The sequence below is a fragment of the Paenibacillus oleatilyticus genome, assembly GCF_018998565.1.
Lineage (GTDB): Bacteria > Bacillota > Bacilli > Paenibacillales > NBRC-103111 > Paenibacillus_G > Paenibacillus_G oleatilyticus.
The window spans coordinates 173015-261811 of sequence record NZ_JAHNZO010000007.1; the positions used below are offsets into that span (position 1 = coordinate 173015).

Sequence of the window (88797 nt, forward strand, 5' to 3'; positions counted from 1 at the left end):
GCTCCACATCCGCTCGATCTTGCATGAGCTGCTGTGGTTTTTGAGCGGGGATACGAATATCCGCTACTTGCAAGAAAACGGCGTCACGATATGGGACGAGTGGGCGGACGAGAACGGTAATCTCGGACCGGTCTACGGCTCGCAGTGGCGTTCGTGGCCGGCGCCGGACGGACGGAGCATCGACCAGATCGCCAAGCTGATCGAGCAGATTAAGCGGAATCCCGATTCGCGCAGACATCTGGTCAGCGCATGGAATCCCGCCGAAGTGGACAACATGGCGCTGCCGCCTTGCCATTATGCGTTCCAGTTTTATGTCGCGGACGGCAAGCTGTCGTGCTTGTTCAACATGCGTTCGGTCGATACGTTTCTCGGGCTGCCGTTCAACATCGCAAGCTATGCGTTTCTGACGCATATGGTGGCGCAGCAATGCGATCTGCAGCCGGGCGAGCTGATCTGGACGGGCGGGGACGTGCATATTTACGCCAACCATGTGGAGCAGGTCAAGCTGCAGCTGACCCGCGAGCCGTATCCGCTGCCGCAGCTTGTGATCAAGCGGAAGCCGGATTCGCTGTTCGATTACCGGTTCGAGGATTTCGAGATCATCGGATACCAGAGCCATCCGTCGATCAAAGCGCCGATTGCGGTATAACGAGAGCATACGGGGGCATCATTAGGCAAAAAAGGACGCTTGCGGTTCGCGGAGCGGCATACTATATGCAAGGAGAGGTTCGCGTGACGATTTCTTTCATACTCGCGATGGATGAAGCCCGCGGCATCGGCATCGACAATACGCTGCCGTGGCGCTTGCCGGCGGATTTGGCTTATTTCAAACAAACGACGAAGGGACATACGGTGCTGATGGGCCGCAAGACGTTCGATTCCATCGGCAAGCCTCTACCCGGACGCCGCAATGTCGTGCTGACCCGGGACGAGCGATTCGCCGCGCCGGGCTGCGAGGTGATCCATTCGGCGCAGGAAGCGGCCGCCGAGTATGGCCGCGGCGGAAGCCGTGCTTCCGAGGAGCTGTTCGTCATCGGTGGCGCGGAGGTGTACCGGCAGCTGCTTCCGTTCGCGGACCGGCTGTACATCACTGAGATCGCGCACCGATTCGCGGCGGATACGTTTTTTCCCGAGCTTGAGCCCGGCGAATGGCGCGAGGTGTCGCGGCAGCGCGGCGTGAAGGACGAGAAAAACCCGTACGACTACGATTTTGTTGTGTACGAGCGGGCCAGAATGTAACGTATCTCCAAAAAAGGAATGAAGCCGGAGCTTTTCGCGCATCTTAAAGGTTGAGCCATGTGCACATCCCAGCATGATTGAGAGGAAGATGCCGAACATGACACAGGTCAACCAGCATCAAATGCCGATCCGGCATGTGATCGACAACGCGGAGAAAGCGATCCAGGTGGCCAAGGACGCCGAAATGGCCGTCCGCCACGCGCAGCTTCAGTCCGACCCGCACAAGCTGTCCTCTGCGCTTGCGCAGCTGGAATCGGCGCATCAGGCGCTGGCGAAGGCGCAGAGCCAGATGTCGGCGCAGGACCACGAGCATCACGGACAAGAGCTCGTGCAGGTGCAGGACCAGTTGAACCAGGCGCAGCAAAGCTTGGATGTGGTCGCATCGAACACCGAGCAGCCGAAGCAAGTCCGCTGACCGGATGCAGGTTGCGCCGCTCCAAGCATTTAAGCGAAAAAAGCACAGGCCCGCCGATTAAATTCGGCAGAGCTTGTGCTTTTTTGTATGTTATGGAACCTGGAGCAATTCGAGGCCGGTTATCGGGATGCTACCGTTACGCCTGCAAAAGCCGTCACGCCGGTAGAAACGATCCCTTGAACCGAGTGTAACGTATGGAATGCATTTCATAGCAAGCGTTTTTTTCTATGAAAAGCGATGTGTTACAATACAGCTAATGAGGCGAGGAGGCGACGGTTATGGCAAACATAAAAGAAATTGCCCGCATGGCAGGCGTTTCGGTCACGACGGTCTCCCGCGTGCTGAACCGCCACCCGTACGTGAGCGAGGACAAAAGGGCCGCCGTGCTGGAGGCAGTGCGGAAGCTGGACTACGTGCAGAATTTGAATGCCGTCCATTTGATCAAGGGCAAGACATCGATGATTGCCGTCGTGCTCCCTTATGTGGATAATCCGTACTTGAGCTCGCCAGTGGAAGGCATCTTGAGCGAAGCGAACCAGTGCGGGTACCGCGTAGTCCTCTGCCAAACGAACTACCGCCCCGAGGAAGAGCTCAATGTACTCGAAATGCTCCGAATGAAGCAGGTCGACGGCGTCATTATTACGTCGCGGACGAACGATTGGGATGTGATCAAGCCTTATTTGGCTTACGGTCCGATCGTCGTTTGCGAGGACGCCGGGGACGAGCCGCTGTCCTGCGCCTATATCGATCACTACCGCAGCTTTGAAACAGGTCTGCGCTATTTGACGGCCCAAGGTCACCGGCACGTCGCTTGCTGCATGGGCAGGCGCGGCAGCAATACGAGCCTGGTGCGGGAACACGCTGTCCGGGAAGCGCTCGCTGCCGTACAGGAACCGCTGCGGCCGGAGTGGATGTTCTACGACGCACTGTCGATGGAAGCGGGCGTTGAGGTCGCACATCGGCTGGCCGGCATGAATCCGCGCCCGACGGCGGTGCTTGCGGGCACGCACCAGACCGCGGCGGGGCTGGTCGCCGAAGCGCGCAAGCTCGGGCTTCGCGTACCGGACGATCTGGCGGTGATCGGCTTCGATAACCATATGCTCGGCCAACTGCTCGACATTACGGCGGTGGAGCAGTCGAACAAGGACGTGGGCCGCGCCGCTTTTCAAATGCTGCATCGCTATATTGCAGAAGACCGGTATGAGGCGGAGAAGCAGGAGCTGCCGGTCCGGCTGGTGGAGCGGTCGACGGTCTAGTCCGATCGAGGATCCACAGCTGACATTTTACCGTTCATTCCTGGAGCAACTGGTGAATCACCGGCGTGTTCCGGACGAGGGCAGCGGCGACGGTAACAGTTTCAGATAAATCTAAAAGGAAATAACCACTGAGATGCTACTAGTGGTCATTTCCTTTTAGATTTATCTGAAACTGTAGAAATCTATGTTAGAATAAGCCTTGATTGCATCTAAAAGTGGATACGCTTGTCTTTCGTTAGAGTGACCTGCAAGTTTAAAATCTTTATTCGTTGAATCGTACTCAGTTATGATCATTACATGTGTTGCTACAGTTATCCAACCGGAAAGACCTTTAGAAAATATTACTAAATCGCCTCTATAGATACTTCTATCAAAAAATTCTTTGTGTTTTTCTTCATAATTTTCACGAGAAGTACCCGCAACGTATTTTCCTCTCCAGAACGAATAGAATTCTTTAACACTTGTCCACGGACTTGGATCGGAAAGGTTCCAACTATAGTTCAATTGTTCTGCACTCTCAGGAACTAAATAAGTACTGTTTTTTTTGTAAATATACCAATCTCCTGTCATGGACAAACCGCCTGCATATAGGGCTTGTGAAACAAAATTCGTGCAATCGCTTCCCCATTTTGTAAATGCCGGGAAATCAGTGCTGTATCTGTTATAGTTATTGTATGCCCATTCGGCTGCCGTAGTTGCGTTGAAACTTGAATTTAAGGTAGCTGCTGGATTTTGAGTTTTTGAAGTAGATACACCTTTCTTTATATCTTCTTCTGGTTGTGGTATCAATGTTTTACTTGGTTGAGGTCTGACAGCATCTAAAAATTGAATTGACGCAATGTCTTTGGAATCTTTTGCATATCTTTCAATAAAATCTACTAAGACCTTTTGATCACTCGATTCTTTAACAGAAGAATAAATTTCTTTTATTTTATGCATCACATCTATCTTATCTTCTTTTTTCAAAGATGTAGCTTTTATCTGGACATCCGTATCCTTGGCTACTGGCGCAAGGATTTTTCCAACCTTTACATCTTCTTGGTAGTAGATTGTCAGCGTTTTGTAAACTGTTTCATCATCTTCTGACAGTGATGAATTTAAACTTTTCGATGTAATACCATTTTCTTTATTGTATTGCTGGATGTAAGGATTGTTTTGAGTTTGCGACGCATGGACTTCAGTATTAAGTGCATTATTCTCGTTAGATGCGTAAGAGACTGGAATGATAGACGATGATACAGAAACAAGTGCGATCAACCCTGCTATACCTTTTTTTTACTCAAAATACATCATCCTCCTTGAAAAATTTTTACAAACAAAGTTTAATTAAACCATATATTTATTTTTTTGATCAACATTAATTTGGAATAAATACTATATTATGGAATTTTGATATTGTTACTTAAATGTATTATTTTGAAAATAAACGAAAAGGAGGGAAAACATATAGTTAAATTCAAAAGAAAAAAAACTATTATACTTAGTATTATTTTATTCATTATTTTAGTACTCCATGTGACGGGCCCAATTCAACGTGTAACCGCACAGTTAACTTTATCAATTTATATAACTATGAAGTATAACGAAATGGGATTAAAATATAAAAAAATAGAATATTCCTCACAATTTGGTGATTATATTGTTTCATACGAATCTAAAGAAGGTATTGTGTATAATTTCATGGTGACTCCAAAGTTTATGCCAGTTATTATTACGTTTGACCCTATTCATCCAGATGTATAGAAGGTATGACCATCAAGTTCTACAGCAAGTCAAAGCGATTTTGATTTCGTGGAACAATGCAAAAAACGGCTCTTGTCCGCATCTTTGCGGCAAGGAGCGATCTTTATTTTTCTCCGGATTTCTCCAAATAGTTTATACAGATGTCCCCCGTTTATGAGGGAAGGAGGGGCGACGAGCTGCCGGCATGTACGGTGAAAATGGAAGGAGGAATCCACCCGACGGGCGTCTTTAACTCAAAATTATATAAAGATAAAAAAGGGGAAGTTCGTATTATAGAGTTTACCCAAAATATCAATGGTCACTAATATGATAATTTACTCTGTCGACCGCTCGCAAGCATAACCCGATTTACCCCCTGTATCGTACGAAAAAACCACAATCTGAGGGTGTTTTTTTATTTTTTAGTCGAAAAAAAGGGATATCTCTCGCCTGTCGTAATTAGTAGAAGGATTATTTGAAGCGAGCGGAAGCTGGACAAGCAGAGCGATGCCAGCTATACTAATACCTAGAATTACGATACATAGATTTACGATGCTTAAAAATTCGAATGACAGCATAGGCTTGGAAAGGAGGCGCGCCCTGCCATGAAGCTCAGCAAGGAGCTGCTGAAAGGAAGCACCGGGACGATGATTCTTACGCTGCTCGGGCGGCGCAATATGTACGGGTACGAGCTGATCAAGGAGCTGGAGAAGAGCTCGGGCGGAATATTTTCGCTGAAGGAAGGGACGCTGTATCCGATTCTGCACGGCATGGAGGCGGAGCGCTGGGTCGAGGCGTACTGGGAAGAGGCGCAAGGACGGCAGCGCAAATACTACCGCATCACCGAGGCCGGCAAGCGGCATCTTCAGGAGAAAACGGCGGAGTGGAAGCAGTTCCGCGACGCGGTCGATCTCGTTTTGGGGGAGGGAAAAGCATGATCCGCGAGCACGAGAACGTGCGGGATTATTTGAGCAGCGTTTGCTCGCAGATACGGGCAAGGGAGCTGCATAAGGACATCCGGCGGGAGCTGGAAAGCCACTTGGAGGAGCTGGTACTCGACAAGGAAGCGGAAGGCGCGAGCCGGGAGGAAGCGGTCGCCTGGGCGATCCGACAGATGGGCGACCCGGTAGCGGTCGGCAGGGAATTGCATCGCATTCACAAGCCGCGGATACATTGGGGCTTGCTGCTCGGTTTGATCGCGTTTCTGGGGCTTGGCGTCTTCGCGATGTACAGCATCGAGTCCAGCTATGCGGCGATGCACCCTAATGTGTATGGCGATTATTTCTCAACTCGTAAATTGCGATTCATTGCACTAGGATTGCCGGTTTTGCTGGTATTTTATTTTATGGATTACCGGAAGCTGAAGGCCTGGTCGCTCTTTATGTATGGTGCAGCTGCCTTCGGCATGATTTACGTAATACTGTTCGGAAACCAGGTGAACGGGGCGAGAAGTTATCTGTCTATTTGGAGATTTTCAATAGATTTGACAACCGTTACTTCTTATTTATTCATCGCTGCGGCGGCTGGCTTGCTTCTCGATTGGCGGGGGCAGAAGCGTCATTTTTGGCTGAAATCGATGCTTGCTTTTGTTATCGTACCGGTCATGTTCTATATTATGGTGCCTTCGTTACCGACGCTTCTATTTTATCTGGTAAGCTACGGGATATTATGTGGGGTCGTTACCCGTAAATGGTGGCTTGCGCTGCTGCAAACAGGAGGAACACTGCTTCTTCTGGGTGGAGCGTTCTTGATCCGGTATTACTTGAGTCAGCGAGTGTTAGCCTTTCTTAATCCCGACAGAGATCCTTCGGGTGCGGGGTATATGTATATCCAAATGAAAGAGGCTCTGAGCAGCGCCGGCTGGTGGGGCCACGGATTCGGGGCGGTCAATCCGAAGCTGCCCTATGTACATAGTGAACTGATTTTCACTTATCTTGTCTACAGCTTCGGTTGGGGCGTCGGTATTGCGGTTGCAGTCGCCGCCGTATATTTCGTAGCCCGGCTGCTCCATTCGATGGGTCAGGTCCGCGAGACATACGGCAAAATGCTGATCGTGGCCGCCACTTCCATCATCGGGGCGCAATTCGGCTACTGCATCGGCATGTCGCTAGGCCTGCTGCCGATTACCTCGGTTGTCCTTCCGTTTGTCAGCTATGGCGGCACCCATACGCTGGTCGAGATGGCCGTCGTCGGCCTCGTTCTCGGCGTTTACCGGCGGAAGGACATGATCCGCCTCGGCAGGACCTTTTGACGGCAAAAAAGACGCCAGTCGCACCCCGCACAGCGGGACGATGGCGTCTTTTCGCATATCTAAGCGGCTACGTCCCGCTTGCCGAAGATGAAGAACGACAGCGCCATAAACAGCGCAAAATAAGCGAGCAGCATCGTAACGGAGAAGCCGAGGGTCATCCCTTCGATCAGCGGATTCCCTCTCAGATATTGCGTCAGATCAAGGTGGGCGAACAGCACATACTTGACCCATGGGTATTCGCGAAGCCCGTGCACGATGCTCGTTCCGACAAAGAGCAGGGCAATGGAGCCACCGATGGCGAAGGAGCTCGACCGGAACACGGTGGAGATCATAAACCCGAACGTCGCCATCATCACGAGGGAAACGCTGTTCAGCGCATACGTTTGAAGCAGGGAACCGACCATGCTATGCTCGACAACGATGCCGTCTCTTACGTCGAGACCGGGCTGATGAAGCGCGCCGAGTCCGTAGAAGCCGATGCCGAGAAGCCAGCTTGCGGCGAAAACGGTAACCATAAGAAATAAAGCAAATCCGAGGGAGGCGATATATTTGCTCAGCAGTACCTTCCACCGTTTGGCCGGCCGGATCAGGATGAGCTTGATCGTACCTCCCGAAAACTCCCCGGCGACGTTGTCTGCCGCGACGACGATTGTGAAGATCGTGATCAGCGTGATCAAGCTTGTTCCCAGCGTGACGGGAGTCCACAGGCTGCGTTCGTTGACGGGAATGTTGTGCTCGATGGCATACCGGTCGCGGAGAATGCTTTCCTGAAGACGCTGCTTCTGTCCTTCCCCCATCCGCGCGTCGCTCATCATCTGCTCTGTCTGCTGAATGTTTGCTGCGAGCCGGGTTTTCCAGTCCCGTTGATCAAGCGGCTTATCCATAAATTGGACGGTGGACAGGAGCGTCATAAATACGATCAAGCTCGCGGCCATCACCCAGGTTCGCCATCGGCGGAAAATTTTCATCGATTCGTTCTGCACCAAAGGCATCAGCCTAAGCATGCCGCTCCCCTCCCGTCAACTCCAAAAATTGTTCTTCCAACGTCCGGCCCGAACTGCGGATGCCGTAAACTTCGATGCCGGCTTGCACCAGCGTGCGCACAGCGGAAGGGATGCCCCGTCTAGCGAGCCTGCCTTCGACGGCGCCTTCGGGCGTCCCACCGGGTTCCGGACCGGTACACTGGAAGGCTGCCTCTGGATACGAAGAGGCGAGCAGCAACTGCGCGCTTGCCGGTTCGTTTACCTCGAAGACGACGCGGAGCTTGGCGTCCGAGGGCCCGGCGGCCAGCTCCCGTACCGGACGAACGTCGATCAACTCGCCTTGGCGGATGATGGCGACCCGGTCGCACATGAGCTCCATCTCGGACAGCAGGTGGCTGGAAACGATAATCGCCAGTCCTTCCGTCCGGGCCAGCTGCCGCAAATAATCGCGCAGCTCCCGAATACCGGCAGGGTCCAGGCCGTTGGTCGGCTCGTCGAGGATCAGTACCTTCGGACGGTGCAGCAGCGCTTGCGCGACGCCCAGCCTTTGGCGCATCCCGAGAGAGTAGGTGCGGACCTTATCGCGAATCCGCTCCTTCAAGCCGACCAGCTCGGTGACCTCGTCGATTCTGGCTTTCGTCACGCCCTCGTGCATCCTCGCAAAATGCAGCAAATTGTGGTAGCCGGACAAATACTTGTACATCTCCGGATTTTCGACAATAGCCCCGACGCGCTTCATGGCGTCTTCAAACTGCCGCTTGACGCTGAGGCCGTCGATCAGCACTTCCCCGCCCGACATACCGATGAGACCGACGATCATGCGGATGGTCGTCGTTTTCCCTGCGCCGTTCGGGCCGAGAAGACCGAATATTTCGCCGGCCCGCACCTCCAGATCGAGCCGGTTGACGATCGCCTTTCCCCGGATCGTTTTCGTAAGCCCGCGAATCTGCACTACGGGCGGCTGGTTCCTCCATGCCCCGGAACCCGTTTGTTCCATCGGGCGCTTTTTTTCTATAGCATGCTCTGCCTGCCTGTTCAAACCATATCCCCTCCGTACGATATCCTTCCGATCGAACCCCAGTATAGCCGGGACATCTTAATAATGAGCGGAGGAAATTCTTAACAACATCTTAAATTCAGGAACACTGGCAAAAGGGGGGCGCAACGACGAAGAGGACCGGAGCGGCCCCCGGTCCTTACCAAGCTATATCATGATTAATTGTATACATGTATCGGAATCAGAGCGGCTGCACATGCTGGTAGGTCACAATCAGAGCGAACGTGAGCAGCAGACTTAAGAGCGCATACTTCAGTTGCTTCAGTGTGAAATTCATGAGCTTCCCTCCCTTTCCTAGCCTGTGAGATTCATTGTAGCGCAGGACAATAGGTCTTGGTGTTAAGATTTTGTAACGGCGCGTCTAGCGGTCCCTTAGCCATCGGGCCGTAGATAGTCGTCATTACCCGTCCGATTGTCTGTCTGAATCATAAGGCAAGGTGAATAGTTAAGTAATTTAATTATCAGCTATTCATCATCCAATTGCAATTGAAGTAAATGGAAGAAAAGGAGACGATAGCATTGTAGACGAGAGAGAAGGAGAGAGGGAGCATGGGCTCGAGAATCATGCATTACTGCATAGGCCATCGGATTGCACAAAAGCTTTCCATCGAAGACCACAGCGATTTTTTGCTTGGCGGGCTTGCGCCGGACGGTCTTCATGAAATGAACCATACCAAAGAGGTTACCCACTTTGTCGAAAGGGAGCCAACGGGGAGACGTCGCATTAATTACCTGAGGTTTGTTGAAAAGTACAAAGAGCGGATACGGGAGCCTTTTTACTTGGGCTATTTATGTCATTTGATTGCGGATGAAGTGTGGTCGGCGGATATGTATTTTCAAAAAGTGCGGTCATTGTCGGCAGAGGAACGGAGCGAGGTGCGGAACATGAGCTACAGAGACTTTCGGAGACTTAACGGTGTCATTATTGCGCGATATGGGCTGCAGCGGAACCCGCATCCGATTCCCGAAGTGATCATGGACGAAATCAGTGCGGAATCCGTTGCGTCATTGCTGGACGATTTGGATAAAGATTTCGATTATGACGAAACGGCGGCGCATGAGCCACTGGAGTTTCTGCGGCACGACGAGGTTTTTCACTATATCGAAGCATCGGTCAACCGGTGTATGGCCTTCCTGCTGAAGCACGTGATGGAGCCCCAAATTGGCGAGCTTCGGCCGGCCGCTAGCCCGAATCCCGCGGCAGACTGTTCCGGCTGCGGAAAGCTGTCGGACTAATCCCATAAAAGGAGGCAAACTGCTTGGAAAAATAATGGATCGAATCGTAGCCGAGGTTGTCCGAAATGGATGTGACCGACTGCCGGCTTTCCAGCAGCAAATTGGCCGCTTTTTTCATTTTCATCCGAAGCAGGTAATCCTTCGGGGTCATGCCGGTTTCCTGCTTGAACAGCTTATAAAAGTAGGACTTTTTCAGCCGGCATTTGCGGCACCAATCTTCGAACGAGTAGCGGCGCTCCGGATGGCGCTCCATCTCCTCCATAATTTGCAGGATACGGTAATCGTTCGGTGCGGCGCTTTTGATGCTGTTGTACCAGCGCAGCAGAAACGCGCGCATCAGCGATCCCGTGATCGCTTCCGCATAAAAAGGGGCGTCCTCCGATCTGGCGATTTGCACAAACAGTTCAATCAGGTGCGGGTGGGGGCTCAGCGACATTTTGGTCGGAAACTTGTCCAGTTCGGGGCAGGCTTCCTGCCGAGTCAACATCGACCGGTTGGGCGGATCGGGATAAAAGGCAAAGCGCGGCTCCGGAACCGGATGCCGCCCCCATAAATCGCAGTAAATGTTATAGGAATCGAGCGGAAAGCCGGGCTTATGATGAAACGAATGCACCTGTCCCGGGCGGATGAAGATCAGGGTGCCTTTTTCCACGGAATACATGATGTTGTCCACGATGACATCTCCGCGGCCGTCCAGAAACAGGTGATAAGCGAACGTATAGCCGACTCTTGTTCCTTCATGCTCGCCGCCGTTATACGTATAAGGAGCCGCCGAACGCACAAACGGAGCGATGTCTGCCAAATCCTTCATCTCGGGTTCCTCCGGGCGTCAGGTTCTCGCGAATAGCGGAATTTTGTACAAATCGATGGAAGGCCTTTCAAATACATTCCCAACGTCCTAATGATACAATAACCCCGACAAAAGAAAAAGCGCAGGAGGCTGGAAGGCGATGGAACACGCCGACTAGACCACCCGATGAATAAAGCCGCACAGCGGCTTAACTCACCTATACCAAGAAAGCGAGGTCGCCAAACGATGCGATTCCGACAAGTACACTTAGATTTCCACACCTCTGAAATGATCCCGCATATCGGGCGGAAGTTCTCCAAGCCGCAGTTCCAGGAAATGCTCAAGCGGGGGCACGTCGACTCGATTACCGTGTTCGCAAAATGCCACCACGGCTGGGCGTATTTTCCTTCCGAGACGAACGAGATTCACCCGCATCTCGACTTCGACCTGCTCGGCGCGCAGATCGAAGCGGCGCACGAGATCGGCGTGAAGACGCCAGTCTACTTGTCGGTCGGCTTCGACGAGAAGCTGGCGCGCGTCCATCCCGAGTGGCTGATGCGGGACGAGAACGACCAGACGAACTGGGTCAAAGGGTTCATGACGCCGGGGTATCACCAGTTTTGCTTGAATTCGCCTTATCTCGATCTGATGATCGGCCAGGTGGAGGAGGTCGTACGCAAGTACGATGCCGACGGGATTTTCCTCGACATCGTCGGCGTCCGCACCTGCTACTGTCATACCTGCGTAGCCATGCTGCGTCGGGAAGGAAAAGACCCCCGTGAGAAGCGGCACGTTGTCGAGCAAGGCGAGCGGATTTATGCGAATTACACGCAGCGGATTCGCGAAGCGATCCATGCGATCAAGCCGGAGATGCCGATATTCCATAACGCGGGGCATATCTCGCAGGGACGCCGGGACTTGGCGGCGATGAATACGCATTTGGAGCTGGAATCGCTGCCGACCGGCGGCTGGGGCTACGATCATTTCCCGCTGTCGGCACGCTACGTGCAGCTCCTCGGGATGGATTTCCTCGGCATGACCGGCAAATTCCACACGTTCTGGGGCGAATTCGGCGGCTACAAGCATCCGAATGCGCTGCGCTACGAAACGGCGCTCAGCTTGGCGAACGGGGCTCGCTGCTCCATCGGCGATCAATTGCATCCCGAAGGGCTGATGGACCCGGCCACTTACGAGCTGATCGGCCAAGCGTATGCCGAGGTCGAGCGGAAGGAAGCGTGGTGCGCGGACACGACGGCGATCGCGGATATCGGGCTGCTGTCCGTCGAATCGGTCGGCGTGGACAAGATGGGCGGCGCAATGTTCACGGGCAATTCCGATGCCGGGGCGGTACGGATGCTGCTAGAAGGCAAATTTTTGTTCGACGTGATCGATCCGGACGCTGATTTCGACCAATACAAAGTCATTATACTGCCGGATTACGTGCTGATCTCGGACCGGCTGCGCGTGAAGCTGGAGCAATTTCTCCGGCAGGGCGGGAAGCTGCTCGCTTCGGGCAAGTCCGGCCTGGATGCGGAGGAGCGCGATTTCGCCATCGATTTCGGCGTGCGGCGGGTCGGCGAGAATCCGTTCAAGCCGGATTATTTCCGCCCGAAGTTTCCGCTGCGCAGCCTTGGCGAAGCGTCGTTCGTCATGTACGCTGCGGGGCAGAAGATCGCATTGGACGGCGGAACCGAGCTGGGGCGGCGCGAAGATCCTTATTTTAACCGGGAAGTATTTACGTTCTCGTCGCATCAGCATACGCCCAGCTCGATGAACGACGGCGGCCCGGGAATGGTGGAAGGCGCCAGCGGCATTTACATCGCTTGGAGCGTCTTCGAGGACTATGCGACGAAGGGCAGCCTGTTCCTGAAAGAAATCGTGCTCTACGCGCTGGACCGGCTGCTGCCGGACAAGACGCTGACAACGAGCCTGCCCGCCCAGGGGATCGTTACGCTGCAGGAGCAGCAGGTCGAGCGCCGTCTCGTGAACCATCTGCTGTACGCGGTGCCGGTCAAGCGCGGGGACGGCGTCGAGATCATCGAGGACATCGTTCCGCTTTATAACGTCGATGTGAAGCTGCGTTTGCCGGGACGGCGGGTGAAGGGCGTGTATCTGGCCCCGCAAGGGACGCCGCTCGATTACAGACCGGGCGCCGAAGGCATCGAGTATACGCTGCCCGAGCTCGAATGCCATCAGATGGTCGTCATCGATCTGCAAGACTAAGACAACTTCAAGGTTTTACCAATTCCGGAGGTGTTCCAATGCACCTCCGTTTTGTCCTATAATGAAACTCTGATAGCGCTTACTGCGGAAGAGGTGACGGGGCTTGCTGACAGCTATGAAAAACCGCGTACTGGACTATTATTACTCGCTTTCCGTCAATAAAAAGATCACGCGCTCGTTTATGACCGTCCTGTCCTTGCTGCTGATTTTGCTGTCCGTCTTTACGTACCGCGTCTCGTCCGCCATACTGATCGACAAGGCCATCGAGAACACGGAACAAAATTTGCGGCTGGTCTCGGAGAAGCTGGAGATCATCCTCGACAATTCGGAAAACTACTCCAAAATCGCGATTACGAACAACAGCGTGCAGCGCTACCTGAGCGCCTCGCCTACCTCCGACCCGCTGGAAAATTACAACCGTTCGGTTGAGGTTTCGAACGCTCTCGCCGATATCGTCGATTCCAAGACGTTCGTCGACGCTATGCTCATCTACGACCGCAACGGCAACCTGTACGATTCCGGCGGGCTCAAGAACGTCCGGAACGTCAACGACGAATATGTCCGGGCCTTCTCGGGTTCCGTTTACGGCCCCGTATGGAAGGATACGACTAAAAGCAACTATGAGAAGGAAGGGGGAGCTCACCCTGTCGTCTCGCTCCTTCAGAAATTCAACACCGCCAAGGACGGGAGTCCTCTTGGAGTGATCCAGCTTTCCATCGACGAGCGGTACATTGCCGATCAATTCGCCCATATCAATATCGGGCATAGCGGCGAAATTTTTATCGTCAACAAGCAGGGCACGATCGCTTCGCACAGCGACAAAAGCCAGCTTTACGCCTCCATCGGACAGGAGCCTTATTATTCCTGGGTGATCGGGCATGAGGGCGGCCGGACGTTCAGCTTGAACGGCGAGGACAATCTGGTCGTTGCCCGCACCTATCCGCGCTTGAACTGGATTATTGTCGGAATCGTGCCGATTAAGGAAATTACCCGAGATAACCAGATTTTGATGGAAAAAACCTTTTATTTAAGCCTCATTTTCGTCATTTCGGCCATCCTCTTGACCATTCTTATCGCCAGATCGATTACGAGGTCGCTGAATCAGATCAAAAGAACGGTCAAAAGCGTGCAGGAGGGCAACCTCGACGTCTGGCTCGAGCTGAAGGAGCGCGACGAGATCGGCGCTTTGGCCAGAGAGTTTAACAAAATGGTCGTCCGCACCAAAACGCTCATGGAAAACATGGTGGAAGAGCAGAAGAAGAAAAAAGAGTACGAGCTCGCCGTCATGCAGTCGCAAATTAATCCGCACTTTTTGTACAACACGCTGGAGAGCATCTGCGCGCTTGCCGATTTGAAGCGGAATGCGGACATCGTGAACATTGTGAACCAGTTGGCGCTGTTTTACCGGGGCGTGCTCAGCAAGGGCAGCCATATCATCTCCATGGAAGATGAAATTATCATTACGCAAACGTATTTGGAAATCTTGAAGGTGCGCTACGGCGACCGGCTCGATTCCCGGTTCGAGATTGACGACAACGTGTACAAGTACTCGACGATCAAGCTGCTGCTGCAGCCGATTGTGGAAAATTCGATCAATCACGGGCTTCGAAATAAAAGGGGAAAAGGACTGATCCGCATCCAAGCGCATGTTCTGGACGGCAAGGTGCGAATCGAGGTGAGCGACAACGGCACAGGCATTGCGCCGCAGCGGCTGCGGCAAATTTTGAAGTCGGACCCCGGGCATTACCGGACAAAAAGCTTCGGGCTGAAGAGCACCGACGAGCGAATCAAGCTTTATTTCGGTCCCGAGTACGGGCTGGAGATCGACAGCGTGCCCGGGGAAGGAACGACCGTCCGCATAACACTGCCGGCGATCGAGAACGGGGGGATACCGCATGATTCAAGCGATGATCGTCGATGACGAATATTTGATCCGGGAACGGCTGAAGGTCGGCGTCGACTGGCAGGAGCTCGGTTTCGAGATCGCCGGGGAGGCCGAGAACGGGGAGGAGGCGCTGCTGCTGCTTGAGCATGCGCCGATCCGGCTGGCGATCGTCGACATTAACATGCCGATCGTGGACGGCTTGGCGTTCGCAAAGGCGGCGCAGCACCGGTTTCCCGAGCTTCGCATCATCATCCTTACCGGCTACGGGAGCTTCGACTATGCAAGAACGGCTTTGCAGGCAGGCGTGTCCGATTACTTGCTGAAGCCGGTCAACATGGAGGAGCTGACGCAGGTGTTAACCGCGATGTCGGCCAAAATCCGGGAGGACATGGCGCGGCATTCGCAGCAGGAGGATTTCAGGCAGAGCGTCCGGGAAAGCAACACGATTTTGCGCCGGACCTTCATCCAGAGCCTTCTGGATGGCACCGGACCCAGCGGACCCGAACACAGCTCGGACAAATGGCGGCAGTTTTGCCCGAATCTGCGGGACGATGCGCTGCTTGTCATGGTGTTCTCGATTGACAAATCTCCGGGAGACGGGAAGGAGCAGCCGCCATGGAAGCGGTTCGCCGTATTCAACATCGTCGGCGAGCTGTTCGGCGGGCTTCGGGCGTGTGAGCTGACGCTGGATGACGACGACCGGACGGTGCTGCTGGTGCATCCGCATGATGGCGGCAGCCGGGAGAAGGAGTGGCTGGAGCGGCGGGGAGCGGAAGCGGTGGAAGCGGTACGACGGTTCTTGAAGTTTACCGTGACGGCCGGCATCGGCCATATTGCGCAAGGCCCCGGCGGCATTCCACAGTCGTATAAGGAGGCGGTTCTGGCGTGCAAGCATCGTACTGTCCTCGGCGGCGACCGGGTGATCCCGTTCGAGCGCTTGCCGAAGCCCGCGTTGAAAGCGGACCTGTCCTTTATCCGGGAGACGCTGATGGTCCAGCTCAGGCTGGGCAACAAGGCGGCGGTGGAGCACGAGCTGCGCCAGTGGCTGGAGGGGATCGTGCGGCAAAAGCTGTCGTTGGATACGCTATACATGACCGTCTACGAGCTGGTTGCGACGCTGAATCTGTACGCCGCCGAAAGCAAGCTGGACATGACGTTTTATGGGGGCGACACGTTTAATCCGGTGCGGCTGGTAGACGAGCTGGAGCGGATGGAGGAGATTGCAGATTGGGCGGCGGCGCTGTTCGGCCGGGTGCTGGAACAGACGCACAGCTTGAAGCAGTCGACGCCGGCCAAGCTCGTGGATAAGGCCAAGCAGTTTATCGACGGGCAATATGCCGACCCGGACCTCGACTTGAACGCGATTGCCAAAAGCATTTTCGTTCATCCGAGCTATTTGAGCCGTATTTTCAAGAACGAAACCGGTTATTCCGTCGTGGAGTACATGACGAGGCGGCGGCTCAACAAGGCCAAGGAAATGATGGAGAACGGGTGCAAAAATTTGCTGTTTGTCTCCGAATCCGTCGGCTACAAAGACCCTCATTACTTCAGCAAATGCTTTAAAAAGCATTTCAGCGTGCCGCCTTCCCGGTTTACCGGGAGCGATTCCCGCGAATGATTTTGTCGAAGACGGCCCCGCTAATGCCGCTGTGCGAACGGGTGCGGTCTTTTTTTGCATGGAATGTTCGCGGAATGTTAAAAATATTCCCGGTGGCGTAAAGATATTGCATTCATGCGGCGAGCGGCGCCCTTTATAATGACACTATGTCGAACAGACAAACAGCAGTTGAGATCAAAACATAAAATGGGGAGGTTGCTTAACACATGAAAAAAAGAGCGCTTACACTGGGGCTGGCATCGCTGTTCGCCGCTTCAAGCCTGCTAGCCGGCTGTGGTTCGAATGACGCCGCCCAAGGCAATACCGGCACCAAGGCCGACGGCAAAAGCGGCGACAAAGTCAGCATCCGCATCTTGACGCGTATTTCCGGTACCGATCCGAAGTCCGTGGCGTTCCAGAACCTGCTCAAGCAATTTATGGAGAAGAACCCGGATATTACGGTAGTCGACGAATCGTTGAACGACGAGGCGGCCTTCAACAATAAATTCAAAACGGCCGTGGCGACGGGTAGCGTCCCGGAAATTTGGATGAACTACGGCGGAGTGGCATTTAAAGACTACGCGAAAAACATCGCAATGGACCTCGATCCCGTCCTGAAAGAAGACAAAGCGTGGGCCGACTCGTTCCTGCCGCTGTTCGACACATGGAAATACAAAGACCTGCCGGGAACGTACGGCGTACCGAACGAGTTCTACAGCGTCGCGATCTACTATAACAAAGAGCTGTTCCAAAAAGTCGGCGCCGAGCCGCCGAAAACGATCGAGGACTTCGAGGCGGTCGCCGACAAATTCAAAGCGATCGATGTTGTGCCGATGGCGATGGCCGACAAAGACAACTTCCGCGGAGGCCACTTGCTGACGAATCTGGCGCTGAAAAAATACGGCTTCCAGAAAACGGAAGACTTAATGAGCGGCAAAGCGAAGTGGAACGATCCCGATATGGTTTCCTTGCTGCAAACGATGAAAAACTGGCAGGATAAAGGCATTTTCGGCAAAAACATGGTCACGACCGACGGCAACGCGATTACGAGCATGTTCCTCGGCGGCAAGAGTGCGATGATGTTCGAGGGCGTCTGGGCCATTTCCTCCATCGCCGCTTCTCCGATCGCCGACAAAATCGGGGTCATTCCGTTCCCGGGCTACAAAGACAAGCCGGAATTCAAGGACAACTGGTTCGGCGGTGCAGGGGGTTACTCCGTCTCCAAGGATGTCACAGGTGCGAAAAAAGACGCTACGATCAAGCTGCTGAAGTTCCTGACCTCCGTCGATGCATTCAAGTATTTCCTCACGGAAACGAAGGGCGGCGTCTATCCGGTCAAAATGGATTCGGGTTCGGCTCCGGTCGATCCGGTCACCGCAGAGTACGTTAAGGCGCAAAGCACCGCCAAAGACTTCAAAGGCGAGATCGAGGAGTACAGCCCGATCATGCAGCTGCAGGACAAGGTGCGCAACGAAGTCCAAGGCATGTTCGCCGGCAACCCTCCGCAAAAGACGGCGGATACGATTCAGAGCTTTGTCGATTCGAACAAGAAGTAGGCGGTGGAAAACCAGCTTCGTATTGTAGGTTAATTCTCCGTCATAGACCGGTGGGGTATATCCCTCCAGCCGCTCTTGAACCCCGCGAAAGTTTTGATTAAAAGTAGAGGTGTTTTCGCGGGGTTCAAAGGCGGACGTTGCACTCTTCCGGGATATACCCCACCTACTATTATTGGAGAATTGCTGAACTATAAAAGCTAGTTTTCCTCGCGGAAAAGTAAAGTAATTATGAAAAGCCAGCTTTCCGAATGGAAAGCTTCAGGCTATTTCAGTGAAGATTATAGTTTTCCCTTCAGGAAAACTTAGGCTTGATAAGGTCTATGCAAACGAAGATGCATGGAGGGTGGAGTATCCACTGGAGGAGTGATAGCGTTCGCCTTTGTCCACGGGAAATATCCGCTGAAAGCGGAGTTCAATAAAAATTTCCTGTGGACAAGAGCGACCGGAAGTGGATACTCCACCTTAGCCAGCATCATGCTTACGAAGCAGTACTTGAAGGAGGGGAACAACATGGTCGGCCGAAAGCCTTATTTGATCGCAGCCGTTTTTTTGCTGCCGGCGCTCTTGTTATATACGCTGGCGTTCATCGTGCCGATCTTTCAGACGGCTTACATGTCCTTTTTTAGCTGGAACGGCATCAAGAACGTTGCCTTGGAATATGTCGGGCTGCAAAACTACATCGCGATGTTTCAAAAGCCTGAATTTTACCGTTCGCTCAAAAATATCGGCGTGTTTATCCTGGCCTCGTTCGTGCTGATCTTGCCGATCGCTTTCGCGCTAGCGCATATCGTCACCAGCAAGATGAAGGGAAGACGCTTTTTCAAGATTGCCTTTTTCATGCCTTCCGTGCTCCCGCTCACGGCTGTCGGCCTGATGTGGCAGTTTTTGCTCAAAGGGGAGGGCGGCCTCGTCAACATGGTGCTCTCGGCGATCGGCGCAAGCTCGCTGACCCATGATTGGCTCGGCGAACCGGCCATTGCGATCTATGTCGTTGTGGTGGTCAACGCCTGGATTTACTGCGGGCTGAACATGATCATTTTCGCCAGCGGTATGGTCGCGATTCCGGAGCAATTGTACGAGGCGGCGGCCATGGACGGAGCGGTCGGGTTCAAACGGCTCTGGTACATTACCGTGCCGATGATGAAGGAGACGCTGAAAATTTTCTCGATCCTTGCCGTGACGCAATCGCTTCGCGTGTTCGGGCAAATTTTCGTCATGACCGGCGGAGGACCGAACGGCGCCACGGATGTGCCAACCACGCTGCTCTATTACGAGTCCTTTAAATACAACAACTTCGGGATGGGCAACGCCATCGGCACCTTCATTATCGTGGCGGCACTTTTATCCACGATCATTCTCAACAAGCTGATGAACACGAAGACGATGAAATAAAGGCAGGTGAAATGGAACATGACGCTTCGCTCGTATAAAATTCCGGCATACTTGTTTTCTACGTTTTGCGCGGTAATTTTTATGTATCCGTTATTTTTTTCGGTGATTTCTTCGCTCAAGGACAATCTGGAAATATACAATAACGTCTTTTCGCTGCCTGAGGTATGGCGCTGGAGCAACTACAAGCTCGCTTTTGTCACCGCACACATTGATAAAGCCGTATGGAATTCCTTTATTTACGCGATCGCAGGCACGCTTCTGACCTTGGTCTTGGGAACCATGGCGTCGTTTATCTTGACCCGGATCTCGCTGAGGTGGAACGGCGCTTTATATATTTATTTCATCATGGGGCTGATGATCCCCGTCTATTCTCTCGTCATTCCGATTTCCCGGATGATCGGCTCGTTCAACGGCTTTAACAACTATTTCGTCATGATCGTGCTGTACGCGACATTTCAACTACCGCTTACGATTTTTTTGATTACCGGATTTATGAAAGGAATCAACAAGGAAATCGACGAATCGGCGGTCATGGACGGCTGCGGTCCGGCGACGCTGCTGTTTCGGATCTTGGCGCCTTTGTCCATGCCGGCCATTTCGACGGCGGGAATCCTGGCCTTTTTCGATATTTATAACGATTTGATATGGAACGTTATTATGGTCAATGACCGGAGCATGTTCAACATTTCGATGGCGCTGATGTCCTTCGTAGGGGAACGGGGCAGCTCGCAGATGGGCCCGACGTTCGCAGGCATCATTCTCACGATCATTCCGACCATTGTCATCTATTTGCTGTTTCAGGAAAAGGTGGAGTCCGGTCTGAGCGCGGGAGCCGTGAAGGAGTAACGGAAATAGGCCGGCCTTCTTGGGAAAAGGGCTCCGGCATGATCGGCTGAAAGCCCGGCAGAAGGGCTTTCAGCGCTTTGTGTTTTTAAATTACCCTACTGTACGTTTGAAAAATTTCGCAGCAGCGCGTTCTGCCCCTTGAATTGGACCGGCATCAACCGCTTTTCTCCCGTTTCCGGGTTCAAAATCAACCTTTTCGCATCCTTGAAGGTTCCGGACTTCGGCGCGGAAATAAAGGAAATTTCGTTACGTTCCAGCGCAATCAGGTTCACGTTATTGTGATGCTCGGCAGTCGGCGGGAAAATCGTTTTGACCTTCGCGCTCGCCAGGTCCATATATTCAATCGCCCCGCCTTCCCCGTTGGCCCCGGAATAGCTGATGAAGGCTACATGGCTGCCGTCCGACGTCCAGATGGCTTTCCCGACGGCCGAACGGTCGGAAGGGGAATAGATCATTTTATTTTGACCGCTCGTCAGGTCGTAAAGCCACAGGCTTGAGGCCAGCCATAGCGGAACATTTTCTCCTTTGGCATAATTGCGGTTCAACGTGGCGCTGTACACGATCCGATTCCCGTCGGGGGAAAGGACCGGCGCGGCGAACTCGACCATCAAATACCCTCCGGCGTCGTCGAGCGGAACCGGCTTCCCTCCGTACGATTGAACGATTCGATCCAGTTCGTCTTGGGTCATATAAAATTTCATCCGTTCTTCCCCGTTCTCTTCTTCCGCTCGCTTGACCAGCCGAATTCCGCCCTTGACCAAGGTCTCGACCTTTCCGCTGCCCGTATCCAGCACGCCGATCTCCTGGTCGACATGGGTGGTTTGGTCGCTTTTCACAAACAAGATTCTCCGGTGATCGGGGAACCACGAGATCGTCTTAATTTCGTTCATCGCAGGGAGGTCGTCGAAAAATATGTGCTGTTTGGCGTTCGTCAGGGATTGAACCACCAGATACCTGACCGTCTGCTGCTCGTTCCATTGGGTGTAGGCGGCTTTTGTCCCGTTTGAGCAGATCACCCCGAAATTGTCCGGAGTCACGTTCGGCAGCTTTAACATCGTCTTGCTCTCTGCCTGCTCCGGATGATAAGCGACAAGCTGGCTACCTGTTCCGTCAGCCGTAATGCCCGCAAGCCAGCCTTTATAGTTTTGAGCGCCTTTCAGACCCTGGTAGCTTGTGATCAACAGATGCACGATCCACGAAAGACCGACAATAAGGATTAAAATTAACGCGATGATATGGAAGCGGTTTACCGTTTGCGCAGACCCCATAATTCCACCCCAGCCTGAAAATAATCGTAAACCATTTGCCAAAAAATATTACGGATTCCAGTTTTCCAACGGCACCAAAGTTCTGGAGTAAAACACGCCGTCGCTCGTGTTCCCGTGAAGATCTTTAAACACGGTCTTGTCCAGGTCGGCAATGACCCTCACGTAGCGGCTGCCCGGGCATTGGTTCGGACCGAAATCGCTGCGCTTGATCGTCGACGCCTTGTCCTTATCCACATCCCGAATGGTGAAGTTGATGTTCATTTGGACATCGACCGTATTTTGCCCTGTTGTGCTGGAGCCGTTTCGATAAGGCAGCGCATTTTTTTTCGACGTATTATACCAGGTGGCGCTGCCGTAGCTGAGCAAGTATTTGCTGCCGGAGGAATTTTGCAGCTCGCCGATCGTATGCCGGGCGTACGTGTCCTTCTTGTTGCGGCCGCCGCATTCAAACCGTTTTTTTCCATGGCACACAACACCTCCGACAAAAAGTTCGTTTTGTCATGTCCTGTTGTTATGTATTGAAAGGTGGCCACCCGTTCAATCGCAGAAAAGTTTTAAACCTAAATAATACAATAAATAACTATATTTTCCTTATTCATATCAAGGCTACAGGATGAGACTCCTATTTTCAATAGCTTCGAATAAAATGGTAACTTCGAACTAGCCTGATTCGAAAAAAGATAGCTCTTGTCGTCGCAGTTTGTCGAGGGGAGTATAGTAAAAAATAAATAATCCGGAAGTGTGGACAAATCTCACGTTATATTTAGATAATACAAGCAGGTTCAAAATTGAATATGATAATGTTTTAGAATCAGAAATAGGTAAAATGCTATACAGTATACATTTCAAAGCGTGTATAGAATAAATTATAAGCTTTGTAGAGGAGTATTATGTCTATATATTCACTTGTAGACTTTCAGGTAGTCGACAATATAGAGCACGCAGTTTCTACGAATTAATTTTAGTGGGTTTGAGGTTAAATGAGATCTATATAAAACATTGCTTGGCTACTAATGCCAAAATGGAAAGAATTTGTATCAATATGTTGAGTCAAGATGAGAAGATGATTGGTTTATTTTTCTTTATTCTACATAAAACGTATTCTTTTCATAAAAATCCAATTTCTCAGGAAATATTTAACCTGGAAATATCGGGAGTGTTCTGGGTTGAACCCTCTTATGAAGCGATGGAAATTTGGAGAAAATGGGTGATCTCGAAACCAACAATAAAAAATACATGATCAAGCCTATCTCAGAGACGAAGGTTAGGTTGGTTGGAAGCTAATGCATCGGGATAAAATAAAAGAATCCGAGAGAGAAAAATTACGAAAACTCCAAGAATTATTAATTTCAAATCAAGTAACCTTGGTTTGTGATTAAATTTCACGAGGTGACAGATGAAGCGTGCATTTTATATGAAAACAAGAAAGCGTGTCCCGGGAGATGAAAAAAATAGTTATCTCGACAAAATTGGAGGGCTGCCTACTCATAAGCCGAATGAATTCCCTATTTATATTGACGATGTGAGATATGGATTTCTGATGCAAGTCTATTGCGATAAAGAGAAGTTTCCGAATATTGAAGGAGTTTTATGTTGGCAAATCTATCAACATGTTAGTGAACAAGATAGTCCAATCATTATAGAAGTACCGATTGGTGCAGAATTGAATAGTAATAACGAAGGTACTCCTATTAATCGATTGGAAGAGCGAATCATATATTATGAAGAAGGAATGGAGCCAGACGTATTGGAAGTTGGTATTGGAATATATCCTGAGGAAGAAGAACTAAAGTATTATTCGTCCAAAATAGGTGGTGCTGTTTCAGAAGAATTTATTGACTGTGACTACGAATATATTGGAACAATATTTGAGGATGTTCCGGAAGAATATGAGTTGAACTTTGGTATTGAGGCTTTAAAGTTAGTTAGAAATCGTGATGGGAAAATGGAATTAATATCGTAGAAAATTTAAGAAGAACGATTTTAATAAGTTAATAAGGACTGTTCATATACCTCAAACGAGTAAACAATGGACTAGGAAAAGGAATTGCGTTGGATATTTTTAACGATCATATTATTAGTTTTGAAAGGATAGAAAAATGGATCAAGAACTAAGAATACTAATAAAAAAACTTATTGGCGGTGAAATAACAGATCTAGAATTTTTGGATTTGTTCAACGGAAATATAGAAATAACCAGCTTCTTTGACAAATTGTTAGAAGTTATTTGTAGAGAAAAAAATAAAGATGACCTAGGATTAATATTTTATATAGGATTTTCATTTGATTTGTTTGATGAAAGACATTTGGAAATGTTAAACCAGTTAATTACTGAAGCTTGGCATAAGGCACATGAGGATATTGCTGGCTTGCTTCAATATTTTAAATCAAATTCATCAGTAGAAAGTCTTTATAAAGCAGCAATAACTAAATTTGAGTATCTTCATTACACAAATGCCCTTGTCGTAAAATGTATCTGGGCTCTAGGTGATATTCATACGCCAGAGTCTAAAGAGAAATTAGAACTCTTAAGTAAATCAAAGGAAAAAGAAATTAAAAAGAATGCTTTACACCAATTAAAAAGAATCTCTATAAAAAAGTAGTCTAAAATAATTTACCAAAGTGAACACATTTATGAAATATTCGAAAAAGCGACAAGGTGATTTAGTTACTTGTCGCTTTTTTTACACCCTCAGTTACAATTGTTGGAAGGTTTTCCGATTCAATTCTCGAATAAAAAAGATGTGATAGAACCCCCACAGACAGAGAACCAGCGGAAGTGGGACGAGACTTTTGGAAAACCGAATGAACCGAAATCGAATCAAAAGCCGCCGGAGAAGCCGCCTGAGGGGACGGGTGAAGAGAAGAAAAACATAACTGGTGAAACTAGTAGCACTAAAACCGGTAAGAAGGTCCATAAGCAAAAGGCAGATGAGCGTCGTGCTAGTGGCGATTACGATTTGGTTAATGAACCTTTAAAAGATAAAGATGGAAAAACAATTGAAGTACCAAAAAGAATAGACAAGCAGGGCAGACCTTCGAAGAAAACTCAAAAAGCTATACCCGATGCTGTACAAGGACCACCAAAAGGAAATATCATTGATGATAAGCCACTGGGTAGACCAATTTCTAAAGACAAGCAAGAAATAAGAAGGTTTATTAATGCGTATAAGATCAAGTATGGTGAACCACCTAAACAGATAATAATAGAACGATATGATCCAAAAACAGGAGCTCCAACTTATGATCCTAATGATTTTAAGATCCCATAAAGTATAGGAGGAATTTATGGAGTATCAGGTTTATAACGAAAACAATTATAAGGTCATTGTTACAGATGAACAATTGAATGAAGCTTTTCATAAAAACGGGGTAGAGTTACCTGTTGAGATAATAATTGCTATGGGTGCTTCACACGATACAAAGTATATTCCGAGACTACTTGAAGCTCTCTCTCATCAAACACAACGGATACGAATTGAGGCAATGTATAGTTTGCTAAGTCTAAATGATATTGGCTGTGTCTCTATACTTTCAGAAAAGGAGAAAGCGATCTTAGAGGATGATTTTAACGCTCCGATAAGTGAAAAGGCAATTCTCCAGTCCGTTCTCATACGTCTTGAAAAAGGGCCAAATGGCACTGAAGAAGCATTTTTCAAGGGAGATATCCTTCCTCTTGTTAAGACAGGGTTGTTATATAATTATTCTAGCAACTTAGTTTTAACTATGAATGATGTGCAATTTATCATTAATGCACTGAAAGCGTATGTTCATAAGAGTGAATTCTGGATGGCAAAAATGAAAAAAGATGAATATGAAGATGTGATAATTAAAGGATTAGAGGCACTTTGGACAGCAGCCGAAGATAGTTCCTTGTTAAGGAATTTAGGTCCTGAATACAATGAAAAGTTAGTTGAAGTAGGGACTCACGTGTTGAAAATGAAGATAGATTCTTATGCAAAAGAAATCATTGCAATATTTGCAAAAGCATTGTCACCCGAGTATGCCTATTTAATGTTAGAACCTATTATGAATGGACGCGCAAAGGGTGATGTCAAAAAGGAACTAGAAAAATCAATTCAGATTCTCCGCCAAAATGAAAGGGGAATCGAATAGAAAATGGGTATGGAACATAAAGCTTATTTATTTGATACAAATGGTTTTATGAAAGAATTAAGTGAGACTATCATTACTTCGGGTACTACGAATAATATTAAATTATTGAAGGAGTTTATTTTTAACCATTTGGGAATTGTTAGATCTGTATACACAGGGGAACTGCTAGATAAAGAGTGGGAACAAGAATTAGAAAATGGTGAGGTTCAAGAACTAGCTGATTTTGCTATGACATGTTACTATTCTCCAGATGAAGAACAGGGATTATCTTATTTGTGGGATGCACTGATTGAAGCACTAGTTAAGCTACCTACTAAATTTGATCCTAATTATTATATTCTCGGGCGTCCATTAGAATCAGAAATGTTTATTCTTGATCCAGGAGGAATGGGACTGGGATTTGTATACGCTGAAGACGTACCTAGTATGTATAACGAACTACTCGAATTAAAACGAAACCTAATAAGTAATGGTTTGCCGTCAAATGATTTAGTATATCATGCATCTTTTTCAGAATTAATAGAGGCTTATGACGAACTCGTAATCCTCTATAAAGATGCAACAGAAGCGAAGCGAGGTTTATTAATGACGTTTTAATAGATTTGACAAACTAAATCTCAATTTAATATTTCTAGGGTTACCTGGGTCTGTCAGGGTCTGCCTAAAATTTTGTATAATCAGATTTCAATCCCAGCAACAAAATCGTACAATACAACCAACAAACCAAACACTAAAAAACCTGACAAACACGCTTAGCAACTTTCAAAGGCTTATTCCACTTGAACTATAGAGGAGGAATAAGCCTTTTTGCATGTTCAAAATAACAGGCGAACTTCGGCAAGGAGCTCGTTCTTACTGCCAAGGAGAGCAAGGAAGGCAATATTTTTATCAAGCTGCATGAAGAGGATGGTATTGAGATTCACAGTATGCATCCCATTGTTTTTTCTTCGGAAAAGGATATGGAGATTACGTCAGACACCAAGGTTGAGATCAAGGCCAAAGAAGCGATCTACCTCATGTGCAGCACCAGCAGCATGATTTTGGACGGGGAAGTGGATCTTCAAGCGCAGAAGATTGAGATGGTCGGGCTGACGAAGGCACCTGTGGTTGTGGAGGATTTGCCGCAGGAGGAGGAAGAGGAAGAGCAGGAAGAGGAAGAGTCTGGCTGGGGTGGATTTCTGGATGGCTTGCAGCTTGGACTGGATCTTGTGGGACTCATTCCGGGTCTGGGAGAAATAGCGGACTTAGCGAATGCAGGAATCTCGCTCGCACGAGGAGACTATGCAGGAGCGGCGCTATCTTTGGCGGCGTGTATCCCTTTTGCAGGCTGGGGAGCTACGGGTGCAAAGCTGGGGATGAAGGCTCAAAAGGTTGTCACGAAAGGCAAGAAAGTCGCCAAGGCCACGGAGAATGCGACAAGCGCTACGAAAAAGGCAAAAGCTATCGTGAAGAATAAATCTCCAGGAAATGGCAGGGGAAAAGTGAGAACCGCAGCGCGCAATGCAAAAGAGGACATGAGCGAGCTGGAAGCTGTCCAGAAGATGAAGGATGGCATGCTGGCCAAGGCGATGCAAAAGCCTGCGGTACAGAAATCGATAGAGATTGGAAAAGAAGTTGCTCTGGAAGTGGGCATGGAACTTCTGGACGAGGCAACAGGTGGCGTGGCTTCACTGGCATTTGGAGTCGCAGGATCGCGTAGGGGGAGGAAGACTGGCGGTTCTGCAAGCGGGTCTGGCACGGGTAGATCAGAACCACAAGCAACCCAAAAGGATCGGTCACCCGACAAGGATCAAGCGAATGAACAGAAGTTACGGAAAGTGGCAAATGGAGATTCAGATTATTCCGGGGAAGTTCCGAAAAAAGGGGATACAAATAAGAAGTCGGGAGGAGGAAATGGTCAAGATACGGAGAAACCACCTAGTAAGCCTCCAGAAGGTGAGGGGACGGGAAATTCTACTGATGCATACGGTGGTTATTACCAACGTAAGCAACAAAGAACAGATGATTACAATAATAAAACTGGGAAATGGACACCTGCTAAGAAGACATCTCCACCTAATGGACCTTACCGGACAGACAGAGAAGCAGAAGAAGCAGCAAATATACTAGGTTTTGAAAAGGCCAATGGAGGTAGGGCTAAAGCGGCTGTCTTTTATTCAGAAGAACGAGGAGTTTATATAACAAGAGATATACCGCGGCAGAGCACGGGGAGTACAGATAACAGCGGTGTGTGGAAAATGGCTAATACAATAGAGGAGTTAATGATCAGGCAAACTAGATTGCGAACATATGATAAAAATTTAAATCGAATTGGAGATTAGAGTATGTATTATTGGCAAGTAAGAAAATACCCTCCTTTAAAAGAAGGGGAAGAGAATAAGCCTAAAATACCTACATGGACTTCGATAATTGACATAGGGCGGACTTATAATGGGGTAAGCCTCTCAATGAGCGAGTATTTATCTATTGAGCAAAAATATGTTAAGGCAGTAGAGGTCTATATGAACAGTATTCAAGTTCATGAATTAGAAATTTACTTAATAAGTAAATTAAGAGAAGAACTTTTTACTGAACACATTTTAAAGTATCCGAAGTGCTATTCTCAAGAGATTGTAGATTCTTATTACTCCTTACAGGACGGTTCTCTCCTTACAGGCAAACAAATAGAACATATCGTTAGATTGGGCATGAGAGAGGACGTTGCTTGTCAACTTAGAAATGGAGACAAATTTTTCTTGAACTTTTCCTACGATTATTACATGGATATTGGTAGCTCTATCATATGTGAGGATGCAATAATGGAGATAAGGAATCTAGGTCTATTTATAGACTTGTGGGAATGGCCATATGAAGGGAATGTATGGGAGAACTCTGTTGAATAGTTTGGATTATACCTTGATTGGCTTAATGCCTTTCAAGGTTCTTTCTTGGTGGGGCTATCCAGTGCAGAATGTACCCATCATTCAATTCTAGACGATGCGGTCAATGGGATACAGTGGCCCCGTCAACAATCTAACAGAAAAAGAAGCACTTATTATCGTGCAAGCATACAAAGATAAATACAAGTTTTACGGCCAATTAACCGGTGAAGTAAGATAATACGAACTTATCATTTCAGATGAAACGGCGCAGATGAAGAATGATCTTATGTAGAAATGGTCTAATCCATCAAAAAAGGTATAATTTAAAGTGTTAAAATGCAGTATATGTCTACGCTTCATGTGAAGGTATTGTTTCGAGCAGTTGAAACTACTAAGACCAAGGCAGGTGAATATTATGTTTAATATTAACATTGATACAAATAAATTAGATACGGAGTTAAAAAAATTATCTAGCTGGAAGGATTGGGATAGGATTCAGAAAGAAATATTTCATACTGATGAATGGCCTGAAACATCAATTGATAGATTAGAAGAGGATTTGGAAAGACCAGTTCAAATAATAGAAGGGTGTGAATGGGATTCTACTACTAATTCGTATGATGTTTCCCCAGAAATTATGCATTTATATGAAAAAACAAGATGGAGAGTATTTTCTATACTCGAACCAGAAGCGGATGAGGAAAATAAACAACATCCAGAATTGTACGGCAAACGGTGTATCTTTTGTAGGATTTGGACAAGGGATTTTTCGAAACAAAAATGCCCGAAATGTAGTAATGAGTTACTAAAATTACCACTTAATGAATGGGATTAGGATTAGTTTTTCTTGCCAAACGTTGTAAATCAATTGAAAGCAGTTGATGCTGCGGGTGAGGACTATGATGATTTTGTTGGAATACTGGAAGACTTGGAAACTGGCTGCTTCAAGAAGATGAAAATTATGGGGATAAGACTCAAATTGCAAAAGACATTAGAAGTGCCATGAAATGTGTCTAACTGGATGCGTTTCTGGTGGCAATATGAAAGATATGGATGCTTATGCTGCTGAATATTTAAAGCAATATTGGATGAAAAAGAATAAAGATTAATATTTGCTGATGGGGCACTACTTACTCCAAACTTCGATAAATTTGAATCCTTTTAAATTATTTTCTTCTACTATTTCTTTTATTTCATCTGAGACAAAAGTTTCTGTTCCATAAACACGTTCATTTAGAAAAACTTTAAAAATATTGTGCCCATTAATAACTTCAGGTTTAAAAGCATATTTATCGAAACCGACAATCAGACCCGTAGGAAGTTTTCGAAGCAATACACTTTCATAATCAACCGCTTGAAAAATACTTAATACGTGAAGTACATAATATTTTTCTTCTTTATGTTGAAGCGGAAGAAACTCTACAGAATTAGATAGTTTCGATTCCAGTACTTTCTTAGCCTTTTCACTTATAACCATTGCTTTTGAGTATCCCCAAAAATGAGGGAGGTCACTAAACTCTCCTTCCCCAATCATATAGACTTGAACTTCTCCCCAACTCTTTTGAAGCGGTGTTGAAGACTCAAATTTCCCAAAATATCTTTCCTGATCATCTTCAAAATTAACAAGTTGAAGAGAATTATATCTTTTGACATCACTTTCAATCTTCCATATTCTCACTAATTGCTCTCCTTTTAATTTTACAGTAAGCACCGTTAAGTAATTTGCCTCTTATTACATGTATAGTTTGAACTATGTCAGCCTGATTTTTAAGAACAATTTGTTTGATAAACAATAGCTCTGAATTTGGGATAGCTTGTTGATTGTTCAAGTTCGATCCAATACTTTGAAAATGATGTCCATGATCAGACAAAAAACTCCCAAGAGGAATATGGTTATGCCATGCCTCTTGAGTTTTTTCCTTAGTCGCTGTTCGTATTGTTGGTCTGTTTCTCCGGGCTGCTGCACTCCTTTAACTACTGTAATATTGTAAGATTTTCTGAAAGAAAGAAAAAAATACATTATGCCGGCAATCATCAATAACAAACCTATAAATAATAACATGATATACCTCCTCGTAGAATAAATACCAGCAATATATATCGGCATCCGAAGAGGTTATATTTACCTGTATTTTCTTTGAGTGCCAAGTTGTCGACTGGGAACAAGGTGAGGGTGTTGGTGTCCAAGAGTTATGATGATTTTCTTTCGTTTTTAATTGAGAGGTTTTCAAATAGTTAGGGTGTTATTTACTATTTGGATGTGTCCCCAATGATAGTTTGACTGACCAAAAGGACGGACACCCTAGGCTGGGAGCCATTCGCCGCCTTGAAGATTTGCAACGTGAAGCAGCCGTCCGGCTTGTGCCGCACGGCTTTTCGTGATGAATACATTGAAGCGCCTTTACTTGGAAAATCCAGCGACGATATCCGCTGCTGCCCGTACGAGCTCGGGGTCGACCGTATCCTGCGCGCGGTTCCCGCGGCGCACGCCAGTGCCCATATGTACCTCACGTACGCCGGTATCCCGAATAAACGAGGCCAGCGACTGGAGGTTGAGCCCGCTGCCTGCGAGAATGGCGATCGGATGCGACAGCTCGACGGCCTGCAGCCGGAGAATCTCGTCCCGGGCATCCAGCACGCTCGGCTTGCCGCCGGACGTCAGCACCCGGTGGATTTGCGGATATTGGGCGAGTACGTGCAGCGTGCCTTCCAGATCGTCCGTCTCGTCAATCGCCCGGTGAAAGGTGACCGACAATTCGCCGACCTCGGCCAGCAGCTTCTCAAGCAGCTCCGTATCCACCTTGCGTTCCGGCGTCAAGCAGCCGGTTACGATTCCGGCGGCGCCGAGACGCCGTACCGTCCGAATATCCGTCAGCATCGTTTCGAGGTCCCATTCGTCGTAACAGAACGAATTGCTGTGCGGGCGAATCATGACATTGACGGGAATGCTGACCGAAGCGACAACCTGTTCGATGAGTCCATAGCTTGGAGTTACGCCGCCTTCGCAGATGCCGGAAATGAGCTCGATTCGTCCCGCTCCGTTTTTTTCGGCAATAATAGCATCGGCCACGCTCGTGGCAATGACTTCCAAGATCATGTTGACAAGCTCCTTTTATATAAATTGGGAAATATGCGGACTTGAAAAACAAGCGCGAATCAATCGGAACCATCGCGGGCTTTCATACGCCTAAGCTCCTTTAAGGAATAGAAGGTGCCTCTCCAATATATCCCGCCTTGCTTCAGGGTCAGCCAGACCGAGCGGGTGACGATATAGCATAACAGAACGACGCTCAGAGGCATCAGCAGCGCCTCGGATCCGCCTTCTCCGGTGATCGAGCGGATCAGCAGAAAATAGACGGCGAGCATCAGCGCGACCGATAGAGCGAAGCCCCAGGCCGCCGGGCCGGACAGAAGCAGCATGCCCGCCCAAGGGAACAGGAACAGCGCAAGCTGACCCAGCACGCCGAGAGCCGCGAAGCTTAAACGATAGCCGAAGCCCGAAAACAAGTTTTTCTCCAGACCGCGAATGGCCTCCCCGAGGCTTGTATACCATTCGACGGCAATATGCTCCGTGCCGGAGGCGAGCCGCTGCCGGAGCCGGGCTTCCTTGACCTTCCGGCCGAGCTGAAGATCGTCGTCCGGCCGCAGCGCGATGGCTTGGTGCGTGCCGATCCGCTCATACGCCTGTCTTGTGATCAGATTGAAGGCGCCGATCCCCATCCCGTGCCGGTTCTGGAAGTCGTCGTTCCCCCGCCAAGGGCGGATGTAAAGACTGAGCGTAAAAAAGAAAAATTGCACGAACGTCCGAAGCCATAAGCCTCGTACAAGCATCCGAGGGGCCAGCGTCACGTGATCCGCCTGCTGCTCCTGCAGGAAGCGGACCGCATCCTCAACCGTTTGCGGCTCGAACTGCACGTCGGCGTCCGTGAATAGCAAATATTTGCCCCGCGCCTGCAAATAGCCTTGATACAGCGCATGATTTTTGCCAAGCCAGCCGGATGGCAGCGACGTAATGTGAATGACCCGCAGCGGCACCGCGATGCCGGCCCGTCCCTCGGACCACCGCCGCAGCTCATCCAGCTTGCGTCCGGTCGTATCCTGCGACCGGTCGTTCACGGCGATGATTTCGATCCGGGGGTACGTTTGCCCGAGCAGATGCTTCACCGTTTCGACGATGGACGATTCCTCTTCTTTCGCCGCGATAATAATCGAGACGAGGGGCGCTTCGGACTCTTTGCCGTCCTGAGAAGTTCTGCCCGTTTTCCACCCCGCTTGTCCCGGCTCCGGGCGGGGAAGCTTCAGCATCCATTGCCGCGCCCGCAGCGTGTCCCACAGCATGAACAGCCAGTAGGCAAGCGCCGCCAGCGCCCATATGTCCATGACCCCCATCGGGTTGATCCCTGCCTTCCGCCGGTTCTGAGCTGTACTTGCACTCATCTTGCTTTGTCCGAATTATAGCATGTCTCGCGCGGTAGGAACAAATATTGAAAGCGGTATTCCTATGCAGTATGCTACTATATAAACAACAACGGAAAGGGGAAACGCAATGACGAACGAGCAGGCGCAGCCGTTATTCCGCAAGAAGCTGAAGGCTGCCGAGCTGCCCGATTTTTTGCGTATGATTCGAACGCGCGGCCTGACGGCGGAAGACTTGGTGTTTCTGTGCATCGGCACAGACCGCTCCACGGGCGACGCTCTCGGACCGCTGGCCGGCACGATGCTGCAGGAGGCGGGATATCCGCATGTGGTCGGTACGCTTGCCCATCCGTTCGATGCAAGCAACATGCGGGAGCGGCTGAATGAAATTCCGCAGGGGAAAACCGTGATTGCGATCGACGCTTGTCTCGGTCAGGCCGCCTCCTTAGCCTGGTACCAGGTGTCCAACCGGCCGTTGGAGCCGGGCAAGTCGGTCGGCAAGCAGCTTCCACACGTCGGCGACTATTCGATTGCCGGGATCGTCAATGTGGATGCCGGGCAAAAATACGCCATTCTGCAAAGCACTTCCTTATTCCGCGTCATGAACATGGCCAGAGAAGTCGTGTCGGCCATCCGCAGCGTATTCCCGCCGGAGGAAGCGGCTTGTCCGCAGATCAGGGAAGAAGCATGAAAAGACCGGCCCCCGTCCGCACGGGCATTGTGCCATGCGCCGGATGCCGTCCCGCAGCAATAGAGCCGCCACTCCATTTGGAGCAGCGGCTCTTTGCCGTTTGGCGTGCGCCGTATGGAATTATGCCGTTGCCTTCAAACCGACGATGCCGCCGACGATGCACAGCAGGAACAGAACACGCAGCAGATCGCGCGGCTCGCCCAGAAAAAACATCCCCACAATGACCGTACCTAACGCGCCGATGCCGGTCCATATCGCGTATGCCGTACCGATCGGCAGCGTCTTGAGCGCTTGAGACAAAAAATAAAAGCTGACAATCATCCCTGCGATCGTCACGACGCTCGGCCAAAGCCGGGTCCAGCCCTGCGTATATTTTAAGCCGATCGCCCATACGACCTCCATAACCCCTGCAATCGTCAAATAAACCCATGCCATCATCATCATCCGCTCCCTTCTACGATGTCCTGTCTTCCGCAATGCCTTTCCAGTAGATTCCCCAAACGGCTGCCAGCCGATGCTCCCAGTCGTCTGGCCGGTAATAGAACTGCTGCAGGAACGACCCGTCCAGCAGGCAGTAAAACGAGGCGATCAAATCCTCGGAGCGCTCGCGTCGCAGCATGCCTGAAGCCATGCCCTCCTCGAAAACCTTCTGCAGCAGCCCGGTAAGCTGCTCCTCCGATGCGGCAAACCGTTCGCGCAGCACCTCCTGCAGCGCATTCGGCGGGAACATCATCGTCCGCTTAAGAAAGGTCGAGTATTCCTCGCTAAGCAAGTAGGTGCGGCACACGTCATACAGAATCGTCCGCAGCTTTTGCTCCGTGTCGAGCCCGGTCAGCTTCTCGGTCAATTGCCGGACACGGGAGGCGTGCTCGGCCAGGCAATCGTCGTATACGGCCAGAAACAGCTCTTCCTTGCTCTTGAAATGCGCGTAGAGCGAAGGCGTCTTGATCCCGACCTCCTTGGCGATTTCCGATAGCGGCACCGCGTCGTAGCTGTTCTGCGCGAAGAGCCGCAGCGCGGATGCCTTGATTTTGTGAACTGTCATAAACAAGCACCTTCCTAACTAACGATAATTAGGTTGAATTCATTATAGAACAACTTTCCTTCAGGATCAACCCGCTTTTTAAAAAAATTACACATATCCCGGTTCGTCCGAATATATAATGGGTATTACCTTTTTAGTGTTCAACGGAAAGGAGCATGCACATGAGAGAAGTGAGACATATCAATCTGAGCGATCCGGACGGCCGGGTGTACTGCTGTCTGCGGAATAGAGTCGTGAAGCTGGATGATGAACAGAAACAAGCTTTTTGCAGCGGATGCCGCATGTATGCGGGAGAAGCGAGCGGGAAAGGCGTCGAATGCGTATGGGAGGACCTTCGTCCGGTGGGCAATCCGCACGTGGTCCGCGATCCGTTCGCCGAGCTGGCCAGCAATCAGAAGAGGCAAATTTGGCCGACGGATCATCTGTCCACCTGCATGGTGTTTGGCGGATGAGAAAAAGAGGGATTGGAAGGAAAATGTCGAATGCTATGCAGAGAGGTCGCAAGCCTGTTTTCTTCAGGCGTAACGACCTCTCTGCGGCGTTTATAGCATATCCCAGATTTGCTTGCCGATCAAAATGGCGGTAATTCCGATAAACAGCGGCTTCACGTACTTGGAGCCTTTACGGATGGCAACCTGCGAGCCGACAAGCGAGCCGGCGATCATGGCTAGGCCCATTGGCAGACCGTAGCCGAGATGCACCGACTTTAACCAGAAAAACGACGCCAAGGAAGCGACGTTGCTGGCGAAGTTGAGCACCTTGGCATTGGCCGAAGCGCCCACAAAATCAAAGCCCAGCATCAGAAACAGAAAAAGCAGGAACGAGCCGGCGCCAGGGCCGAAAAATCCGTCGTAAAAACCTAAAGCGAACGCGCATACCGCCGTCGCGAGCCCGCGGGCGAACGTGAACCGGACCTGCTGTCCCGAGCCGTCCCAGTTTTTTTTCAGCAGCGTATAGATGAGAATGACGATCAGCAGACCGACCACCAGCGGCTTCAAGAAGGTGGACGGGACCAGATGGATCGTATACGTGCCGAGAGCCGACCCGATGAAGGATAACGGAAACAGGAGCAGCACCAGCTTGCCGTTAATTTTGCCGGAAAATAAAAAAGAGGCGGTGCTGGTTAACGACGATAGCGTTCCCCCCAGCTTGTTCGTTCCGAGCACCATATTGGTCGGAAGTCCGGTGAACATCAGCGCGGGAACGGCGATGAGTCCTCCTCCACCGACGACGGAGTCGATGAAGGCGGCGGCGAACCCGACAATAACAAGAAACAAAATCATATCAAATGAGGGCAGTTCCACGAGCAATTTCTCCTTACGACGTCAAGTCAAATACTGGTGAACCGAAACTAATAATGCATTCTAAAGTATAAAAAAAAATACAGGCTTGTACAATGTTAATTTGTTGGGGACATTACTTGGGAGAGAGGAGAGGGTCCATGATTCGCTTCATGCGGCCCCGGACGGTGAAGCAGCGTTTTCGTCTGTGGATTGCGCTGGCCATTCTCATGCTCGGGCTTTCGATCAACATCGCCTTTTATATATTGTATCAGCAGGAAGCTCAGGCAGAGGCGCTGCGCAATTTGTCGGACAAGCTGAATCTGCAGACGTTGTTCATCGACCGGTGGGTGCAGGAGCGGGAGCTGGATATGCGTCTGCTTACCGAGGATGAGGCCGTCAGAACGCTGAACAAGCCCTTGATGGAGGCAATTTTCCGCGATTTCACCATATTGCAGCGAGACTTCGCTTCGCTATCCTATGTGAACGCTGACGGTATCACGGAAGTGGATACCTATTCGGCTACGGGCCTTCAGGTCAACGAGCGCGATTACTATTGGGCGGCGAAACAGGGCAAACCGTCGATGTCCAATGTCATCATCGGCAAAGCATCCGGCGAGCCGGTCATTATTTTCTCCGCCCCGACCTATGACGAAGGGGGACGATGGACGGGGCTGCTGCTTGGTTCGGTCAAGCTGGAGACGATTCAGCGAGTGGTAGGTTCCCTGCATTCCGGGGAGACGGCGGACTTTTATCTCCTCGACCGGGTCGGCGTACCGATGACGAAGCCGCGCTTTATCGACGACGTACGCCAGAACGCGCAGCCGATCTCGACGGACATTACGCGCCGGGCCTCGGTGCAGGCGGTCTCGAAGGAGGCATATGCCAACTACAAGGGAGACATCGTGTTCGGTTCGTACCAGTGGATAGCCGGCCACCGCTGGCTGCTGGTAGGCGAAGTGAGCAAGAAGGAACTATATTCGAATTTGTACGGGCTGATGCTCGTTTTTATCGCCATAACGCTGGCCACGCTGATGCTAAGCTTCAGCGGCATCGTTATTCTTACGCGGCGGATCGAACGTCCGCTTGAATTTTTGCTGCAGGGCACCCGCATCATCAAGGAGGGGCAATACGGATACCGCATCGACCCGGCCGTCTTCAAGCACGCCCCTGCCGAGCTTCAGGAGCTGTGCGATACGTACAACCTGATGAGCCGTAAGCTGAAAACGACAGTCAAGCTGCTTGAGGAGTCGGCTATGATCGATCCGCTCACCGAACTATACAACCGCCGGTATATGATGCAGAACGGCAACCAGCGTCTGCTTCGGGCCTTGGAAGCGGGGTATCCCTGCTCGGTGCTGTTAATCGACATCGATTATTTCAAGCAGGTCAACGACACGCATGGCCATTTGGTCGGAGACCGGGTGCTGCGGCATGTGGCGGGAGTGCTGCAGAGGCAGACGGGAGGCGACGAATTAGCTGCCCGGTATGGCGGAGAGGAATTTATGGTGCTTGCGCTGCGTTTGGACACCGTGCAGGCCAGAGCCTTGGCGGAGACAATCCGCCGGGCCGTCGCCGCGGAGCCCTATGAGGCAGACGGCATACGTATCGAGCTGACGGTTAGCATCGGCGGCGCAGTGTGCACAGATTTGGTCGAAGGGGCGGACGCGAAACTGCCGCTGGAGCAAATGATCGAAGAAGGGGACAAAGCGCTATACCTGGCCAAGCAGCTCGGCCGCAACCGGGTCGAATGGGAATCCGGTCCGCCGGGAGACGGCTGATCGGACGCCATGCGTTCAGGAGCGGGACCTGCCTTTTCACCTCCGGGCGAAAGCCTGCATATACTGGGTTCATCGGCCTTGGGGCGCTTAAGGAGGCAGGGACGCAGTGGAATGGGAGGAATATGAACGGGCAAGACGGGAGCGCATCGTGACCCGCCGGTTGACGAAGCCCCGACTTGACGTGAAATATCCGCAGGTGCTGGGACTTCAAAACCTGGTTGTCCAGCGAAGCGTCAATCATTCGATTCTGGACGCCATCTACAAGCTGATCCGCAAGCAGGACTATGTGCAGGACCAGACCAGAACGGTATCGGGCAGCTATAAGGTCAAGCTGCATAAAAACGGCCTGCTCAGCTTGCTGTACGACGTTTACGGATACTCTCAGGGAGCGGCGCACGGCCTTACCTACCAGAGCTCGCAGACGTTTAATTTGCGGAACGGTAGGGAGTATCCAATAAAGGACTTGTTCAAGCCGGGAAGCGATTATGTCCGCCGGCTGTCCGCGATTATCCGCCGCAGGTTCAAGGAGCAGGATATTCCGATGATCGCGGAATTTCATTCGATCCGTCCCGATCAAGACTTTTATTTGACGGACCGTGCCATCGGCATTTATTTTCAACTTTACGAATATACGCCGTATGCCTACGGTTTTCCGACGTTTGAAATCCCTTTTACGGAAGTCGCGGACATTCTCGATCCGAACGGTCCGGTCGCTTTGTTGGCCTACCGTTGAACGGTTTTTAGGTCGCCGGCGCCGCTTCCGGAGGGTCGCCGGCTTTGTTGCTGCAATTCGATAACCTTAGGAAGGCGAGGCGAAACTATGACCAAGCATGCCATCGTCGCAGGGAGCACAGGGCTTGTCGGGCGCGAGCTGGTAAGCTTGCTTCTGGAGCACCCCGCTTACGACCGGGTGGTCACGCTGGTACGGACCGACTCGGGAATCCGGCATCCGAAGCTCGAACAGCGCGTCATTTCCTTCGACCGTCTGGCTGACGAGGCGGCTGGCGGCTTTGAGGGCGCCGACGTGTTCTGCGCTCTCGGGACGACGATCAAGAAAGCGAAGTCGCAGGAGCAGTTCCGCAAGGTCGATTACGGCTATCCGATGGAGCTCGGCCGGCTGGCATCCGTGTCAGACGCCGCGCAATTTCTCGTCGTCACGGCCATCGGATCGGACAAGCAGTCGGCCTTTTTTTACAGCCGGGTTAAAGGCGAAACCGAAGAGGGGCTCCGAGCGCTCGGGCTGCCGTCGCTGCATATTTTCCGTCCTTCGCTGCTGCTCGGCGAGCGGGAAGAGGTCCGCTTCGGGGAGCGCATGGCTGCGCTTCTGTCCCAAGTCGCCGGCTTTGCCATGCGCGGGCCGCTTCGGCCGTACAAGCCGATCGCCGCGCGAACGGTGGCCAAGGGCATGCTCGAAGCGGCGCTTCGCGGCGCCCCGGGCACTCATGTGTACCCGTCGGACCGGATCGAAGCGCTGGCTTCCGAATTATGAAAAAGGCCGCGGGTCGCGGCCTGAAAGGACTACTGGCCCGGCAGCTTCTTAGGCTTGCTGCCGAACCACTTCACGTACAACGCTTCGTACGTTCCGTCTTTGCCGAGAGCCTCGATAGCGCTGTTGATTCTCCCGAGATGCTTGTTTTTCTTTTTCGTGACAACGGCGTAGCTTTCTTTGTTCAACACTTCCCCGACCATCTTCACTTTGCCTTCCCCGTCGTTCTGCAGGAAATGGTGGACGTTGCGCTCGTCGAAAATGACCGCGTCCAGCTTTTTATTTTTCAAATCGGTGTAAGCATCCGAGATATCGGGATAGCCCCGGACCTCTTGGGTGCCTTGGATTCCGCCGGCATAAATATAAGAGGTCGAGCCGCTCTTGGTTCCGATGATTTTTCCTTTCAGATCGTCCTTGCTCTTGATCTCTTCGTTGTCCGAAGCGGTAAGCAGGACCAGTCCGGTCTGAAAATACGGATCGGAAAACGCGAAATTATCCTTGCGGGCTTTGTTGACGGTCATCCCCGCGATCGCCATGTCCACTTGGCCGGATTTCACGGCTTTGTTCAGCTCCCCTTGCGTCATCGGAACAAGCTCGTATGGCAAGTTCGCTTTTTGCGCGATAGCTCTCCACAGCTCCACTTCGAACCCTTTGCTCTCTCCGTTCTCGGTATACGTGAACGGGCGGAAATTGCTTTCTATCCCGACTTTGACAGGTTTTTCCCCGCCGCATCCCGCGATCAGGAGCGTCAAGAGGACGGCCAGCAGTCCGATTCCCCGTCCGCTGCGAATTGCGACATCCATTCCCTTCGTACCTCCTTTTCAGGTAAACAAAGGTATTGTTTGTCTTCCGAGGGACGGTTATGCAATCCGGCTGCCGGGCAGATAAAAAAAGAGGGGCCCGCTTGGCGTCAGCCCCCGAACGAGTCCCGGAACGCTTTGGCCAAAGCGTCCGATTCCACTTCCCACAAGGCGGCCACTTCGCCGCAGACGTTCTCGTCGAACCAATCGGCCAGCACCTTTCGATTGTCCGCGTGTTCCGCAATATAAGGCAGGTTTAGCAGCACCTTTTTGTAATACAGCTCCTCCGCCTGCGCTACCGCTTGCTGAGGGATGTAACGTCCCAGCTTTTTGCGGGCGCGGTAAAGCTCCCGGCTGCAGGTGCGGCGAATTTGCCGGGCGGACGGGTAAGGCCGGCTGTGCTTCATTTGATTTGCTGGATTCATTGATAGCGGCATCTCCTTCCTGCCATTATGCTATGCGGAAGAAGGGCAGGCGGGTACTGCCGACAGCGGTTTTTGAACGCTACAGAAAGTTTAAGTTCGCTAAAGCATTAAAGCGGACTGCGACTTTCTGTACCAAGAAAAACTTCCGCTAAAAACGGTCTGGCTTCTTTGAATGGACTCCGATAAGGAGTTTTTCTTAAAAAGGGGCGGCGTCTACTCGTCGATGACCAGGTAGCCGACCATCGGTCCGTTGTGCGCCGTATCGGGATGGGTCAAGCAGATGATCCGGTAGACGCCCGGGTTGGAGGCGCGGAACGAAACGACGGTTTCTTTTCCTTTTTTTACCTCCCCTTTGATGTTAAGGCCTTCGATGATAAAAGGATGGCTGGCGCCGTTGACGCCGTAGATGCTGAGCCGGATGCGCTCGCCTTTCTTCATATAGATCGTTCCCGGGTCCCAGCGGTAAGCTTCGATCGTTTTGCCGTCCGATGTCGTCGATTTGAACTCGCCGGTCACGAGCTGGATCGTCCGTTCGGGTCCGGCAGGGCTCATCGCGGCCCGAATCGTTTCGCGTTCCCAGAAGAGCAGCGCGGCACCGGCCAACAGTACGGCGGCGGCTCCGATTTTCAATCCCTTCAGTCCCTTTTGGCTCAGCACATATACCTTCGTCATCGGCATCCCCTTCGGTTTCGGATCGTTTGTAGGAGTATATTCGGGTGCTTGTCTGAACATGCCGGATCGGTTTCAAACCGTGGAGCGCGGGGTAAAGGTTCTTAACTCGAACACCGGGGGAGGACGATCCATGATGCGCTTAAAAGGTAAGCTGGCCCTGCTGGGGCTGTGCCTCGTTCTGCTCATGCCGTACACTACAGGAGCGCAGGCCGTATCGGCGCGGGACGCGGCGGCAGAGCTGCGGGTTCGACTCGACGCTTTGTTTGGCGAGCATGCGCTGCTGGCTGTTTTTGCGATGCAAAAACGATACGACGGCGCGGCCGATCGCGAACAGGCCGCTGCGGGGCTCGGCAAAAATACCGAACGGCTGGCAGCCACGCTGCGGTCGACATACGGGGAAGAGGCCGCCAAAACCTTCGAGCCGCTTTGGTCGTCGTATGTCGAGGCTTTGCTCAACTATGCGCAAGCGGCTGCGGCAGGCGACGAAACGGCACGGACGCAGACGGCGAACGGCTTGGAGGCTTACGCCAAGGAGTTGGCGCTGTTTTGGACGCGGCTCCTTCCGGATCTGGGAGCGGGGCTGGAAGAAGGGCCGAAGCGGCATACCGATCTGATGCTTCAAGCATTCGATGCCTATGCGGACAAAAATTACGCGGCAGCGTATAAAGCGATGCGCGAAGCTTACGCCCACGCGGTGGCAAGCGCCGATCTGCTGGCGGCGGGCATGGCTGCGCAATCGCCGGACCGGTTCGACGCGTCCGGCATGAAGACCCGCAAGGCCGATCTGCGTGCGGCGCTCGGCCGCTTGCTTGGCGAGCATGCGCTGACAGCCGCATTTGCGATGCAGAAAAGCATCGACGGCGCAAGCGATTTCGATCAGGCGGCTGCGGCGCTGAATGAGAATGCGGAGGATCTGGCGGCCGCCGTCGCTTCCGTTTACGGGGAGACGGCCGGTGCTTCGTTTCGAAGGGCATGGACCTCCCGTACCCGCTGTATATTGGATTACGCCAAGGCGGCAGCATCCAAAGACGAGTCGGCGCGGACAATCGCGGCAGGCAATCTGGAGAAGGCTCAGGCGGACCTGGCGCAATTTTTCGCGAATGCGAACCCGCAGCACGGGAGCAAGCCGGAGCTGATGAACGGTCTGAACACGCAGATCGGGCAAGTGACCCTAGCCCTTGACCATGATGTGCTGGGCGAGTACGCTGCCGCCTATGCCAATATGGAGACGGCCTATGCCCAAATGCTCCCGATAGCCGACCTGCTTGCGCAAGGAATCTCGGACCAGTACCCCGACCGATTCCCGGACGCTCCGGCCTCCGTACAGAAAACCGTGACGATGCAAGTCGGCGAAACGGAACTGACCGTAAACGGCCAGACGGTCCGAATGGACGTTTCTCCCTCGCTTCAAGAGGGCGTCATCTATATTCCGCTGCGGGTCGTCGCCGAAGCTGTCGGCGCCACGGTGACGTGGGATGAGATGACGAATACGACGCGGTTAGCTTGGGACGGCAATCAGGCGTCTTTCCCGGTTGGCTCGGATCAAGCGGAAGTCAACGGCAGGAAGAAATCGGGCGGAGGGGCGCCGACCGTCATGCAGGACGGGCGCATCATGGTGCCGATTGACGTTCTCTGCGAAATGACAGGTTGGAAAGCGGAGCTTGGCAAAGACGACGGGTCGATTCGCTTGACGACGACCGTTGAGGAACGTTCCTAGCCATCCGGCAAGCATGGATAAAAGAAGGATCGCCCTCCCGGCTGTCGGCCGAATAGAAGGCGATCCTTTTGGTGCAGGCAGCTCAATTGCGGCACACTATTATTTACGCAGCGCGGAGGCTTGGGGCTTGCCTTTGACCAGCGTGCCCGAGACGTAGATGGCCAGAAACAGAAGCATCGCCAGTGCCGATAGCAAATACATCGTGGAATAGCTTGTCCCCGAAGCGATGCCGCCGAGCAGCAGGGAGCCGAGCGCGATCCCGAGATCGATCGAGTTGTAGAACGTTCCGTTCGCCGTACCGCGCATTTCGGGGCTTACCTGCTTCACGGTCCAGGCTTGCAGCGAAGGCTGCAAAATGCCGTAGCCGATGCCGTAGCACAACGCCGAGGCGAGAAGTCCGGTCATGCTGGATGTATACGACAGCAATACGAGTCCGACGGCCACCATGAGCGCGCCGGGAGGCAGGACGACGAAATGGCCTTTTTTATCGAAAATTTTACCGGCGACCGGGCGAACAAGCAGCACCGCCCCGGCATTGCATAGGAAGAACCAGCCGACGTTCCCGATATGCACCTCTTTGCCGAACAAGGCGAGGTAGCTGATCAAGCCCCCGTACGTAATCGAGAGCAGCATGTTCAGAAAACAAGGCAGCGCCACCTGTTTGTACGTCCCGCGCGTATCCGGAACAGCGGCTGGTGAAGGGGCGGTTGCCGGCTTCGAAGCGGACGGGGTGCTGCGGATCAGCAGCGACAGCGGGATGATCAGGATCGCGAGCAGTGTCGAGACGAGGATCAGCGTATCGAACCCGTAGCTGCCGAGCAGCCACAGCCCGATGACCGGCGCGGCCGACATCGACAGGCTCGTCGACAGGCCGAAGTAGCCCATCCCTTCGCCCATCCGCCGGATCGGAATGATATCGGACACCATCGTGCCGAACGCTGTGCTGGACACGCCGAAGCCGATGCCGTACAAGATGCGGATGAGCAGAAATAAAGCCAGCGTACCGGCGGCGTAATAGCTGGCCGTTGCCAGCATATAGACGGTAAGGCCGAGCAGCAGGATGAGAGCGGTTCGACCGCGTTTAAGCCAGGAGCCGGCGAAGAAGCGGGTGACGATGGCCGATAAAGCGAACAGGCTGATGACCAGACTGACCGTCCACTGGCCCGCCCCGAACCGTTCGGTGACATAGGCGGGCAGCGACGGAGTGATCATTTGCAGATTCAAATACAAAAATAAATTGCTGACCGTAAGCAGGACGAAGTCCCGGGTCCATAATTTGGAAGCAGGTAGGTCTTGTTGTTCCTTCATGAAGCGATTCTCCTAGTCTTAAGGTTTCAGTAGAGTATCCAGATGGACGATCAGCCGCAGATGAGTCTGTCGGAAGGCTTCGAGCTCCGAATCGGACATCCAAGAGAAAATATCTTCGATCGTTTGCCTTTCGATCGGCATCAGTACTTGGAGCTTATGCCGGCCTTGCTCCGTCAAATAGACGAGAAACGATCTCCGGTCCGTCTCGCTCGTTTGCTTGCGCACCAGTTGTTTGCGGATGAGACAGTCCAGGATGCGTGCGGTCGTAGGCTGGTCCTTCACCGTACGGTCGGCGATTTCTTTCTGGCTGATGCCGTCCGATTCGTGCAGGCGGCACAGCACCGAAAATTGCTCCGGCGTCATGTCGTGCTCTTTCAGCCGCGAGGTCAGGACGTTCAGCATCTTCCGGTGCGTTTGACCGATAATAAAGCCGATCGACCATTCGTGCAGGTTAGGATTCAATCGCAGCACTTCCTTTATTCCGAATTAATTGTCATAACAATTATAAGTCTGACATGTAAAAAAGTAAACAGGTTTCGACAGCGGACGCAGAGGTCTGTGTCGAAACCTGTTTTTGTTTGTCGTCGCGCCGGGTTTACAGCCAGCGCTGCGGATACGTGCGGCGGCATACCCGGTGGTAACCCCAGGCGACGGCAACGATCAGCAGGGAGCCGAGCAGCACCGGGCTCCATAAGAAGCTCCAGGCGGAACCGGCCATCATGACGAGGAGCGGATCGGCGCCGGCAGGCGGATGCAGCGTACGCGTCCACTGCATCGCCACGATGGACAGCCCCAGGGCAAGCGCGGCGGACCAGGCGTGAAAGCCTGCCGTGTGCAGCACGACGAGCCCGATGGCGGTGCTGAGCAGATGGCCGCCGACGATGCTGCGCGGCTGGGCAAGCGGGCTATCGGGAATCGCGAAAGCGATCACGCATGAGGCGCCGAAGGGAGCCATCAGGAGAGCGACTTCGCTCCATTGCCCGAGCAGCAGAGCGGCAAGCACGGCAAGGAACGCGCCGGCTCCCTGCAGTCCGTAGGCGATTCCTTTACGCAGCGCCGACGGCGTTGTTGAGGATGGGTTCATGGGACATTCTCCTTTATCCAAATCGTATTGGCCAAATGATTAACGTTATGCTAGCATGAAAGTAATCCATTTGTGAAACGAATGTTATCGATGATACTCATTTTATTTATCGATGTCTTAAATTCATTTGTCGTATTTTTTCGTCCATCCATGAAACCTTAGGAAAAAGGAGCTCGTATAACGTATGATTGAAAAATTGGAAGGCCGTTTTTTAGTGACGTTTCTTGCCGTGCTGGAGGAGAAAAGCTTCAGCAAAGCCGCCGAGCGGCTCGGGTATGTGCAGTCCACGGTAACCTCGCAAATGCGTCAGCTGGAGGAAGCGGCCGGGCAGAAGCTTTTCGACCGGCTTCCCCGCGGTGTGGAGCTTACCGGAGCGGGCCGCAGGCTGGAGGTTTACGCGCGCCGGTTTATGCAGCTCGGCCGCGAGCTGGAGGAAGAAATGAACGAGGAAGGCGCTCCCCGGGGAATCGTACGGCTGCGGGTGCTGGAATCGTTCGCCGCGGCTTCGCTGTGGGGGCCGCTCCGATCGTTCATGGAGGCGTATCCGGACATCGATGTGCAGGTCGAAGCCGGCTTTCAAGCGGAAACGCTGGAAGCCGTCCGGTCACGCCAGGCCGATATGGGGCTTGTTCCCGCAGACCCCTGCGCCGCCGATCTCACTTTCGATCCGCTGCTCGAAGACGAGCTGCTGTGGATCGCCGCGCCGCGCGAGGCCGAGGCCGTCGGCCGCGAGGGCTGGAGCGCGATCCGCCGGATGCGCATCGTCGGCTTCGGCGGACGCTGCATGTACTCGCAGGCCGCCGAGGCTCAGCTTGCCGCGCAGCGCATGGCTCCGGCCGGGCGGGCGGAATTCGCCTCCATGGACATGATCAAGCGCGCCGCCTGCAGCGGATGGGCGCTTGCGCTTGTTCCACATTCCGCCGTAGCGGCGGAGCTGGCGGCCGGCGTGCTGGCGGAGTGCGCGCCGCTCGGCAGGCAGCCGATCTGCCACGGCTTAATCCGTCACAAGCCGCGAGAGGCAAGCCGGGCGGCGCAGCTGCTGCACCGATATTTGCTGGGGTGCGGCATGGAAGAGGTTATGATAGAATAGGATAGGTTGAGAGAGAGAACGGACCAATACGTATTCGGAGAGGAAGAGGGCTGAGCAATGCTGCATGACTTGATTCAATCGGCGCTTCTGTTTATCGAAGGGCTGGGCGTATGGGGAATACTGCTGGGCTTGATGCTCGAAGTGATTCCGAGCGAAATTGTCCTCGCTTTCGGAGGGTACCTGGTTTCCCGCGGCGAAGTATCGATGATCGGCGCCATCGTATTCGGCACGATCGGGTGCATGTTTCAACAAGTGATCTTGTATTGGATTGGGCGTTACGGCGGCAGGCCGGCCTTGAACAAATTCGGCAAGTTTCTCCATATCAAGAGCAAGCATTTCGATATTGCGGAGGGCTGGTTCAACCGGTACGGTCCCGGCATGGTGTTTCTGGCCCGGTTCGTCCCCGTGCTGCGGCAGGCGATTTCCATCCCTGCGGGTATGGCGCGGATGCCCATGTGGAAGTTTTTGTTCTATACGCTTCTTGGCACAATTCCTTGGGCGATTCTGTTCGTTTACCTTGGACGGGCGCTTGGGGACAACTGGGAGCAGATTGACGAAGTGGCGGCTCCTTACACGAAGCCTGCTCTGATCGCGGTTGCGGTCATTACGGTGCTGTATGTGCTGTGGAAAGTGCTTACCCGCAAAAAGTCCGGCGGCAAAAAAGGTCACCGCGCCGACACGAACAACGGCTACGGTGTGGAAGGCGAGAAAAGTACGGCCCATCAGCTCAAATATATCGGCGGAGAATACCGCGTCCTGCACGGACGCCGCGTACATGCGGGCGGCGGCACGCAGGAATTCGACCATATCGTGGTCGGGCCTAACGGAGTGTTTCATATCGACTCGAAGCATTGGTCGGGGGACATCCATTTTACCGGTCAAGGGGTCGAACGTGTCAAATCGCGGTCCGACCGCGGAAAGCAGGACGAGCCGCACAGCCAGGATCCGACGGCGCAGCTGTACCGGCACGAATACGTGCTGAAGGAGCTGTTCAAGCAGCACCGGATACAGGCCGATTTAGTCGGCATCGTATGCTTCACCCACCCGAACTGCCGTCTTGTCGGGACGAGCCCGGCTTTTGCGACGCTCAAGCTGGATCGCCTCGTCCATCACATCAAGACGTACAAGCCGAAGCGGACATTAAGCGCCGCCGAGGTAGCGTCCATCGAAAAATTGATCAAAGACAACAGCAAATAGCGTGCCCGGTCCGTTTCCTTTTGATTGGAGCGGACTCTTTTTTTTGGTACAATGAACCATAGTGTGAACATTCCGAAGGAGGAGAAACGTTATGAGCAAAAACTTGAGCGCCAAGCTGCGCCAAGGCTTGTCCCCGCAGCAGTTTACGGACGGCATGACTAAAAATCAGGAGAAATTTAAAGAGTGGTACGATCTGTTCGTATGGGAAAGCGAAGAGGACAAGGAGTTTTTCGAATCGCTCAATAACCGCGACGATCTTCGCTGCCTTATCCTTGCGGCGGACTGGTGCGGCGACGTGGTGCGCAACGTTCCTGCCGTGTTCCGCGCGCTCGAAATCTCCGGCATCCCGACGGAGGTACTGATCAAGGAAGAGCACCCGGACGTGATGGCCCAGTTCCTGACCGGCGGCGGAGAAGCGATTCCGATCATTATTTTTACCGATTTCAGCGGTTTCGTCCTCGGCCATTGGGGGCCGCGCCCGGCGCACGTGCAGGCGGTCATGACGAAGTTCAAGCAGGAGAACCCGGACCGCGAAGCGCCGGATTATAACGATAAAATCCAGATCGCCCGCCAGGAAATGGTCAAGCAGTACGGCGAAGGAACCGGCTATCAGACGGTGATCGTGAAAGAACTGCGCGAGCTGCTATCCTCATTCTAGTCCGACACCCGACGTATACGTAAAGGAGTTCGTCCAACGTATGGAAACGAGACAAATCAAAATCGAAGCCTTTTCGCTCGGGCCGTTGCAAACGAACGCTTATCTCGTCTCTCTGCCCGAGGAGAACCGCGGCTTCGTTATCGATCCCGGGATGGACCCGCAGCCGCTGCTCAAGCGGATCGCAGGCATGGAGATTGAAGCGATCGTCCTGACGCACGCTCATTTCGATCATATCGGAGGCGTGGACGCCGTGCGCCGTCTGAAGGGCTGTCCCGTGTACCTGCACGATGCGGAAGCGGACTGGCTGATGAACCCGAAGCGCAACGGCTCCGTGATGTGGCCGGAGCTGTGCGGACCGATCACGACCGACCCGGCGGAGTATGCGCTGGACGACGGTCAGGAGCTTAAGCTGCTCGGCATCGTCTTCAAAGTGCTGCATACGCCAGGCCATTCTCCCGGAAGCGTCAGCTTGCTCTACGGAAATCATCTGTTCGGCGGCGACGTGCTGTTCCGGCTGTCGGTCGGACGCACCGATCTGCCCGGCGGAGATGAGCAGGATCTGCTGGACTCGATTCATGACAAGCTGTTCAAGCTGCCGGATGAGACGATCGTCTACCCGGGGCACGGAACCCGGACGACGATCGGCTACGAGCGCGAGCACAACCCGTATCTATAAACCACAACGAAACGACTGTCCCGTTCCGGGCGGTCGTTTTTTTTATTCCTCCCGGACAAACCTCCGTTAATGCCTTTGCGCATCTGCCGGAACCGCTGAAGATTGTCCGTTCTGACGATCCGAAGTCCTGTCGGAGTCTGCCCGGGGCAAGCGTCTAATTTTGCAAGGCTAGGTGAATACCGTGTTCCCTATGGGTGCTACACCATAGACTGATGGTGTGTTCGATAGGAACACGTAACCAGTCCAAGCGACTGCAAGTTGCGGGTACGGCGACGCTGCCGACTTTGCAATTTGGGTAAATTTCACGGAGGTGTTCATCTGTATGGAAAAGTTTCAACCGAATGTGTTCCCTAAACAGAGCTCGATGTCGCCATTATCGTCGAATTTTCCGCCTTCCCCTAGTGTATCGCCGTTTTCGGCGCCAGGGCCGAATATCGCTCCCTTCGCGGCCCCGATGCCGAATATAGCGCCAATGCCGAATATGGCGCCCATGGCGAATATGCCTCCGATGCCGACAGCCATCTCGCCTGCATACGTAGCTCCTACGTCGAACTATCCGGCGGCAAATGTTCACAACCTTAATGAGATCAACGTTTTCTTCCCGAAGAAGAAGAAAAGACGCCACCATTTCTATCCTTGGTTCGGGTGCGGGACGTCGACAGGCATTATCCTCGTCTTGTTTATTTTGCTGGTCATCGTCCTGCGCAGCAAGCACCGTCACCATTGCTGACGCGTAGCGCAGGCGGTCATGCTCGGTAGTTTTCTGCCGGCTCCACCGCCGCTATGCCAAGGCTCCCTGCAGTAACGCCCGGTCGTCCTCCGATCTGAGCATCACTCGCTGATGCCGCGCGTTACGACGGTTCGACCGCAATCGGCGAAACCGTCCCATCCCGCAAAGTGTGCAGGGAGCCTTGCGAGGGTGGAAAAACGGGTTGACAGGACGAAATTTAACGTGTTATTGTTTTAAACAAACGTTTAATTTAAATAAATGTTTAATTAAATACATAACTAGAGGAGAGTACACACGATGTTTCAAGCTTTGCGCGCGTATTTGAAAAAGCCGGCGACGATTATCGGGATCGTTACGGCGATGATGTTCCAAATTATTTTCAGTCTCGTCTGGATGTCCGGTTATCAAGGAGTGAACGAGAACGTCAAGCAGCTCAAAATCGCCGTCGTTAACGAGGATCAAGGCGTCGGCAAGCGGGTGGAGGAGCAGCTTGTATCGTCGCTGCCGTTTCGCATGATCAGCGAGCCGTCGCTGAGCCGGGCTCAAGAGAAGCTGAACAACCGGGAGGTGCAGATGGTGCTGCATCTTCCGGCCGATTTTTCCAAGCAGCTGCAGGCGCAAGGAGAGAAGGGTCGGATCGATTATTACATCAATGAATCCAATCCCGCGCTGATCAAAAGCATCATGCAGGGCGTCGCGAATGGGGTAACCGCAACGGTCGGCAAGGAAGCCGCGGCGATGGGTATGCAAGCTGTGCTGGTTCAAGCGAACGTGCCCGCAGCCCAGGCGCAGAGCGTGGCGCAAGGGATATCCGATAAGGTGCAGTCCAACATCGAGTCGGTCAATCCGGTTCAAGGCATGCATAATCAAATGGTGCCGATGATGATGGTGCTCGCCTCCTATGTCGGAGCGATGATTATGGGGATGAACCTGCAGCAGGCGACCGCGATGCTCGGCCCGAGCTTTTCCCGATGGAGCAAGTTCGGCGCACGGGTCATCATCAACGTCGTATCCGCCGTGTTCATCGCGCTGATCGGCTCGTCATTGGTCGTGGCAATGGGCGGTCAGACCGCCGCCGGTTTCGTCTCGCTGTGGCTGTTCCAGGCGTTGTTCCTGATGACGTTCATGTTCTTCTCGCAAATGTTCCTGATCGTCTTCGGAATGGCCGGCATGCTTTTCAATATTGCGATGCTGTCGATTCAGTTGGTTTCGTCGGGGGCCATGGTGCCGCGGGAACTGCTCGGGGGCTTCTATCATACGTTTAGCGAATATTTGCCTGCGACTTATGCGGTGGACGGCGGCATGAACGTGCTGTTCGGCGGTCCGTCCGTATCGGCCGATGCGGGGGCGCTCGTAGCCATCATGCTCTGCTGCCTCGTTGTCGGCTTGGCTGCCACCGGATTGCGCAGGGAAGGACGTCCCGCCGTGAAGCCCGCGGTGTCAGCGGCCGCTAACGCATAATCGGAAACCGGGGCAAACGGCCGGAGCTTGGGCATGATCCGGTCCGCCTTCCGGTTTTGTGGTACAATAATGAAACCTACAGTCAAAACGGAAGGGGACGCTTCAGTTGACCCAGACGGAAACGGATATGAAAATGCGTATTTTATACGCCGCCAAGAAGCTGTTTTCCCGGCAAGGCTTCGAAGGGACGAGCGTCCGGCAAATCTGCGAGGAGGCGGGCGCGAACGTCGCCTTGGTCTCGTATTATTTCGGCGGCAAGGAAAAAGTGTTTCATGCCATTTTCGAGCATTTTTTTCCAGGCCGGCAGCAGCTTTCCGGAGACGAAGCCGCTTTCGCTCACCCGGTTCGGGGGCTTAGTCTCATTGTCCGGGAAATCGTCCGCTTCAGCCTCACCGACCGGGAGTTGAGCACGATCATTCAACAAGAAATGGTCCTGAATACGCCGCGTGCCGAGGTGGTAAACTCCTTTACCTCTCCTGTCTGGAGCACGGCCCGCAATTTGCTGGAACAAGGGCGGGAGGAAGGCTTGTTTCATTACGAATCGCTGGATCAAGCGTTGCTGTTCGTCATGGGGGCGACGCTCGCTCACAAGCAAATCGGCTGCGGTCGGACGCTGCTGTCGCTGCCGGACCTGCTTGCAGACGAGACGGCGGAGCATACCCTGCATTTTATTTTAAAGGCGCTTGGCGCGCCCGGGTCACCCGCCTAAACCTCTCGGGCGCCTCTCCCATACAATAAAACAAGAAGAATAAACGAGAGGGGAGAGCGCAGGGTGAGCAAGCTGCCTACGGTATTCCGAAGCGTTAACGAAAGTCTGGATGAAATTTTGACCGCTTTCGACAAACTTAATTCGATCTACCGGTCGGCGAAGCAGATGTCCCCGGTGCTGAAGCAGGCGGCCAACCTGATTGCCGAGGCGAATGTGGCTGCAGCGGAGCAGCAAGCGAGGCTGAGCGAAGCGATGAAGTCCACAAGGAACAGATCGGTCGGAGGAAAGCGAGGCAGAAGGGCACCGGTCCGCAAGCGGAGGCGGATGCTATAAATCGAATCGGATGCCGGGTTCGGAGGAATCGGGCTTTTTTTGCGCGCAGCTGTTTATTCCGCTTCCGCCGTTTCCATAGCAGGTTTTCGTTGGCACGGTTTTGTCCGAAGCGGTATACTGGGTTTGGGAAATGACGGATACGATCCGATACAACGGGAGGTAACTTTGCATGGCTTTTATCGATTGTCACTTTTTCTCCGAATCGCTGGGCCTGTCCACGTCGATGTACGTTTTATTGCCCCAGACGACGGTGGGTCAAATCGGCTTGAACAACCGCAGTACGGGAGGCAAGCACCCGGTGCTGTTTTTGCTGCACGGCCTCTCGGACGATCATACGATTTGGCTGCGCCGGACATCGATCGAACGCTACGCGGCCCCGCTCGGACTCGCGGTGGTCATGCCGGCTGTGCATCGCAGCTTTTACGCGGACATGGCGAGCGGTCCGAAATACTGGACGTTCGTCAGCGAAGAGCTGCCCGCGCTTGCGAGGTCTTTCTTCCCGCTGGCAGAGGAGAGGGAACGCACCTTTGTAGCCGGCCTGTCGATGGGCGGATACGGCGCGCTGAAGCTGGGGCTCCGTCATCCCGAGCGGTTCGGGGCGGCCGCCAGCTTGTCCGGGGTAACGGATATCGAAGCGATGGCGCGGGAACGGCTGTCCCGGGAGGAAGCGGCCGCGATATTCGGGTCGGCGGACAGCCTGCGCGGCAGCGATAACGAATTGTTCGCGCTGGCGTCCGGATTGGCGCGTTCGGATGCGGAGCAGCCGAAGCTGTATCAATGCTGCGGCACGGAAGATTTCTTGTACGAGGACAATGTCCGTTTCCGCGATCATTGCCGGGAGCTCGGGCTAGAGCTTACTTACGAGGAGGAGCCCGGGGCTCATGATTGGGGCTATTGGGACCGTAAAATTCAAAGCGTGCTGAATTGGCTGCCGCTGGAAAATGGTATGGTGAACAACTAAAAAGGATTGGCTTATAGGCTTGGGTATGCTCCGTTTGGCGGGCGTATCCAGGCTTTTTTGTTGATTGTTCTTACAGGACAAGGATGTTTTGCCGGTTATCCGGGTATTCACAGGGATATTATAGAAATTTATCCCTCTTTCTGGAGGAAATTATCCGTTACAACGTGGGAGCCATCCCTGATAATGGAAGCTAGAATGATGAGAGGAGGGATACCTGCCGATAACCGACGCTGATGTCAGCCCGATTGCTAAGGACTGTATGCCGGAAAGTAAAACGTTAACAAAGGAGCTGTTGTAGTTAATGATGAAACGAAAAGCTTGGGCGCTGCTGCTGATCGTCGTGCTTCTGGCTTCGCTGCTGCCTGCGGCTGCCTTCGCCGCTGCGGCTTGGGCGCCGAATACCTCGTACAAAGCCGGTGACATTGTCTCCTACGGAGGCTCGGATTACCAATGTATTCAACCCCACACCTCGCTCGTCGGATGGGAACCGCCGAACGTTCCCGCCCTGTGGAAGCTGCATAGCGGCGGCGGGACGGATACCCAGCCTCCTACCGCACCGGCCAATTTGAGCGTTAGCGGGAAAACATCGACCACCGTCAGCTTATCCTGGGGCGCATCGACCGATAACGTCGGCGTAACGGGCTATGACGTGTACCAAGGCGGAGCGCTTGTTGGAAACGCTGCCACGACTTCGTATACCGTGAGCGGCCTGACGCCGTCGACCTCTTACACGTTTACAGTAAAAGCGAAGGACGCTGCCGGCAACGTATCGGCCGCCAGCAATGCCGTCACCGTCACGACGGACGGGGCTCCTACCGACACGACGCCGCCTACGGCGCCGACAGGTGTTAGCGCTTCCAACGTAACGTCGACCAGCGTGTCGCTAACTTGGACGGCATCGACCGACAATGTCGGCGTAACGGGATATGACGTGTACCAGGGCAGCACGCTTGTTGGAAGCGTTGCCACGACTTCGTATACCGTGAGCGGCCTGACGCCGTCGACCTCGTACACGTTTACGGTAAAAGCAAAGGACGCTGCCGGCAACGTATCCGCTGCGAGCAATGCCATCTCCGTTAAGACGAACGGGACGTCGAACGACACAACCCCGCCTACGGCGCCGACAGGTGTTAGCGCTTCCAACGTAACGTCGAGCAGCGTGACGTTAACCTGGACGGCATCGACCGATAATGTCGGCGTAACCGGATACGACGTGTACCAAGGCAGCACGCTTGTTGGAAGCGTTGCCACGACCTCGTACACGGTAACCGGTCTGACGGCTTCAACGTCGTATACGTTTACGGTGAAAGCCAAAGACGCTGCCGGCAACGTATCCGCTGCAAGCAATGCCGTCACGGTTACGACATCCGGCAACGGCGGTGGCGGCAAGAAAATCGTCACGTATTACCCGGCTTGGGCAGTCTATGGTCGCAACTTCAAAGTGCCGGAAATCGACGCTTCGAAGGTTACCCATATCAACTATGCTTTTGCGGACATTTGCTGGAACGGCAAACACGGCAATCCGGATCCGACCGGACCGAACCCGCAAACCTGGGCTTGCGCCGATGAGAAGGGCAATATCAACGTACCGAACGGATCTATCGTTCAGGGCGATACATGGGCCGATACCGGCATGTCGTATCCGGGAGATACGTGGGATCAGCCGCTCAAGGGCAGCTTCAATCAATTGATCAAGCTGAAGAAGGCGAATCCGCATCTGAAGACGCTCATTTCTGTCGGCGGCTGGAGCTGGTCCAACCGGTTCTCGGACGTGGCGGCCGATCCGGCGACACGGTCCAATTTTGCCAAATCGGCGGTTGACTTCATCCGCAAATACCAATTTGACGGTGTCGATCTCGACTGGGAATATCCGGTCAGCGGCGGTTTGGCAGGCAACAGCAAGCGTCCGGAGGATAAGCAAAACTTCACGCTGCTGCTGCAGGCAGTCAGAAACGAGCTGAATGCCGCCGGTGCGGCCGACGGCAAGCAGTACTTGCTTACGATTGCTTCCGGGGCAGGCCCGAACTACGTGAACAACACGGAGCTGTCCAAGATCGCGCAAACGCTCGACTGGATCAACATCATGACGTACGATTTCCACGGCGGCTGGGAATCCAAGTCCGGACACAACGCTCCGCTCTATTTCGACCCGGCGGATAACAGCGAAGATCCGGTCAACTTCAACGTCGACAAGGCGGTCGATAATCATTTGAACGCCGGCGTGCCCGCCTCCAAGCTGGTGCTCGGTATCCCGTACTACGGCAAAGGCTGGCAGGGCTGCGCCTCGGCAAACAATGGCCAGTATCAACAGTGCGCCGGCGTATCCCAGAAAGGAACGTGGGAGAACGGATCGTTCGATTTCTACGATCTGGAAGCCAACTACATCAACAAGAACGGCTATACGCGCTACTGGAACAACGTAACCAAAACACCGTTCCTGTATCAGCCGAACGGCGGCATCTTCATCTCGTACGACGACGCCGAATCGATTCAGCACAAGGTCAATTACATCAAGTCCAAAGGCCTTGCCGGCGCCATGACGTGGGAAGTAACGCAGGACCGCAACAAAACGCTGCAAACGATCGTGAAAAACGGTCTGAATCCGTAAAACACCCGACAACAAGAGCACCGCATACGCTTCATACCGCACTAATGATTTCCGGCCTTCGCCCTCATCGGGCGGAGGTCTTTTGTTTATCCTTTAACGACGGGTGCAGGTACAGCAGCGAACCGGCCGTGGAAAGCAAGCCGCCCAGCAAAATGGTCCCATGCGTCCCGAGCCGTTCGGCCAGCACACCGGCCAAAAAAGCCGCCACCGGCATCAGCGTCCACGTCATAAACCGGCTCGTCGCCTGAACGCGTCCTAACAGCCGGTCGGGCGTCAATGTTTGCCGGATCGTCACGATGCACGGATTCATGGCGGAGGCGGCGATCGTCCCGGCTGCATTCGACAGCAGCAGCATGGCGTAAGTCTGCGACTGGCTGAAGACGATGACGGACAACCCGCCCAGACAGGAAGCGGCGAATAAAATGGCCCGGTAAGAGAACCGTTTTCGCAGCACGGCCGTCACCAGCGCTCCCCCGACAGCCCCCAGTCCTCCCGCAGACAAGAGCCAGCCGATGCGGCCGACAGGCAGCTGAATCGTTTCTTTGAGATGAAATACCATCATCGTCAGGAACAGCGTCGTTCCGAAGACGGATACGAGCATCGCCAGGTTCGTGAATAAAATCGGCTTCGTCCGCACGACAAACTGAAAGCCTTCTTTTAAATCCGCATACATGCCGTTTGCCGTTTGGGAGCCTGCAGTCGTCTTCCGGATAGGAAGGCTGAGAACCGTCAGAAACGAGATGAAAAAAGTGGCGCTGTTAACGAGCACTGCATATCCGGGATTGTATAAGCTGATTACCATTCCTCCCAGACCGGGCGCTGCAAGAACGGCCAAGTTCGCAAAACCCGAATTGACCGCATTCACCGTCTGCAGATCGCTTTTTCGGACGAGATTCGGCACGGAGGCGATTTGCGCCGTCGTATAGATTTGACCGAGCACGCCTGCGGCCAAGGCGCCGATGTACACGTGCCACATAGCCAGCGAATCCATGATAAACAGAAGGCCCAGCAGCCCCGTAATGACGCCTCTGCCGAGATCGCAGAGCAGCAGCAGCGTTTTGCGGTTCAACCGGTCGGACCAGATGCCGGTCAAGGGCTGCAGCAGCACCGGAAGACGTTCGAGCGCCGTAACGATTCCCATACTGACCGGTGACCCCGTAATCGCTAGAACGAGCAGGGGAATCGCGATAAGCTGAATTTGATCTCCGCAGTAGGAAATAAAGCTGCTTCCTACGAAGCGGAAGACCGGGTAATTTCTTTTGAATTCCGGCAGCGAAGGCTCGTGGCTTCGTCCGGCAGCCGATGCTTCCATGTTCCGCCCACCTTTATTCGCCTTGTCGTAAATAATCGGCCAGTTCCTGGGCCAGCGTATCGATGGCTTTCGTCTTGACACGGTACTTGGCATCGCGGATGTCGACCAGCCTTGCGGCGCGGAGCAGCTTCAAATGATGATGAATCGTCGATTTTCCGATATTCAGCCGATCTGTCAGATCTTGCAGGCTCCGGTCCTCTTCGGACAGCAGCTTGACGATGCGAAGACGGATTTCGTCGCCGAGCGCCTTATGCTTAAGAACGAGCGATGTGTCAGGCATATATTTGTCGGCAGGATGGATACTTTCGCTTGCAACAGGATAATGAAATACCTTCGTTCCTTCGATATCCGCTTCGATGTTCCATGGCCGATAGACGATTTGCGGGATGAGAAGCACCTGGTGAACGCTTGGCTCCGGTGAATACGCGACACCGCCCGTAGCCCATTCGACAAGCTCCTCCGGGGTCATCCTCTGCTGCATGCTGCGCTTGGCTTCGCCGTCTCTGGTTAAAACGGCAAGGAGCTGCTCCGCTTCCGGCTCGATAACCGTCTCGTGCCAGCCTGACATCACTTCCGCGAGATGACGCTTCAGCTCTGCCGGATCGGTTGTGCAGATAAAATCGATATAGGCCGGAAAAAACGGGTTCCCGTTCGCGAGTTCCTGCAGCTTTTGCAAGGCCTTTCTGTCGCCGGAAGCCGCCTGCTTGCGCGAGTTCTGGTGCTCTTTTCCCAGATAGGGAAGACAGATGCTTTTCAGCTCCTCCGGGGCCAAACGCTCGATATAGGCCAGAAAATCGGGCAGGGAAGCGAAAGCCTGCTGATGGAGCAGCTGGAGCAAAGCCTTCCAAGTATTGTGCTTCTCTACAAAAGCCAAGTGCCCCAGCATGTCTTCGGACAACGATGCTTTGAGCTTCCTCCAATGTTCCGTCGGCTTCTCCAGCGTATGAAGAAGCGGTGTGTTCGTCACAGCCGCAATCCCCATCGCGCATTCCCACAGCAGCGAATAGTCGAGCTGCACTTGATACGTCTCCCGCTTCCGTCCGGTGGCTTGAATGATGTCCAACCCAATCACCTCTTCGAATTAAATGATTCTCATGCATTCTATAACATTGGAATTTAAAATTCAATATTTTTAGAATTTGAATTCGAAAAAGACCGACGGTCTTCCTTTTTGAGGGAGACCGTCGGCCAGGTGAATCGTTATTTCGCTACCGTCTTGTTGTATTGCGCAAGCTTCGACGATATTTCTTTAGCTGCGTCATCCAGCGCTTCTTTCGGAGACTTCTTGCCGTTCAGCACTTCTTCGATTGCGCCTTCGGTAAGCTGGCGGGCTTCCGGGAACACGCCCATAACCGCGCCTTGCGTCGCTTTGTTCGCTTTCGTTTGGTGCAGCTGGTCGACCGCTGTTTTAAATTGCGGATACTTGGTCAGATTTTCCTTGACGAGCTGCTCGTCATACGCTTTTTTCGTGATCGGGAAGTAGCCCGTGTTGACGTGCCAGTAAGCTTGCTGCTTCGGATCGGCGAGGAATTTGATGAACTCCCATGCACCCTTCTGCTCCGCTTCGGAACGGTTGTTCAAGATGTACAGGCTCGCGCCGCCGACGATGACGCCGCCATCCTTCGCGTCCTTCGGCTTCGGCAGGAAGGCCGTGCCGACCTGGAACTTGCCTTCCGCTGCGCTGACAATCCCGCGCAGGGAAGCGGTTGAATCGAGCGTCATCGCGACTTGGCCGGCGGCGAACGCTTTTTTCGTATCGTCGGTTTTGCGGCCGAGGTTCAGCATCGTTTTGTCGTCGATCATTTGCTTCCACCAAGTCATCGTGTTGACGCCGGCATCGCTGCCAAGCAAAGATTCCGTGGCCGGGCTCGTGCGGCCGTTGCCGTTGTTCAGCAGCTCGGCGCCTTGGTTCGCGAAGAACTGCTCCATGAACCAGCCGTAGATGGCGAAGGAAGCGCCGGCTATACCGTCCTTGGTCAGCTTTTTCGCTGCTTCGGCGATTTCTTCGTAGGTGACGGGCGGCTTTTCCGGATCGAGTCCGGCAGCTTTGAACATGTCTTTGTTGTAATACAGAATCGGGTTGGATGTATTGAATGGCATCGAATTCAGCTTGCCGTCCACCGTATAATAGTTCAAAATGTTTTCTTCAAGCTGGGAGACATCGTATTTGTCAGCGTCGATAAATTTTTGCATCGGCGTGATCGCTTTGGAGTCAATCATGAAGCGGCTGCCGATTTCGTACACCTGAATGAGTGCCGGACCGCTTTTGGAATCCATGGACGCTTTCATTTTGTTCAAGCTTTCATCATAGGTGCCTTGGAATACGGCTTCGACGACGACGTTTTTCTGGGAGGCGTTGAAATCGGCGACCAGCTTGTCCACCGCTTTGCCTAGCTCGCCACTCATCGAGTGCCACCAGACGACCTTGACCGGTTCCCCGGCTTTCGGCGCTTCCTTATTCTCGGCGCCCCCGGCTGCAGGCTTGTCGCCGCCGTTGCCGTTTCCGCATGCCGCCATAAACATCATGACGAAAGCAAGCAGCAGAAGCAGCATGCTTTTTTTGTTCAGGTGCTTCATTTCGGTTGATCTCTCCCTTTAATTTGTTATTTATATATAGAGCGAGGAGGCGTTTGGAGACCCGTTGGCTCCGTTATGCGGAGTGCCTCAAAAGAGGGCCTCTGCCGCTTCTCGCGCTATGTCTTACCCTTTGATCGCTCCGGCGGTCATCCCGCGGACGAGCTGCTTCAGACCGAGCAGCAGCAAAACAAGCGATGGCAGCAGCACCGTCACGACGCCTGCCAGCACGACGTTCCAATAGGTCAGCTCTTCGAATTGCAGCATGCTGATGCCGATCTGGACCGTGCGCATCGATTGCCCGTTCGTGACGAGCAGCGGCCACAAGTACATGTTCCAGTTGCTCAGAAACGAATAGACGCCGAGCGTGGCGAGCGCGGGCTTGGCCAGCGGCAGCACGAGCCGGGCAAAGCTGCGCAGATGGCCGCAGCCGTCGATTTTGGCGGCCTCGAACAATTCGCGCGGGAGCTGCAGGAAAAATTGGCGCAGCAGGAACGTACCGAAGGCGGTTGCCAGAAAAGGCACGATCAATCCCTGGTAGCTGTCGAGCCAGCCCCAGCTTTTGACGGTCAAATAATTGGGAATGATCGTCACTTCCCACGGAATCATCATGGTGGACAGGAACAGCGCAAACAGGAAGCTTTTGCCCGGAAATCTCATATAGGCGAACGCATAAGCGGCCAGACTTGCCGTCACGAGCTGCCCCAGCATGATCGTGCCCGAGACAAGGAAGCTATTGGCGATGAATTGGCCGACCGGAATTTGTTTGAGTACTTGAATGTAGTTCTCCCAGTGTAAGCTGCCCGGCAGCAGCTTCGGAGGATACGAAGCCGACTCCGCGTTCGTCATGAAGGAGGCCGAGACGGTATACAGGATCGGATACAGGGTCAGCACCGCAGCGACGATGAGCACGGTGTACACGAACGTGTTTTGCAAGCGCGAACTCATTGATAATGTACCTTCCTTTCCAGAAAACGGTACTGGAGGACGGTCAGTATCAGCACGATGGCGAACAGGATGAGCGCCTGCGCGCTGCCGATGCCGAAACGGAAGTTCACGAACGCATCCTGATAAATATTGAACACGATGACGTCGGTGCTGTTCATCGGGCCGCCCTTGGTGAGAATGTGAATTTGCCCGAACGATTGAAACGCCTGAATGACCGAGACGATCCCGACGAAAAAGAGTGTGGGGGATACGAGCGGCACCGTCAGCTGGAAAAAGGTGCGCAGCGGTCCGGAGCCGTCGATTTTGGCGCTGTCGTAAATTTCCTCGGGCACGCTCTGCAAGCCGCTAAGCAGGACGATATAGTTGAAGCCGAGATTCATCCAAATCGTCGTGATGGAGACGGAGACGAGCGCCCAAGCCGGATCGGTCAGCCAACGGACCGGTTCCACACCGAGCAGCGTCAGGAAATAATTGAGCGTGCCCAGCGTCGGGTGATACAGCATCATCCAGATAACCGAGCCAGTCCCGACAGAGATGGCGACAGGCAGCGAGAACACGAATTGGAATGCTTTCATCCCCCGAAGCTTGCCTTGGGACAGCGCAGCGAGCAGCAGCGCAAGGGCAATGCCGACAGGGACGGTGAGAACCGTGAAGGACAGGGTGACTTTCAAGCTTTCATAAAATTTATCGGAGGCCAGCAGCTCGGTGAAGTTGTCGAGGCCGGCAAAAGCGGCGATGCGCCCCCGGGGGTCGGTCAAATGCAGGCTGAGGTAAACCGACTTCAAAAGAGGATAGAACAGAAAAATACCGAACAGCAAAAGGGAAGGCAGCAGGAAAGCATAGGCAAGCGAGGCTTCCTTCCACCGGATCATGCGCAGGCTTCGCCGGCCGGCGGCTGCCCCAGTTTGCCTCTTGGCTGAATTCGGGGCCGGACGAACCGCTGCGTTACGGTCGAGCAAGGTCATGCGGACGCTCCTTTCAGGGACTGGTCTGAACGAGCTAATTATAAAGCGGGGTTGTTATCCAAAGGTTAATTGCACGTTAAGATATTGTGGAGAACCGTTCGGAATTTACAAATTCTAAATAACGGCGGCAAATCGGTTGTTGAAATTTTGGTAAAACTATGATAATTTATAAGCAATCTCATTACATCGTGCGGAAGAACCGCCTTATGTCATGCATTGTTTGCATGCGTAAGGCGGTTTTTTGTCGTTGTCTGCGAATCGAAAGGCGGGGAGACGAAGCGATGCTGCATTACGGCTTACAGCCGGGCCAGACGCTGTCGGGGCGCTACCGGATCATGGCTCCTCTGGGGAGCGGCGGGATGAGCCGGGTGTTTCTGGCGGAAGATTTGAAGCTGAAGGGGAAGCGGTGGGCCGTTAAGGAGACGTATGTCGGGGACGACCCGTCCGCGGGGGAGAGCGGCCAGGAGGCGGCGCTGCGGCGGCACGTGCTGCTCAAGGAAGCGGAAACGATGAGCCGTTTGAGTCATCCGAATCTGCCGGATATCGTCGATTACGTTCCCGCCAACGCCCACGGTTTTCTGTACCTGGTCATGGATTATATCGAAGGGGAAACGCTGCTGCAGCGTTTCGAACGGCTGGGCCGCCGCATGGGCGAGGGACAGGCGGCGGAAATTGCGCTGCAGCTCTGCGGGCTGCTCGATTATTTGCATTCGCTCCGTCCGGAGCCGATCATCCACCGCGATTTGAAGCCGTCCAACCTGATGCTGGACGCGGACGGACGGGTGCGCTTGATCGATTTCGGGACTGCCCGCAGCTTTAAAGCGGAGCAAGCCGCCGACACGGTGCTGCTCGGCACGGTCGGCTTTGCCGCGCCGGAGCAGTTCGACGGGCGGCAGAGCGATCCGCATACCGATCTGTACGGCCTCGGCGCGCTGCTTTATTTTTTGCTGAGCGGCGGCGCGTATTACAATCCACAAAGCCCGTACCGCGAGGCGGAAGCGGCGGTCCCGCCCGGGCTCGCGCCGATCGTGCTGCGGCTGCTGCGCGCAAGCCCCGACGGCCGCTTCGCGGACGCTCGCGAAGCCGGCGCTGCGCTGGCAGGCTGGCTGGCTGCGCAGCAGCCGCAGCGGTCGGCGGCGCAGGCCAGCGCGCCGCCACAGCCGGGAGCGGCGTGGACACCGCCGCTCGTGGTCGCGGTCGGCGCCCTGTATCCGGGCGCCGGGGCCACCTTCGCCGCGCTCGCGCTCGCGCGGCAGCTTCACGATCTCGGCGTCCCGCACGCCGTGATCGAGCCGCCTGCTCCGCAGGCGGAGCTGTCCGCGATGCTGTTCGCGGACAAGAACGCGCCGCCGGCGTATCGCTGCTACAACGCGGCGGGGCAAGGCGGCCGCCCGGACGAGCGGCCCTGGGCGGACGGCCACACGCTGTGGCTGCCCGCCGAAGAGCCCGCCCCTGGCGCGGGAGAACCGCAGCTTGACGCTGGCGGCTGGCTGAAGCTGTTTCACGCGGTCCGACGCCCGGTGTGCATCGTCGACGTCGGCGCGCAGTGGGAGCATCCCGCGGTGCGGGAACTGCTCGAAACCGCAACGGACGTCATCTACGTCGTCGACCCTTTCGCGCATAAGCTGGAGCTTCCCGCGACGCGCCGCCGCCTGCGGCAGCTCGAAGCTTGGCTGGCGCCGGGACGGCGGCTGCACTGCTTCGCGGTGAAGGCGCTGAAGATGCCGCACACGGAAGCGTGGCTGCGTTTGCTCCCGCAGCGTCCCGCTTGCATGCTGCCCGCTGTGGAGCTGGCGGCGCTGGCCGAGGCCGGCTGGCAAGGACGGCTGCCGCACGACATGCCGCCGGTCCGGGACGCGCTTCGCGAAGCGATGCTGCCGTGGCTCCGGCGGTGGCTGCCGGACGAAGTGATCCCCGCGCAGCGGGAGCGGAATCGTCTCGGTCCCGCGACCAAGCTGCTGCGGTTGTTCCAATCCAACAAATAACCCGTTTATCCAGAGAACAGGAGGAGGTAACGGTTTGCAGAAAGCATGGATCGTCATCACGCTGGGCTGCGTGCTGATGGCGGGATCGATATACGGATATTGGCAGTTCATGAAGCATACCGAAATTCAAGTCCGCACCATGACGACGGTCAAACCGGTAAGGATGCTGCAAAGCGGGGAGGTCGTCGAAGCTTCCATGCTCCGCAAAGCGGTCATTCCGCTGGCGGCTCACAGCTCCGAAGCCGTGACGGACCTTGACGCGCTGATCGGCAAGACGGTGCTTGTGCCGATTGCGGACAGCGAGGAGCTGGTTTCGTGGAAATTGACCGACCGCAGCACGGTACCCCGTGCGGGAGAGCGTTATTTCAGCTTTAAGACGGATGCGGCCGTCAATGTCAACAATATGGTGCGGCGGGGCGACCGCGTCGACGTGTGGGTCGAATTCGAGACGCCCAAATTCGTCACGACCGGTTCCGGCGCGCTATGGAGCGTTGGCGCGGTCAAAATTATTGAGCAGCTCCCGGTCACAGCCGTCAAGACGGCCGAAGGGCAGGAGGTGACGGACGGAGCGACGATTGAAACGGTCGTTCAGCCGAACCAGATCCAATTGCAGAATGCCCGTTCCAAGCCGAACGGGAAGCCCGAGCTGAACACTTACATGATGAACGACGAGGTGTACGAGGCTTATGTGCTCGGCAGCATCGGCGGCAAGATTAAGCTGGCGCTGCCCGACCTGTCTGCGCCCGCTGCCGCCTCGGGAACGGTTACGGGATTGTTTCAGGAGCTTAAGGAAGCGGATTTGTTCAGCAAAACCAAGCCCCAGGCTCAAGTGAAAGGCGAGCTGAATCGAACCCAGGTCAGCGGCAAGGAAAAGGAGCCCGCCGCTGGGCAGGGGAACGGCAGCGCTTCGCCTGGGCTCAAAGCAACGGAGGTGAAACCGGCATCGTGAAGCTATTATTTGGACACCCGCAGGCCGGCGCCGCTGACCTGCTGGGGTCGCAATTAAGCCGTTCCGGCTCGGACTCGGACGGCATCGTGACGGTACAGCACCGCGACCGGTTGTTCGCGCGGCTGGAAGAAACGTTCGACGTCGTTGCCGTCCATACCGGCTTGTTCTACGATTCGTATCCTTGGGAGTGGATGCCGGAGATCCGGCGCAAGCAGCCTCAGGCCCGCGTCGTCGTAGCCCCGGACGAGGCCGTATACGATTCGTTCATGCTGGAGGCGTTGACAAGGCTGGCGGAGACGCTAGGCTTCGCCGTTCTGCCGCTGGGCGGAACGGAGCAGGAGACGTTCGAGGCGCTCGCCGCTTCCGTCGAAGGACGCAGTGTCCGCATGTCGGCCGGCGATAAACGAAACGGCATCGTGGTTGCCGTCTGGTCTGCGAGCAGCAAGGACGGGGCGACGACGGTCGCCGTCAATACGGCGCTTGCGCTGGCTTCGGCGAACCGTCTGCGCGTCGGGCTGATCGACGCGAATCTGCGCAACCCGGAAATTCGCTCGCAGCTGAATTTGACGGAGACGGACCGCAGCCAATTCAAGCTGCGGCCGAAGCTGCAGACGCACACGCTGCAGCCGGAAGATCTGCTCGATTCGTGCATGACATACCGGAAGATGAACGGACTGCATATTTTGACCGGCTCGCCGCGCCGTGATACCGCGCTCGATATGACGCCGGAAATGATGGCGCATTTGCTGCAAACGGCCAGATCCGTATTCGACGTGACGCTGGTCGATCTGAATGCCTATCCGGATAACGCCGCGACGGTGTGTACCGTCCGCGGAGCCGACATCCGCTGGCTCGTCGCCCAGAACAATTATGCTTCCTACCGCACGAGTTGGCGCGAATGGTTTGACTGCTATTGGAAATATTGCGGCCTGACTCCGTCCGACATCTCGCTGATTCTCAACCGCGCGTCGGCGGACGATAAGCCCGAACGGATCGCGGACGCGCTGCACATGTCTTTGGGCGCATCGATTCCGAATGTACCCGGCGGTCTCGGCATGAAAGCCGTGCACGAAGGAGTGCCCCTTTACTTGATGCCGAAGGCGGAGCCGTTCACGGAAACGATCGACAGGCTGGCAGCCTCGCTGACGAAGCGGGCGGAAGGAGACGTACAGGGAACGGAGCTTGCCCCAGGCCGGCGGCGTAAGGTGGGATGGATCTCCAAATTGAGCGCCTTGTTCGGATAGGAGGGACGGACTTGTCATTACCGACAGCCCATCGAGGAGGCGGGCGGATGCGCCCGAGAATCCGATTCGACGCCGGGCAATATTTGAAGGATTTGATGCAGGCGGACCAGGCGCGTGAGCGTACGCCGGTCTCGTGGTCGAGCCTGAACGCGGCCGGGCATAAAAAAGGAGTGCAGCGGATGCCCTTGGCCGATGCGGTGAAGCTGGTGTACGAGCATTTAACCGAGCGCTCCAAGAAGGATCAGGCGCTGTATGAAGATATTTTGCAAGCCGGGCTTGGCGAGCCGCTGGCGCAAGTGCGGATGAAGGCAGTCATCGATACGCTGCTGACCGAGTACCGTATCGATATCGAACCGGACACGCTGACGCCGCCGCTGACCCCGACGGAATGCGTATTTGCCGACACGTGCGGCGCGGGATTGATTGAGGATTTGTACCGGCTGCCCGATGTGGAAGAGGTTCAGGTCATCGGCTGCGACATCTTTCTCCTTCGCGGCGGAGAGATGATACGTCACGTCCGCCGGTTCGCTTCGCTTGCCGACGTTTTGCTGCTGCAGGATCGTTTGGCGCTGTGCGGCAAAAAGCCGATCAACGAACGGCAGCCGTTCATCCAGTCCTATTTGTGGAACCGTTCGCGGCTTGTGATGACCCGGCCGCCTTATTCCGATGTCCCGAGTATTCATATCCGCAATTTCATCGTCAAAGACGTGACTCTTGAGCTGCTGGCCGATTTACATACATTGAACGAGCCGATGGCGCGTCTCCTGCGCCTGCTGGTCCGCTACCATGCCAGCTTTTTGATCGGCGGAGGCACGGCGACCGGCAAGACGACATTTTTGTTCGCGCTGGCGCAGGAAATTCCGGAGAACGAACGGATTCGGACGCTGGAGAAAGAATTCGAGGTCGCGCTCCGTGAGCGACTGCGGGGGAACCGGAACATTTTGGCCGTCCGGGAAGTGGATGAGATCGGGCTAAGCATGGAGGAGTCGTTCAAGCCGCTGCTTGTGATGAGCCCGCATTGGGTGATCGTCGGCGAAGCGAAAGGCTCCGAGGTGTCCCAGATGGTGCAGGGCGCGCTGCGCGGGCACGACATGATGGGCACGATGCACACGAAGTACCGCGATTCGTTCATCAGCGACGTCGTGGATATGATCAAGCAGGACGGGCGGCAGCATGACCAAACCGATACCGTCAGACGCGTAGCCCGGGCGTTTAACCTCATTGTGTTTTTGCGCCTTGTGCGCATCGGGGGCAAGCCGGTTCGGGTAGCGACGGAAATTACGGAGCTTTCCGTGGATGAACGGCAAACGGTACATATTCGTCCGCTTGTCGAATGGGATTTTCAGCGGCAGACGTGGAGGTTTACCGGCGAGCGTTTCAGCCGTTCGCTGATGGACCATCTCGTGGCAAACGGGGCCCATCCCGACGAGTTTCGGGAATTGGGGGTATGGGGAGCATGAGCGTATCGGCACAGCTCATTCAAGGCAGTCTGAAGGGCCTGCTCTTCGGCTGTTGGATCGTCGGGTCGCTGCTGCTGGTGCTTTGGCTGTTGAGGATGACGGGGGCCGGAGCGGCCCGGCGCCGCCGCTTCAGGTCGCTTGGGGGCAATCCCGGCCGCCGAACCTTGGGAGGCTCGCTTACCGGGCTTAGGCCTATCCGGCATCTGACCGAGGAAATGGAAGTCGCTGAGCTCAAGATCGGGGTTGAGGTGATCGGCGCGATCATGCTGCTGTTGGCGTTTGTCGGATTTTTCGGCTCGGATGCGGCCGTGCAGGTGATGCAGCAGCGTTTTGCCGTCGGTGCGGACCGGCTGCAGAGCTTTCACGTATGGACGCTCAGCGGCGCCATCGCTTTTTTGCTCGGCTCGTTTCCTTATTTTTATGTCCGGTTTCGCGTTCAGCGCAAGCGTCACCGGATTGCGAATCGCATGATCATGCTCGTGCAGAACTTGATCGGCCATTACCGTTCCCGGCTGACGCTGGCCGAAGTGATCGTCAAAGCGTCGAAGACGATGCCGGACGAGGTCCAAAGCGAATGGAGACGCCTAGAGCTCGCGCTTCATATGAAATCGGTCGATGAAGCGCTGTACGAGTTTGCGCGCCGAATTCAAAGCGAATGGGCTGACGATCTCGCGGATTTGCTGTTGATCGGGTCGCACTACGGCACCGACGTCACCGAATCGCTGCATCACTTGGTCGGCAAGATGCAGGCGGCCAAGCGACACGAAGAAAACCGGCTTGCCATGATTACCGTTTACCGGCTCGGCACGACCTTTATGATCGGCTTCGCTTTCTTCGTTGTCGGCTTCAACATTTATGCGGATGGAGCAAATTACCGCCACTATTTCGTCGATCCGGCCGGCAAGTCGCTGCTGATCGTTTCCAGCGCCGTCATGTTCATTTCGATGATCATGGTCATCAAGTCGGGCCGTAAAGCGTTTTAAGCGAGCGCTGGATTAGACGGTTGGCAAAACTTTTGCAGTGATGCAATATTCTGCATCCCGGAAAGGAGAGTAACTAAATGACAGGGATGGTTTCAAACGGTTGGATGCTGGCTTTTCAAGCGCTGTTTGCCCTGTTGTTCATAGCGGGCAGTGCACTGCTGTGGTTCCCGCTTCTCGGACGCATCCGCTTTGGAAGGGCCAGTCGTCTGGCGATGATGCTGGAAGCACTCAAACGGCGGGAGCAGCGGATGCTTGCCAAGGACCGGCAGGAGGAAGCGCTGAGTCCCAAGGCGCGCGCGTTTGCCGAGAAAGCCCGACTGGCCGGTCTGCCTGCGGATTGGGGCTATCAGCGCTTTCGTCTGCTTCGCGCGGGGCTCGCTCTCCTGATGCTATTGGTCGGCTTTATGGCTCAAGCGGCGGCAAGCCCCGATTTGCTTGCGAATCCGGGGCTTGGCCCGTGGTTTGGATTGGGGATTAAGCTGCTGCTTTGCACGGCCTTGGGCTGGTGGACCCCGCTGCTGTTCGTCCATGTGGCGGCGGCGCAGAAGCGAACCGGATATCTGCTCGAAATCGCCAAGCTGTCTCAGCGGCTGTCGATCTGTGTCAGCGAGAAGGCGGACATTCGGGAAATGCTGATACGTGCCGGACGGCCGCTCAAGCTGTTAAAGCCGCATTTGCAGGAGCTGACGGTCATGTGGGGCAAGGACCAACGGGCCGCCATTTGGCGCTTTAAGGAAGCGGTCGGCATCTCGGAGGTGTTCCCGCTCGTTAACGCATTGGATGCGGTCTGCCAAGCCGATACGAATGAAATGGCCAAAGTGCTCAAGGAACAGACCGCCAGCATCGAAGCGACACTGACGGCGGATATTCAACGGAAACTGGAGAATGCGCCGATTTGGATCAGCTTTTATATCATGATTCCGTTCGCCGTTATCGTTCTGCTGTTTTTGTACCCATGGATCGTCACCATATCCGAGCAGTTGATGACAAGCTTCGAAGGTTAGATGCAGGGAAGGCGTGACGCACATGTCCAAAATCGTAATTGCCATGCTGATGGCGGTGCTGCTGGGCGGCGCTGCGCTGTATGTGCTTGGCGCTCAGATCGTTCCGGCGACCGGAACGGCGGGAACGAAGACGAGCACGCAAATCAACCATGCGTTTCAATGAGACGATAACGATCGCAAAGGGGAGAGAGCCATGGGGAAGTTAGTCATTGCCTGCCTGTTGACCGTTCTGCTGGGTGGTGCGGCGATGTTCGTCGCAGGAACGAAGGTAGGTCCGGCAGTAGGGGATAAGGGAGGAAGGCTCAACACAAGCATCTCGGGGGCGCAGGTGGACGTACACAGCGGCTCGGTCAGCACGACCGCACCATAATCTAAACGACAGAAAAGGATGAGAGCCTGTGGGAAAACTGGTTATTGCCTGCTTATTGACGGTATTGCTCGGCGGAGCGGCCATGTTTGTGGCCGGATCGAAGGTTGGTCCTGCGGTAGGGGGCAAGGGAACGAAACTTTACGAGAGCGTGACCCAGGCAACGGTCAATCAAACAAGCGGCGAAGCTACCTTGAAGCAACCTTGAATCATGAGCAAACTAATTACGTTATGTTTAGCGGTCGTACTCATTTTTGGCATTTCGATTTATATTTTTCAACCGGCCGGCGGCGTCGGACTGAAGCAGCAGGTTCGCAACGGTCATACGACGGTTACGAATCAGGTACGCAGCTTCGATTATGTCACAAATTGACGGTGATGTTGTAGTGAAAAGCAAAATCGCTGCTTTTCTGCAGGATGAGCAGGGAATGGCCAACGTCCTTGTAACGCTCTTCTTAATGCCAGTTCTGCTGTTTCTTTCGCTGGCGATCGTCCCGTTTTTCGTCTATACGATGAAGGCGGATCATCTGAATACGATCGCCAATCATGCGCTCAAGGAAATGGAGGCGGTCGGCTATTTAAGCCCGACGGTGGAGTCCAATATGAACGCCAGATTAGCCTCGCTCGGGATGGGGGACGTGACGGTGAACGGTTTGGCTTATCCGTCTTATACGGGGAGCACCCGGAGTAAAGTGCTTCGCGATGCCGCTGACCCGACGGTGAAGCTCGTCCTCAAGTATCCCGCGCCGAATTTGAGCCGTATGCTGAACGCCATCGGGGGCGGAGGGAACGCATCGGCCCAAGAAGGGTTTTATTATTTGGTGCTTTATGGAAAGAGCGAAGCTTACGAATAACTCAAAGCAATGTTGCTGTTTTAAAAGGGGGGAGATACGTGTGCGGCAGGCATGGCAGTGTCGGTTGGGAGCGGAAGCGTACGGCTTGTGGAAGGACGAGAAGGGGAGCGCGCACTTGCTGCTGTTCGGCTTGCTGGGCATGATGACAGCCGCTTTTATTTGGGTTATTGCGTTTAATTGGATGATGCAAACGTACGGCACGAACAAAACCAAACCGCTGCTTGACCGTGCCACGCATGCCGCCTCGTTGGATATCGTGCCGGAGGAGGCGGCGCTCGGCCGGCTTGTGTGGGACAGAACGAAGGGGACGGATGATTTTTACCGGTACCTTCGGCTGAACCTGAAGCTGGACAGCGATCTGACCCCGGGAGAGGGAAGCCATCTTCGCGAAGCTCCCACTGTGCACCATTTGGAGTTTGTTACCAGTCCAGCGTATCCTTATGTGCTTCAGCGAACGGTTACCGTTCATACTGGCACAGCCAAGCAAACGACGCGCAGCGTTCAGGTAACGATTTACGGGCCGTCCGTCGTTGCCATCGTCGAAACGAACCAGCCTTTGCTCGGTCTTTCCAGCAGCGAGCCGGCTGTGCTCAGCAGCGTCGCCAGCGTTCGATTCCGTTAACTCTCACGGACTGAGGCCTTTTTCGTTCAAGGCTCTCTTTGCATTTTCCAGTTGCGGCAGGTAATGTAGAGATACAGGATATCTGCCAGAGGAGGAACTGAACATGCACGAATACGCACAACGCATCGGGCGCTTGCAGGAGAAGCTGCAGGCCCATCAGCTTGACGGCATGATGATTACGCAAAATGTAGACTTGTATTATTTGACCGGCTCTATGCAGACCGGTTATCTGCTCGTTCCTGCGGAAGGCGAGCCGCGCTTTTACGTTCGCCGCAGCGTCGCGCGCGCGCAGGAGGAATCCGCAGCCGCAGTAGAGCCGCTCGGCTCGTTCCGTGCCTTCGGCGCCCAACTGGCCCAGACGTTTCCGCAGCTTGCCCCCGGCTCCGCCGTAACGCTTGCCGCCGAATTCGACGTGCTGCCCGTACAGCAATGGCAGCGGCTGCAAAGCGTGCTTCCGCATGTTGTGTGGAAGGACGGTTCCATGCTGATCCGCGAGACGCGTATGATTAAATCGCCGCAAGAGATTGCTTGTATTCGCGAAGCTGCGCGAATCATCGACGGCGCGCTGGAAGATGCGCTTGCGAGGCTTAAGCCGGGCATGACCGAATTGGAACTGATAAGCGCCGTCGAACACTACACCCGGCTGCATGGCCACATCGGGACGATGCGTCTGCGCGGATATAACCAGGAAGTGCTTACGGGGGTGATCGGCGCAGGCGAAGCGGTTGCCAAGCCGACCTATTTTGACGGCCCTGCGGGCGGTCAAGGACTCGGTCCGGCCGTACCGCAGAGCGTAAGCCGGCGGCCGATTCAGCGGAACGAGCCGATCCTGATCGATATCGGATGCTGCATCGACGGATACGTGATCGACCAGACCCGGACAGCCGTGATCGGCGATTTGCCGGACGACCTGCGGCAGGCGTACGACGTATCCGAAGGGATCATTCGCAGCATCGAATCGATGCTGAAACCCGGTACGTTATGCGAGCAGCTCTACATCCATTCGCTTGGCATGGCCCAGGAAGCAGGGCTTGGCGAGCATTATATGGGCTTCGGCGACGATCAGGTCAAATTTCTAGGACACGGTATCGGTCTGGAGGTCGATGAGCTGCCTGTGCTGGCCAAAGGCTTCCGGTATCCGCTGGAGCCGGGGATGGTTATTGCGGTCGAACCGAAGTTCACCTTCCCCGGGCGAGGGGTTGTCGGGATCGAGAACAGCTACGCGGTGGCGGATAACGGCTTCGAGAAGCTCACCGTATCGCGGGAAGGGCTCATCCGGTTATAAGACGTATATGCGCCAAATGGTGCCGGCCGTGCCAAGCGTATAGCCCAATATTTTGATCCAGCCGGATGATGCCGCTATCCGGATGTTGAAACTCTCCCGCAAGTTCCTTGTCCGAGAGTTTGCGAAGCAGCAATACCCATCGTTCGTGCAGAGCGTCCAGCAGCGCAAGCGATAACGCGACCGGGGCTTGCCGGGTATCCGGCAGCTCCGCCCAGCGTTCCTCCCGATATGGCTTGATCACGGGTACTTCCTCCGTCAATGCCAGCTTAAAGCGAATGAAGCTGTTCATGTGGCTGTCCGCCATATGATGAACGACCTGCCTCACGGACCAACCTCCCGGCCGGTACGGCATATCAAGCTGCGTCTCACTGGCTCCTTGAACGGCCGTTCTCACCTGCAGCGGCAGCCGGGCAATATCCTCGATCCAAGCCGCAATCGTCTCCGCGTCCGGCTTTGCCGGAGCTTCGTACTTCCCGATCGGAAACCTCAAATGGTCTGTCATGAATACCCCACACCTTTCGCTTATTTGTTCCTTTTTTTTCAAACGCATTCATAGTAGGGAAGCTATTTTGTTTTAATTACTTTAGCATAAAAAAGATAAAATTGAAGACCAATTCCTTCCAAATCTGACCTACCAGTCTCTATCTCTTAGATAGATTAACCGGAACAGCATCGTAGTCCTTCTGCCACTGACAAGCGGGATATTTTTCGTTCGCACGGACGAGGCTTATCGCATTGCCTAACCCTCGAAAAGATGATAAAATTAATAGAATTCATTATAAACGCTCTGCGACCGTTGCAAGAGAGATTCATTGCGTCATGCACAAATTCCTTACACTATGCATCTATTTAAATTAAGTCAGCAAACAGAGCATGAATCCAAGGCAAGGGCCGGTTGACCAAGAGGGGGAACGTCCATGCTGCGTCTGGGACAGAAGATCGTTATTATTGGCGATAGCTTCGAACAAAATTTGCCGATCGGTGAATATGGATATATTATCGCGTACGACCGCAATGCGGACAATGTGTTCGATTACGTGGTTCGAATTCCGAAAGTGAACAAGCATTATTTCGTACCGGGCGCCGATGTCGAGCTCGAGGAAGTGCTCATTCAGCAGGAAGTGGACCGGCTGGAACGAGAAGCGCTGATCGATTTTGCGCTTGCGACGAAGAACGAAGAGCTGTTTCGTCGTGTAATGAACGGCGATACGGAAGAAGTCGTAGCGGAAACGAACAAAGAGGTGCAGTCCAAGGAAGACTTCATCAAGCAAGTCAATCTAAGGGCTTGGATTTGAAGCGTTCATTTATATAGAAACGTGATAGAGTTGAAATGAAAGAATCGGGTCGCGACTTCGAAATGTGCGCTGCCGGTTCTTTTTCTTTTGGGCAAAATCACACGGTTTCCAATTGAGTTCACCCCCTAACTCCGCTATAATAATAAGAATGATTGTCAGTAGAGTGAGGTGCAGGAATGAGCATAACCGTGAAGGATGTCGAACATGTGGCCGCTCTCGCCCGACTGGAGCTGAGTGACCGCGAGAAAGAGCAGTTTACTGAGCAGTTGAACGCCATATTGAAATATGCCGGGCAGCTGGAGCAATTGAACACGGACGATGTCGAACCGACCAGCCACGCGATGCCGCTTGTCAATGTCATGCGCGAAGACGAGGTCAGACCGTCGCTGCCGATTGAGAAAGTGCTGCTTAACGCCCCGGACGAAGAAGACGGGCAGATCAAAGTGCCTGCCGTATTGGAATAAGTGTGGAATCTACCGAGGCGAACCTGAAGGGAGGACTTGTGCTTGTCTTTGTTTAATTTGCGCTTGCAGGAACTGCATAACAAGCTTCATGCGAAGGAAATCACCGTCTCCGATCTGGTGGACGAGTCGTATAAACGCATTGCCGCTGTCGACGGCAAAGTAAAGGCGTTTCTCACGTTGGACGAGGAGAACGCTCGGGCGAAGGCGAAGGAGCTGGACGCCAAGGGGGGCGGCAGCGAACCGCGCGGGCTGCTGTTCGGGCTGCCGATCGGCATTAAGGATAACATGGTGACCGAAGGCGTCACCACGACGTGCGCAAGCCAATTTTTACGCAACTACAACCCGATTTATGACGGAACAGCGGTTCGGAAGATTAAAGAAGCGGATGCGGTCAGCATCGGCAAGCTGAATATGGACGAGTTCGCGATGGGCGGTTCCAACGAAAACTCCAGCTTCCATCCGACGCACAATCCGTGGAACCTGGATTACGTTCCGGGCGGCTCCAGCGGCGGCTCCGCAGCGGCGGTAGCGGCCGGCGAAGTGTACTTTTCGCTCGGCTCCGACACCGGCGGTTCGATCCGCCAACCTGCGGCATACTGCGGCATTGTCGGTCTCAAGCCGACTTACGGGCTCGTTTCCCGCTTCGGCTTGGTCGCGTTCGCGTCCTCGCTCGACCAGATCGGTCCGCTCACCAAAAACGTGGAAGACAGCGCTTATTTGCTCCAGGCGATTGCCGGGCACGATCCGCTCGATTCCACGTCGCTTAACACGGAAATCCCGGATTACGTCAGCGCCTTGACCGGCGACGTTCAAGGGCTGCGGATTGCCGTCCCGAAGGAATATTTGGGCGAAGGCATCGACCCGAAGGTGAAGGATGCCGTCCTGACCGCTTTGAAGGTGCTGGAAGGCCAAGGGGCGATCGTCGAAGAAGTATCGCTGCCGCATACGGAATACGCGGTTGCGACTTATTATTTGCTCGCTTCCTCCGAAGCGTCCTCCAACCTGGCGCGCTTCGACGGCGTACGTTACGGCGTGCGCGCGGACAATCCGAAAAATTTGCTTGATATGTATGTCCAATCCCGCAGCCAAGGATTCGGCGACGAAGTGAAGCGCCGAATCATGCTCGGAACGTATGCGCTCAGCTCCGGTTATTACGATGCCTACTACTTGAAGGCGCAAAAGGTCCGTACGTTGATCAAACGCGACTTCGAGCAGGTGTTCGAGAAATATGATGTGGTTATCGGACCGACGGCCCCGACGCCGGCCTTTAAGATCGGCGCGCAGTCGGACGACCCGCTGACCATGTATTTGAACGATATTTTGACGATTCCCGTCAGCCTTGCCGGCATTCCGGCCATCAACGTTCCTTGCGGCTTTGCCGACGGTCTTCCGATCGGATTGCAGATTATCGGCAAGACGCTGGACGAATCGACGATTTTACGCGTCGCTCACGCTTACGAGCAGCAAACCGACTTCCACAAGCAGCGTCCGCAGCTGTAATAGAAAGGAGCCACCTTTAGTGACAGCAGCAACCGACAAGAAATACGAGACGGTCATCGGGCTCGAAGTGCACGTTGAACTGCACACGAACTCCAAAATTTTCTGCGGCTGCTCCACCGCCTTCGGAGCTCCGCCGAACACCCATACGTGTCCGATCTGTCTCGGACATCCCGGCGTGCTTCCCGTGCTGAACAAGCAAGCGGTGGAGTACGCGATGAAAGCGTCGATGGCACTCAACTGCCAGATTGCAACGGAGAGCAAATTCGACCGCAAAAACTATTTTTACCCTGACTCCCCGAAGGCGTACCAAATTTCGCAGTATGACAAGCCGGTCGGCGAGCATGGCTGGATCGAAATCGAGGTCAACGGCGAAACGAAGCGCATCGGCATTACGCGCGTGCACTTGGAGGAAGATGCGGGCAAACTGACCCACGTAGACGGAGGACATGCCTCGCTCGTCGACTTCAACCGCGTCGGCACGCCGTTGATCGAGATCGTATCCGAGCCGGACCTCCGTTCCCCCGAGGAAGCGCGGGCATATCTGGAGAAGCTGAAAGCGATCATGCAGTACTGCGACGTTTCCGACGTGAAGATGGAGGAAGGCTCGCTGCGCTGCGACGCGAACATCAGCTTGCGTCCTTACGGGCAAAAGGAATTCGGCACCAAGGCCGAGCTGAAGAACATGAACTCGTTCCGTGGCGTACAGCGCGGACTGGAATACGAAGAATGGCGTCAGGCGGACGTGCTGGACAGCGGAGGCAAAGTCGTACAGGAAACGCGCCGTTGGGACGAAGCGCAGGGCAAGACGCTGACGATGCGGAGCAAGGAACAAGCGCACGACTATCGTTATTTTCCGGACCCGGACCTCGTGGCGCTGCACATCGACGACGCTTGGAAAGCGCGCGTCCGCGAATCGATTCCCGAGCTGCCGGACGCCCGCAAGAAGCGGTACGTCAGCGAATACGGTCTGCCGAGCTATGACGCGGAGGTCATCACGTCGTCGATCAAGCTGGCCGACTTTTTCGAGGAAAGCTTGAACTTCACCAAGGACGCCAAAGCAGTCTCCAACTGGATTATGGGCGACCTGCTCGGCTACTTGAACGCGAACAACCTGGAGCTGCAGGATGTCAAAGTGACCGGTAAAGGTCTCGGCGAAATGATCGGACTGATGGAGAAAGGGACGATCAGCAGCAAAATTGCCAAAACCGTCTTCAAAACGATGCTGGAAACGGGCAAAGCCCCGCAGACGATCGTTGAGGAGCAGGGGCTTGTGCAGATCAGCGACGAAGGCGCGATTTTGGCTGTCGTTGAGCAGATCGTTGCGGGCAATCCGCAATCGGTGGCAGACTTCAAAGCGGGCAAAGAAAAAGCCGTCGGCTTCCTGGTCGGTCAAGTAATGAAAGAGACGAAGGGGAAAGCCAACCCCGGATTGGTGAACAAATTAATTATCGAGGTCCTGAACCGTTAAGATTTTCCATAGCTGAAAAAACAGCAGAGGCTGTCCCAAGGCGAAGTGAACATTTGCCAGGGACAGCTTCTTTTGTTGTGAGGCAACGTTTCGTTTGGTAAAATATAGGGCAATCTAAATGCCTCCGCTGTCAAATGAGGCTCGAAGGAGGCTCTGTATCTTCATGATCAGACCAATTGATTTAAGCGATCAGAGCGCCGTGCTGGAGCTGCTGTCGCTTCAGCAGGTCGCATACCGTATCGAAGCGGAGCTTGTGGGCTTCGAAGAGATTCCGCCGCTGCTCGATTCGCCGCTTTCACTTCGGGAGTCGGGAGAAGCGTTTTTCGGCTGCTATATGGATGAGCGGCTTGTCGGTGCGGCAGCCTGCAAGCAATCGCCTAAGGAAATGACCGTGTGCCGGATGATGGTGCATCCCGACTGGTTCCGTCACGGGATTGCCAGCCGGCTGCTGGAGCATATCGAGCAGCATGTCCCGCCGGGAACGTTGATCAAAGTCGCTACGGGCACGAACAATACGCCGGCCGTACGGCTTTACGAAAAGCACGGGTACGAGCCGGTGCAGGTCCATTTGCTTGCACCCGGTATTACGCTGACACAATTTCAAAAAATCGTATAGTCGTCAAAAGTAACTGTTGCGCCGTCGGCCGTACGCTGTACAATGGTCTCCCCGCGAACGGACAGCTGCAGCCTGCGGCCGCGGCGAGTCGTATAAGCAACCGACAAGGCTTCATCTCCGTCTTCGAAAACAGGCTGCTTGTCCGAAGCGCCTGCGAACGCACGCCAGTCGTCCAGCGTCAATACGCTGGACGCTTCTGCTTCCGCCGCCCCCATCGCTTCGACCACGACCGCGTTCCGTCCGTTAGAAAGCAGCGAGGCTGCGGACAGGCGGTCATTTTGTTCCATCACGCTCAATGGCTGCATCAGATGGACGGCGACGAAGACCTGTCCGAGCTTTCCGTAGCCGCTTCGTTCTTCGACATGCCATTCGCCTTTGGGCAGGCAGCTGACCAACGTATCGGCGGCCTCGGCGTCTGGCGGCACGTCCCAGACGGCGATGACCGTATCTTTGTCCAGCAGCACCTGCCCGTAAGAGCTGGCATGGCGGTCGTCGCCCGGCGTGTAATGGGCCCCGGGGTGGAAGAAGTACAGCTGATTTACGCCCAGCGCGGCCGTTTCCGTATCCAGGGGCAGGGAGACATCCCAGCGCAGCTGTTCATTGTCGAATTCGTCGCGCCGCTCCCAAATGCCCCCGAGGGCATAGTCGTTCGTCAAATAGGCATACGTATGAGCTTCGGACTCAACTTTCCCGTCGGCTCCGGCAAAACGGATCTTGCGCTTGAACTCGCAAGGCGCCTGGCGGTTCACGACCGCCTCCCGGACAGCCTCCGGTACTTCATAGCTGAAGAGCGCCGCTCCCTCAAGACGAGGAAACGCCGTCGGCGCCGGAAAATCGCCGAACTGGATATAGTCGTGCGGCGTATTCGTATCCTTCGGCGCATCGTGCGGCCAGATCCGGGACTGCGGCCCGACCCAAGCGCCGCGCAAATACGATTCCGCGCGAAGTCTCCACAAATAGTCGAGCAGCTCTTCCGTGACTATATGCGCTTGTTCATCCCGGACGATTTCCCATACGCAAGTGAAAGCTTGGATCCAATGCCAATGCCAAGGAAGGCAGCCGTACTCCTTGAATCCGAACGTACGTACGTGGTTTAGCAGGCGGCGGGCGCATGCCGTCCCTTCCCGAAGCAGCGCCTCGTCGGCGAATACGTGTCCGAGCAGCAGCTTTAATGCGGTATGCTTCGCCTCGTGATGGTGCATCGACGCCAGCGGATGGCGGTACACGCCGCTTTTGTAAATGTGCAGCAGTGCCGCTTGGAGCTCGCTATCCAGTTCAGGGGGCAGCGCGTGCCGCATCCTTTCGTGGAACAGGATCAGCAGGCATCCCATGAGCTCTACCGGCAGTACGTGCGGCTTTGCCGCGGCCGGATCGGCTCCCAGATTTAGCGGCCAATGCCCGTACATCGGGCTGTCCGGATTTTGGTCCTGCAGCGTCAACACTTGGCGAAGCATCCGGACCGACAGACCGGCCGCCGCTTTCCGGGTCTCTTCACTCCAACCGGGAGCGCCTTCCGCTACATAGGCAAACAGATGGGAAGCAAAATAAAAGTTGTCGCGCAAATCTTTATGAAACCAATAGTCGCTCTCCAGCAGAGGCAGAGCAAGAGCCTGCTCGGCCGCAAGCCGGAGAACGAGACGTCTCCGTTCGTTCGTTTCCCTTTTCATGAAGCACCATTCCTCCAGTACTCGTCCCATGCTAATTTAAACGTTTCACTTCTTTAGTCTACCTGCAACTGTCCCGAAGTCAATGACTTTTCTGCGGAATATTTTTACCGGGTCTCCATCAGAAGAGGATGACGTGTTACAATAGTCATCAATATCTTGTTGGTAAGGAGGCGGTTTCTTTTATGCACGATCCATGGACGATCGATACGCTTCATATTACGCTCAGATTGGTATTGTCGCTGCTGTTCGGCGGCTTGATCGGGATCGAGAGGGAGCAGAGCAGCCATGCCGCCGGACTGCGCACGCACATGCTCGTTTGCCTCGGTTCCACGCTGATTATGCTTTTATCCATGTATGGTTTTTCCGAATTTTCCAAGCTGGACAACGTGCGGTTGGACCCGGCCCGGCTGGCGGCCCAAGTCATTAGCGGTATCGGCTTTCTCGGCGCGGGGACCATTCTATATACAGGCAAATCGATCACCGGCCTCACGACGGCCGCTTCCCTATGGGTAGTAGCAGCTATCGGTCTTGCGACGGGAGCAGGCTTTTATTATGCGGCCGCATTGAGCTGCGTGTTTGCTTTGATCAGTTTGTTTGTGCTTAACTTGGTGGAGAAAAAATACCTCCGCGCTAAAAAGCTGCGTCATATTGAGCTCAAAGCGCTGGATACGCCGAGCTTGATCGGCAAAGTGTCCGCTTTGCTCGCCAACAAAGGAAGCGTAATCCAGAAGCTTTCTGTCGAAGAGATTCCTTCGGAAGAAGAGGAATTGATTCACATCACCCTTACGCTGAGGCTTGCCAAAGGCGACAATGTCAGCCAAACGGTCGAGGATCTCATGCGGCTGGATGGCGTCCGTTCCGTTTCCTGCGATTAAAATAAAATTTTTTGAATGGTTTTGAAGGGGTTTGGCGGAGGAACGGCGTCTAAGGTTTCAAGAGCGCAGATCGAGGCGGTGAGCAATGTGGAGAGCATGACGGATGAACAACTGGTCGACCTAATCCGTCAAAGTGATGAAGAAGCGTACCGGATATTGATGGCACGTTATCAGGACTATATCTATACGCTGATTTATCGCATGACCTTGCATCGCGAAACAGCCGAGGATTTGACTCAGGAAGTATTTATCAAGCTGTACCGTTCCCTTTCCAACTTTCGCGGCGACGCCAAGTTTAAAACCTGGCTTTATCGGATGACCGTCAATCTGGTCACCGACTACAGGCGTTCGCAGAGCCGCAAGCCGTACGAAGCGATTCTGGACAAAATTAAGGGCTGGTTCGGAGACCGCCGGGAAGAGCCCGAGGCCCGCGCGCTGCAAAAGGAAGAGCAGGAAACGATGCAGCGGCTGCTCGCCGACCTGCCGGACAAATACCGGCTCATTCTGTATTTGTATCATTACAAACAGCTATCGTATCAAGAAATTTCGGATGTGACCGGATTGCCGATGAAGACGATTGAAACGAGATTGTATCGCGGAAAATCGCTGCTTAAAGAAAAATGGCTGGAGGTGCGGGGACATGACCATCATGCATCCAAAAGATCAAGAGCTGCAACGCTATCTGAATAAAAGCTGCTCTGAATTGGAATACCATCGGATTGCACGTCACATGAAGGCTTGCGCTCCATGCCGCGGGAGACTGTCCGACTTTTTGGATGTCGAATTGATGTTGGATCAGCTTGCCGTCGAACAGGCGCCTGTGGAGTTGACAGACCGCGTCATGTCCGCTTTGCGTTCGGGAGGAGCGTACGCTTCATCGGACCGGTCTTTGCCGGATCACCCGGCGTTCGAGACGCAAGCTGCCTCGCCCCGGCGCAAATGGAAGCCTTATTGGCGTACCGAGCTGCTTCACGGGATGGTCGCCATGGCCGCTACGTTCCTGTTTATCATTTCCGGCGTATTCGGGAAGCTGACGTCTTTGGACCCGAATCAGTGGGAGGCCGATGTTCGTACCGGCGCCCTTCAATTGTTCCACGTCGTCGAATCGGTGTCGCGCCAATTGTTGTCATAAGGAGGGAATCTACGAATGCAGGACCAACCGAAAGGCCCGCATTATCATCGTGAGGATCGGGAAGACGAGTTTTTACGGGAGCGAATGGAGCGTTGGGGGCAGTCCCAAAAACCGCCGTTCGATCCTTTTTTCAGACCGAAGCCTCATAAGAGCAAATGGCTAGCCGGGTTATTGTCGTTTTTTATTCCGGGCACCGGACAATTATATTTGGGTTTGATGCAGCGGGGCCTGGGGATCATGCTGTTGTTTATAATGAATATTGTCGCTATTGTATATTTCGCAACGGGAGGATCGGAAAACATTCCGCTGATCGTTTTGTTTTCGCTGCTTATGCCCGTCACTTACTTCTACAATATCTTCGATGCGCTGCAGCAAACGGATCGGGTTAACGGGTACGGACATCCGGCTTATTTTGACGAGCCCCGGACGGAAGGGGATTTGCCGTTTACGTCCGAGAAGCCGACGCGCAAATTGCGCCAGGGGAACATATTCGGCTACGCGCTTATCGCAGCGGGTGCTCTGTTGTTTCTGGCCGGAGGCAAGCCGCAGTGGCTCGAACGCATATTTGACTTTGTCGGTTCGTCGTTTGGCGCTGTTATTTTGATTGCTATCGGGGTTTTCATGTTCTATAAAGAATCCAGGAAAAAATAAGGAGAGAATTCGCATGCATAAGGCAGGCCGTTACACGGCGGCAATTTTGCTTGTATGTGTCGGCGGCGCCGTAATTGCCGACAAGACGACGGGCACTCACCTGACTGCGATGCTGGCGGATTGGTGGCCGCTGTTGTTTGTTTTGCTCGGAATTGAATATATTTTATTTAATATCAAGTTTGGAAAAAGCGATCGTCAATTGAAGCTCGACATCGGCGGGATTATTTTCGCGGTGCTTATCGCCGCCATCGTCATTGTCAGCACCCAGAGCGGCGAGCTTCTGAAAAAATTCAGCGGTTGGACCGTTAACGGGACGATCGATATGATGGCCGAGGGAAAGAAATTCGATAAAGGCATTACCGCCATCGAGCTTCCTGCCCCCGTCGAGAACGTAAAGGTGGACAATGAGAGTGGGAACGTCGTTCTTAAGTCCGGATCGGTCGACCAGCTTCAGGTCGATGTCAAGGTGTACGTTAAAGGTGTCAGTGAAGAAGATGCGCAAGCGCTCGCGAACGAATCCAAACTGGAACACAGCGTGAGCGGCAATACGCTCAATATCCAGGCTGTCGCCAAAGAATACGAAGGCGTCGGCGCCCTGTTCGGAAACCGCAAGCCGCGGATGGATCTGGTCGTTACGCTGCCCGCGGAGCATAAAGTCAATGTGGAGCTGCAGATGCGCAATGGCAATATCGATGCCTCCGGACTGCCGATTAAGCAGCGTCTCTATGGGCGTACGACGAATGGGGGAATCCGTCTTGAGAATCTGCAGGGCGAGTTGGATTTGGAGACCACCAACGGCAAAGTTCAATCGGAACGCACGGTAGGGCCGATGACGATCAAAACCACCAACGGACAAATGCAGGTGAAGGATCATCAGGGGGATACGACGCTGAAATCGACCAATGGGAAGCTGAACATCGCCAATGTGACAGGGGAACTGCGGGCAGAAACGAGCAATGGCAGCGTCACCGCGCAGGGGACGTTTAAAGGCGTAAAATTACAATCGACCAATGGGTCCGTCGAAGTGAGCAGCACAGTTGTCGACGGCAACTGGGACGTGCAAACGGACAACGGCAAGGTGGAGGTCAAGCTTCCACAAAACGGCGACTACCGGATCGACGGCAAAGGAGAAGAGGAGAGCATCAAAACCAATCTGCCCTTGTCCGTTCAAGAGGATAGCGTCAAAGGTACGGTCGGAAGCGGCAAATACACAATTAAGCTGCATACCAACAGCAAGCTCGTCATACAGGGGTCCAATTGACAATTTGTTGAACATCCGGGTAAAATAAAGTGATACACTCTTTTCCCGGATTAGGCGGTGAACACGATGAACCATTCATTGGAGCAGGCACTTAACAAACTCAAAACGATGGGCATTCGGATGACTCCGCAACGGCATGCCATTTTATCATATTTGATTAATACAATGTCCCATCCGACGGCGGATGAAATATATAAAGCGTTGTCGCCGCTTTTTCCTAGCATGAGCGTGGCGACGGTATACAATAATCTTAAGGTATTTATCGAAAGTGGATTGGTACGGGAGATGACCTATGGCGACCATTCCAGCCGCTTTGACGCGGATTTGTCCGATCACTATCATGCGCTTTGCGAGGAATGCGGCAAGCTGGTCGACTTCGCTTACAAGCCGCTGGACGACCTGGAGCAGGCAGCCGGCGAAATAACCGGATTCCAGGTAAAAAGCCACCGGGTGGAAGTTTACGGCATCTGTTCGGACTGTGCCAAGCAGACGACATGATAGATTGGTAGAATTAAGGTATAATGGACGTGTCTGGATTCCCGCGGCTGCGGGTAGACGCGTCCTTTTTTCATTATTCATCAGCTTTGCCTCATCATGTGACGGGAGTGAAACCATGGAACCGACGTTTGAAGCGGGAGGCGGGTCGCGCCGCAAAAAAAGAAAGAAGTCGACCTTTGTCCTGTTGTTTTTTGCCCTCCTATGCGGTCTTATTTTAGGTGCTTACTTATGGATCAAGTATGTCCCGAATTGGCAGCATGAACAACCTGACTTTAACGGTAATCCCAAACCGATCTTCTACGAAGGCGGTATGCTGGATCAGCCCGCCGTCGGGCAGAAGGAAAGCTTGAAGCTTCCGTTCGACATTGTTAAGGAACGGATCGATCCCACGCTTGTTTACGAGAAAGTGAGCGAGTCGACAATCATTACGACGCAAAACAAAGTGGTCCGGCTTCGAACCAGCCAGTTGACCGGAATGATCAACGAAAAGCCGTTTACGCTCAAATTTCCGCTCGAAAAGTCGAACGGGATATTGTACCTGCCGATCGATCCGCTGAAAGATTTATACAAGATCGACCTGCGGGAATCGCCGGATACGGGCGCCGTTTTGCTGTTTAAGGAAGGCGAGACGATTCACTGGTATAAGACGATCACCATTCCGGATAAACCCGACAAAACGCTTGCCATGCGGCGGGACCCGACGATCAAAGCTCCGATTCATGCCGATTTGAAGCAGGGAGAGAGCTTGATCGTATGGGGCGAGGAAGGCGAATGGTACCGGGTGCAGCAGACGAACGGCTATATGGGATATGTTCGCAAGGATCAGTTGGTTGCCGACAAGGACGAAGTCATCCCGAAGAAAGAAGCGGAGCCTCCGTTCGTGGCTAAAAAGCCAATTAGCGGTAAAATCAATATGACTTGGGAGCAGGTCGTGACCAAAAATCCGGACACCAGCAAAATTCCCGACATGCCGGGGCTGGATGTGGTCAGTCCGACGTGGTTTCATTTGGAGGACGGCGAGGGCAATCTCAAAAACTTGGCCGATCCTGCCTATGTCAAATGGGCTCACGACAGAGGATACCAAGTCTGGGGACTTTTCAGCAACGGCTTCGAGCAGAAGCGGACGACCCAAGCGCTCTCCACTTATGACAAACGAATGAAGATGATCAAGCAACTGCTTGCTTTTGCACAGATGTATTCACTGCAAGGAATCAACATCGACTTCGAGAACGTGAATTTGAAGGACAAGCAAAACCTGGTTCAATTCGTCCGGGAAATGGCGCCGCTTATGCATGAGCAGGGCCTCGTCGTTTCCATGGATGTCACCGCCAAATCGAGCAGCGAAGCGTGGTCCATGTTTTACGACCGGAAAACGCTGATCCAGTCGCTCGACTATATGATGCTGATGGCTTATGACGAGCATTGGGCGAGCAGTCCGAAGGCCGGTTCCGTCGCTTCGCTGCCATGGGTGGAGAAGTCGATTTCCGACCTGCTGAAAGAAGAGCAGATTCCGCCGTCCAAGCTGATTCTCAGCATTCCTTTCTATACGCGGGTATGGACCGAAACGAAAAAGAACGGCAAAACCAATGTGAGCTCAAAAGCCGTGTTTATGGATATGCCCCAGCGCATCATTAAGGAGAAAAAGCTTACTCCTGTATTTTCCCCGGAAACGGGACAAAATTACATCGAGTACACGGAAGACGGCAAGCTCAACAAAATTTGGATCGAAGACGAGACGTCGGTAAAAGCGCGCATCGAGCTCGTGAAAAAGTACGATTTGGCGGGCGTCGCATCGTGGCGAAGAGGCTTCGAGAATCCCGAGGCATGGAACTGGATCAGCACGTCATTAGAAGCGCCGAAAAAATAACAATCAATACAAAATAAACCGGCTCGCCTCATCGAACGATGATGGCGGAGCCGGTTTTTTATTCCTTTATGGAGAAGTCGTTTCCCCGGCTTGATGCGTCGAGGTTGGTGCCGAATCGGCGGCCGGAGCATATTTCGGGTCGAGCGTCAGAATCGTTTTGCAGAACATGCAGCGGTCCGTTTTCCCTAGCATCTTCGTCGGCTTTCCGCATTCCGGGCATTCGATGACCGTCGCGCTGGTCGACATCATGCCCGCGGCAAAATAAATTCCCATGCTCACCAGCATGGCAATGGCTCCGATGACCATACATACGGCGGCAATCATCCGGCCGGCGGCTCCCCATTCGAAGACGATCCCGGCAAGTCCGAGGATCATCAGAAGCATTCCGCCCATGGTCAGCAGGAGCCCCCACAGCCGGAATTCATTTACTTTACTTGACTTGAATTTCATGTCTTCACTTCTTTCTCGTAAGAATTGTGAGTGTCGTCACAAAAGAATGCAGGAAACGGCGGCTTCATGTAGAAATAACTATTCATGAAGAACGCATGTGGCTATCGTCAGGAGGCTTTCGCGATGGATTCCTTAAAAGCATATTGGGTAGAAAGGCTCCGTCAAGACGAGTCCGTTATCAGCGTAGCGGCCGTCGACAATCCTTCTTTGTTCTCGGCTATCACAGACGGATTCGACATTGTGCTTCTGGTTGTCAGCAGCAATAACGAACGTGCTCATCAACAAGTTCATTATATAAAAGACAACCGCCGTATACAAGAAAGATGGATAAGCCCGGATACTTTGGATGAACTGATTTTGCGCGGCGAGTATCGCAATGTTATTTATTGGATCTTAAAAGGGGAGATACTTTTGGATCGGGATATGTATTTGGAGACCCTGCGGCATAAAGTGCTTGAGTTCCCGCTACCGCTGAGAGAACACAAGCTGCTGATCGAGTTCTCCAAATTTTTGCGCTGCTATTCGCAAAGTAAAGAATACATCTTAGACGAGCATTTGCTTGATGCATACAACAATATATTGGAGGCCCTGCATCATTGGGCGCGAATCGTCATTATCGAGTCCGGCAATCATCCGGAAGTAACGATTTGGCGGCAGGTGAAGACGATCAATCCCGGCGTGTATAAGCTGTACGAGGAGCTGACGCTAAGTAAAGAGACGTTAAAACAGCGCGTTCAACTGGTGCTGCTAGCCAGCGAATTTTCCGTCATGTCCAAGATGGAGCGCTGCTGCAGGCCGCTGATCGAACTGCTTGCCAGCCGCGAGGAAGCGTGGAGCCTTCAGGAGCTCCAGCAGCAGCCTGAGCTGGCAGACATTAAAGCGGATCTCCCGCTGCTCTTGAATAAGCTGGTCAAAAAATCGTTGGCTAAAGAAATCGTCTTTACTCATGACCCGGAGCTATCCGTGCTGGAGATGCGGTATAAGGATGTCAAAAGCTGAACGTTGTGTTATAATGGATTGGACAATCAAATAGCCACTAGGGGAGCTCCGACTTGCGGGGCTGAGAAAAAGAAGCGTGTTCTTTGACCCTTGGAACCTGTTATGAAGTCTGCGTAGAGCAGGCATCACTGGATTATACCAGCGTAGGGAAGTGGACGAATGCCAGCAAACTGCATATGAAGTATGCAGGACAACATTCGGCCGGCCCGCCTGCGGGTCGGCTTTTTGCTTTTATCGGCAAAACGGCTGGAGGTGATAAGGATGCGATTGACCGTGAACGGGGAACTGAGGGAAGTGGATAATGCGGCCACCGTAGCCGAACTGCTCTCGGCGTTTAAACTGGACAATAAAATTTTGGTTGTCGAATTAAACCGGGAAATTATTGACCGTACCCGGTATGAGGAAGCCCGCCTGAACGATGGAGACCAGATCGAAATTGTTCATTTTGTCGGCGGCGGCTGAATAAAACTATCATTGGAGGAGCTACCATCATGAGCGACACGTTAAAAATCGGACCTTACGAATTTCAATCCCGACTGCTGCTCGGGACAGGGAAATTTTCGGATTTGAAGATTCAAGATCAGGCCGTTCGGGCTTCGGAAGCGGAAGTGTTGACTTTTGCTATCCGCCGTCTGCCCATCGACAATCCGGATGCGCCTAACTTTTTGGAAACGGTAGATTTGAAGAAGTTCACGCTGCTTCCGAATACGGCCGGGGCCTATACCGTAGAGGAAGCTGTGCGCATTGCGCGCCTGGCCAAAGCTTCCGGGCTTTGCGATATGATCAAAGTAGAAGTGATCGGAGATCCGAAAACGCTGCTTCCCGATCCGGTAGGAACGCTGGAGGCGACGAAAATTTTAGTAGAGGAAGGCTTTATCGTATTGCCTTATACTTCGGATGATCCGATATTGGCCCGCAAGCTGCAGGAAGCGGGAGCCGCGGCCGTTATGCCCGGAGCATCGCCGATCGGTTCCGGTCAAGGGATCGTAAACCCGAATAATTTGCGTTTTATTATCGAAGAAGCGAAAGTTCCGATTATCGTCGATGCAGGCATTGGCGGTCCTGCGGATGCTGCCTTAGCTATGGAGCTTGGCGCGGATGGCGTGCTGTTGAACACGGCTGTTGCCGGTGCGCAGGACCCCGTGCTGATGGCCGAAGCGTTCAAGCTGGCCGTGATCGCAGGGCGCAAGGGCTTCTTGGCGGGCCGTATTCCGAAGAAGCGCTATGCGTCTGCCAGCAGCCCCGTCGAAGGCATGATAGAGTAATAGGATGTTGGTATCTTCCGGCTGCCTTCGAGCGGCCGGATATTTTTATTTAGTTTAAGGGTTGACTTTCAAACTTAAGATGTGTTAAATTAATTCTCGCCGCTAAAAACGGCTGCCTTTAAAAAACTTAATCAAGCTGCTTCAAAAAAATGGTTTTAAAAAAAGCTTGCATTAAGATAGGCAAATGTGATATATTATAAAAGTCGCCGCTAAACGAGGTGACAACAACCGACAAAGCTTGAAATGCTTGACAGTCCGGCTTTTGATGGAGAAATTGCCCTTTGAAAACTGAACATCGAGTGAGTGTCATAAAGAGAATGAAAATTCTCGTCAGTAGTAACTTTTGAGCTTTAATCAGCTTTTCTTTAATGGAGAGTTTGATCCTGGCTCAGGACGAACGCTGGCGGCGTGCCTAA

The 88797-nt window shown here is 53.5% G+C and carries 92 protein-coding genes and 1 pseudogene (1 of these 93 running past the window's edge); 67 read left to right on the plus strand and 26 right to left on the minus strand.

Going from position 1 to position 88797, the window contains the following annotated elements; all coding sequences use genetic code 11:
• The 4 genes from thyA to KQX66_RS11740 form a co-directional block, all read left to right on the plus strand.
• Positions 1 to 649: the 3' portion of a thymidylate synthase gene (gene thyA, locus KQX66_RS11725; protein WP_216792640.1), read on the plus strand. Its footprint begins 146 nt before the window's first position; 649 of the gene's 795 nt are visible here — the last part of the coding sequence; its start codon lies beyond the left edge, outside the window; its stop codon occupies positions 647 to 649.
• Between the two features lie 83 nt (positions 650 to 732).
• On the plus strand, positions 733 to 1239 hold the full coding sequence (locus KQX66_RS11730) for a dihydrofolate reductase (RefSeq protein WP_216792641.1): 507 nt from the start codon (positions 733 to 735) through the stop codon (positions 1237 to 1239).
• 97 nt (positions 1240 to 1336) lie between these two features.
• On the plus strand, positions 1337 to 1654 hold the full coding sequence (locus KQX66_RS11735) for a hypothetical protein (RefSeq protein ID WP_216792642.1): 318 nt from the start codon (positions 1337 to 1339) through the stop codon (positions 1652 to 1654).
• A gap of 278 nt (positions 1655 to 1932) precedes the next feature.
• Entirely contained in the window at positions 1933 to 2910 is a 978-nt protein-coding gene (locus KQX66_RS11740) for a LacI family DNA-binding transcriptional regulator (protein ID WP_216792643.1), read from the plus strand.
• A 162-nt stretch (positions 2911 to 3072) separates the two neighbouring features.
• On the opposite strand, the gene KQX66_RS11745 is transcribed toward KQX66_RS11740, so the two are convergent.
• On the minus strand, positions 3073 to 4167 hold the full coding sequence (locus KQX66_RS11745; protein WP_216792644.1) for an amidase domain-containing protein: 1095 nt from the start codon (positions 4165 to 4167) through the stop codon (positions 3073 to 3075).
• A gap of 1070 nt (positions 4168 to 5237) precedes the next feature.
• On the opposite strand from KQX66_RS11745, the gene KQX66_RS11750 reads away from it, so the two are divergent.
• Positions 5238 to 5570: a PadR family transcriptional regulator gene (locus KQX66_RS11750; protein ID WP_216792645.1), complete on the plus strand. Its 333-nt coding sequence runs from the start codon at positions 5238 to 5240 to the stop codon at positions 5568 to 5570.
• Positions 5567 to 6883, plus strand: a complete 1317-nt coding sequence (locus KQX66_RS11755) for an FtsW/RodA/SpoVE family cell cycle protein (RefSeq protein ID WP_216792646.1) — start codon at positions 5567 to 5569, stop codon at positions 6881 to 6883. The genes KQX66_RS11750 and KQX66_RS11755 overlap by 4 nt, the downstream gene beginning before the upstream one ends.
• 59 nt (positions 6884 to 6942) lie before the next feature.
• Here KQX66_RS11755 and KQX66_RS11760 read toward each other — a convergent pair whose 3' ends face one another.
• Positions 6943 to 7887: an ABC transporter permease gene (locus tag KQX66_RS11760; RefSeq protein WP_216792647.1), complete on the minus strand. Its 945-nt coding sequence runs from the start codon at positions 7885 to 7887 to the stop codon at positions 6943 to 6945.
• Positions 7880 to 8863: an ABC transporter ATP-binding protein gene (locus KQX66_RS11765; protein ID WP_216792722.1), complete on the minus strand. Its 984-nt coding sequence runs from the start codon at positions 8861 to 8863 to the stop codon at positions 7880 to 7882. The genes KQX66_RS11760 and KQX66_RS11765 overlap by 8 nt, the downstream gene beginning before the upstream one ends.
• Positions 8864 to 9472: 609 nt before the next feature.
• Between KQX66_RS11765 and KQX66_RS11770 the strand changes: the two genes are divergently transcribed.
• Positions 9473 to 10159 (plus strand): zinc dependent phospholipase C family protein, encoded by a 687-nt coding sequence (locus tag KQX66_RS11770; protein ID WP_216792648.1) that lies wholly within the window; start codon positions 9473 to 9475, stop codon positions 10157 to 10159.
• Here KQX66_RS11770 and KQX66_RS11775 read toward each other — a convergent pair.
• The gene (locus tag KQX66_RS11775) at positions 10107 to 10970 is read right to left on the minus strand and encodes a helix-turn-helix domain-containing protein (protein ID WP_216792649.1); all 864 of its coding nucleotides are present in this window, start codon (positions 10968 to 10970) and stop codon (positions 10107 to 10109) included. The genes KQX66_RS11770 and KQX66_RS11775 overlap by 53 nt on opposite strands.
• A gap of 225 nt (positions 10971 to 11195) precedes the next feature.
• Between KQX66_RS11775 and KQX66_RS11780 the strand changes: the two genes are divergently transcribed.
• The 6 genes from KQX66_RS11780 (at position 11196) to KQX66_RS11805 (ending at position 20448) form a co-directional block, all read left to right on the plus strand.
• Positions 11196 to 13172 (plus strand): alpha-amylase family protein, encoded by a 1977-nt coding sequence (locus KQX66_RS11780; RefSeq protein ID WP_216792650.1) that lies wholly within the window; start codon positions 11196 to 11198, stop codon positions 13170 to 13172.
• Between the two features lie 103 nt (positions 13173 to 13275).
• Positions 13276 to 15093, plus strand: a complete 1818-nt coding sequence (locus tag KQX66_RS11785) for a sensor histidine kinase (protein WP_253957086.1) — start codon at positions 13276 to 13278, stop codon at positions 15091 to 15093.
• A complete protein-coding gene (locus KQX66_RS11790) occupies positions 15068 to 16675 on the plus strand; it encodes a response regulator (protein ID WP_216792651.1) in 1608 nt (535 codons plus the stop codon). Before KQX66_RS11785 ends, KQX66_RS11790 begins: the two co-directional genes overlap by 26 nt.
• Before the next feature lie 206 nt (positions 16676 to 16881).
• Complete coding sequence (locus tag KQX66_RS11795) at positions 16882 to 18210, plus strand: ABC transporter substrate-binding protein (protein WP_216792652.1); 1329 nt, start codon at positions 16882 to 16884, stop codon at positions 18208 to 18210.
• Between the two features lie 510 nt (positions 18211 to 18720).
• On the plus strand, positions 18721 to 19602 hold the full coding sequence (locus KQX66_RS11800; protein WP_216792653.1) for a carbohydrate ABC transporter permease: 882 nt from the start codon (positions 18721 to 18723) through the stop codon (positions 19600 to 19602).
• Positions 19603 to 19620: 18 nt separating this feature from the next.
• Positions 19621 to 20448 carry a carbohydrate ABC transporter permease gene (locus tag KQX66_RS11805; protein ID WP_216792654.1) on the plus strand — a complete coding sequence of 276 codons (828 nt, stop codon included), beginning with the start codon at positions 19621 to 19623 and terminating at the stop codon, positions 20446 to 20448.
• A gap of 95 nt (positions 20449 to 20543) precedes the next feature.
• Here KQX66_RS11805 and KQX66_RS11810 read toward each other — a convergent pair whose 3' ends face one another.
• Positions 20544 to 21716 (minus strand): TolB family protein, encoded by a 1173-nt coding sequence (locus KQX66_RS11810; RefSeq protein ID WP_216792655.1) that lies wholly within the window; start codon positions 21714 to 21716, stop codon positions 20544 to 20546.
• A gap of 48 nt (positions 21717 to 21764) precedes the next feature.
• A complete protein-coding gene (locus KQX66_RS11815; protein WP_216792656.1) occupies positions 21765 to 22187 on the minus strand; it encodes a hypothetical protein in 423 nt (140 codons plus the stop codon).
• A gap of 925 nt (positions 22188 to 23112) precedes the next feature.
• Between KQX66_RS11815 and KQX66_RS11820 the strand changes: the two genes are divergently transcribed.
• The 9 genes from KQX66_RS11820 to KQX66_RS11860 all read left to right on the plus strand — a co-directional run bounded on the left by KQX66_RS11820 (position 23113) and on the right by KQX66_RS11860 (position 29699).
• Complete coding sequence (locus KQX66_RS11820) at positions 23113 to 23679, plus strand: hypothetical protein (protein ID WP_216792657.1); 567 nt, start codon at positions 23113 to 23115, stop codon at positions 23677 to 23679.
• A gap of 136 nt (positions 23680 to 23815) precedes the next feature.
• Positions 23816 to 24319: a hypothetical protein gene (locus KQX66_RS11825; RefSeq protein ID WP_216792658.1), complete on the plus strand. Its 504-nt coding sequence runs from the start codon at positions 23816 to 23818 to the stop codon at positions 24317 to 24319.
• A gap of 69 nt (positions 24320 to 24388) precedes the next feature.
• Positions 24389 to 24988, plus strand: coding sequence for a hypothetical protein (locus KQX66_RS11830; RefSeq protein WP_216792659.1), 600 nt, complete (start codon positions 24389 to 24391; stop codon positions 24986 to 24988).
• Between the two features lie 16 nt (positions 24989 to 25004).
• A complete protein-coding gene (locus KQX66_RS11835; RefSeq protein ID WP_216792660.1) occupies positions 25005 to 25832 on the plus strand; it encodes a hypothetical protein in 828 nt (275 codons plus the stop codon).
• Between the two features lie 3 nt (positions 25833 to 25835).
• Positions 25836 to 26429, plus strand: coding sequence for a hypothetical protein (locus KQX66_RS11840; protein ID WP_054974813.1), 594 nt, complete (start codon positions 25836 to 25838; stop codon positions 26427 to 26429).
• 329 nt (positions 26430 to 26758) lie between these two features.
• Entirely contained in the window at positions 26759 to 28153 is a 1395-nt protein-coding gene (locus tag KQX66_RS37360) for a toxin C-terminal domain-containing protein (protein ID WP_253957087.1), read from the plus strand.
• 3 nt (positions 28154 to 28156) lie between these two features.
• Complete coding sequence (locus KQX66_RS11850) at positions 28157 to 28714, plus strand: hypothetical protein (RefSeq protein ID WP_216792661.1); 558 nt, start codon at positions 28157 to 28159, stop codon at positions 28712 to 28714.
• 394 nt (positions 28715 to 29108) lie between these two features.
• On the plus strand, positions 29109 to 29528 hold the full coding sequence (locus tag KQX66_RS11855; protein ID WP_216792662.1) for a hypothetical protein: 420 nt from the start codon (positions 29109 to 29111) through the stop codon (positions 29526 to 29528).
• A 12-nt stretch (positions 29529 to 29540) separates the two neighbouring features.
• Positions 29541 to 29699 (plus strand): hypothetical protein, encoded by a 159-nt coding sequence (locus tag KQX66_RS11860; RefSeq protein ID WP_216792728.1) that lies wholly within the window; start codon positions 29541 to 29543, stop codon positions 29697 to 29699.
• Between the two features lie 120 nt (positions 29700 to 29819).
• On the opposite strand, the gene KQX66_RS11865 is transcribed toward KQX66_RS11860, so the two are convergent.
• The 3 genes from KQX66_RS11865 to KQX66_RS11875 form a co-directional block, all read right to left on the minus strand.
• On the minus strand, positions 29820 to 30371 hold the full coding sequence (locus KQX66_RS11865) for an imm11 family protein (RefSeq protein ID WP_216792663.1): 552 nt from the start codon (positions 30369 to 30371) through the stop codon (positions 29820 to 29822).
• Between the two features lie 723 nt (positions 30372 to 31094).
• Complete coding sequence (locus KQX66_RS11870) at positions 31095 to 31790, minus strand: copper homeostasis protein CutC (protein WP_216792664.1); 696 nt, start codon at positions 31788 to 31790, stop codon at positions 31095 to 31097.
• 59 nt (positions 31791 to 31849) lie between these two features.
• A complete protein-coding gene (locus KQX66_RS11875; RefSeq protein WP_216792724.1) occupies positions 31850 to 33082 on the minus strand; it encodes a glycosyltransferase family 2 protein in 1233 nt (410 codons plus the stop codon).
• Positions 33083 to 33239: 157 nt separating this feature from the next.
• On the opposite strand from KQX66_RS11875, the gene yyaC reads away from it, so the two are divergent.
• A complete protein-coding gene (yyaC, locus tag KQX66_RS11880) occupies positions 33240 to 33800 on the plus strand; it encodes a spore protease YyaC (RefSeq protein WP_216792665.1) in 561 nt (186 codons plus the stop codon).
• A gap of 120 nt (positions 33801 to 33920) precedes the next feature.
• On the opposite strand, the gene sugE is transcribed toward yyaC, so the two are convergent.
• Together sugE and KQX66_RS11890 are read right to left on the minus strand one after the other, a co-directional pair.
• Positions 33921 to 34235 carry a quaternary ammonium compound efflux SMR transporter SugE gene (sugE, locus tag KQX66_RS11885; protein WP_036684908.1) on the minus strand — a complete coding sequence of 105 codons (315 nt, stop codon included), beginning with the start codon at positions 34233 to 34235 and terminating at the stop codon, positions 33921 to 33923.
• Positions 34236 to 34254: 19 nt separating this feature from the next.
• The gene (locus KQX66_RS11890; protein WP_216792666.1) at positions 34255 to 34845 is read right to left on the minus strand and encodes a TetR/AcrR family transcriptional regulator; all 591 of its coding nucleotides are present in this window, start codon (positions 34843 to 34845) and stop codon (positions 34255 to 34257) included.
• A 161-nt stretch (positions 34846 to 35006) separates the two neighbouring features.
• Between KQX66_RS11890 and KQX66_RS11895 the strand changes: the two genes are divergently transcribed.
• Positions 35007 to 35297, plus strand: a complete 291-nt coding sequence (locus KQX66_RS11895; RefSeq protein ID WP_216792667.1) for a hypothetical protein — start codon at positions 35007 to 35009, stop codon at positions 35295 to 35297.
• Positions 35298 to 35387: 90 nt separating this feature from the next.
• Here the strand turns inward: KQX66_RS11895 and KQX66_RS11900 are convergent, their stop codons facing one another.
• Positions 35388 to 36149: a sulfite exporter TauE/SafE family protein gene (locus tag KQX66_RS11900; RefSeq protein WP_216792668.1), complete on the minus strand. Its 762-nt coding sequence runs from the start codon at positions 36147 to 36149 to the stop codon at positions 35388 to 35390.
• 137 nt (positions 36150 to 36286) lie between these two features.
• Here KQX66_RS11900 and KQX66_RS11905 point away from each other — a divergent pair, with 137 nt between their 5' ends.
• The 3 genes from KQX66_RS11905 (at position 36287) to KQX66_RS11915 (ending at position 39395) form a co-directional block, all read left to right on the plus strand.
• Positions 36287 to 37906, plus strand: a complete 1620-nt coding sequence (locus tag KQX66_RS11905) for a sensor domain-containing diguanylate cyclase (protein WP_216792669.1) — start codon at positions 36287 to 36289, stop codon at positions 37904 to 37906.
• Positions 37907 to 38012: 106 nt separating this feature from the next.
• On the plus strand, positions 38013 to 38639 hold the full coding sequence (locus KQX66_RS11910; protein WP_216792670.1) for a DUF3298 and DUF4163 domain-containing protein: 627 nt from the start codon (positions 38013 to 38015) through the stop codon (positions 38637 to 38639).
• Between the two features lie 87 nt (positions 38640 to 38726).
• Positions 38727 to 39395, plus strand: coding sequence for a Rossmann-fold NAD(P)-binding domain-containing protein (locus tag KQX66_RS11915; protein ID WP_216792671.1), 669 nt, complete (start codon positions 38727 to 38729; stop codon positions 39393 to 39395).
• Between the two features lie 29 nt (positions 39396 to 39424).
• Here KQX66_RS11915 and KQX66_RS11920 read toward each other — a convergent pair whose 3' ends face one another.
• The 3 genes from KQX66_RS11920 to KQX66_RS11930 all read right to left on the minus strand — a co-directional run bounded on the left by KQX66_RS11920 (position 39425) and on the right by KQX66_RS11930 (position 41289).
• Positions 39425 to 40195: a substrate-binding periplasmic protein gene (locus KQX66_RS11920; protein ID WP_216792672.1), complete on the minus strand. Its 771-nt coding sequence runs from the start codon at positions 40193 to 40195 to the stop codon at positions 39425 to 39427.
• 107 nt (positions 40196 to 40302) lie between these two features.
• Entirely contained in the window at positions 40303 to 40617 is a 315-nt protein-coding gene (locus tag KQX66_RS11925; protein WP_216792673.1) for a dehydrogenase, read from the minus strand.
• Positions 40618 to 40830: 213 nt separating this feature from the next.
• Positions 40831 to 41289 (minus strand): cupredoxin domain-containing protein, encoded by a 459-nt coding sequence (locus KQX66_RS11930; RefSeq protein ID WP_216792674.1) that lies wholly within the window; start codon positions 41287 to 41289, stop codon positions 40831 to 40833.
• A 130-nt stretch (positions 41290 to 41419) separates the two neighbouring features.
• Here KQX66_RS11930 and KQX66_RS11935 point away from each other — a divergent pair, with 130 nt between their 5' ends.
• Positions 41420 to 43006, plus strand: a complete 1587-nt coding sequence (locus KQX66_RS11935; protein WP_216792675.1) for a copper amine oxidase N-terminal domain-containing protein — start codon at positions 41420 to 41422, stop codon at positions 43004 to 43006.
• 99 nt (positions 43007 to 43105) lie between these two features.
• On the opposite strand, the gene KQX66_RS11940 is transcribed toward KQX66_RS11935, so the two are convergent.
• The 3 genes from KQX66_RS11940 to KQX66_RS11950 all read right to left on the minus strand — a co-directional run bounded on the left by KQX66_RS11940 (position 43106) and on the right by KQX66_RS11950 (position 45398).
• Positions 43106 to 44314 (minus strand): MFS transporter, encoded by a 1209-nt coding sequence (locus KQX66_RS11940; RefSeq protein ID WP_216792676.1) that lies wholly within the window; start codon positions 44312 to 44314, stop codon positions 43106 to 43108.
• An 18-nt stretch (positions 44315 to 44332) separates the two neighbouring features.
• Positions 44333 to 44776 (minus strand): MarR family winged helix-turn-helix transcriptional regulator, encoded by a 444-nt coding sequence (locus KQX66_RS11945; protein ID WP_216792677.1) that lies wholly within the window; start codon positions 44774 to 44776, stop codon positions 44333 to 44335.
• Between the two features lie 133 nt (positions 44777 to 44909).
• Positions 44910 to 45398 carry an HPP family protein gene (locus tag KQX66_RS11950; protein WP_216792678.1) on the minus strand — a complete coding sequence of 163 codons (489 nt, stop codon included), beginning with the start codon at positions 45396 to 45398 and terminating at the stop codon, positions 44910 to 44912.
• 184 nt (positions 45399 to 45582) lie between these two features.
• On the opposite strand from KQX66_RS11950, the gene KQX66_RS11955 reads away from it, so the two are divergent.
• The 11 genes and pseudogenes from KQX66_RS11955 to KQX66_RS12000 all read left to right on the plus strand — a co-directional run bounded on the left by KQX66_RS11955 (position 45583) and on the right by KQX66_RS12000 (position 55821).
• Positions 45583 to 46488, plus strand: a complete 906-nt coding sequence (locus KQX66_RS11955) for a LysR family transcriptional regulator (protein ID WP_216792679.1) — start codon at positions 45583 to 45585, stop codon at positions 46486 to 46488.
• Between the two features lie 57 nt (positions 46489 to 46545).
• A pseudogene (gene uptA, locus KQX66_RS37365) lies at positions 46546 to 47142 on the plus strand (undecaprenyl phosphate transporter UptA); the annotation flags it as partial.
• 42 nt (positions 47143 to 47184) lie between these two features.
• The gene (locus KQX66_RS37370; protein WP_237762957.1) at positions 47185 to 47685 is read left to right on the plus strand and encodes a nuclease-related domain-containing protein; all 501 of its coding nucleotides are present in this window, start codon (positions 47185 to 47187) and stop codon (positions 47683 to 47685) included.
• Between the two features lie 91 nt (positions 47686 to 47776).
• Entirely contained in the window at positions 47777 to 48343 is a 567-nt protein-coding gene (locus tag KQX66_RS11965) for a thioredoxin family protein (RefSeq protein ID WP_216792681.1), read from the plus strand.
• A gap of 40 nt (positions 48344 to 48383) precedes the next feature.
• Entirely contained in the window at positions 48384 to 49019 is a 636-nt protein-coding gene (locus KQX66_RS11970) for an MBL fold metallo-hydrolase (protein WP_216792682.1), read from the plus strand.
• Between the two features lie 322 nt (positions 49020 to 49341).
• A complete protein-coding gene (locus KQX66_RS11975) occupies positions 49342 to 49749 on the plus strand; it encodes a hypothetical protein (RefSeq protein WP_253957089.1) in 408 nt (135 codons plus the stop codon).
• Between the two features lie 297 nt (positions 49750 to 50046).
• Complete coding sequence (locus tag KQX66_RS11980; protein ID WP_216792683.1) at positions 50047 to 51210, plus strand: YhgE/Pip domain-containing protein; 1164 nt, start codon at positions 50047 to 50049, stop codon at positions 51208 to 51210.
• 106 nt (positions 51211 to 51316) lie between these two features.
• Entirely contained in the window at positions 51317 to 51919 is a 603-nt protein-coding gene (locus KQX66_RS11985; protein WP_216792684.1) for a TetR family transcriptional regulator, read from the plus strand.
• Between the two features lie 63 nt (positions 51920 to 51982).
• Positions 51983 to 52252: a hypothetical protein gene (locus KQX66_RS11990; protein ID WP_216792685.1), complete on the plus strand. Its 270-nt coding sequence runs from the start codon at positions 51983 to 51985 to the stop codon at positions 52250 to 52252.
• Positions 52253 to 52421: 169 nt separating this feature from the next.
• Positions 52422 to 53213, plus strand: a complete 792-nt coding sequence (locus tag KQX66_RS11995; protein ID WP_216792686.1) for an alpha/beta hydrolase — start codon at positions 52422 to 52424, stop codon at positions 53211 to 53213.
• Between the two features lie 301 nt (positions 53214 to 53514).
• Positions 53515 to 55821 carry a glycosyl hydrolase family 18 protein gene (locus tag KQX66_RS12000; RefSeq protein WP_216792687.1) on the plus strand — a complete coding sequence of 769 codons (2307 nt, stop codon included), beginning with the start codon at positions 53515 to 53517 and terminating at the stop codon, positions 55819 to 55821.
• 64 nt (positions 55822 to 55885) lie between these two features.
• Here the strand turns inward: KQX66_RS12000 and KQX66_RS12005 are convergent, their stop codons facing one another.
• The 5 genes from KQX66_RS12005 to KQX66_RS12025 form a co-directional block, all read right to left on the minus strand.
• Positions 55886 to 57133, minus strand: a complete 1248-nt coding sequence (locus tag KQX66_RS12005) for an MFS transporter (protein ID WP_216792688.1) — start codon at positions 57131 to 57133, stop codon at positions 55886 to 55888.
• A 13-nt stretch (positions 57134 to 57146) separates the two neighbouring features.
• Positions 57147 to 58196 (minus strand): ArsR/SmtB family transcription factor, encoded by a 1050-nt coding sequence (locus KQX66_RS12010; protein WP_216792689.1) that lies wholly within the window; start codon positions 58194 to 58196, stop codon positions 57147 to 57149.
• Positions 58197 to 58333: 137 nt separating this feature from the next.
• Entirely contained in the window at positions 58334 to 59710 is a 1377-nt protein-coding gene (locus KQX66_RS12015) for an ABC transporter substrate-binding protein (protein WP_216792690.1), read from the minus strand.
• A 123-nt stretch (positions 59711 to 59833) separates the two neighbouring features.
• Positions 59834 to 60655, minus strand: a complete 822-nt coding sequence (locus KQX66_RS12020; protein ID WP_216792691.1) for a carbohydrate ABC transporter permease — start codon at positions 60653 to 60655, stop codon at positions 59834 to 59836.
• The gene (locus tag KQX66_RS12025; protein WP_216792692.1) at positions 60652 to 61620 is read right to left on the minus strand and encodes a carbohydrate ABC transporter permease; all 969 of its coding nucleotides are present in this window, start codon (positions 61618 to 61620) and stop codon (positions 60652 to 60654) included. The genes KQX66_RS12020 and KQX66_RS12025 overlap by 4 nt, the downstream gene beginning before the upstream one ends.
• Before the next feature lie 281 nt (positions 61621 to 61901).
• On the opposite strand from KQX66_RS12025, the gene KQX66_RS12030 reads away from it, so the two are divergent.
• The 13 genes from KQX66_RS12030 (at position 61902) to KQX66_RS12090 (ending at position 72373) form a co-directional block, all read left to right on the plus strand.
• On the plus strand, positions 61902 to 63605 hold the full coding sequence (locus KQX66_RS12030) for a serine/threonine protein kinase (RefSeq protein ID WP_216792693.1): 1704 nt from the start codon (positions 61902 to 61904) through the stop codon (positions 63603 to 63605).
• Positions 63606 to 63639: 34 nt separating this feature from the next.
• Positions 63640 to 64554, plus strand: a complete 915-nt coding sequence (locus KQX66_RS12035; RefSeq protein ID WP_216792694.1) for a CpaB family protein — start codon at positions 63640 to 63642, stop codon at positions 64552 to 64554.
• Positions 64551 to 65798 (plus strand): CpaE/TadZ family protein, encoded by a 1248-nt coding sequence (locus KQX66_RS12040; RefSeq protein WP_216792695.1) that lies wholly within the window; start codon positions 64551 to 64553, stop codon positions 65796 to 65798. The genes KQX66_RS12035 and KQX66_RS12040 overlap by 4 nt, the downstream gene beginning before the upstream one ends.
• A gap of 47 nt (positions 65799 to 65845) precedes the next feature.
• A complete protein-coding gene (locus tag KQX66_RS12045; RefSeq protein ID WP_216792696.1) occupies positions 65846 to 67258 on the plus strand; it encodes an ATPase, T2SS/T4P/T4SS family in 1413 nt (470 codons plus the stop codon).
• On the plus strand, positions 67255 to 68241 hold the full coding sequence (locus KQX66_RS12050; protein ID WP_253957090.1) for a type II secretion system F family protein: 987 nt from the start codon (positions 67255 to 67257) through the stop codon (positions 68239 to 68241). The genes KQX66_RS12045 and KQX66_RS12050 overlap by 4 nt, the downstream gene beginning before the upstream one ends.
• 77 nt (positions 68242 to 68318) lie before the next feature.
• Positions 68319 to 69245, plus strand: coding sequence for a hypothetical protein (locus KQX66_RS12055; protein ID WP_216792698.1), 927 nt, complete (start codon positions 68319 to 68321; stop codon positions 69243 to 69245).
• A 22-nt stretch (positions 69246 to 69267) separates the two neighbouring features.
• Positions 69268 to 69408 carry a hypothetical protein gene (locus KQX66_RS12060; protein ID WP_216792699.1) on the plus strand — a complete coding sequence of 47 codons (141 nt, stop codon included), beginning with the start codon at positions 69268 to 69270 and terminating at the stop codon, positions 69406 to 69408.
• A gap of 30 nt (positions 69409 to 69438) precedes the next feature.
• On the plus strand, positions 69439 to 69615 hold the full coding sequence (locus tag KQX66_RS12065; RefSeq protein WP_164824350.1) for a hypothetical protein: 177 nt from the start codon (positions 69439 to 69441) through the stop codon (positions 69613 to 69615).
• A gap of 28 nt (positions 69616 to 69643) precedes the next feature.
• Positions 69644 to 69820: a hypothetical protein gene (locus KQX66_RS12070; RefSeq protein ID WP_010502154.1), complete on the plus strand. Its 177-nt coding sequence runs from the start codon at positions 69644 to 69646 to the stop codon at positions 69818 to 69820.
• 3 nt (positions 69821 to 69823) lie between these two features.
• Entirely contained in the window at positions 69824 to 69985 is a 162-nt protein-coding gene (locus tag KQX66_RS12075; RefSeq protein ID WP_216792700.1) for a hypothetical protein, read from the plus strand.
• 13 nt (positions 69986 to 69998) lie between these two features.
• Positions 69999 to 70466: a hypothetical protein gene (locus KQX66_RS12080; RefSeq protein ID WP_308647233.1), complete on the plus strand. Its 468-nt coding sequence runs from the start codon at positions 69999 to 70001 to the stop codon at positions 70464 to 70466.
• 40 nt (positions 70467 to 70506) lie between these two features.
• Complete coding sequence (locus tag KQX66_RS12085; protein WP_216792701.1) at positions 70507 to 71088, plus strand: hypothetical protein; 582 nt, start codon at positions 70507 to 70509, stop codon at positions 71086 to 71088.
• 103 nt (positions 71089 to 71191) lie between these two features.
• Positions 71192 to 72373, plus strand: a complete 1182-nt coding sequence (locus tag KQX66_RS12090) for a M24 family metallopeptidase (protein ID WP_216792702.1) — start codon at positions 71192 to 71194, stop codon at positions 72371 to 72373.
• Here the strand turns inward: KQX66_RS12090 and KQX66_RS12095 are convergent.
• The gene (locus KQX66_RS12095) at positions 72360 to 72875 is read right to left on the minus strand and encodes a YfiT family bacillithiol transferase (protein WP_216792703.1); all 516 of its coding nucleotides are present in this window, start codon (positions 72873 to 72875) and stop codon (positions 72360 to 72362) included. The two genes, KQX66_RS12090 and KQX66_RS12095, sit on opposite strands and share 14 nt — an antisense overlap.
• A 415-nt stretch (positions 72876 to 73290) precedes the next feature.
• Here KQX66_RS12095 and KQX66_RS12100 point away from each other — a divergent pair, with 415 nt between their 5' ends.
• From KQX66_RS12100 to KQX66_RS12120, 5 genes are all read left to right on the plus strand, one after another.
• A complete protein-coding gene (locus KQX66_RS12100; RefSeq protein ID WP_010502168.1) occupies positions 73291 to 73668 on the plus strand; it encodes a hypothetical protein in 378 nt (125 codons plus the stop codon).
• Positions 73669 to 73844: 176 nt separating this feature from the next.
• Positions 73845 to 74132, plus strand: a complete 288-nt coding sequence (gatC, locus tag KQX66_RS12105; protein ID WP_036684822.1) for an Asp-tRNA(Asn)/Glu-tRNA(Gln) amidotransferase subunit GatC — start codon at positions 73845 to 73847, stop codon at positions 74130 to 74132.
• A 42-nt stretch (positions 74133 to 74174) separates the two neighbouring features.
• Entirely contained in the window at positions 74175 to 75632 is a 1458-nt protein-coding gene (gene gatA / locus KQX66_RS12110; protein ID WP_216792704.1) for an Asp-tRNA(Asn)/Glu-tRNA(Gln) amidotransferase subunit GatA, read from the plus strand.
• 19 nt (positions 75633 to 75651) lie between these two features.
• Entirely contained in the window at positions 75652 to 77100 is a 1449-nt protein-coding gene (gatB, locus tag KQX66_RS12115) for an Asp-tRNA(Asn)/Glu-tRNA(Gln) amidotransferase subunit GatB (RefSeq protein ID WP_054974864.1), read from the plus strand.
• A gap of 163 nt (positions 77101 to 77263) precedes the next feature.
• Entirely contained in the window at positions 77264 to 77716 is a 453-nt protein-coding gene (locus KQX66_RS12120; RefSeq protein ID WP_216792705.1) for a GNAT family N-acetyltransferase, read from the plus strand.
• Here the strand turns inward: KQX66_RS12120 and KQX66_RS12125 are convergent.
• The gene (locus KQX66_RS12125) at positions 77701 to 79383 is read right to left on the minus strand and encodes a hypothetical protein (protein ID WP_216792706.1); all 1683 of its coding nucleotides are present in this window, start codon (positions 79381 to 79383) and stop codon (positions 77701 to 77703) included. The two genes, KQX66_RS12120 and KQX66_RS12125, sit on opposite strands and share 16 nt — an antisense overlap.
• Positions 79384 to 79565: 182 nt before the next feature.
• Between KQX66_RS12125 and KQX66_RS12130 the strand changes: the two genes are divergently transcribed.
• The 7 genes from KQX66_RS12130 (at position 79566) to KQX66_RS12160 (ending at position 85667) form a co-directional block, all read left to right on the plus strand.
• Complete coding sequence (locus KQX66_RS12130) at positions 79566 to 80258, plus strand: MgtC/SapB family protein (RefSeq protein WP_216792707.1); 693 nt, start codon at positions 79566 to 79568, stop codon at positions 80256 to 80258.
• Positions 80259 to 80354: 96 nt separating this feature from the next.
• Positions 80355 to 80948 (plus strand): RNA polymerase sigma factor, encoded by a 594-nt coding sequence (locus KQX66_RS12135; protein WP_216792727.1) that lies wholly within the window; start codon positions 80355 to 80357, stop codon positions 80946 to 80948.
• On the plus strand, positions 80899 to 81390 hold the full coding sequence (locus tag KQX66_RS12140) for a hypothetical protein (protein ID WP_216792708.1): 492 nt from the start codon (positions 80899 to 80901) through the stop codon (positions 81388 to 81390). The genes KQX66_RS12135 and KQX66_RS12140 overlap by 50 nt, the downstream gene beginning before the upstream one ends.
• Positions 81391 to 81405: 15 nt before the next feature.
• A complete protein-coding gene (locus KQX66_RS12145; RefSeq protein WP_216792709.1) occupies positions 81406 to 82041 on the plus strand; it encodes a hypothetical protein in 636 nt (211 codons plus the stop codon).
• Positions 82042 to 82054: 13 nt separating this feature from the next.
• The gene (locus KQX66_RS12150; RefSeq protein ID WP_216792710.1) at positions 82055 to 83302 is read left to right on the plus strand and encodes a DUF4097 family beta strand repeat-containing protein; all 1248 of its coding nucleotides are present in this window, start codon (positions 82055 to 82057) and stop codon (positions 83300 to 83302) included.
• Between the two features lie 66 nt (positions 83303 to 83368).
• Positions 83369 to 83800: a peroxide-responsive transcriptional repressor PerR gene (gene perR, locus KQX66_RS12155; protein ID WP_216792711.1), complete on the plus strand. Its 432-nt coding sequence runs from the start codon at positions 83369 to 83371 to the stop codon at positions 83798 to 83800.
• A gap of 115 nt (positions 83801 to 83915) precedes the next feature.
• A complete protein-coding gene (locus tag KQX66_RS12160) occupies positions 83916 to 85667 on the plus strand; it encodes a glycosyl hydrolase family 18 protein (protein WP_216792712.1) in 1752 nt (583 codons plus the stop codon).
• Positions 85668 to 85733: 66 nt separating this feature from the next.
• Here KQX66_RS12160 and KQX66_RS12165 read toward each other — a convergent pair whose 3' ends face one another.
• Complete coding sequence (locus KQX66_RS12165) at positions 85734 to 86117, minus strand: DUF2614 family zinc ribbon-containing protein (RefSeq protein ID WP_216792713.1); 384 nt, start codon at positions 86115 to 86117, stop codon at positions 85734 to 85736.
• A gap of 123 nt (positions 86118 to 86240) precedes the next feature.
• Here KQX66_RS12165 and KQX66_RS12170 point away from each other — a divergent pair, with 123 nt between their 5' ends.
• From KQX66_RS12170 to KQX66_RS12180, 3 genes are all read left to right on the plus strand, one after another.
• On the plus strand, positions 86241 to 87116 hold the full coding sequence (locus tag KQX66_RS12170) for a nucleotidyltransferase-like protein (RefSeq protein WP_216792714.1): 876 nt from the start codon (positions 86241 to 86243) through the stop codon (positions 87114 to 87116).
• Between the two features lie 261 nt (positions 87117 to 87377).
• Positions 87378 to 87578 (plus strand): sulfur carrier protein ThiS, encoded by a 201-nt coding sequence (thiS, locus tag KQX66_RS12175; protein ID WP_025853022.1) that lies wholly within the window; start codon positions 87378 to 87380, stop codon positions 87576 to 87578.
• Positions 87579 to 87607: 29 nt separating this feature from the next.
• On the plus strand, positions 87608 to 88381 hold the full coding sequence (locus tag KQX66_RS12180) for a thiazole synthase (protein WP_216792715.1): 774 nt from the start codon (positions 87608 to 87610) through the stop codon (positions 88379 to 88381).
• The last annotated feature ends 416 nt before the right edge of the window (positions 88382 to 88797 follow it).

Coding starts and splice junctions, on each gene's coding strand:
- KQX66_RS11735 (WP_216792642.1), top strand. CDS start 1,337: ATGACACAGGTCAACCAGCATCAAATGCCGATCCGGCATGTGATCGAC.
- KQX66_RS11740 (WP_216792643.1), top strand. CDS start 1,933: ATGGCAAACATAAAAGAAATTGCCCGCATGGCAGGCGTTTCGGTCACG.
- KQX66_RS11750 (WP_216792645.1), top strand. CDS start 5,238: ATGAAGCTCAGCAAGGAGCTGCTGAAAGGAAGCACCGGGACGATGATT.
- KQX66_RS11755 (WP_216792646.1), top strand. CDS start 5,567: ATGATCCGCGAGCACGAGAACGTGCGGGATTATTTGAGCAGCGTTTGC.
- KQX66_RS11760 (WP_216792647.1), bottom strand. CDS start 7,887: ATGCTTAGGCTGATGCCTTTGGTGCAGAACGAATCGATGAAAATTTTC.
- KQX66_RS11765 (WP_216792722.1), bottom strand. CDS start 8,863: ATGGAACAAACGGGTTCCGGGGCATGGAGGAACCAGCCGCCCGTAGTG.
- KQX66_RS11770 (WP_216792648.1), top strand. CDS start 9,473: ATGGGCTCGAGAATCATGCATTACTGCATAGGCCATCGGATTGCACAA.
- KQX66_RS11775 (WP_216792649.1), bottom strand. CDS start 10,970: ATGAAGGATTTGGCAGACATCGCTCCGTTTGTGCGTTCGGCGGCTCCT.
- KQX66_RS11780 (WP_216792650.1), top strand. CDS start 11,196: ATGCGATTCCGACAAGTACACTTAGATTTCCACACCTCTGAAATGATC.
- KQX66_RS11790 (WP_216792651.1), top strand. CDS start 15,068: ATGATTCAAGCGATGATCGTCGATGACGAATATTTGATCCGGGAACGG.
- KQX66_RS11795 (WP_216792652.1), top strand. CDS start 16,882: ATGAAAAAAAGAGCGCTTACACTGGGGCTGGCATCGCTGTTCGCCGCT.
- KQX66_RS11800 (WP_216792653.1), top strand. CDS start 18,721: ATGGTCGGCCGAAAGCCTTATTTGATCGCAGCCGTTTTTTTGCTGCCG.
- KQX66_RS11805 (WP_216792654.1), top strand. CDS start 19,621: ATGACGCTTCGCTCGTATAAAATTCCGGCATACTTGTTTTCTACGTTT.
- KQX66_RS11810 (WP_216792655.1), bottom strand. CDS start 21,716: ATGGGGTCTGCGCAAACGGTAAACCGCTTCCATATCATCGCGTTAATT.
- KQX66_RS11820 (WP_216792657.1), top strand. CDS start 23,113: ATGAAGCGTGCATTTTATATGAAAACAAGAAAGCGTGTCCCGGGAGAT.
- KQX66_RS11825 (WP_216792658.1), top strand. CDS start 23,816: ATGGATCAAGAACTAAGAATACTAATAAAAAAACTTATTGGCGGTGAA.
- KQX66_RS11835 (WP_216792660.1), top strand. CDS start 25,005: ATGGAGTATCAGGTTTATAACGAAAACAATTATAAGGTCATTGTTACA.
- KQX66_RS11840 (WP_054974813.1), top strand. CDS start 25,836: ATGGGTATGGAACATAAAGCTTATTTATTTGATACAAATGGTTTTATG.
- KQX66_RS37360 (WP_253957087.1), top strand. CDS start 26,759: ATGCATCCCATTGTTTTTTCTTCGGAAAAGGATATGGAGATTACGTCA.
- KQX66_RS11850 (WP_216792661.1), top strand. CDS start 28,157: ATGTATTATTGGCAAGTAAGAAAATACCCTCCTTTAAAAGAAGGGGAA.
- KQX66_RS11855 (WP_216792662.1), top strand. CDS start 29,109: ATGTTTAATATTAACATTGATACAAATAAATTAGATACGGAGTTAAAA.
- KQX66_RS11870 (WP_216792664.1), bottom strand. CDS start 31,790: ATGATCTTGGAAGTCATTGCCACGAGCGTGGCCGATGCTATTATTGCC.
- KQX66_RS11875 (WP_216792724.1), bottom strand. CDS start 33,082: ATGGGGGTCATGGACATATGGGCGCTGGCGGCGCTTGCCTACTGGCTG.
- yyaC (WP_216792665.1), top strand. CDS start 33,240: ATGACGAACGAGCAGGCGCAGCCGTTATTCCGCAAGAAGCTGAAGGCT.
- sugE (WP_036684908.1), bottom strand. CDS start 34,235: ATGGCATGGGTTTATTTGACGATTGCAGGGGTTATGGAGGTCGTATGG.
- KQX66_RS11890 (WP_216792666.1), bottom strand. CDS start 34,845: ATGACAGTTCACAAAATCAAGGCATCCGCGCTGCGGCTCTTCGCGCAG.
- KQX66_RS11895 (WP_216792667.1), top strand. CDS start 35,007: ATGAGAGAAGTGAGACATATCAATCTGAGCGATCCGGACGGCCGGGTG.
- KQX66_RS11905 (WP_216792669.1), top strand. CDS start 36,287: ATGATTCGCTTCATGCGGCCCCGGACGGTGAAGCAGCGTTTTCGTCTG.
- KQX66_RS11915 (WP_216792671.1), top strand. CDS start 38,727: ATGACCAAGCATGCCATCGTCGCAGGGAGCACAGGGCTTGTCGGGCGC.
- KQX66_RS11920 (WP_216792672.1), bottom strand. CDS start 40,195: ATGGATGTCGCAATTCGCAGCGGACGGGGAATCGGACTGCTGGCCGTC.
- KQX66_RS11925 (WP_216792673.1), bottom strand. CDS start 40,617: ATGAATCCAGCAAATCAAATGAAGCACAGCCGGCCTTACCCGTCCGCC.
- KQX66_RS11930 (WP_216792674.1), bottom strand. CDS start 41,289: ATGACGAAGGTATATGTGCTGAGCCAAAAGGGACTGAAGGGATTGAAA.
- KQX66_RS11935 (WP_216792675.1), top strand. CDS start 41,420: ATGATGCGCTTAAAAGGTAAGCTGGCCCTGCTGGGGCTGTGCCTCGTT.
- KQX66_RS11940 (WP_216792676.1), bottom strand. CDS start 44,314: ATGAAGGAACAACAAGACCTACCTGCTTCCAAATTATGGACCCGGGAC.
- KQX66_RS11950 (WP_216792678.1), bottom strand. CDS start 45,398: ATGAACCCATCCTCAACAACGCCGTCGGCGCTGCGTAAAGGAATCGCC.
- KQX66_RS11955 (WP_216792679.1), top strand. CDS start 45,583: ATGATTGAAAAATTGGAAGGCCGTTTTTTAGTGACGTTTCTTGCCGTG.
- KQX66_RS11965 (WP_216792681.1), top strand. CDS start 47,777: ATGAGCAAAAACTTGAGCGCCAAGCTGCGCCAAGGCTTGTCCCCGCAG.
- KQX66_RS11970 (WP_216792682.1), top strand. CDS start 48,384: ATGGAAACGAGACAAATCAAAATCGAAGCCTTTTCGCTCGGGCCGTTG.
- KQX66_RS11975 (WP_253957089.1), top strand. CDS start 49,342: ATGGAAAAGTTTCAACCGAATGTGTTCCCTAAACAGAGCTCGATGTCG.
- KQX66_RS11980 (WP_216792683.1), top strand. CDS start 50,047: ATGTTTCAAGCTTTGCGCGCGTATTTGAAAAAGCCGGCGACGATTATC.
- KQX66_RS11995 (WP_216792686.1), top strand. CDS start 52,422: ATGGCTTTTATCGATTGTCACTTTTTCTCCGAATCGCTGGGCCTGTCC.
- KQX66_RS12000 (WP_216792687.1), top strand. CDS start 53,515: ATGATGAAACGAAAAGCTTGGGCGCTGCTGCTGATCGTCGTGCTTCTG.
- KQX66_RS12005 (WP_216792688.1), bottom strand. CDS start 57,133: ATGGAAGCATCGGCTGCCGGACGAAGCCACGAGCCTTCGCTGCCGGAA.
- KQX66_RS12015 (WP_216792690.1), bottom strand. CDS start 59,710: ATGAAGCACCTGAACAAAAAAAGCATGCTGCTTCTGCTGCTTGCTTTC.
- KQX66_RS12020 (WP_216792691.1), bottom strand. CDS start 60,655: ATGAGTTCGCGCTTGCAAAACACGTTCGTGTACACCGTGCTCATCGTC.
- KQX66_RS12025 (WP_216792692.1), bottom strand. CDS start 61,620: ATGACCTTGCTCGACCGTAACGCAGCGGTTCGTCCGGCCCCGAATTCA.
- KQX66_RS12030 (WP_216792693.1), top strand. CDS start 61,902: ATGCTGCATTACGGCTTACAGCCGGGCCAGACGCTGTCGGGGCGCTAC.
- KQX66_RS12045 (WP_216792696.1), top strand. CDS start 65,846: ATGCGCCCGAGAATCCGATTCGACGCCGGGCAATATTTGAAGGATTTG.
- KQX66_RS12050 (WP_253957090.1), top strand. CDS start 67,255: ATGAGCGTATCGGCACAGCTCATTCAAGGCAGTCTGAAGGGCCTGCTC.
- KQX66_RS12055 (WP_216792698.1), top strand. CDS start 68,319: ATGACAGGGATGGTTTCAAACGGTTGGATGCTGGCTTTTCAAGCGCTG.
- KQX66_RS12060 (WP_216792699.1), top strand. CDS start 69,268: ATGTCCAAAATCGTAATTGCCATGCTGATGGCGGTGCTGCTGGGCGGC.
- KQX66_RS12065 (WP_164824350.1), top strand. CDS start 69,439: ATGGGGAAGTTAGTCATTGCCTGCCTGTTGACCGTTCTGCTGGGTGGT.
- KQX66_RS12075 (WP_216792700.1), top strand. CDS start 69,824: ATGAGCAAACTAATTACGTTATGTTTAGCGGTCGTACTCATTTTTGGC.
- KQX66_RS12090 (WP_216792702.1), top strand. CDS start 71,192: ATGCACGAATACGCACAACGCATCGGGCGCTTGCAGGAGAAGCTGCAG.
- KQX66_RS12095 (WP_216792703.1), bottom strand. CDS start 72,875: ATGACAGACCATTTGAGGTTTCCGATCGGGAAGTACGAAGCTCCGGCA.
- KQX66_RS12100 (WP_010502168.1), top strand. CDS start 73,291: ATGCTGCGTCTGGGACAGAAGATCGTTATTATTGGCGATAGCTTCGAA.
- gatC (WP_036684822.1), top strand. CDS start 73,845: ATGAGCATAACCGTGAAGGATGTCGAACATGTGGCCGCTCTCGCCCGA.
- KQX66_RS12120 (WP_216792705.1), top strand. CDS start 77,264: ATGATCAGACCAATTGATTTAAGCGATCAGAGCGCCGTGCTGGAGCTG.
- KQX66_RS12125 (WP_216792706.1), bottom strand. CDS start 79,383: ATGAAAAGGGAAACGAACGAACGGAGACGTCTCGTTCTCCGGCTTGCG.
- KQX66_RS12130 (WP_216792707.1), top strand. CDS start 79,566: ATGCACGATCCATGGACGATCGATACGCTTCATATTACGCTCAGATTG.
- KQX66_RS12135 (WP_216792727.1), top strand. CDS start 80,355: ATGACGGATGAACAACTGGTCGACCTAATCCGTCAAAGTGATGAAGAA.
- KQX66_RS12140 (WP_216792708.1), top strand. CDS start 80,899: ATGACCATCATGCATCCAAAAGATCAAGAGCTGCAACGCTATCTGAAT.
- KQX66_RS12145 (WP_216792709.1), top strand. CDS start 81,406: ATGCAGGACCAACCGAAAGGCCCGCATTATCATCGTGAGGATCGGGAA.
- KQX66_RS12150 (WP_216792710.1), top strand. CDS start 82,055: ATGCATAAGGCAGGCCGTTACACGGCGGCAATTTTGCTTGTATGTGTC.
- perR (WP_216792711.1), top strand. CDS start 83,369: ATGAACCATTCATTGGAGCAGGCACTTAACAAACTCAAAACGATGGGC.
- KQX66_RS12160 (WP_216792712.1), top strand. CDS start 83,916: ATGGAACCGACGTTTGAAGCGGGAGGCGGGTCGCGCCGCAAAAAAAGA.
- KQX66_RS12165 (WP_216792713.1), bottom strand. CDS start 86,117: ATGAAATTCAAGTCAAGTAAAGTAAATGAATTCCGGCTGTGGGGGCTC.
- KQX66_RS12170 (WP_216792714.1), top strand. CDS start 86,241: ATGGATTCCTTAAAAGCATATTGGGTAGAAAGGCTCCGTCAAGACGAG.
- thiS (WP_025853022.1), top strand. CDS start 87,378: ATGCGATTGACCGTGAACGGGGAACTGAGGGAAGTGGATAATGCGGCC.
- KQX66_RS12180 (WP_216792715.1), top strand. CDS start 87,608: ATGAGCGACACGTTAAAAATCGGACCTTACGAATTTCAATCCCGACTG.